General features: G+C 63.2%; 85 protein-coding genes (1 of these 85 running past the window's edge). 39 read left to right on the top strand and 46 right to left on the bottom strand.

All coding sequences use genetic code 11. The features are described 5' to 3' along the window. Nucleotides 1–734 carry the 5' portion of a thiamine-phosphate kinase gene (gene thiL / locus LNV07_RS19775; protein ID WP_263573121.1) on the bottom strand. It extends 226 nt beyond the left edge of the window, so only the first 734 of its 960 coding nucleotides appear in the window; it begins with the start codon at nucleotides 732–734; the stop codon falls past the left edge of the window. Nucleotides 735–930: 196 nt separating this feature from the next. Here thiL and LNV07_RS19770 point away from each other — a divergent pair, with 196 nt between their 5' ends. The 3 genes from LNV07_RS19770 (at nucleotide 931) to LNV07_RS19760 (ending at nucleotide 4,328) form a co-directional block, all read left to right on the top strand. After that, nucleotides 931–3,225 (top strand): NADP-dependent malic enzyme, encoded by a 2,295-nt coding sequence (locus LNV07_RS19770; RefSeq protein WP_263572902.1) that lies wholly within the window; start codon nucleotides 931–933, stop codon nucleotides 3,223–3,225. Nucleotides 3,226–3,555: 330 nt separating this feature from the next. Next, nucleotides 3,556–3,885: a guanyl-specific ribonuclease gene (locus LNV07_RS19765; protein WP_263573120.1), complete on the top strand. Its 330-nt coding sequence runs from the start codon at nucleotides 3,556–3,558 to the stop codon at nucleotides 3,883–3,885. A 47-nt stretch (nucleotides 3,886–3,932) separates the two neighbouring features. Next, entirely contained in the window at nucleotides 3,933–4,328 is a 396-nt protein-coding gene (locus LNV07_RS19760) for a barstar family protein (protein WP_263534897.1), read from the top strand. Between the two features lie 243 nt (nucleotides 4,329–4,571). Here LNV07_RS19760 and rsmA read toward each other — a convergent pair whose 3' ends face one another. The 3 genes from rsmA to LNV07_RS19745 are packed head-to-tail and all read right to left on the bottom strand — an operon-like array spanning nucleotide 4,572 to nucleotide 8,858. Beyond that, a complete protein-coding gene (gene rsmA / locus LNV07_RS19755) occupies nucleotides 4,572–5,342 on the bottom strand; it encodes a 16S rRNA (adenine(1518)-N(6)/adenine(1519)-N(6))-dimethyltransferase RsmA (RefSeq protein WP_263572901.1) in 771 nt (256 codons plus the stop codon). 11 nt (nucleotides 5,343–5,353) lie between these two features. Beyond that, nucleotides 5,354–6,676, bottom strand: coding sequence for a peptidylprolyl isomerase (locus LNV07_RS19750; RefSeq protein ID WP_263572900.1), 1,323 nt, complete (start codon nucleotides 6,674–6,676; stop codon nucleotides 5,354–5,356). 1 nt (nucleotide 6,677) lies between these two features. Then, nucleotides 6,678–8,858: an LPS-assembly protein LptD gene (locus LNV07_RS19745; protein ID WP_263572899.1), complete on the bottom strand. Its 2,181-nt coding sequence runs from the start codon at nucleotides 8,856–8,858 to the stop codon at nucleotides 6,678–6,680. 503 nt (nucleotides 8,859–9,361) lie between these two features. On the opposite strand from LNV07_RS19745, the gene LNV07_RS19740 reads away from it, so the two are divergent. Then, nucleotides 9,362–10,420 (top strand): aminoglycoside phosphotransferase family protein, encoded by a 1,059-nt coding sequence (locus LNV07_RS19740; protein ID WP_263572898.1) that lies wholly within the window; start codon nucleotides 9,362–9,364, stop codon nucleotides 10,418–10,420. Nucleotides 10,421–10,432: 12 nt separating this feature from the next. Here LNV07_RS19740 and LNV07_RS19735 read toward each other — a convergent pair whose 3' ends face one another. Together LNV07_RS19735 and LNV07_RS19730 are read right to left on the bottom strand one after the other, a co-directional pair. Next, nucleotides 10,433–11,908 (bottom strand): M20 family metallopeptidase, encoded by a 1,476-nt coding sequence (locus LNV07_RS19735; protein WP_263572897.1) that lies wholly within the window; start codon nucleotides 11,906–11,908, stop codon nucleotides 10,433–10,435. Between the two features lie 54 nt (nucleotides 11,909–11,962). After that, on the bottom strand, nucleotides 11,963–12,829 hold the full coding sequence (locus tag LNV07_RS19730; RefSeq protein WP_263572896.1) for an alpha/beta hydrolase: 867 nt from the start codon (nucleotides 12,827–12,829) through the stop codon (nucleotides 11,963–11,965). A gap of 153 nt (nucleotides 12,830–12,982) precedes the next feature. Here LNV07_RS19730 and LNV07_RS19725 point away from each other — a divergent pair, with 153 nt between their 5' ends. The 4 genes from LNV07_RS19725 to ppk2 all read left to right on the top strand — a co-directional run bounded on the left by LNV07_RS19725 (nucleotide 12,983) and on the right by ppk2 (nucleotide 18,389). After that, entirely contained in the window at nucleotides 12,983–14,314 is a 1,332-nt protein-coding gene (locus LNV07_RS19725) for a hypothetical protein (RefSeq protein ID WP_263572895.1), read from the top strand. Between the two features lie 2 nt (nucleotides 14,315–14,316). Beyond that, complete coding sequence (locus tag LNV07_RS19720; RefSeq protein ID WP_263572894.1) at nucleotides 14,317–16,152, top strand: MORN repeat-containing protein; 1,836 nt, start codon at nucleotides 14,317–14,319, stop codon at nucleotides 16,150–16,152. Between the two features lie 25 nt (nucleotides 16,153–16,177). Continuing rightward, complete coding sequence (locus tag LNV07_RS19715) at nucleotides 16,178–17,140, top strand: M14 family metallopeptidase (protein ID WP_263572893.1); 963 nt, start codon at nucleotides 16,178–16,180, stop codon at nucleotides 17,138–17,140. A 67-nt stretch (nucleotides 17,141–17,207) separates the two neighbouring features. Continuing rightward, nucleotides 17,208–18,389: a polyphosphate kinase 2 gene (ppk2, locus tag LNV07_RS19710; protein WP_263572892.1), complete on the top strand. Its 1,182-nt coding sequence runs from the start codon at nucleotides 17,208–17,210 to the stop codon at nucleotides 18,387–18,389. On the opposite strand, the gene metW is transcribed toward ppk2, so the two are convergent. The 5 genes from metW to LNV07_RS19685 form a co-directional block, all read right to left on the bottom strand. Beyond that, entirely contained in the window at nucleotides 18,386–18,967 is a 582-nt protein-coding gene (gene metW / locus LNV07_RS19705; protein ID WP_263572891.1) for a methionine biosynthesis protein MetW, read from the bottom strand. The two genes, ppk2 and metW, sit on opposite strands and share 4 nt — an antisense overlap. Beyond that, complete coding sequence (gene metX, locus LNV07_RS19700; RefSeq protein WP_263572890.1) at nucleotides 18,964–20,115, bottom strand: homoserine O-succinyltransferase MetX; 1,152 nt, start codon at nucleotides 20,113–20,115, stop codon at nucleotides 18,964–18,966. Before metX ends, metW begins: the two co-directional genes overlap by 4 nt. A gap of 159 nt (nucleotides 20,116–20,274) precedes the next feature. After that, complete coding sequence (sppA, locus tag LNV07_RS19695; protein ID WP_263572889.1) at nucleotides 20,275–22,134, bottom strand: signal peptide peptidase SppA; 1,860 nt, start codon at nucleotides 22,132–22,134, stop codon at nucleotides 20,275–20,277. Between the two features lie 107 nt (nucleotides 22,135–22,241). Continuing rightward, nucleotides 22,242–22,853, bottom strand: a complete 612-nt coding sequence (locus LNV07_RS19690) for a glutathione S-transferase (protein ID WP_263572888.1) — start codon at nucleotides 22,851–22,853, stop codon at nucleotides 22,242–22,244. A gap of 8 nt (nucleotides 22,854–22,861) precedes the next feature. After that, complete coding sequence (locus LNV07_RS19685) at nucleotides 22,862–23,491, bottom strand: glutathione S-transferase C-terminal domain-containing protein (RefSeq protein ID WP_263572887.1); 630 nt, start codon at nucleotides 23,489–23,491, stop codon at nucleotides 22,862–22,864. Between the two features lie 207 nt (nucleotides 23,492–23,698). On the opposite strand from LNV07_RS19685, the gene LNV07_RS19680 reads away from it, so the two are divergent. Together LNV07_RS19680 and LNV07_RS19675 are read left to right on the top strand one after the other, a co-directional pair. Next, complete coding sequence (locus LNV07_RS19680; protein ID WP_263572886.1) at nucleotides 23,699–24,877, top strand: YjgN family protein; 1,179 nt, start codon at nucleotides 23,699–23,701, stop codon at nucleotides 24,875–24,877. A gap of 11 nt (nucleotides 24,878–24,888) precedes the next feature. After that, nucleotides 24,889–25,935: a M48 family metallopeptidase gene (locus LNV07_RS19675; RefSeq protein ID WP_263572885.1), complete on the top strand. Its 1,047-nt coding sequence runs from the start codon at nucleotides 24,889–24,891 to the stop codon at nucleotides 25,933–25,935. A 58-nt stretch (nucleotides 25,936–25,993) separates the two neighbouring features. On the opposite strand, the gene LNV07_RS19670 is transcribed toward LNV07_RS19675, so the two are convergent. Together LNV07_RS19670 and LNV07_RS19665 are read right to left on the bottom strand one after the other, a co-directional pair. Beyond that, a complete protein-coding gene (locus tag LNV07_RS19670) occupies nucleotides 25,994–26,572 on the bottom strand; it encodes a CHRD domain-containing protein (RefSeq protein ID WP_263572884.1) in 579 nt (192 codons plus the stop codon). 114 nt (nucleotides 26,573–26,686) lie between these two features. Continuing rightward, nucleotides 26,687–27,961 (bottom strand): amidohydrolase family protein, encoded by a 1,275-nt coding sequence (locus LNV07_RS19665; protein ID WP_263572883.1) that lies wholly within the window; start codon nucleotides 27,959–27,961, stop codon nucleotides 26,687–26,689. A gap of 86 nt (nucleotides 27,962–28,047) precedes the next feature. Here LNV07_RS19665 and LNV07_RS19660 point away from each other — a divergent pair, with 86 nt between their 5' ends. Then, nucleotides 28,048–28,977 (top strand): serine hydrolase, encoded by a 930-nt coding sequence (locus LNV07_RS19660; protein WP_263572882.1) that lies wholly within the window; start codon nucleotides 28,048–28,050, stop codon nucleotides 28,975–28,977. Between the two features lie 9 nt (nucleotides 28,978–28,986). Here the strand turns inward: LNV07_RS19660 and LNV07_RS19655 are convergent, their stop codons facing one another. Continuing rightward, nucleotides 28,987–32,577, bottom strand: a complete 3,591-nt coding sequence (locus tag LNV07_RS19655) for an alpha-1,6-glucosidase domain-containing protein (RefSeq protein ID WP_263572881.1) — start codon at nucleotides 32,575–32,577, stop codon at nucleotides 28,987–28,989. A 324-nt stretch (nucleotides 32,578–32,901) separates the two neighbouring features. Here LNV07_RS19655 and purB point away from each other — a divergent pair, with 324 nt between their 5' ends. Next, nucleotides 32,902–34,278, top strand: a complete 1,377-nt coding sequence (purB, locus tag LNV07_RS19650; protein WP_263572880.1) for an adenylosuccinate lyase — start codon at nucleotides 32,902–32,904, stop codon at nucleotides 34,276–34,278. A gap of 188 nt (nucleotides 34,279–34,466) precedes the next feature. Here purB and LNV07_RS19645 read toward each other — a convergent pair whose 3' ends face one another. The 3 genes from LNV07_RS19645 to LNV07_RS19635 form a co-directional block, all read right to left on the bottom strand. Then, nucleotides 34,467–37,100 (bottom strand): cation-translocating P-type ATPase, encoded by a 2,634-nt coding sequence (locus LNV07_RS19645; protein WP_263572879.1) that lies wholly within the window; start codon nucleotides 37,098–37,100, stop codon nucleotides 34,467–34,469. 165 nt (nucleotides 37,101–37,265) lie between these two features. Then, a complete protein-coding gene (locus LNV07_RS19640) occupies nucleotides 37,266–37,907 on the bottom strand; it encodes a Crp/Fnr family transcriptional regulator (RefSeq protein ID WP_263572878.1) in 642 nt (213 codons plus the stop codon). Nucleotides 37,908–37,979: 72 nt separating this feature from the next. Next, the gene (locus tag LNV07_RS19635; protein ID WP_263572877.1) at nucleotides 37,980–38,906 is read right to left on the bottom strand and encodes a GNAT family N-acetyltransferase; all 927 of its coding nucleotides are present in this window, start codon (nucleotides 38,904–38,906) and stop codon (nucleotides 37,980–37,982) included. A 65-nt stretch (nucleotides 38,907–38,971) separates the two neighbouring features. Here LNV07_RS19635 and pyrF point away from each other — a divergent pair, with 65 nt between their 5' ends. The 5 genes from pyrF (at nucleotide 38,972) to LNV07_RS19610 (ending at nucleotide 45,982) form a co-directional block, all read left to right on the top strand. Next, nucleotides 38,972–39,808, top strand: coding sequence for an orotidine-5'-phosphate decarboxylase (gene pyrF / locus LNV07_RS19630; protein ID WP_263572876.1), 837 nt, complete (start codon nucleotides 38,972–38,974; stop codon nucleotides 39,806–39,808). Nucleotides 39,809–39,972: 164 nt separating this feature from the next. Continuing rightward, entirely contained in the window at nucleotides 39,973–43,233 is a 3,261-nt protein-coding gene (locus tag LNV07_RS19625) for a PAS domain-containing hybrid sensor histidine kinase/response regulator (protein ID WP_263572875.1), read from the top strand. Between the two features lie 28 nt (nucleotides 43,234–43,261). Next, nucleotides 43,262–43,984, top strand: coding sequence for an esterase (gene ypfH, locus LNV07_RS19620; RefSeq protein ID WP_263572874.1), 723 nt, complete (start codon nucleotides 43,262–43,264; stop codon nucleotides 43,982–43,984). Then, complete coding sequence (locus tag LNV07_RS19615) at nucleotides 43,981–44,679, top strand: response regulator transcription factor (protein ID WP_397545587.1); 699 nt, start codon at nucleotides 43,981–43,983, stop codon at nucleotides 44,677–44,679. The genes ypfH and LNV07_RS19615 overlap by 4 nt, the downstream gene beginning before the upstream one ends. Next, nucleotides 44,666–45,982 carry an ATP-binding protein gene (locus LNV07_RS19610; RefSeq protein WP_263572873.1) on the top strand — a complete coding sequence of 439 codons (1,317 nt, stop codon included), beginning with the start codon at nucleotides 44,666–44,668 and terminating at the stop codon, nucleotides 45,980–45,982. The genes LNV07_RS19615 and LNV07_RS19610 overlap by 14 nt, the downstream gene beginning before the upstream one ends. On the opposite strand, the gene LNV07_RS19605 is transcribed toward LNV07_RS19610, so the two are convergent. Next, nucleotides 45,979–46,524 carry an outer membrane beta-barrel protein gene (locus tag LNV07_RS19605; RefSeq protein WP_263572872.1) on the bottom strand — a complete coding sequence of 182 codons (546 nt, stop codon included), beginning with the start codon at nucleotides 46,522–46,524 and terminating at the stop codon, nucleotides 45,979–45,981. The genes LNV07_RS19610 and LNV07_RS19605 overlap by 4 nt on opposite strands. 149 nt (nucleotides 46,525–46,673) lie before the next feature. After that, nucleotides 46,674–49,073, bottom strand: a complete 2,400-nt coding sequence (locus tag LNV07_RS19600) for a winged helix-turn-helix domain-containing protein (protein ID WP_263572871.1) — start codon at nucleotides 49,071–49,073, stop codon at nucleotides 46,674–46,676. 292 nt (nucleotides 49,074–49,365) lie between these two features. Here LNV07_RS19600 and LNV07_RS19595 point away from each other — a divergent pair, with 292 nt between their 5' ends. The 3 genes from LNV07_RS19595 to LNV07_RS19585 all read left to right on the top strand — a co-directional run bounded on the left by LNV07_RS19595 (nucleotide 49,366) and on the right by LNV07_RS19585 (nucleotide 58,968). Next, entirely contained in the window at nucleotides 49,366–54,075 is a 4,710-nt protein-coding gene (locus tag LNV07_RS19595; protein WP_263572870.1) for a beta strand repeat-containing protein, read from the top strand. Between the two features lie 55 nt (nucleotides 54,076–54,130). Further along, nucleotides 54,131–57,091 carry a DUF11 domain-containing protein gene (locus LNV07_RS19590; protein WP_263572869.1) on the top strand — a complete coding sequence of 987 codons (2,961 nt, stop codon included), beginning with the start codon at nucleotides 54,131–54,133 and terminating at the stop codon, nucleotides 57,089–57,091. Between the two features lie 236 nt (nucleotides 57,092–57,327). Beyond that, nucleotides 57,328–58,968 carry an ankyrin repeat domain-containing protein gene (locus LNV07_RS19585; protein WP_263572868.1) on the top strand — a complete coding sequence of 547 codons (1,641 nt, stop codon included), beginning with the start codon at nucleotides 57,328–57,330 and terminating at the stop codon, nucleotides 58,966–58,968. A 43-nt stretch (nucleotides 58,969–59,011) separates the two neighbouring features. On the opposite strand, the gene LNV07_RS19580 is transcribed toward LNV07_RS19585, so the two are convergent. The 12 genes from LNV07_RS19580 to LNV07_RS19525 all read right to left on the bottom strand — a co-directional run bounded on the left by LNV07_RS19580 (nucleotide 59,012) and on the right by LNV07_RS19525 (nucleotide 80,811). Next, nucleotides 59,012–60,715: a M14 family metallopeptidase gene (locus LNV07_RS19580; protein WP_263572867.1), complete on the bottom strand. Its 1,704-nt coding sequence runs from the start codon at nucleotides 60,713–60,715 to the stop codon at nucleotides 59,012–59,014. 119 nt (nucleotides 60,716–60,834) lie between these two features. After that, complete coding sequence (locus tag LNV07_RS19575) at nucleotides 60,835–64,353, bottom strand: ATP-binding protein (protein WP_263572866.1); 3,519 nt, start codon at nucleotides 64,351–64,353, stop codon at nucleotides 60,835–60,837. A 200-nt stretch (nucleotides 64,354–64,553) separates the two neighbouring features. After that, nucleotides 64,554–67,040: a sensor domain-containing protein gene (locus tag LNV07_RS19570; RefSeq protein WP_263572865.1), complete on the bottom strand. Its 2,487-nt coding sequence runs from the start codon at nucleotides 67,038–67,040 to the stop codon at nucleotides 64,554–64,556. Between the two features lie 139 nt (nucleotides 67,041–67,179). Beyond that, nucleotides 67,180–67,356, bottom strand: a complete 177-nt coding sequence (locus tag LNV07_RS19565; RefSeq protein ID WP_263572864.1) for a hypothetical protein — start codon at nucleotides 67,354–67,356, stop codon at nucleotides 67,180–67,182. A gap of 7 nt (nucleotides 67,357–67,363) precedes the next feature. Next, entirely contained in the window at nucleotides 67,364–68,131 is a 768-nt protein-coding gene (locus LNV07_RS19560; RefSeq protein WP_263572863.1) for a LytR/AlgR family response regulator transcription factor, read from the bottom strand. Continuing rightward, entirely contained in the window at nucleotides 68,128–69,252 is a 1,125-nt protein-coding gene (locus LNV07_RS19555; RefSeq protein ID WP_263572862.1) for a sensor histidine kinase, read from the bottom strand. Before LNV07_RS19555 ends, LNV07_RS19560 begins: the two co-directional genes overlap by 4 nt. Nucleotides 69,253–69,328: 76 nt before the next feature. Beyond that, nucleotides 69,329–70,087: a class II glutamine amidotransferase gene (locus LNV07_RS19550; RefSeq protein WP_263572861.1), complete on the bottom strand. Its 759-nt coding sequence runs from the start codon at nucleotides 70,085–70,087 to the stop codon at nucleotides 69,329–69,331. A gap of 6 nt (nucleotides 70,088–70,093) precedes the next feature. Further along, on the bottom strand, nucleotides 70,094–71,368 hold the full coding sequence (locus tag LNV07_RS19545; RefSeq protein WP_263572860.1) for an NAD(P)/FAD-dependent oxidoreductase: 1,275 nt from the start codon (nucleotides 71,366–71,368) through the stop codon (nucleotides 70,094–70,096). 47 nt (nucleotides 71,369–71,415) lie between these two features. Next, on the bottom strand, nucleotides 71,416–72,231 hold the full coding sequence (locus tag LNV07_RS19540; protein ID WP_263572859.1) for a PI-PLC domain-containing protein: 816 nt from the start codon (nucleotides 72,229–72,231) through the stop codon (nucleotides 71,416–71,418). A 124-nt stretch (nucleotides 72,232–72,355) separates the two neighbouring features. Beyond that, nucleotides 72,356–75,307: a TonB-dependent receptor domain-containing protein gene (locus tag LNV07_RS19535; protein ID WP_263572858.1), complete on the bottom strand. Its 2,952-nt coding sequence runs from the start codon at nucleotides 75,305–75,307 to the stop codon at nucleotides 72,356–72,358. Between the two features lie 300 nt (nucleotides 75,308–75,607). Next, nucleotides 75,608–78,412, bottom strand: a complete 2,805-nt coding sequence (locus LNV07_RS19530; RefSeq protein WP_263572857.1) for a TonB-dependent receptor plug domain-containing protein — start codon at nucleotides 78,410–78,412, stop codon at nucleotides 75,608–75,610. A 221-nt stretch (nucleotides 78,413–78,633) separates the two neighbouring features. Next, complete coding sequence (locus tag LNV07_RS19525; RefSeq protein ID WP_263572856.1) at nucleotides 78,634–80,811, bottom strand: malate synthase G; 2,178 nt, start codon at nucleotides 80,809–80,811, stop codon at nucleotides 78,634–78,636. Between the two features lie 153 nt (nucleotides 80,812–80,964). Between LNV07_RS19525 and LNV07_RS19520 the strand changes: the two genes are divergently transcribed. Continuing rightward, nucleotides 80,965–81,870, top strand: coding sequence for a LysR family transcriptional regulator (locus tag LNV07_RS19520; protein ID WP_263572855.1), 906 nt, complete (start codon nucleotides 80,965–80,967; stop codon nucleotides 81,868–81,870). 5 nt (nucleotides 81,871–81,875) lie between these two features. Further along, nucleotides 81,876–82,331, top strand: coding sequence for a DUF2214 family protein (locus LNV07_RS19515; protein ID WP_263573118.1), 456 nt, complete (start codon nucleotides 81,876–81,878; stop codon nucleotides 82,329–82,331). Nucleotides 82,332–82,339: 8 nt separating this feature from the next. Here LNV07_RS19515 and LNV07_RS25475 read toward each other — a convergent pair whose 3' ends face one another. After that, nucleotides 82,340–82,732: a PsiF family protein gene (locus LNV07_RS25475; protein WP_318013763.1), complete on the bottom strand. Its 393-nt coding sequence runs from the start codon at nucleotides 82,730–82,732 to the stop codon at nucleotides 82,340–82,342. 82 nt (nucleotides 82,733–82,814) lie between these two features. Then, a complete protein-coding gene (locus tag LNV07_RS19505) occupies nucleotides 82,815–84,176 on the bottom strand; it encodes a serine/threonine-protein kinase (protein ID WP_263572854.1) in 1,362 nt (453 codons plus the stop codon). Nucleotides 84,177–84,219: 43 nt separating this feature from the next. On the opposite strand from LNV07_RS19505, the gene argS reads away from it, so the two are divergent. From argS to LNV07_RS19465, 8 genes are all read left to right on the top strand, one after another. Further along, a complete protein-coding gene (gene argS / locus LNV07_RS19500; RefSeq protein WP_263572853.1) occupies nucleotides 84,220–85,938 on the top strand; it encodes an arginine--tRNA ligase in 1,719 nt (572 codons plus the stop codon). Further along, nucleotides 85,935–86,645: an SPOR domain-containing protein gene (locus LNV07_RS19495; protein ID WP_263572852.1), complete on the top strand. Its 711-nt coding sequence runs from the start codon at nucleotides 85,935–85,937 to the stop codon at nucleotides 86,643–86,645. Before argS ends, LNV07_RS19495 begins: the two co-directional genes overlap by 4 nt. A gap of 61 nt (nucleotides 86,646–86,706) precedes the next feature. Next, entirely contained in the window at nucleotides 86,707–87,381 is a 675-nt protein-coding gene (locus LNV07_RS19490; RefSeq protein ID WP_318013762.1) for a thiol:disulfide interchange protein DsbA/DsbL, read from the top strand. A gap of 4 nt (nucleotides 87,382–87,385) precedes the next feature. Next, nucleotides 87,386–88,045, top strand: coding sequence for a thiol:disulfide interchange protein DsbA/DsbL (locus LNV07_RS19485; protein WP_263572851.1), 660 nt, complete (start codon nucleotides 87,386–87,388; stop codon nucleotides 88,043–88,045). Between the two features lie 80 nt (nucleotides 88,046–88,125). Beyond that, entirely contained in the window at nucleotides 88,126–88,800 is a 675-nt protein-coding gene (gene lptA, locus LNV07_RS19480) for a lipopolysaccharide transport periplasmic protein LptA (protein ID WP_263572850.1), read from the top strand. Further along, nucleotides 88,797–89,579 (top strand): LPS export ABC transporter ATP-binding protein, encoded by a 783-nt coding sequence (gene lptB / locus LNV07_RS19475; protein ID WP_263572849.1) that lies wholly within the window; start codon nucleotides 88,797–88,799, stop codon nucleotides 89,577–89,579. Before lptA ends, lptB begins: the two co-directional genes overlap by 4 nt. Nucleotides 89,580–89,594: 15 nt before the next feature. After that, nucleotides 89,595–91,118, top strand: a complete 1,524-nt coding sequence (locus LNV07_RS19470) for an RNA polymerase factor sigma-54 (protein ID WP_263572848.1) — start codon at nucleotides 89,595–89,597, stop codon at nucleotides 91,116–91,118. A 23-nt stretch (nucleotides 91,119–91,141) separates the two neighbouring features. Further along, nucleotides 91,142–91,660, top strand: a complete 519-nt coding sequence (locus LNV07_RS19465; RefSeq protein WP_263572847.1) for an outer membrane protein assembly factor BamE — start codon at nucleotides 91,142–91,144, stop codon at nucleotides 91,658–91,660. Nucleotides 91,661–91,668: 8 nt separating this feature from the next. Here the strand turns inward: LNV07_RS19465 and LNV07_RS19460 are convergent, their stop codons facing one another. The 3 genes from LNV07_RS19460 to LNV07_RS19450 all read right to left on the bottom strand — a co-directional run bounded on the left by LNV07_RS19460 (nucleotide 91,669) and on the right by LNV07_RS19450 (nucleotide 93,723). After that, a complete protein-coding gene (locus tag LNV07_RS19460; RefSeq protein ID WP_263572846.1) occupies nucleotides 91,669–92,442 on the bottom strand; it encodes a substrate-binding periplasmic protein in 774 nt (257 codons plus the stop codon). 4 nt (nucleotides 92,443–92,446) lie between these two features. Beyond that, a complete protein-coding gene (locus tag LNV07_RS19455; protein WP_263572845.1) occupies nucleotides 92,447–93,238 on the bottom strand; it encodes a type 2 periplasmic-binding domain-containing protein in 792 nt (263 codons plus the stop codon). 74 nt (nucleotides 93,239–93,312) lie between these two features. Then, nucleotides 93,313–93,723, bottom strand: a complete 411-nt coding sequence (locus LNV07_RS19450) for a PaaI family thioesterase (protein ID WP_263572844.1) — start codon at nucleotides 93,721–93,723, stop codon at nucleotides 93,313–93,315. Nucleotides 93,724–93,803: 80 nt separating this feature from the next. On the opposite strand from LNV07_RS19450, the gene LNV07_RS19445 reads away from it, so the two are divergent. Both LNV07_RS19445 and LNV07_RS19440 read left to right on the top strand, forming a co-directional pair. Beyond that, entirely contained in the window at nucleotides 93,804–95,111 is a 1,308-nt protein-coding gene (locus LNV07_RS19445; RefSeq protein ID WP_263572843.1) for a THUMP domain-containing class I SAM-dependent RNA methyltransferase, read from the top strand. 52 nt (nucleotides 95,112–95,163) lie between these two features. Beyond that, nucleotides 95,164–97,053 carry a pentapeptide repeat-containing protein gene (locus LNV07_RS19440; RefSeq protein WP_263572842.1) on the top strand — a complete coding sequence of 630 codons (1,890 nt, stop codon included), beginning with the start codon at nucleotides 95,164–95,166 and terminating at the stop codon, nucleotides 97,051–97,053. Between the two features lie 374 nt (nucleotides 97,054–97,427). Here LNV07_RS19440 and LNV07_RS19435 read toward each other — a convergent pair whose 3' ends face one another. The 7 genes from LNV07_RS19435 to LNV07_RS19405 all read right to left on the bottom strand — a co-directional run bounded on the left by LNV07_RS19435 (nucleotide 97,428) and on the right by LNV07_RS19405 (nucleotide 104,610). Further along, on the bottom strand, nucleotides 97,428–98,621 hold the full coding sequence (locus LNV07_RS19435; RefSeq protein WP_263572841.1) for an MFS transporter: 1,194 nt from the start codon (nucleotides 98,619–98,621) through the stop codon (nucleotides 97,428–97,430). Then, on the bottom strand, nucleotides 98,618–99,331 hold the full coding sequence (locus LNV07_RS19430) for a 16S rRNA (uracil(1498)-N(3))-methyltransferase (protein WP_318013761.1): 714 nt from the start codon (nucleotides 99,329–99,331) through the stop codon (nucleotides 98,618–98,620). The genes LNV07_RS19435 and LNV07_RS19430 overlap by 4 nt, the downstream gene beginning before the upstream one ends. 80 nt (nucleotides 99,332–99,411) lie before the next feature. Beyond that, nucleotides 99,412–99,873: a hypothetical protein gene (locus LNV07_RS19425; RefSeq protein WP_263572839.1), complete on the bottom strand. Its 462-nt coding sequence runs from the start codon at nucleotides 99,871–99,873 to the stop codon at nucleotides 99,412–99,414. A gap of 77 nt (nucleotides 99,874–99,950) precedes the next feature. Continuing rightward, a complete protein-coding gene (locus tag LNV07_RS19420; RefSeq protein ID WP_263572838.1) occupies nucleotides 99,951–101,624 on the bottom strand; it encodes a long-chain-fatty-acid--CoA ligase in 1,674 nt (557 codons plus the stop codon). A 118-nt stretch (nucleotides 101,625–101,742) separates the two neighbouring features. Continuing rightward, nucleotides 101,743–103,170, bottom strand: a complete 1,428-nt coding sequence (locus LNV07_RS19415) for an NAD(P)(+) transhydrogenase (Re/Si-specific) subunit beta (RefSeq protein WP_263572837.1) — start codon at nucleotides 103,168–103,170, stop codon at nucleotides 101,743–101,745. After that, nucleotides 103,167–103,484 carry an NAD(P) transhydrogenase subunit alpha part 2 gene (locus LNV07_RS19410; protein ID WP_263572836.1) on the bottom strand — a complete coding sequence of 106 codons (318 nt, stop codon included), beginning with the start codon at nucleotides 103,482–103,484 and terminating at the stop codon, nucleotides 103,167–103,169. The genes LNV07_RS19415 and LNV07_RS19410 overlap by 4 nt, the downstream gene beginning before the upstream one ends. Before the next feature lie 4 nt (nucleotides 103,485–103,488). Continuing rightward, nucleotides 103,489–104,610 (bottom strand): Re/Si-specific NAD(P)(+) transhydrogenase subunit alpha, encoded by a 1,122-nt coding sequence (locus tag LNV07_RS19405; RefSeq protein ID WP_263572835.1) that lies wholly within the window; start codon nucleotides 104,608–104,610, stop codon nucleotides 103,489–103,491. A gap of 163 nt (nucleotides 104,611–104,773) precedes the next feature. Between LNV07_RS19405 and LNV07_RS19400 the strand changes: the two genes are divergently transcribed. The 4 genes from LNV07_RS19400 (at nucleotide 104,774) to LNV07_RS19385 (ending at nucleotide 108,513) form a co-directional block, all read left to right on the top strand. Continuing rightward, the gene (locus LNV07_RS19400; RefSeq protein ID WP_263572834.1) at nucleotides 104,774–105,274 is read left to right on the top strand and encodes an NUDIX hydrolase; all 501 of its coding nucleotides are present in this window, start codon (nucleotides 104,774–104,776) and stop codon (nucleotides 105,272–105,274) included. Nucleotides 105,275–105,295: 21 nt separating this feature from the next. Beyond that, a complete protein-coding gene (gene mnmA, locus LNV07_RS19395) occupies nucleotides 105,296–106,495 on the top strand; it encodes a tRNA 2-thiouridine(34) synthase MnmA (protein WP_263572833.1) in 1,200 nt (399 codons plus the stop codon). Between the two features lie 66 nt (nucleotides 106,496–106,561). Next, nucleotides 106,562–107,851, top strand: a complete 1,290-nt coding sequence (locus LNV07_RS19390) for a sensor histidine kinase (RefSeq protein ID WP_263572832.1) — start codon at nucleotides 106,562–106,564, stop codon at nucleotides 107,849–107,851. Then, nucleotides 107,848–108,513: a response regulator gene (locus LNV07_RS19385; RefSeq protein ID WP_263572831.1), complete on the top strand. Its 666-nt coding sequence runs from the start codon at nucleotides 107,848–107,850 to the stop codon at nucleotides 108,511–108,513. The genes LNV07_RS19390 and LNV07_RS19385 overlap by 4 nt, the downstream gene beginning before the upstream one ends. A gap of 429 nt (nucleotides 108,514–108,942) precedes the next feature. Here the strand turns inward: LNV07_RS19385 and LNV07_RS19380 are convergent, their stop codons facing one another. Then, complete coding sequence (locus LNV07_RS19380; RefSeq protein ID WP_263572830.1) at nucleotides 108,943–109,251, bottom strand: hypothetical protein; 309 nt, start codon at nucleotides 109,249–109,251, stop codon at nucleotides 108,943–108,945. Nucleotides 109,252–109,388: 137 nt separating this feature from the next. Here LNV07_RS19380 and LNV07_RS19375 point away from each other — a divergent pair, with 137 nt between their 5' ends. Next, entirely contained in the window at nucleotides 109,389–110,723 is a 1,335-nt protein-coding gene (locus tag LNV07_RS19375) for an alpha/beta fold hydrolase (RefSeq protein WP_263572829.1), read from the top strand. A 99-nt stretch (nucleotides 110,724–110,822) separates the two neighbouring features. Here LNV07_RS19375 and LNV07_RS19370 read toward each other — a convergent pair whose 3' ends face one another. Then, nucleotides 110,823–110,951 (bottom strand): hypothetical protein, encoded by a 129-nt coding sequence (locus LNV07_RS19370; RefSeq protein ID WP_263572828.1) that lies wholly within the window; start codon nucleotides 110,949–110,951, stop codon nucleotides 110,823–110,825. 508 nt (nucleotides 110,952–111,459) lie between these two features. On the opposite strand from LNV07_RS19370, the gene LNV07_RS19365 reads away from it, so the two are divergent. Together LNV07_RS19365 and LNV07_RS19360 are read left to right on the top strand one after the other, a co-directional pair. Beyond that, entirely contained in the window at nucleotides 111,460–112,083 is a 624-nt protein-coding gene (locus tag LNV07_RS19365) for a tyrosine-type recombinase/integrase (RefSeq protein ID WP_263572827.1), read from the top strand. A 251-nt stretch (nucleotides 112,084–112,334) separates the two neighbouring features. Next, the gene (locus tag LNV07_RS19360) at nucleotides 112,335–113,552 is read left to right on the top strand and encodes a serine hydrolase domain-containing protein (protein WP_263572826.1); all 1,218 of its coding nucleotides are present in this window, start codon (nucleotides 112,335–112,337) and stop codon (nucleotides 113,550–113,552) included. Nucleotides 113,553–113,970: 418 nt separating this feature from the next. On the opposite strand, the gene LNV07_RS19355 is transcribed toward LNV07_RS19360, so the two are convergent. Then, a partial coding sequence (locus tag LNV07_RS19355) for a sensor histidine kinase (RefSeq protein WP_263572825.1) occupies nucleotides 113,971–115,343 on the bottom strand: 1,373 nt, incomplete at its 5' end.

Genomic DNA, 115,343 nt, shown 5'->3' with positions numbered 1-115,343 from the left:
GCCTGCGCCGCGAGCACGGCGCTGCAAGGCAGCAGATCAACATCCAGGCGAGCCCCGACACCGGAGCGCTGCAGGATATGGCCGAGGTCGCCGATCAAGCCATCCGAGACGTCGACGGCGCTGTGAGCGATGCCGCGCAAAGCCTGGCCCAGCGGGACGCGGGGCTGCGGGCATTCCATCGCCCGCCGCACTTGTTCGAATTGCTCGCCGCTCAGCGCGAGCTTGCCCCGAAACACTTCGAGCGCCAAGCGCGCATCGCCCAATTGACCGGACACATAGATGTCGTCGCCGACCCGCGCGCCGCTGCGCAACAGAGCCATGCCGGCCGGCGCCTCGCCCATCACCGTAATGCTGATGTTCAGCGGGCCTTGGGTGGTATCGCCGCCTACCAGGGCGATGCCATGGGCATCGGCCAAGGCGAACAAGCCTCTGGAGAAACCGGACAGCCAAGTCTCATCGGCACGCGGCAAAGCCAGGGCCAAGGTAAAAGCGCGCGGTGCGGCACCACAGGCAGCAAGGTCGCTGAGGTTGACGGCCAGAGCCTTGTGACCCAGCCGCTCGGGATCTACCGTCGATAGAAAATGCCGGCCCTCGACCAACATATCGGTCGACACCAAGCATTGCATGCCCGGCGTCGGCGCCAGCACCGCGCAGTCGTCGCCAATACCGAGCACGACGCCGGCCTGGCTTTGCTCGCGCACAAAAAAACGCTTGATCAGATCGAATTCACCCATGCCCGGATTCTCGCCCGAGTCCAGCAGCGGCCCGGCAAGTAAAGGTCGCAAATACGCATTTCCGCGTATAGCCGCGCCCGCGCCGAGCGCTGACACTTGTGCCACCGCAGCAATGCCAATCTGCGCACTCCTACAATCAAATGGCTCGCTCGTCGAGCAAAGCAAGTCTTCACTGGCCCGCCAAGAGAAATCGCCCATGCCCACGTCCGAACAGAAGAACGCCCAGTTTCGCCAAGCAGCGCTTGAGTATCACGAGTTCCCGACGCCGGGCAAGATCGCGATCGCGGCGACCAAGCAGTTGGTCAATCAGCGCGACCTGGCGCTGGCCTACTCGCCGGGCGTGGCGGCTGCTTGCGAAGAAATCGTCGCCGACCCGGCAAACGCGTTCCGCTATACCTCGCGCGGCAATCTGGTCGCCGTGGTCACCAACGGCACCGCCGTCTTGGGCCTGGGCGATATCGGCCCGCTGGCCTCCAAGCCGGTGATGGAAGGCAAGGGCGTGCTGTTCAAGAAGTTCGCCGGCATCGACGTGTTCGATCTGGAAATCCAGGAGCGCGACCTCGACAAACTGGTCGACATCATTGCCGCGCTGGAGCCGACCTTCGGCGGCATCAATTTGGAGGACATCAAGGCGCCGGATTGCTTCTATGTCGAGCGCAAGCTGCGTGAGCGGATGAAGATCCCGGTCTTTCATGATGATCAGCATGGCACGGCCATCGTCGTCGGCGCGGCTTTTCTGAATGGTCTGAAGGTCTTGGGCAAGGACATCAAGCAGGTCAAGCTGGTGACCTCGGGCGCGGGCGCCGCGGCGCTGGCCTGCCTGGGCCTGCTGGTCAAGCTCGGCCTGCCGAAAGAGAATATCTGGGTCACCGATCTGGCCGGCGTGGTCTATGAGGGCCGGGTCGAATTGATGGACCCCGACAAGGCCGGCTTCGCGCAGAAGACCGATTTGCGCAGCCTCAGCGATGTCATCGCGGGCGCGGACATCTTCCTGGGTCTGTCGGCCGGGGGCGTGATGAAGCCGGAGATGGTCGCCAAGATGGCCGAACGCCCGATGATCTTCGCGCTGGCCAACCCGACGCCCGAGATCACGCCCGAAGCGGTCAAGGCCGTGCGCAGCGACGCCATCATGGCGACCGGACGCACCGACTATCCGAATCAGGTCAACAACGTCCTCTGCTTCCCCTACATCTTCCGCGGTGCGCTGGATTGCGGCGCGACGACCATCACCGATGAGATGGAGATTGCCGCCGTCCATGCGATCGCCGAGTTGGCGCAGGCTGAGCAGAGCGAGGTGGTGGCTGCGGCCTATGCCGGCGTCAATCTGAGCTTTGGGCCCGAGTATCTGATCCCGAAACCCTTTGATCCGCGCTTGATGATGAAGATAGCGCCGGCGGTGGCACTTGCCGCCGTCGCTGCGGGCGTCGCCCAGCGGCCGATCAAGGACATGGAGGCCTACCGGGAAAAGCTGCAGAGCTTTGTCTACGCCTCGGGCACGACGATGAAGCCGATCTTCAACGTCGCCAAACGCGCCAAGAACAAGCGCGTCGCCTATGCCGAGGGGGAAGAAGAACGCGTGCTGCGCGCGGTCCAGGTGGTGATCGACGAGGGTCTGGCCAGACCGACCTTGATCGGTCGCCCTGCCGTGATCGCCGAGCGCTGCGAGCGTTTCGGCCTGCGTTTGCAAGAAGGCCGCGACTACGACATCGTCAACGTCGAGGAAGACCATCGCTATCGCGACTACTGGCAGACCTATCATCAGATGACCGAACGCAAAGGCGTGACGGCACAGCTGGCCAAGATCGAGATGCGCCGCCGCCTGACGCTGATCGGCTGCATGATGCTGCACAAGGATGAAGTCGACGGCATGCTCTGCGGCACGTGGAGCAACACCGCCATGCATTTGCACTACATCGATCAGGTGATAGGCAAGCGCCCCGGCGTCAAGACCTTTGCCTGCATGAATGGCTTGATCTTGCCGGGCCGCCAGGTGATGCTGGTGGACACCCATGTCAATTACGACCCGACCGCCGAGCAGCTGGCCGAAATTACCGTGATGGCAGCGGAAGAAATGATGCGTTTTGGTCTGCGGCCCAAAGCGGCGCTGCTGTCGCACAGCAATTTCGGCTCCAGCAATCAACCTTCGGCGGTCAAGATGCGCGAGGCGCTGGGCTTGATTCGGTCGGCCGCACCTTGGCTGGAAGTGGACGGCGAAATGCACGGCGATACCGCGCTGGACGCCGCCTACCGCAAGGACTTGATGCCGAACAGCACGCTCAGCGGTGAAGCCAACCTCTTGGTGCTGCCAAACATCGACGCCGCCAATATTTCCTACAATCTGCTCAAGACGGCCGCCGGTGGCGGCATCGCGATTGGGCCGGTCTTGCTCGGAGCGGCCAAGCCCGTCCATGTGCTGACGCCATCTGCAACCGTTCGTCGCATCGTCAATATGACGGCCTTGACGGTCGCAGATGCGAACGCGGCGCGCTGAAAACGCTTGACCGAGGCTCAGGTCGCGCACCGAATTTGTGCATAAAAAGGGCGCTTTCACGGAGTTTTCATAAATGTTTGCGAGGGCTTACAGAGCCCTCGCAAAGATAAAAAACTTCGGCCACACAAACTTATAACAGCATGTGTGCGCTCACAAACAAAAGAACAATATTGCCCTAATGGCTAGCGAAGCGCTTGAGCTTTTCAAGCGTTTTAGTTACCATTGTGTTTTCAGGAACAGGGTAAACCCGTGTCTTTGCTCTCTCGACCACATCCGTGGTCCGCTTGGCGAGAATCAGTCCTAGCCGCTTTATTGTTGGCAACGGTTTCGATCAACGTTCAAGTGCAGGCCAAAGAAACGCTTGCCTCGCTGGAGATAGTCGCCTTGTCGGCACTGCCTCGTGAAGCCCAGAAAACGCATCAGCTGATCCACGCCGGGGGGCCATTCCCTTACGACAAAGACGGCATCGTTTTCGGGAATCGCGAGCGCATCTTGCCTAAACATCCAAGAGGCTATTACCGTGAGTACACCGTCCCTACGCCCGGCTCCCGCAATCGCGGTGCAAGGCGTATGGTGTGCGGAGGCAAACCCCCTAGCAATCCTGATGTTTGCTATTACACCGGCGACCACTATTCTTCGTTCAAGCGCGTTGAGCAGTGAATCGATGGTGATGAAAAGTTCTGAGACTATATAGGAGGATCGCGACCATGCTTTTGCAGACCGTCCGTCCCAATATCGTGCAGGCCATAAGGGCCTATCGCGTAGAGGACTTGATGCACGCCGCACAGGATGCTGGACAGCATTTCTTGTACGCCAATCTGACCGAGGCGCAGTCCAAGCAGGATGTGCTGGAAGGGATCGCGCAAGCGTTTCTGTTTCCAGCCCATTTCGGCAAGAACCTTGACGCCCTGCATGATTGCATGACCGATCTGGTGCACAAGTCCGGCGCTCAGCCTGGCTTCGTCGTCGTTCTGGAGCAACTGCCCGATAACGCCAAGTTTGATCGTGAAGTGCGCGAGCAACTGCTTGATGTCTTCCGAGAGGCGGCCGATTACTGGGCCGACCGAAAGGTTCAGTTCAGGTGCTTCTATTCTTTTCAGTAGCCCGCTCACAAGACAACGCGTCTTGGGAGCGGGCTACCGAAGAGGCCGCAGCTGCCCCGGTCAAGCCGGCAGCAAAGAATTCCAAAGCAGCAGCCAATGCGAACTTTGGAATGAATATGCCGATGATGAGCAGCGCTTTCGACACGGCCATGTGGCTTAACGCCGCCTGACTCTCGCATCGAAGCAAAAAAAGGGGCCCCGAGGGGCCCCTTTTCCATTTTCGCAATGAATCTTCTTTTTCGTTCAATCCGCCTTGGCCAAAACCTGCGCCAGCGCTACAAACTCCGCCACCGGCACCTCCTCGGCACGGCGCTGCAAATCGAACTGCCCGGCAAAGCCACGCGTAGACAGCCAAACACCCAGGCTATGGCGCAGAAGCTTGCGTCGCTGTGAAAACGCGACCGCCACCATTTCGCCGAACAATTTGCGATCCAACTCAGGCGGCTTCGCATAGGGCTGCATGCGCACAATCGCCGATTCGACCCGCGGCGGCGGATCGAAGGCGCTCGGCGGCACATCCAGCACCGACTCGATCGCATAACGCCACTGCAACATCACCGTCAGGCGGCCGTAATCCTTGCAGCAGGGCGAGGCCGCCATGCGGTCAACCACTTCCTTTTGCAGCATGAAATGCTGATCGACGACATGCTCAACATAGCCCAGCAGATGAAACAGAATCGGGCTGGAGATGTTGTAGGGCAGGTTGCCAACCACTCGCAAGCGCTGGCCCTTTTCGGCGGCGAGGGCCGCAAAATCAACCTTCAGCACATCTGACTCGATGACCTCAAGGCCGGCGCGGGTACGCAGCTTGGCGGCCAAATCGCGGTCCAACTCGATCACCGTCAGCGGCTTGATACGGTCCAACAAGGGTATCGTCATCGCGCCCAAGCCCGGCCCGATCTCGACCACGGTCTCGCCGTTCCTTGGGTCGATCGCATCAACAATCGATTGAATGATGTTGACGTCGGTCAGGAAATGCTGGCCGAAGCGTTTGCGCGCAATATGTTGTGCCATCTAAGCGGACCTCAATCCAACCACTCGCGCATTTCGACATAGGCCCGCGAGCGCAGATCCTTGACCCACTCAAGATAGGCCTCTTCGTACTTGCCTTCGCGCAGCGCAGCTTTCGCCTGCTCACGCAAGGCCTTCATCTCGATTTCGACCGAACGGCGCTCGACCACCTGTATCAAATGCACCCCAAAGCGAGAGGGCACCGGGTCGGAAATACCGCCCAGCGGCAAGGCATTCATGGCCGACTCGAACTCGGGCACAAACGCGCCGGGGCCCATCCAACCCAGATCACCACCCTCGGGCGCACTGCCATCCTCGGAGTTGGCACGCGCCACATCCTCAAAAGTGGTACTGCCGCTGGCAATCGCGCGCTTGAATTCGGCCAAGCGGCGCGTCGCAACTTCAGCGCTCAGCTGAGCCGAAGGACGCAGCAGCACATGCCGGGCATGGGTTTGTGTCACCGTCGTCAGCGATCCGCCACCTTGGCGCTCGACCATTTTCAAGACGTGAAAGCCGGCGCCGGAGCGCAGCAATTTAGGACTCAACTCGCCGCTCTTCAAGCCCACCATGGCTTGCACAAACAAGTCCGGCAAACGGTCCGCCGGGCGCAGGCCAAACTCACCGCCGCGCTCCTTGGTCGCGTCGTCGGAAACCTCGCGGGCCAGTTTACGGAAGTCTTCACCAGCTTTGGCGCGCTCCAGCACAGCCTCGGCGCGTGCTTGACGCTCTGCAATCACTGCATCGGATGCACCGTCCGGCACCTTGACAAGAATATGCGCCAGATTCATTTGCCCGGCACTGCTCGACTGCTCCTTGCGCTTTTCCAGATAGGCATCGATGTCGCCATCGGTAATCCGGATGCGCGCCTGAACTTCGCGTTCACGCACTCGCTCGGTCATCATCTGATCACGCAGATTTTCCCTGAAAGTGCGGAAATCTGTGCCGTCCTGCTTGAGCCGCTCCAGCAGTTGCGGCATGGTCAGCTTGTTCTGCGCTGCCACATTGCTGACCACCCGGTCCAACTCGGGCTCGTCCACCTTGCCGCTGGTTTCACGCGCGTGCGTGACCAAGACCCTATCATCGATCAAAGCATCTATGGCCTGCTTGTGCAGTGCCGCGGGGTCGGGCATGGCCACGCCCCGGCGCTTGGATTCCTCGCGCAATTGCAAGGTCCTTTGCACCACCTCGCTGGCCGCCACCACATCTTGGTTGACCACGGCGGCAATATAGTCACCGGGCTTCAGCTCGATGGGGCGCGGCTGAGCCAAAGCCGTTTGGCTCGACTGCAGGCCCATCAATAAAGTTGCACCGAACAGAGTCAGGGATCGAATCGACATATCAGTCATAAGGAGCTTCAGGGCTTGCCGAGCGATCATTGCTCAGCCGTCGGTAACCGGGGATATTGTCCCTCAAGACCTTGAGTGCGTTGGAACCCAGCTGGGACAGGCCCACCAGCTCCAACTGCAGCATCAAGCGCGTATTGGTTTCTGCGCGTCCGGTCGATAGGCGCTCGGCCCCAACCCTGAACACCCAGCAACCGGCGTCATACTCAAAACCGAGCACCGAGTCGGTCAGTTTTCTATCGAACATACTGTACTGGACTCGGCCCGCGCTATACCAGGCACCACCACAGCCAGCGCCATCGCGCTTCGGCGCAGCATCTTGGCCATAAATAGGCCATTGCCACGCCAACTCGACCTGCTCACTCTGGCCCCGCGTCAACCGATAAGCCATGCTGATGGTACGGAATGGTCCGGGCGCATAACGCGCCCGCATGATGGTGCGTACCGGGCGACTCTCGTTCGGATTGAACTGAACCGAGCCGTCCGTCCACCATTCCGGGCGCAAATGTGCGGAACCCAGCAACAGCAGATCGGAAAAGCGCTGCGTCACCGCCTCGCCATCCGGCGTGACCTGTTGGTCGCGGAACAAATAGCGCTGCACCAAACCCAAGCGCAAGAGCTCGGCTCCTTGCAAATTGTCAACCCAGCGACTCACCACACCGGCGGTCAGTTGGTGGGCATCGGAAACCCGGTCAATGCCGGAAAATTGATTCGAGGAATAGATCGAATCAAAGTTGAAATCCTTGGCGGCCGAGTCAAAGTTCGGGAACTGCTGCTGAGCTCGATAAGGCGTATTGACGTACAGCAGGCGTGGCTCCAGGGTCTGGGTCAACTGGCGGTCGGACACGCTGGTTTCCCGCTCGAACACCCAGCCATGGTCAACGCTGAAGGTCGTGACCGTGCGGCCTATCGACCTACGCCCATCGGCCTGCGCCTGATCCAATCCGTATTGCGCGGCATTGATCTCCAGTCGAGGAATCAGCCACCAGGCCGCCCCACCCATCGGTGCGCTGACATGCGCCAGCATATGAGCGCGCTGCCCCGTCTGATTCTGCGTCGGCAGGGCGCTGGGCGGCAAGTCAAAGCGGTTGTATTCGACCTCCATCGAGCCCTCCAGCCGGCTCTTGCGTCCCCAGGGCCGGAAGCCCTCAAGGACCGCGTCGTCGGACGCAGACGTCAAGCGCAGGCCGACCTGCGGTGAGCGCTGATACGGCGAGGCAAACTGGGCTTGTGCATCCAGTCCCTGCAGCACTTGCCAGTGCTGCATTCGAACGTAGGAATGCACCTCGCCCCAACTCGACTGCTGCCGCCGGTCGAACTGCAAGTCGGTCGGTAATAGGCGCTCTGTCTGCGTGTGCAGGCGCGAAGGCATATCCTTCCAATAGTCATCGTCGGACGCCCGCTCCGCACCGAGTCGGTAACGCCAATCCCGTATCAATTCGCCGTTCTGAGCCAAATTCAATGCCCAACGCGAGCGCCCCATCAGCCGGTCATACGGCAACAAGGCCAGCTTGACGACGCCGGCGTCTCGCGGCTCCAGATATCGGAATTCACTGTCCAGGCCGAGCCCGCGACGCGTCATCACAAACGGTGTCAAGGTGGCGTCCCGTTGCGGCGCAATATTCCAGTAATACGGCATGCCGAATTCAACGCCGCTGCGGTTGTCGACACTGAAACTCGGCGGCAGCCAGCCCGATTTGCGCCCCAGTCCGAGCGGAAAACTCAAGCTCGGTGCGGGCAGGATCGGCACCCCGTAAAAGCGCAAGACCGCGCCGGTGGCAACGCCAACATTGCCATCGAAGTCGAGCTCCAACTTGCTGGCCCTCAACTCCCAGGGCAGGTCTTTTCCGTCCTCCTGCGCCGGGCAACTGCTGTAGGTGCCCTCGAAGATAGAAACATTGCCAGGGCCGGCAAATTTGACCCGCTCGGCCCGGCCCCGGCCACCCGTCAAGGAAAGGAAATAGTTTGGGGCCAGGAACTCGCCCTCGAAACGATTGACATAGAGCTGCAACTCCGGGCCGCTGAAAACATTGCCTTCGCGATTGACCTCGACATTGCCGACCGCCCGCGCAAAGTCTTCGACCTGCTCGTAATTCAAGCGATCGGCTTTCAGCAAGAGTTCGCCGGAACGCAGCTCGACCGCACCCTCCGCGTTCGACTCTTGGTCCAAGCGCATGCTCAATTTTTCTGCGCCTATGACCAGGGCTTGCTTACCGCCACGCTTGGCCTTGCCGCTCAGAGTCTTCACCGGCCGAAGGCGCAGCGGCTCGCTGTTGGATTCTTTGACCGCCGCTTTGACAGGCGGAACAAGTGCTACCGCCGCAGCCACTTGAGCCCGGACTCCCGCCCCGGCAAGCAGCATAGGCACGCACAGCAAGCTCAACCAAGGCCGGCAGCGTGCGGTCGGCACAGCGCCCGTCACATCGGTCGACATAAGGGTTGAAACGGGATGGGCGAAACGAGCCAAGGGGATGGGCAAAGACGTTGACAATGGGCGCGGCACAGCGTCGGCGGGCAGCTTGAAAAAAGGCTTGAGGAGACCGCAGCACGCACTTGGCGCGCGCCACGCGGGCACGGCGCCGAGCCTGTGCTCGCGGTTTGTAAAATCCATTATCCATGAGGCCGTAAAAAGCCCTCACTAGCCAACCCATTCCTCCCTCAATGCCTAGCGCCCCGCACATGAATTCGATCATTTGGCCCAGCAAGATCCGAGAACAGCATTTTCAGGGCTGGCTCCAAAAGCTGGTGCCGCTGCACGAACTGCGACCCGAGAGCCTGCAACTCGCCAGCGCCGACGCCAGCACGAGACGCTATTTGCGCATCGGCGGCAAGGCCGGCAACAGCTTCATCGTGATGGACGCACCGCCCGAGAGCAACGATGTGCGCCCCTTCATCGGGATCGCACGACATATGTCCACCGACTGTGGCCTGCATGTGCCGGAAATATTCGCCGCCGACGAAACTTTGGGCTTTTTACTGCTCAGCGATTTTGGCGATCTAAGCTACCTGAAGGCCCTGCAAGCCGCCGAACCGGCCGAGGCAGACCGCTTGATGCGCGCCGCCACCCAGACCCTGCTGCAGTGGCAGCTGAAAGGTGACCCGGCCCGTTTGCCGGCCTTTGATGAGAGCTTCGTGCGCCGGGAGTTGCAGATCTTTGTCGACTGGTGCGTCGAGCGCGAATATGGCCGCCAGTGGAGCGAGACCCAGCTGAAATGGTGGGAGCACAGCTGCAAGGTCTTGGTCAACAACATCGCCGAGCAGGCCCAAGTGCCCATGCACCGCGACTTCATGCCGCGCAATCTGATGGTTTGCAAAGCCGGCGATGACTCGCTGCGGGTTGGTGTGCTGGACTTCCAAGACGCCGTGCGCGGCCCCATCGGCTATGACCTGATCTCCTTGCTGCGCGATACCTTCATTTCCTGGGACGAGGAGCAGGAACTCGATTGGGCCGTCCGCTACTGGGAGCAAGCGCGCCGCGCCGGCTTGCCCGTGGACCCGGACTTCGGCGAATTCTGGCGCCAGGTCGAGCTGACCGGCCTGCAGCGCCACCTGAAGATTCTGGGCCTGTTCTGCCGCCTCAAGCACCGCGACGGCAAACCCTCCTACGCAGAGGATCTACCGCGCTTCTTTGCCTATGCGATCAAGGTCTCGACCCGTTATGTGCAACTGTCCCCGTTGACCCATTTGCTGCAGGATCTACAGGGGACCATGGTCGAGACCGGCTTCACCTTGCGATAGCCCTGTTGCAGCTCAGGGGTGGGCAGCCATGACCTGGGCGACCGCAGCCGTCAGGCGCTTGCCGTAGGGCACATGCAGGAACTCGTTCGGGCCATGGGCATTGCTCTTCGGGCCAAGCACGCCGCAGACCATCATCTGCGCCGCCGGGAAGCCCTTTTGCAGCATGCTCATCAAGGGGATCGTGCCGCCCTGGCCGATATAGCCGACCGGCGCTCCAAAATGCGTTTCGCTGGCCTGATTCAAGGCCTGGCTCAGCCAAGGCGACAGATCGGGCGTATTCCAGCCGGTCGCACCATAAGCACCGGCCCGGCCATCGGGCACGAACGTAACCTTGGCGTTGTACGGTGCATTGTCTTCCAGCAAGGCCTTCAAACGCAGCGCAGCGTCGTTGCCGTCAATCAGCGGCGGCAGGCGCAGTGACAGCTTGAAAGCGGTGAAGGGCCGCAAGACGTTGCCGGCACTGCTCATCTCCGGGAAGCCGTCCACACCGGTGACCGACAGCGTTGGCCGCCAAGTGCGATTGAGCAAGACCTCGACCGGCTCGGCCGTCATCGGCAAGACCGGGCCACCGTCGGCACCGCAAGCCCAGGGCAGGCGTTTATAGACCTCATCCTTGAGCAAGGCCGCCGTGGCCTTGGCCTGCTCGACGCGGTTGGCAGGAATATCGCAATGGAAACTCTCGGGCAGCAAGCGACCGGTCTTGGAGTCTTCCAAGCGGTCCAACACCTGCCGCAGCACCCGGAACGATGAGGGCACGACGCCCGAACCATCACCGGAGTGGATGCCTTCGGTCAAGACCTCGACCTTCAGCACGCCGCTGACCATACCGCGCAGCGAGGTGGTCAGCCACAACTGACCGTAATCGCCGGCGCCGGAATCCAAGCAAACCACCAGCGACACATTGCCAAGCCGCTCTTTCAGCACGTCGAGGTAAGCCGGCAGGTCGTAGGAGCCCGACTCCTCGCAGGTCTCGATGATGCCGACGCAGCGCGGCCGCGGGATGCCTTGCTTGTCGAGCGCCATGATGGCGGTCAAGGAGGCGTAGACCGCATAACCGTCATCGGCGCCGCCGCGCCCATACAACTTGCCGTCCTCGTACTTGGGTGTCCAGGGGCCCAGATCACTGCGCCAGCCGCTGAACTCGGGCTGCTTGTCCAGGTGGCCGTAGAGCACGATGGTGTCGGCGCTGTCCAGCTTGGTGGCCGGCACCTCGAAAAAGATGATGGGCGTGCGGCCTTCGAGACGAATCACCTCCAGCTTGAGTCCGGCCACCTTCTTGCTCTCGACCCAGCCGGCGGCGTCGCGCAGCACTTTTTCGATATGACCATGGGCGGCCCAATCGGCATCGAACATCGGGCTCTTGGCCGGGATGGCGATGTACTGGGTCAGCGCGGGGACGATTTCATCGTCCCAAACTTGCGCCGCAAAATCGGCGATGGCGGTGGCTTGATCGGGCTGCAGGGGCAAGGAGTGGTCGCGAGCATTCATGATGGGATTCCAGCTTATGGCGGGGAGACCCCAATCTTAAAACACAGGCCAGGTCTAGCCGAAACGCGCCGCCAGCCAGTTTTGCAGGCGAGCGAACACCTGTTCGCGTTCCGGCTCGTTGAATATTTCATGAAACAAGGGCTCAAAACAGTGCGCGTTGACCAGCGCCGCCGGCGCATTGGCGGCGAACTCGGCGGTACCGGCGGGTGCCACGCATTTATCACTGCCGGCCCAAATTAGCAGCGTCGGCACCACCCAGTCGGCGGCATGTTGGCGCACCAACTCACCACCGTCCACGACCGCTCGCGCCAAGGTCGGCGTAATGCGGTCATGCACCAAGGGGTCGTCGATATAGGCTTTGACCACAGCCGCGTCGCGCGAGATCCATTTGGTCTTGAGTCCATTGCCGACCGCCAAATGCGGCGCCAGCGCCACGCCTATCGCCAATTGCAGACGCTGGAAACCCGACATGCCAGGATCCAGCGCGGGCGAGCTCAAGACCAGCGCATCGATCGGTCGGAACCACATCGGCAATTGCCCGCCACTGCTGGCGGCCAAGCCGCCGGCCACGAAACGTGACGCCACCAGGCCGCCCATGCTGTGCCCGAGCAAAATCAAAGGGCTGCGCCCGAGTTGAGGGTCAAGCCGCAACTCATCAATCACCAAGGCGAGGTCCCGCAACAGGCATTCGCCATCGACGACATCGCCGCGCGGGCCGCCGGACGCGCCGTGACCGCGCTGGTCGTAGCCGACCACATGCCAGCCCCAGCTGTTCAGCCGCGCCGCCAGCGTCTCATAACGTCCAATATGCTCGCCCAGACCATGAACGATCAGCACCGTGCCACGCGCCGGTTCCATACCGGGCTTGCTCCATTGCCGCCAGTGCAGCGGTACGCCATCGTCACATCTCAAGGTTCGCATGGGCTGAAGTGTAGGCAGGCTGAGCCGCCTGGCAACTCAGGGCTTGCCCGGTCGGTAGAACTACGCAAACAGCCGTCATACAAGCGACAAACAAGGCCCGATGCGACGCCGCGCGGCTCTACACTGGCGACCGTTGACAAGCCCACTCATCCGATGAGATCTCTACTTACCCTGTTGCTTAGCCTGCTGTTGGCCGCTTGCGCCGCGCCCAAGTACACCGTCGATGATGGGCGTAAGGTTGATGAAGGCCTGCTCGCCAATATCCGCTCTTATGGCAGCGGCGAGCAGAGCCTGCGGCCAGCCATTGTGCGCAGTGCCGCGCTCAAGGATCCGAAATGCGACCGCCAATGGGAATTGCCCTTTGCGGTGGCCACCAGCTACGGCTGGGCCGAAAACGACCGCGTCGCCTGGGTGCGTGGCCTGAACGTGGATGAGCGACTGACGGTGGTGGCCGCGGCGCCCAATTCACCGCTCAATCCGGGCGACAAGCTCCTGGCGGTAGCGGGCAAGAAGGATGAGGACAGCGAAAGCCTGCTGGCCAAACTGGCCGACGCACGCGATGCCGGCAAGCCGTTTTTCGTCACGCTCAGCAGCGGTGCCAACCGCGCCGTCAGCCCGTTCGAGGTCTGCCGCGGCTACGCTCGCCTGGCGCCGCCCAACACCCCGGAGGTGCAGGACTATCACTGGCTGCTGAGCCTGCATTCGCTCGAAATCTCGAAAGCCCAGCTCAGCGAAGACGAAGCCTTGTGGGCCGTGCTGTGGACGCAAGGCCTGTCCGAAGAGGGCGGCGCACGCATGAAGACCTATCACTACGGCACCAAGATCGTCGGCACGCTCTACAACCTCGCCACGCTCGCCACAGGTCTGCATGGCGCGGCCTTGGCGGCCGAGGCCGCGGTCAGCGCGGCCAAGGTGGCGGCCAAATCGGTCGCCTCCGAAATCGTCAAGCAGCAGTTGATCGAGCAAGGCAAGGCCTTGGCGGCGCAACGTATCCGCGAAGGCCTGATCGATGCCGGCAAGGAGCTGACCAAGCAACAAGTGATGAACGGGCTGCAGGCGGCGGCGGTCAATCGCAGCTCGCTTTCGGGGGTTGCCTGGGTAGCTTCCACCGTATTTGACCAAGCCGATCAATGGGCATTCGAGCGCGCTGAGAAACTCGGCGCCGATCCCTTGGCCGGCTTCAGCTTGCACCAAAAGTTGCTGGAGCGAAGCCTAGCCGGCAATGCCTTTGCCCTCGACATTGAGCGCCTCGAGGCGCTCAGCAAGCTGGCCAAGACCAAGGGCATGGATGCGCAAGTTCAGGCCATTCTGCGCGGCTTCAAGGCGAGCGATTTGGCGCTCGAGATTGGCGCCATGCCGCTGGCCTCGGCCCCGTCGGGCTTCTCCTTTGAGAGCGCCACCGACCCCGGCAGCGCTCAATTTTCACGCGGCCTGATTGACGCCATGCTGGACATTCCGACCGAGTCGGGCGGCCATAAAAAATGACGATGACCAAGATCCATTTAGGCTCACCAACGAAACTCTCCCCTTGGCGCCGTTTGATCGCCGCGTTGGCCTTGAGCCCCTGCTTGGCTTGGGCGCAAACGCCGGCCTTGCTCACACCACCAACACCAGCGTCGGCCCCGGCCCCGGCGCTGGCCGCCGATTCGCCGGCTTCTGCGCCGGCAGCGGCCTCGGCACCCGAAAGCACCGAAGCCACCGCTGCGGTGGCGCCACCCACTTGCTCGGTGCTGACCCAGCGCGCCATGTCCGCCGATCTGCGTGCCGCCACCGCCCTGAGCCAGAACAAGGGCGTGGATGAAGCCGCCAAGCTGTTTGACCGAGCGATTGCGCAGTGGACCTTGGCGCTTGACGGCTGCGAAGGACGGGCACGTGAGCGGGCACAGAAGAACCTGAGCGACAACGAACGCCAGCGCGGCTTGCTGGCTGAGCGCCAAGCCGCCGGCTCGCAATGCGAGCTCTCGCACCGCGACGCCGCATCGCTGCAGGAACTGGCCGCCCGTGCCTTTGGCGAGCGGCGCTGGGTCGATGCCGCCTCGCTCTACAGCAAGGCCGAAACCATGTGGGATCTGGCGGCCGAGCATTGCACCGGCGCGCAGCAGCAAATCGCCAACAAACGGCGCGAACAGGCCGAGATCGACGCCCACAACTCGGAGCACTGCGCGCCGCTGTTCGAACGGGCCCGCGAATACACGCAGAAATTTCGCGGCGCGGCCGCCGGCCTGAACCCGACCGATCGGCAACAACAGTCACAGACCTCGGAAACCCTTTGGCGCAAGGCCGCCGGGGCTTGCAAGGGCGCTGCGCTGGAGTTGGCCGGCAACAACGCGCAAGCGGTGGCACGCGAGCGCGGTACGCCTTGGGTGGCCACGCACCCGGTCGAAATGGCACCGAGTCCGGCCATAGCTGCGGCGCCAACGGTCAACAAGGCAAACGCCAAGCCGGCCGCCGTTGCGCCGAGCGCAGCGCCGACTCCTGCCCTCGGCGCGGCCGCTGCGGTCGGCGCCGCTGGGACGGGAGCTGCGGCGGGCGTTGCAGCATCGCCGGCGCCGGCGCCGGCCAAGCCCGCCGGTCCAGCCCCCAGCCCCGCCAACCCACAAGAGCTGGATGTGCGGACCGGCGACACCCGCTACAAAGGCCTGTTCACCCGCGATGAGGGCCAAACCCTGAGCGGCACCGGCCGGGTCGAGTGGGGCAATGGCGATATCTATATTGGCACCCTGTTGCGCAGCGTGCGCCAGGGCAAAGGCGAGTTCATCTGGGCCAACGGCCAACGCTATAGCGGCGACTGGCTGAATGACAAGGCCAGCGGCTCCGGCAAGCTGCTATTCACCAATGGCAACCAATTCGAGGGCACGGTGATAGACGGCACACCCGAGGGCGAGGGCCAACTGCTGTATGCCAGCGGCGATGCCTACAAAGGCCAGATCAGCCAGGGCATCCCGCATGGTCGGGGCTCTTATCGCTGGCTCAACGGCCAGCAGTTCGACGGCGATTGGGTGCGCGCCGTGCCGCAGGGCAAGGGCGTGCTGCGCTTTGCCAATGGCAACCGCTATGAGGGGGCGGTGGTGGCCGGCCAGCCGCAGGGCCAGGGGCAGATGCAAATGAGCTCGGGCGAACGCTACGAGGGCAACTTTCATCAAGGTGAGCCGCAGGGTCAGGGCAGCTATTTCTGGAAGTCGGGCGAACGCTATGTAGGCGCTTGGGTTGCCGGCCGCAAGCATGGTCAGGGCATCTTCCACTGGCCCAATGGAGACCGCTGGGAAGGCGAGTTCAAGGACGATGAACGCACCCAGGTTGGCGTATTCACCCGCAAGGAATAATGACCACCGGTCAAGGAGAACGCAGATGGAAAACGCCGTCGAATTGAGCCCCCCCGACATCACGCCTTATCGCGCCAGTAGCAGCGGGGTCGACTATGTTCATGTCCTGGACTCCGGCCGCCCCGGCCCGGTGGTGATGGTGCAAGCCTTGACGCATGGCAATGAGCTATGCGGCGCGATCGCCCTGGACTGGCTGTTCAAGCAAGGCATGGGTCGCACATTCCAGCCTGCCCATGGTCAATTGATCCTGAGCTTCGCCAATGTCGAAGCCTTCGCCCGTTTCGATGCCGCCGACCCGAACGCCTCGCGCTGCGTCGACGAAGACCTCAACCGGGTTTGGGATGACAACGTGCTGTTCGGCGCCGGTGACTCGCTGGAGCTGCGCCGGGCACGCCAGTTGCAGCCCTTTGTCGACCGTGCCGACCTGCTGTTCGACATCCACTCGATGCAAGACGCCTGCCGGCCCTTGATGGTCTGCGGCATGCAGGACAAGGGCGCAGCCTTTGCCCGCGAACTCGGCATGCCCGGCGATTTGCTGATCGACACCGGTCACCCCTCCGGCCTGCGCATGCGCGACCGCGGCGGTTTCGGCGACCCCGCCAGTGCCAAGAACGCCTTGCTGATCGAATGCGGCCAGCATTGGGCCCAAAGCTCGGCCGATGTCGCCATCGACGGCCTGATCCGCTTCCTCAAGTTGACCGGCATGGTGAGCAGCAGCTGGGCCGATGCCCGTTTGCAGCTGCCCTTGCCTGCTACGCAGCAACTGATCCGGGTTGACCGGGCCGTGACGGCGCTGAGTACCGACTTCCATTTCTTGCAGCCGGTGCGCGGCCTCGATGTGATTGCCCGGGCCGGCAGCGCTTTTGCGCAAGACGGTGACACCGTCTTCAAAACCAGTTATGACAACACCGTGCTGGTGATGCCTAGCCTGAAACATGGCAAACCGGGTAATACGATGGTGAGGCTGGGCCGTTTCGATCCAGCTTGAGCTGGATCAAGATGAAATGGCGGGTGAAGTGCGAACGTGACGTTTTCATGACAGCCGATTCAAGCCCATGAGCCCAAGTCCAGCCAAACCCAGCCCGACCAAGAAGTCAGCAACACCGCGCAGCAATGCCAAGGTCAAAGCCAAGGCCGCGGCCCTCGAGAAGCCGCGCCGCAGCCGCAGCGGCGACACCGCCGGCACGCTGGACGGCAAGCGCATTGCCCGCCAAGTCGTCAAAGAAGCGCTGAGCGCGGCGCATGGCCGGGAGTTGGCCGCCCTGAAGGACATCGTCGCCAACGGCGGGCCGGATGCACTGGCCTCGTCCGTCAAGGCGATAGTGGCCGGCGCCTCCGCCGACGATGCGGCCGCGCTGCGTCAAGCGCTGCTGCAGGAGCTGCACGCCACGCCGCTGAACGGCGCGCACCCGGACGAAGAGCTGTCGGCCGACTGGCGGCGCGGCGGCTACCCCTATAAAAACCTGATGTCGCGCAAGAACTATGAGCAGCAAAAATACCAGCTGCAAGTGGAGCTGCTGAAGCTGCAGGCCTGGGTCAAGGCGACCGGGCAGAAGGTCATCATCTTGTTCGAGGGCCGCGACGCCGCCGGTAAGGGCGGCACCATCAAGCGCTATATGGAACACCTGAACCCGCGCGGTGCGCGCGTGGTGGCGCTGGAAAAACCCAGCGACGTGGAGCGCGGCCAGTGGTACTTCCAGCGCTATGTGCAGCATCTGCCGACGGCCGGCGAGATCGTGCTGTTTGACCGCAGCTGGTACAACCGCGCCGGCGTCGAGCGGGTGATGGGCTTTTGCAGCAATGACGAGTACGTCGAGTTCATGCGTCAGGCCCCCGAGTTCGAGCGCAATCTGGTGCGCAGCGGCGTGCATCTGGTCAAGCTCTGGTTCTCGGTCAGCCGAGCCGAGCAGCGCCGCCGCTTCAAGGAGCGCGAGGCGCATCCGCTCAAGCAATGGAAGCTGTCGCCGATCGACCTGGCCTCGCTGGACAAATGGGACAGCTACACCAAGGCCAAGGAGGCGATGTTCTTCCATACCGACATTGCCGAGTCGCCCTGGACCGTCGTCAAGTCCGACTGCAAGAAGCGCGCGCGCCTGAACGCGATGCGCCATGTCTTGCATCAACTGCCCTATACGAACAAAGACCTGGCCAAGCTCGGCCAGCTCGACCCCCTGCTGGTCGGCCGGGCTAACTCGGTTTATGAGCGGGGTGAATCAAAAGGCAATGCAGGCGCCTAGCCTCGGTCGAACTTGAAGACCGCCATGCTGGCCAAAAGATTCGGGAAGCTGCGCACCGCCTGCCCGTTTTGAATGCCGAAGCTATCCAGGATGCGCAGCCGGTTCTTGTGCGCCAGCACCTCGAAATCGGCAAAGGTGCCGACCCGGATGTTCGGCGTGTTGTACCACTCGTAGGGCAGCACCCGCGTCACCGGCATGCGCCCCAAGGCCACTTGCAAGCGGTTCGGCCAATGGGCGAAATTGGGGAAGCTGACGATGCCGATGCGGCCGACGCGCGCGGTCTCGCGCAGCATCGCCTCGGTATTGCGCAGATGCTGCAAGGTCTCCAGCTGCAAGACCACATCGAAGCTCTGGTCCTCGAAAATGGCGAGTCCCTCTTCCAGATTGAGCTGGATCACATTGACGCCGCGCTGCGCACAGGCGAGCAGATTGGCATCATCCAGCTCGACGCCGTAACCGGTGCAGCCTCTGTGCTTTTGCAAATAGGCCAGCAGTTCGCCGGTGCCGCAACCCAGGTCCAGGACGCGCGAGCCGACCGGCACCAGCGCCGCGATTTGTTCGATGACAGCGCTGCTCATGCCGCCTCTCCTGCCGATTCAACGGCGATGCGTGTGAAGTAGGCGCGCAAGACGCCGTGATAGCGGGGGTCTTCCAGCAAGAAGGCGTCGTGGCCGTGCGGCGCATCGATCTCCGCATAAGACACATCGAGCTTGTTGTCCAGCAAGGCCTTGACGATCTCGCGCGAGCGGGCCGGCGAAAAGCGCCAATCGGTAGTGAAGCTGGCCAGCAGGAATTTGCAGCTTGCGCTAGCAAAAGCGCGGCTGAGATCGCCGCCGAATTCACGCGCCGGGTCGAAATAATCGAGCGCCCGCGTGATCAAGAGATAGGTGTTGGCGTCAAAGTAGTCGCTGAACTTGTCGCCCTGGTGGCGCAGATAGCTCTCGATCTGGAACTCGATGTCCTGGGTCGTGTAGCCCAGTTCGGCCGCCCGCATCTCGCGGCCGAATTTCTGCTCCATCGCGTCGTCCGACAGATAGGTGATGTGACCGATCATCCGCGCCACGCGCAGGCCGCGCTTCGGGATCGCGCCATGTTCGGCGTAATGGCCGCCGTGGAAATCGGGGTCGGTGATGATGGCGCGCCGCGCCACCTCGTTGAAGGCGATGTTCTGCGCCGACAGCGCCGGTGCGGTCGCAATCGCGATGCAGTGGCGCAGGCGCTCGGGGTAGCGCAGCGCCCAATCCAAGGCCTGCATGCCGCCGAGCGAGCCGCCCAAGACCGCCGCCAACTGCGTGATGCCTAACTCGTCAAGCACGCGGGCCTGGGCATCGACCCAATCCTGCACGGTGACGACGGGGAAGTCGGCGCCGTAGACCTTGCCGGTGGCCGGATTGACGTCGCGCGGGCCGGTCGAGCCGAAGCAGGAGCCGAGGTTGTTGATGCCGATGACGAAGAATTTGTCGGTGTCCAGCGGTTTGCCCGGCCCGATCAGGTTGTCCCACCAGCCTTCGCTCTTGTCCTGGCCGGCATAGGTGCCGGCGACATGGTGGCTGGCATTCAAGGCATGGCAGACCAGCACCGCATTGCTGCGTGCAGCGTTCAGCTCGCCATAGGTCTCGTAGACCATCTCGTAGTCGCGCAGCTCAAGCCCGCTGCGCAGGCGCAGGGGCTGCGCAAACGCCATGCGCTGAGGGCTGACGTCGCCCAATTGACCGCTATGTGGCATCAGTGAAAGGCCTCCTAAAAAACAAAACCGGCACCGCTGAGAGTAAGCGGACGCCGGTTTGCGGAGCCCCTCTTTAGCGGAATTTATTAAGCGCCCGCAATTTGGAACAAATCGGCGCTGTGCGGCATTATAGAAGGGCGGCGCGCCGCCCTTCCGATCTCAAGGCGCCGCACACAGGCAATGGACGACCGCCTCAAAAGGTTTCTTGCCGCTGCCGCCCATCTCGGTCACGAAAGCCAGGTCGGCGCTCGCCTCCTGCAAGGCCTTGGGCAGAGTCAAACCCAACTCCGCGCGAATGGCAGCGGCGATGGACGGCGCCATCACGTCCTCCAGGCTGGACAGCAAGCGCTCCAGGCGACCCATCTCGCCCTCGACATAACTCACCCGCGCATCGGGCCCAAGCTTGGCCTTGGCGGCCGCCGATTTGATCGCGTCATCCAAACTGCCGAGCCGGTCGACCAAACCGCGCTCCAGCGCTTGCGCACCGGTCCAGACGCGGCCCTGCGCGACGGCGTCGATTTCGGCCACCGTCTTCTTGCGCGCCACCGCGGCCTTGCCGGTGAAATCGGCATAGATGTGGTTGATGCCCGACTGCACCACCGAAGCCAGGCGCGGGTCGAGCGGGCGGCGCGGGTCGTAGCCGCCGGCCAACCAGGTGGTGGTGTGACCGCCGGTGTTGATGGACAACTTCTCCAGCAGCTTGTCGGCCGTCGGCAACATGCCGAACACGCCGATCGAGCCGGTGATGGTGCCGGCCTCGGCGGTCACTTCGTCGGAGGACATCGAGATCCAGTAGCCGCCCGAGGCCGCCACATCACCCATCGACACCACCACCGGTTTGCCGGCCTTGCGCGTCAGTTCCAGCTCGCGCCGGATGATTTCGGACGCAAACGCGCTGCCACCCGGCGAGTTGACGCGCAAGACCAAGGCCTTGACGTTCTCGTCCTCGCGGGCTTGGCGGATAAGCTTGGCGGTGGAATCGCCGCCGACCTTGCCCGGGCCGGCGCTGCCATCAACGATTTCGCCCTCGGCCACCACAATGCCGACCGCCGGGCCATGTTCTGCCTTGGGCTTCAAGAACACCTGGTATTCGGCCAAGGACACGCGGCGGAAGCTCTTGCCCTTGTCATCTTTACTGCCGCGCTCGATCAACAAGTCGCGCACCTCGTCGCGGGTCTTGACGCCGTCGATCAGCTTGGCCTGCAGCGCCAGCTTGGCCGTATCGCCGCCGACGGCGAGCATGGTTTCAGGCAGGTTCTCGATGAGACCAGCCACCGCGCCCTTGGGCAGCTTGCGCGCCTTCTCGACCGCATCCGTATAGCCCGTCCACAACTCGCCGTACAAGTAACCCTCCGCTTCCAGGGAAGCCTTGGACGGTGCATTGGCAAAATAGGGCTCGGCAAAACTCTTGTAGGTGCCGACGCGCAAGACATTGGCCGACACGCCCAGGCGGTCCAGCGCATCCTTGTAGTAATTGCGGTAGCGGCCGAAGCCCTCGATCATCACCGCGCCCATCGGGTTCAGATAAATCTCGCTGGCCTGCGCGGCCAGAAAGTAGCCGCGCTGATCAAAGTGGTCGCCATAGGCAACGATCTTCTTGCCGCTGGTCTTGAAGCGATTCAGCGCCGCCGCCACCTCGTGCAGGCCGGACATGCCGGCGCCGCCGAACTCGTCCAGATCCAGCAAGACGGTGCCAATCTTGGGGTCGCGGGCGGCAGCGTCCAGCGTTGCCAGCACATCGCGCAGCCTTGTCTGGCGCTGCGCATTGCCGCGCAATTGAGCCATGACTTGATCACGCGGCGAACCCGAAAATTGCTCGACCAGGGCGCCGTGCAGATCCAGCACCAGCGTGGTCTTGTCCTTCAGCGGCGCCGGGCCGCGCGACATCAAGCCGCTCACCAAGGCCACCAGCAGCGCCAGCAAAAGCAGATTCAACAAGGCGCGCCGGCTGGCATCCAGCAAGGCCCAGAACTTGGCGATCACCCACCACAGGCCGGAAAAAACGCTCTTCACGCCCATGCTGGGCTCCTTTGTTCAATGGATCAATTGGTGCCGGGCGATTGTGCAGCATGGCAATCGCCCAGCCGCAAAGTCATGGCAGCGGGAACTTTGTTGTGCCGCTCGCCTCAAGTCGCCTGCGCTGGTTTGAGCATGACGTCGATGAACAAGTCACTGCCCAGCCAGGCTTGCAGCCAAGCTCGCAAGGCCGGATAAGGCGCGGCCTCGAACCAGGCCGCATCAACGCCGGCAAACTGGCGAACAAAAGGCAGCAAGGCCAGATCCAACCAACTCGGGTTTGGGCCCAGCACATAGGCATGCCGCGCCAAGCGCTGCTCCAGCGGCGCCAGCATCAAGGCCTCGGCCTCGGCCCGCCATTGAGTCTGTGTGGTTTGTGGGTAACGATCCGGGTATTTATAACAATCCAACAAGCGCTTGAACGGGCCGTCGTTGAGCGCCAGCCAAGGCAGGGCCTCGGCGTCCAGTTCAAGGCGGCGCCAGCCTTGCGGGTCGGCCTGCGCCAAGGCCCAGAAGATGATGTCGGCACTTTGCTCGATCAATTCGCCACTGGGCAAGAGCAGAACCGGCACGGTGCCCTTGGGTGACAAGCGCAGCAGCTCTGGCGGCTTGGCGCGCAGTTGAACCTCGTGGATCTCGAGCTCTATACCGGCATAGCGCAGCGCCAGCCGCGCCCGCATCGCGTAGGGGCAGCGGCGAAAGGAGTAGAGCTGGGGCAGCAAAGCCCTGTTCAGGCCGCCGGCGGCGCGGTGTCGATAAAGCTCTGGCGGGCGCCAAGCTTCTCGAAATGGCGGGCCAGGTTCGGGTTGGCGCCGCGCCAATCAATCGCCGGGAAGCGGAAGTCCACATAGCCCAAGGCGCAGCCGACCGAAATATCGGCGAGCGAGAAATGATTGCCCCAGCACCAGGCCTTGTCGCCCAGACCCTGGTTCATCGCGGCGCAGGCGGCCGAAACCTTGTCCAGCTGACGCTGCACCCAAGCCTCGCAGCGCTGCTCGGGCGGGCGGCCGGCGAATTTGTTTTCCAGCAAGGCCAGGACGGCGGCGTCCATCACCCCGTCGGCCAATGCTTCCCAGGTCTTCACCTCGGTTCGCTCGCGGCCGCGCTCGGGAATCAGCTTGCCGACCGGCGACAGCGTGTCCACATATTCAACGATCACGCGCGAGTCAAACACCGCGCCGGTGATCGAGTCCTGCCCTTCCATCACCAGGCAAGGCACCTTGCCGAGCGGATTCATCTTCAAAATGGCGTCGCTGCTCCAGACATCCTCCAGCACCAGCTGGTAGTCGAGCTTTTTTTCGGCCATCACGATGCGCACCTTGCGAACGAAGGGGCTGGTAAGTGATCCGATAAGTTTCATATGTGCTGCGCTGACGTCGTCCTGTTTGAATTCATTCTAGCCAAGGCAATGTTGTGCGCCAGACTGTACAAGTGCGGCTTTCTAAGGCATAGAACCCCCTAAAAGGGCGGCCGGGATGATCCCGATACACATTGCGCGCTCAAGCCTGAAAATACCGGACCGGCAGCATAGCCGGCATAACGATACAAAAATCAGGAGGAAATTCGCATGCACGAAAGCATAGAGGCGGCCGTGGCCGCGTCGGCCAGCAGCACGCCGGCTCGGCAACTGCCGATCAACTTCACCGGCTCCGGCAGCGAGTACTTTCGCATCTGGATCGTCAACTTGCTGCTTTGCCTGCTGACGCTGGGCTTGTACCTGCCCTTCGCCAAGGCCCGCAGGCTGCGCTACTTCTACGCCAACACCCGCATCGACGGGCAGGCCTTGAGTTTTCACGGCAATCCTTGGCATATGTTCCGTGGCTTCATGCTCTTGCTGCTGCTGATGGGCGCCTACGCGCTGGCCGGCCGCTACTCGCCGATGGCGGGCCTGGTGGCTTTTGGCGTGCTCTGCGCAGTCTGGCCGGCGCTTTGGCGGGCCAGCCTGCAATTCCGTCTGGGCAATACCAGCTGGCGCGGCCTGCGGATGGGTTTCCGAGGCGAGTTGGCTTCGGCCTACAAGGCGGTGTTGCCGGTCTATTTGCCCAGCATCATCATGCTGTTGGCCCAAGCCGCCTTCGGCCCGGGCGCGCAGGAGCAAGCCGGTGACCAAGCGCTATGGCTTGGCATCGGCACCGGTCTGCCCCTGTTGGCGATGCTGCTTTTGCTTCCGCTGGGCCTCGCCCGCATCAAGCGATACCAGCATGACGCCTATGTCTACGCCAATCAACGCAGCCAACTCAGCACGCCGACCCGCCGCTTCTACGGCCTGAGCCTGAAGGGCATGTCGGTCACCCTGCTGCCGATGTTCCTCATCGGCATGCTGAGCGCGGTGCTGATCCCCGCGCTGCAGTCCAAGCCGGAGGCAAAGGCCGTGGTCTTTGGTTTGCTGGGCCTGCTGCTGATCCTGGCCTATTTGCTGATGTTCATGATCGCCGGCCCCTATTTCACCGCTCGGATGCAGAACCTGGTCTGGAGTGGCACAAGCAGCGCCCATTTGCAGTTTGACAGCCACTTGAAGTTTCGCGCCTTGGCCTGGCTGACCGCCAAGAACTGGCTGTTGACCTTGCTGACCCTGGGCTTGTACCGGCCATTCGCCGCCATCAACACCGCCCGCCTGCGGCTTGCTGCGATGGGGCTTGCACTGAGCGGAGACCTGGACGACTGGGTGGCCGATCGCATGGTCGCCGACGCCGATGCCGCCGGAGAAGCTGCCGGCGATTTCTTCGGTTTCGACATGGGCTTGTGAATTCGGGCGGCATGACAAGCCTGCAGCACGAGCCAAGCGCGCGCCTGCGCCTGGTCTATTTCGATGGCCGCAGCGCGCGCGCGCAGTCGGCCGAGATCTGGCTTGAGCAGGGTCTGCTGCATGTCTTGGTGGCCGCCAATGACGGCGCGCCGAGCCAGCGGCAATACCCATGCAAGGCCATTCAATGGCCGGAGCGCCAGCGCCATGGCGAGCGTCAAGTGCAGTTACCCGATGGCGGCCTGCTCAGCTGTGCCGAATCGCAGGCCTGGGATAGCTGGGCCCAGTCCTCGGGCCTGCTTGACTCGGCACTGGTGCGCTGGATGCAAAGTTGGCGCCGGGTCGGCCTGAGCTTGCTCTTGCTGCTCGCGCTGTTGACTTCGGCTTGGCGCTGGGGCATCCCCTTGGCCACTCAGGCCACGATGACGCTGCTACCGGCCGCCGTGGAGCAAGACCTGGGCGGCCGCGCGCTGGCCTACTTCGACCGCCACTTGTTGCAAGCCAGCCGGCTGGATGCGGCCAAGCAGCTAGAGCTGAGTCAACGCTTCGAGCGGCTGCTGGCGGCCTCGCCGGCGGACCTGCAAGCGCCCTACCGGCTGCACTTCAGGCAGGCCAACAAGGCCTTCGGGCCGAATGCGTTTGCGCTGCCCGGCGGGGACATTGTCATGACCGACGCCTTGGTCGAACTGATGGCGGACGAGCCAAACGCCGTGCTCGGTGTGCTGGCGCATGAGCTGGGCCATGTGCGACATCGGCACGGCCTGCGCATGACGATTCAGGCCAGCATGGCTGCGGCCCTTGCGGGGCTCATCGTCGGCGATTATTCGGCTCTGCTCGCGGGCCTGCCGGCGCTGCTGGCCCAACAGTCCTATTCACGCGACTTTGAGCGCCAGGCCGATGAGCATGCGCGCAGCCTGCTGCGCAAGGCGGGCATCTCACCCAAGGTGATGCTGCCCTTCTTCGAGCGCCTGGAAAAGATGCAGGGGCTTGACGACGAGCTCTCGATCGCTTTTTCAAGCCATCCGGCGAACGAGGAACGCAGACGATTCTTCGCTCAATGAGCGCGCAGAGACAAAAAAGCCCGCAAACAGCGGGCTCTTGAAGGCACAGCAATTCAGTTCAAAGCGAACGGCGGCGCCTTGCCACAAATCCGACCAGCCCCAAGCCGCCCAGCAGCAAGGCGTAGCTCGAAGGTTCGGGCACCACGGCCACCAAGAGCAACTGCCCGCGCACCGCACCGCCTGGATCGGCGGCCGTATGGACGTTGACGTAGGCCAGATTTCCCATCAGCGCATCCTTCATCGACATCGCGCCGAACGAGGCCGGCACGACGCCACTACCGAAGACCGTCAAGAAGCCGCCCCCACTCGCCGAAAAAAACGGCGCCGCAGCCAAATCTACCCGTACCGGCCCGTTGACACCGATGGCGGCCGGCCCATGGATGTGAAACCCCGTCGGCGCCCCACTCAAGCCGGACACCCCCATCGTGAAGCTGTAGCTGTCGTCACCGACGGCGAGCGTGCCCATATCGTCATAAGACAGGCTGGCGAGGCCGCTGGCCGTGGAGCTGCTGGCGCCCACTTCCTGGGCGGCGTTGATCGTCGCGTTGAACTGGTAGACCGTCGCCTGGGCCGCCAAAGGCAGCGCCAATAAGGCGGCCAGCGCCAGCAACGGCGTAGAGAGTGAACGAATTTTCATTTGAATCCCCCGAATTTTGACAAGGCAAAACAGGCCGAAAACCTCGGCCTTATGTCCTTGTACCAAGCATCAGAAAACTCGCCCACCCCAAGTTCATGGGGGCAGGGTTCTCACTCATGCCTGCCGCCGAGTCCAATCGACGCTCGCCGGCCGGCCGGCCAGACTCAGTTGCGCGGTGCTGGGCGCGCAGCGGCTCAAGACCTGACCCCGCCGCACGACCAACAAACGCTGGGCCCGCAGCCGCAAGGCCTCGACCGGATCGCGGGCCTGCAGCAGCACAAAGTCGGCGTTAGCGCCCACTTCGAGACCATAGCCCGTCAGGCCCAGCACGCCCGCATTGTTGACGGTGACCGCGTCGAAGCAGGCCTGCATGCCGGTCTGCGAGGTCATCTGCGCCACATGCAAGCCCATGCTCGCGACCTCGAGCATGTCGGCGCTGCCGAGCGAATACCAGGGGTCGAGCGCGCAGTCATGGCCAAAGCCGACATTGATGCCGGCCGCCAGCAGCTCGGGCACGCGCGTCATGCCGCGCCGCTTGGGGTAGCTGTCATGCCGCCCTTGGAGGGTGATGTTGATCAGCGGGTTGGCGACCACCTGCAGCCGCGCCTCGGCCATCAAGGCAATCAGTTTGGACGCGTAATAGTTGTCGACCGAATGCAGCGATGTCAGGTGCGAGCCGGTGACGCGCCCTTGCAGGCCTAGGCGCTGGGTCTCGAAGGCCAAGGTCTCGATATGGCGCGAAGCCGGGTCATCGCTCTCGTCGCAATGCATATCGACGGCAAGGCCGCGCTCGGCGGCCAGCTCGCACAAGAGCCGCACACTTTGCGTGCCCTGCTCGTAAGTGCGCTCGAAATGCGGAATGCCGCCAACCACCTCGACGCCCATGTCCAAGGCACGCTTGAGGTTTTCAACGGCGCCCGGCGCACGCAGCAGCCCGTCTTGCGGAAACGCGACCAACTGCAGATCCAGATAGGGCTTGACCCGCTGCTTCACATGCAGCAGCGCCTCGACGGCCAACAAGCGCTCATCACACACATCGACATGGCTGCGGATCGCCAGCAGGCCCTTGGCCACCGCCCAGTCGCAATAGCTCAGCGCCCGCTCGACCAAGGCCTCTTGCGTCAGCAGCGGCTTCAGCTCACCCCATAGCGCGATGCCTTCCAGCAAGGTGCCGCTCTGATTGACGCGCGGCAGGCCGTAGCTGAGCGCCGCGTCGAGGTGGAAATGCGCATCGACAAAGGGCGGACTGAGCAGCCAGCCCTGGCCGTCGATGCCTTGCACGCCTTCGGGAGAGGGCAAATTGGGGCCGATGGCGGCAATGCGGCCGGCTTGCACCAGCAGGTCCTGGCCTTGGCGTCCATCGGGGAGGCAGATATTGCGTATCAACATGGCTGTCGGCTTCGCGCTGTCGAAACCAGGAGTGTGCCCAATTTAGAATGGAAGCTCAAAGTAACCGTCGGCTTCACCTCTCATTGATGATCAGATCCCTGCCCAAGTTTCACCAAGACGGCATGCCGCCTGCCCGCCTCCCGGCCGGCCGCTCGCTTCTAGGCCGCCAGGCTTTGAAGTTGACCCTGCTCATAGGACTTGGTTTGGGGCTGATTCAGGCCCCAGCCCAGGCTAAAAGCAACCGCGAAAAACCGGTGCATGTACCCAGCCTCAGCGATGTACCCGTCAACGCCAAGCATGTGCTGGTCCTGGACGAAAGTTCGGGCAAGGTTTTGAAAGAAAAGAGCGCCGACAGTGTGGTGCCCATCGCCTCCTTGACCAAGCTGATGACGGCGATGGTCGTGCTCGACGCCAAGTCGAATATGAAGGAGACCATTCGCATCGACAGTGCCGATATGGACCGCCTCAAGCATAGCGTCTCGTTTTTGCCGGTGGGCGCGCAGCTGACCCGCCAGGATGCCTTGACCTTGGCCTTGATGTCGTCGGAGAACCGCGCCGCTGCGGCCCTGGCGCGCACCTTCCCAGGCGGACTGGCGGCGTTTCAACTCGCCGTCAGCGCGAAAATTCGCGCACTGGGCCTGACCCAAACCCGCATCAGCGAGGCCACCGGCCTGTCACCGCTGAACACATCGACGGCCACCGAGGTGGCCAAGATTGCCGCTGCGGCTTCGCGTTATCCAGAAATCGGCGATATCACCAGCGACAAGAAAGCCATCATCCCCGTCAATGGCCGCAAGCGCGAATTTCACAACACCAATCGCTTGGTCGGCAGCAAGGGCTGGGACATCCGCCTGTCCAAGACCGGCTACACCGAAGAAGCCGGGCGCTGCCTGACCATGCGCATGAAGAGCGGCGGCAAGAATGTCACCGTCGTCTTGCTGGACGCCGACGGCTCGGCCGCGCGCCTGCAAGACGCCGGCAAGATCCGACGCTCGCTGGAACGAGCGCCCATCTGACCAGCGCCTTCAGCCGCCGCGCTTGCCCATCAGCGGCGGCTGCAGCACAAACACCACCGCCGTGCGCGCCGGCAGCGTGAACTGCCCCGTCGCGGAATCAAACCTGGCCAGCGCGGCGCGTTTGTCGGCAGCCGCCGGCGAGCGGTGCACCGGATGCAGCTCAAAGGCGCGCCCGGCCAAGGCGGCGATGTTCAACTGCTTGTCGGTCTTGTCCACATTGATCAGATAGACCAGCTCCTGGAAGTTGGCGCCGGCATAGCCGACCCCGTTCAGATGGCCGACCAGCACCGTCGGCTCTTGCGCGCTGCCGGTGTTGTGGAACGTCAGGCGCGCCTTGATGTCCTCGGCATTGCGCAAGCGCAGCAGCGTCGTGCTCTTGCGTATCGCCAGCAGATCACGGAAGGCGTCGCGGGTCCAGGCGATGTCGGCCGGCGCTGGCTTGATCAAGGGGTTGGCCAGCAGCGGCTTGAGCAGCGACCAGTTGTCCGCATTGTCACGGGCCGGCGGCAGGCCGACGCCGAAGTTGTTGTCTGCATAGCTCCAGTCCAGCTTGTTGAACCAGTCACCCGAGTCATAACTGTTTCGGTCCATGGACTTGCTGCGCAGCGTGTCAACGCCGGCATGGAAGTAGGCAATGCCTTGGCTGAAGCTGTTGATGGCCGCGCCCAGAATCTGCACACGCGCCCGGTCTTCGCGGCTGGTACTGGTCGGCAGCTTGAAGACGTTGTTGTCGAACAGGCTGGTGTTGTCGTGGTTCTCTACATAGTTGACCACCTCGGACGGCTCCAGCACATAGCCGGCCGGCAGCCCGCCGGCATTGATTTCTTCCAGGCGCAGATTTGCATCCCAGCTGGTCTGCAGTTTGAAGCTGCGGATCGAGCCGGCCAGGCTGGCCTTGATCAGGTCGCCCTGCCACATCAGATCGCCACGGGTCTTACCGCCGCCCAAGCCATTCGGGTCATAGAACAAGCCGTTGATAAAGCCCTGGTTGGCGAACTGGTTGTTGCCCGAATCGAAGGAGCTGCCGCCACGCACCGCGTCGCGGATGAAGGGGTTGAAGCTGCCGATGCCGGAGCCGTTCAAGCTCATCATGTCGGCCTGCACAAAGCGCGCGCCATTGGCGACCTCGCCGAAGTTCCAGCCCTCGCCGAGGATTTGCACCTCGCGCCCGCTGGCCGCCTTGACGCGGGCCTTCAGCTCCTCCATCACCGAGCGTGGGTGGTGGCCCATGATGTCAAAACGCAGCGAGCTGATGCGGTAGTCGCGCGTCCAGGTGATGGCCGAGTCGATCATCAGCTTGGCCATCATGTGGTTTTCGGCGGCGGTGTTTTCGCAGCAGGTCGAGCGCTCGATGCCGCCCACCGCATTGAGCCGGTGGTAGTAGCCGGGCACCACTTTGTCCAGCACCGAGGCGGCGTTCTGGCCCGAGGCGCTGGTGTGGTTGTAGACCATGTCCATGCCGACGCGCAGCCCTGCCGCGTTGAGCGCCTGCACCATGAGGCGGAACTCCAGCACCCGTGCGGCCGGCTTGACCGCCGAGCTGGCATAGCTGCCCTCGGGCGTTGTGAAATGCAAGGGGTCATAGCCCCAGTTGAAACAGTCGGTGCCGGCGCTGGCGGCAACGGCGGCTTGCTGCGACTCGCCGTCAGGCAGACCTGCTGGATTCGGCGTTAGGCAGTTCTTTTCATTCACGCTGGCGATGTCGAACACCGGCAGCAGATGCACATCGGTCAGGCCGCTTTGCGCCAGCGCGCTGAGGTGCTTCATGCCCATCGAGCCTGTTTCGGTGAAGGCCAGGTACTTGCCGCGCTTGTCCGCCGGCACGCTGGCGTCGTTGATCGAGAAATCACGCACATGCAGCTCGTAGATGCTCATGTCCGCGCTGCTGGCCACCGTGTTGGGCGGCGCGCCGGCATCCCAACCGGGCGGCTTCAAGGTCGGCGACTGCAAATTCATCACCACGCTCTGCTGGCTGCCCATGGTCAGGCCGAGCGAATAGGGGTCGGTCACCTGGTTGAGAACAAGGCCGACACCGCGCACAAACACCTGCACGGCAAAGCGATAGACCTGGCCCGAGCGATCGCCGGGCAAGCTCAGACTCCAGCTGCCGGTGGCGGGGTCCAGCTGCATGGGCATTGTCCGGGTGCGCGTCAATGCCTGGCCGTTCTGCTCGGTGGTGATCAAGGACACCGCCTGCGCCGTCGGCGCCCAGAGCTTGAAGCCGGTGTGGCCCTGCACCACCACGGCGCCAAAATTGCCTTCTTGAGTGGCGGCGGCATAGAGCTCATCCAGCGCGCCGGCGACCTGCGCGGTGCTGGCGTTCTGCGCCAGGCCGGCGGCGTTCTCTTGCACCAGCACGAGCTGCTGGGTGTGCAGAAATGGCAGGCGGCTCAGGTCGGCATCGCGCACCTTGAAGACTGCTCCTGAGGCGATGTACTTGAAGCGCAGCGCAGCGTCCGCTGGCACCGCTCCCGCATAGGCGTCCAGCGTAATGAAGCCGTCTGCCCCCAGCGTTAGCGCATCACGCTGCACGACGATCTGCCCTTTGGCCGAGTAGTAAAGGCGCACCACGCCATCGGCCGTCACGCGCGGCCATTGCAGCAAACTCTTGTTCAGCCAGACGGCGCGCGCATCGGTGCTGGAGACCGAGCGCAGGTCGGGCGGAGCCAGGTAGACGGCGGGGTCTTGCTGCACCAGCCAGATCTCGCCGACCTGGTTCTTGATCGTCAGCGCGCTGTAGTCGACGCGAATATTGTTGTCTCGCCCATCCTTGTCGCCCTGGTTAGGCGCCATGCCGTGAATGATGAATTCCAGCGCCGTTTGGCCGCCGCCCAGTTTGGGGTTCAACACCGGGATATCGAACACCACTTCGCCCGCGCCCGCTGCGTAGCCGGGCATCGCGCCGATGGCGACCGGGTTGCCCCATTGATCGATCGCCATGCCGGCCGGCAAGCCCGCGACATTCAAGCCGCTGCCGTTCCACAGGTGCAAGCCCCAGCTCGCATAGGCGCTGTCGAAGCGTTTGTAATGCACCCGCACCGTCTTGATGTCCGGCACCGGCAAGCCCAGCGGATTGCTGGCGTAGGTGGTCGAGTCACCCTCTAACCGCCAGATCTCGTTCGCACCCGCTTGCAAGGCCTGGCTTTGGTCGGCACCGCCCCAATCCTTCCAATCGCCTCTATGCAAAAGATAGCCGACCGTGCCGCTCTCGGCCACCAGCGGCACGTCGTAAATCGCGCCGAATTCGTCGCTGCCTGAGGCATTCCAACCCTCATTCCAGTTCGGGCTCTGCGCCGCACCCCAGCTGTGCAACTGCCAGCCGGATTGGTCGCCATTGGCGCGGCGGTAATGCACGCGCAGCGTTGTGGCCGCGGCTGCCGCAGCCTTGCGACGTGCATCGGGCAAGGGCACGGCGGCTAACAAAGTCGTGTCTGCGTCGAGCGCCTGGGCCGAGGCCATGCCGGCCGCCAGCGGCGCCGCGGTGGACTCGGTGACGGCACCGCCGCCGCAGCCGGCCATTTGGCCCAAGGCCAGCCCTAGGCCGATATAAGCCGCCGCTCGCCGCAGTTTGCGCAGCATGTTTGCCCATTGAACCGTCATATGCGTCCTTAAAGAAAGGGAAACCTGGGCTGCGCCAAAAAGACAGCAGGCCGGATTTTGGCGCGATGCTAATGAAGTAAAACTACATTTGATAGATGGTGTTTTCCCGATAGATCACTGGTTTTCATAGCGATAATCCGGGCCTGATGTATGAAAAGTACATTATTTGGCAGCGAATAAATCAAAACTTTAAGCAGAAGCCGGACGCAGATTCCCGCCAAGTCCTTGCCCGTCTGCACCCACAAGTCGGCCCGCCACCCTCGCGGATAAAATGCTGCGCTTGCACTCTTGCTTGACCAACGCCGCCGCCAGGCCGCCACCGCCATGAACCTATCCGCCTTCTCCTCGATCAGCGCCCTCTCGCCACTGGACGGCCGCTACGCCTCGCGCGTGGCCGCGCTGCGCCCCTTGCTGTCCGAGTTCGGCCTGATGCACCGCCGTGTGCAGGTTGAAGTGGAATGGTTCATCGCCTTGTCGGACGCTGGTTTTGCCGAATTCAAGCCGCTGACCGGCGCGTCCCGCGGACTCTTGCGCGGCCTGGTGACGCGCTTCTCGGAGGCCGACGCACAGGCAATCAAGGACATCGAGAAAACCACCAACCACGACGTCAAGGCGGTCGAGTACTGGCTCAAATCGCGCTTCGAAAACAGCCCCGAGCTTAAGGCCGCCGGCGAGTTTGTGCATTTCGCCTGCACCAGCGAAGACATTAACAACACCAGTCACGGGCTGATGCTCAAGGCCGCCCGCGCCGATGTGCTGTTGCCCACCATCGACCGCATCACCGCCAAGCTAACGGCGATGGCCCACGCCATGGCGGCCACGCCGATGTTGGCCCGCACGCATGGCCAAACCGCCAGCCCGACGACCATCGGCAAGGAAATCGCCAACGTCGTGGCACGCCTGCGCAATGCCCGTAGCCGCATCGCCGATGTCAAACTGCTGGCCAAGATGAATGGCGCGGTCGGCAACTACAACGCCCATTTGTCGGCCTGGCCCGACTTCGACTGGGAGGCCTTCAGCCAGCGCGTGATCGAGCAGCAGTTGGGCCTGAGCTTCAACCCCTACACCATCCAGATCGAGCCGCACGACTATATGGCCGAGCTGTTCGATGCGGTCACGCGCCTGAACACCATCCTGATCGACTGGTCACGCGATGTCTGGAGTTATGTTTCCTTGGGCTACTTCAAGCAGCGCACGATTGCCGGCGAGATCGGCAGCTCGACCATGCCGCACAAGGTCAACCCGATCGATTTTGAAAACGCCGAGGGCAATTTCGGTTTAGCCAACGCTTTGCTCACGCACCTGAGCCAGAAGCTGCCGATCAGCCGCATGCAGCGCGACCTGACCGACTCCACCGTCTTGCGCAATATGGGCGTGGCGATCGGCTACGCGGTCTTGGGCTACGAGTCGTTGCTCAAGGGCCTGGACAAGCTGGAAGTCAACGAAGCCAAGCTAGCGGAAGATCTGGACGGCGCCTGGGAAGTGCTGGCCGAGCCTATCCAGACGGTGATGCGCCGTTTTGCCTTGCCTAACCCTTATGAGCGCCTGAAGGAGCTGACACGCGGCAAGGCCATCACGGCCGAGGGTGTGCGCGAATTCATCAACGGGCTGGAGATTCCCGAGGCCGAGAAGGCCCGCTTGCTGGCGATGACGCCGGGCAGCTATGTGGGCAAGGCGGCGGAGTTGGCGAAGCGGATCTAATCGCTGAGCAAGTCGATGCCATCGAGGCGCCCTGCGGGGCGCTTTTTTCTTGCCCTAACTGCAGCGTCGGCGGCAACGCGCAAGAAATTAAGTCGCAGGCCGGGGGCGAAAACCGCAGGTTTCGCCGAAGGCAAGTCCCGGCATCGTGCGGGTAGCCCGACTTGGCCAAACACGAACAACGCAAGCATCTAAACGGCCCGCCTGCGCCACGCCTTCTCCCCCTCCACCGCCACCCCCACCACCGCCGCCGCCGCAAAGCAAATCCCCAGCTCGCCCAAGCTCAAGGCCTGCGTCTTGAAGACTCCCTGCAGCCAAGGCACATAGATGATCGCCAGCTGCAAAAACACCGTCAGCAAAACCGCCCCCAGCAGCGGCAAATTGCTCAATAGACCGATACGCCACAGCGGCAAGCGCTCCGAGCGCACCGCCAACACATGGGCCATCTGCGCCAGCGTCAGCAAGGTAAAAACCATCGTCTGCCAAGCGCCATGGCCAGTCGCCATCGCCCAGTACTGCACGCCCAGACAAAGCCCGGCGATCAGCAAACCAAAACCCAGAATATGCTGCCACATGCCGTCGGCAAACAGGCTCTCGCCAGGCGGGCGCTGCATCAGGCCGGGCTCGGCCGGCTCGGCGGCCAGGGCCAGGCCGGGCAGACCGTCGGTGACCAGATTGACCCATAGGATGTGAATCGGCAGCAGCGGGATCGGCAACAGAAACAGCGGCGCCAGAAAGAGCACCCAGACCTCGCCCGAATTGCCGGTCATCGCGTAACGGACGAACTTGCGGATATTGGCGTAGATACGCCGCCCCTCCGCCACCGCCGCGACGATGCTGGCGAAGTTGTCATCCAGCAGCACCAGGCTGGCGGACTCGCGCGCCACATCGGTGCCGCCACGGCCCATCGCCACGCCGATGTCGGCGCGCCTCAAGGCCGGCGCGTCGTTGACGCCGTCGCCGGTCATCGCGACGAACTGGCCGCCCGCCTGCAGCGCCTCGACGATGCGGATCTTTTGCGCCGGGTCCACGCGGGCATAGACGCGCACGCGCAGCACCTCGGCGCGCAAGGCTGCCTCGTCCAGCTCGCTCAGTTGTTGGCCGCTCAGCACCGGGGCGTGAGCGTCGGCCACTATCCCCAGGCGATGCGCGATGGCCAAGGCGGTGGCGGGATGATCGCCGGTGATCATCACCGGCGTGATGCCGGCGGCAATGCAGTCGCGCACCGCCGCCTGCGCCTCGGGGCGGGGTGGGTCGATCAGCGCAATCAGGCCCAGCCATTGCAAATCGCTTTCCACCGCCTCGATCGAATTCGTATCGGGCAAATGCCCATGCTCGCGCCGCGCCAGGCCCAGCACGCGCAGGCCTTGGGCGGCCAGCGCGTCGGCAGCGGCCAGCAAAGCAAGGGTGTCCAGCGGCTGCGGGCCCTCAGGCGTCCACTGCGCGCTGCAGCAAGGCAACAGCGACTCCGGTGCGCCCTTGGTGTAGGCGACGAAAGAGGGAGACGGCCCGCCACTGCGGTGGAAAGTGCTCATGCGCTTGCGCTCGGCGTCGAAGGGTTGCTCCTGCACGCGCGGCGCCTCGGCGTCGAGCCGCGCCTTGTCCAACTGCGCCGATAGCGCAGCCAGCACCAGCGCGGTTTCGGTCGGGTCGCCGGCCCATCCTTGCCCCTCGCCTTCAAGCCGTCGGGCGTCATTGCACAGCGCGGCGGCACGCAGGGTCTCCTGCTGCAAAGGCGTGACGGCCGCATCGCCGGGCACCCAGCATTGGCCCAGCGTCAGCATCAGCTCGGCATGCATGCGGTTCTGCGTCAAGGTGCCCGTCTTGTCGGAGCAGATCGTGCTGACCGAGCCCAGCGTCTCCACCGCCGGCAGCCGCCGCACCAGCACCTGCACCTGCACCATGCGGCGCGCGCCCAATGCCAAGAGCACGGTGACGACGGCGGGCAAGGCCTCGGGAATGGCCGCCACTGCCAGGCTGATGGCGGTCAGCAGCATCAACAAGGGCGGCTCGCCGCGCAGCAGGCCGACGCCGAAGACCAGCGCGCAAATCACCAGCACGCCTATGCTCAGGCGCTTGCCGAAAGCGGCCAGACGCTGCTGCAGCGGCGTGCTGCGGTCGGCGCCATCGAGCAAGCTGGCCACCTTGCCCAACTCGGTGTGCATGCCTATGGCCACCACCAAGCCACGGCCATGGCCACGCGTGGCGGTCGTGCCCTTGAAGGCCATATTGAGGCGGTCGCCCAGCGCTGCCCCTGCAGCGGCCGGCAGCGGCGCAATATGTTTACCGGCGCTGACCGACTCGCCGGTCAGCGCCGATTCATCCAGATGCAGCTGGGCAATTTCGAACAGGCGCAGGTCGGCGGGCACCTGGTTGCCGGCCTCCAGCAGCACCACATCGCCGGGCACCAAAGTGCTTGCGGCCACCTGCTGCGGCTGGCCTTCGCGCAAAACCGTGGCCTGGGCGGCGGCGAGTTGCTGCAGGGCCGCCATCGCCTGATCGGCGCGCCAGCTCTGCACAAAGCCAATACCGGCGTTGAGCAGCACGATGAACAGAATCACCCAGGTGTCGGTGAGGTCGCCAATCAGCCCCGAAATAGCGGCGGCGCCCAGCAGCACCAGCACCATGAAGTCTTTGAACTGCTCGGCCAGCAAGGTCCAGGGGCCAGGTCTTGCCTTGGCCAACAGCTCATTCGGGCCATGCTGCTCGGCGCGCTGGCTGGCCTCGGCATGCGCCAGGCCCTGGCCGAGGTCGACACCATGCTGGTCGGCAATATGCTGGGCATCCAATTGATGCCAGGGCTGCGGAGTGGCGCTTGCGTTCATCGGTGACCCGTCATTTGAGCGTCATGCGCGAATGCAGACCATCCCTATCATGCGGCACTTTTGACGCGTCGAGCGTGGCGGAATGCCCGCCCTTGCCAGCTCCTTGCTGCGGGCTTGATCCAACTCAATCGGTCAGGCTGAATCCCGCCTCGACACAGCAGCAAGCTACCAACCCGCCGGCAGCTTCCTCAGCAACACCAAGCGGCCATCGCGCTGCTCGACATAGCCGCCCTGCAGCAACTGTTTGAAGATCCGGCTGATCATCTCGCGGGACGACCCAACCCGCTCCGCGATATCTTGCTGGGTCAGCTTGAGTGAAACCTGCCTCGGGCCACCGTCGGGGGGCTCGGCGCCGGCCAACTCATTGAGCATGCGCGCCACGCGTTGATAGACATCATCAAGCGCCAAGCTCTTGACGTTTTCGGTCGATCGGCGCAGCAACAAAGCCAGGCGCTGAATCAGATGAAAAGCGAAGTCAGGGTTTTGGGCCAAGAACTCCCGCATATCCACCCCGCGCACCAAGATGCAACGCAGTGGCTCCAGGCTGGCCACCGAGGCCGAACGCGGCGCACCGTCCAGCAGGCTCAACTCGCCAAAATATTCGCCCGGCCCGAGGGTGTTGTAGATCACCTCGCGACCATCATCACCCGCGCCATAGACCTTGACCCGGCCGGCCAACAAAATATAGAAGGCGTCCGATTGATCCCCCTCGTTGATCAACACGGCATGCGCCGGGTAGTTGCGAGCGCCACCGCGGCTGGCGATCGCCGCCAGCATTTCATCCTGTAATTTGTCGGCCTGATTCATTCAAACTCCGAAACTCTACGGTCGCAGTGTACTGAAGCTCCGGTGACACACCGGCACTGGCTCGCTCATGGGTCACAGCAAATCCTCCCAAGCCAGCGCGGCGATCTGCCAGCGTCGGCCGGTGTTCAGCAGTTGCAGGGTCTTGACGCCTTCGGCCTCGAAAGCCTGGCCATCGAGCAGCCCCTGCTTGCGGTAGCGCGCCCAGACCTGTGCGATGCGGCCATAGTGATCAATGCGCTGCTCAATGATGGCTTCATCAAACTGCTGCAAGCGCCCGCCGGGGCGCAGCAACTCGGCGCGCGGCCGCACAAAATCCTCGACGCTCATGGGGTGCAAGCCGGCGTCATCGGCGCGGCTGATGATGGCCTGGGGCAGCAGCATATAGGGCAGCGCCGCCAGGCTTGGGCAGCGGCCCTGCTGGTTGTTGAACACGGCAAAGAAGCGCTTCAGCAGATCCGCGATGCGCGCCTGCTCGTCGCCGGCCGGCGCCGGCTCACCCATCGAGTAGACCTTGCTCAGCCCCTCGACGCCGGCAAACTGCTGGGTCTCCAGATAGCGCATCCCCAAGTCCTCAAGCACCCGGCCCGAGGCCTCGTTGAAGGGTGCCGTCGAGGCCATCAGCCGGGGCTCACCCAAAACGTCGCGGGCATAGGCAAGGCAGGCACGCGCCGCTTCGCGGGCATAGCCCTGGCCCCAATAGCGCGGCAAGAAGGCATAGCCGATATCGGGCGCCGGCAGGTAGTCGCGCTGCAAAACGCCGGCCATGCCCATCAAGACGCCGTCGCTGGTCCGCTCCACCGCCCACAGGCCCAGGCCCTTGCCCCAATATTGGCTGAGCAGTTTTTCTTCCATCCAGAACTTCGCGGCGCCGAGATCGCGCACGCCGGGGTCATTGATATTGAGCTTCCAGGAGTCCTGCTGCAACTGCTCCAGGACATAGGCCTCGTCCCCCGGCGCGAACCAGCGCAGGCGCAGCCTATCGGTCGTCAAAACAAGCATGCAGGCCTCCCCTGAATAAAACCCTGGACAATACGACACCTTAAACGATGCAGAAAAACACGCCCATGAACTTCATCCAGCAACTCAAGCAAGCCGAAAGCCTCAATGACTCTTTGCTCTGTGTGGGGCTGGACCCGGAGCCGGCCAAGTTCCCCGGCAGCTGGAAGGGCGACGCGGGCCGCATCTATGACTTCTGCGCGGCCATCGTCGATGCCACCAAGGACTTGGTGATTGCCTTCAAGCCGCAGATCGCCTACTTCGCCGCCCACCGCGCCGAGGCGCAGTTGGAACAGCTGATGGCCCATATCAAGCGGGTCGCGCCCCATGTGCCGGTCATCCTGGACGCCAAGCGCGGCGATATCGGCTCAACCGCGGAGCAATACGCCAAAGAGGCCTTCGAGCGCTACCAGGCCGACGCGGTGACGCTGTCCCCCTTCATGGGCTTTGATTCGATCGAACCTTACCTGCGCTATCCGGACAAGGGCGCCATCCTGCTTTGCCGCACCTCCAACCCGGGCGGCAGCGACTGGCAGAACCAGCGCTTGGCCGATGTGCCGGGGAATCCGAAGCTGTACGAGCATTTGGCCCGTTTGGCGCAGACCGACTGGAACAAGAACGGCCAATTGGGCCTGGTGGTCGGCGCCACCTTCCCCGCCGAAATCGCCCGCGTGCGCGAGCTGGCACCGACGCTGCCGCTGCTGATCCCGGGTGTGGGTGCGCAGGGCGGCGACGCCGAGGCGACCGTGCAAGCCGGCTGGGGGCCAACGGCACCCATCATCGTCAGCAGCTCGCGTGCGGTGCTCTACGCCAGCTCGGGCGAAGACTTTGCCGCCGCCGCTCGCCGGGTGGCGCTGCAAACGCGCGAGCAGTTGAACCGGGCCCGCAATTCGACCCAAGGCTAGATCAATGGACCGTGCATAAATACCCAAAATGCTCGCTGGCCTTGATTTAGGCCCCGATTCAGGTGCTAACCCAATGGTCAAGCGCCAATTTGTCGGGGAGACTCCCGCGTTGAACCAAGTTGAGTGAAGCGGTTGGCAAAGTGAGCAAGGAATCCCAAGACGATTTGAGTAGCCTGGTTGGCCAGGAGCTGAGCCCGAGCGATCAACAAGCGCTGATGGAGCGCAAGCTGCGCTGGCATTCGGCAAGGCTCTTTCTCGCTGCGTCCGGCGGAATTCTGCTGGCCACCTCGTTTGTGCTGTTTTTCGGCCGCCAGAATGATGCCTGGCTGGGTGGCCTGCTGCCGGCCATCGTTGCGGCCGGCATCGGCCTGCTGAGCCTGCTGAGCCTATGGCGCTTGCCACGCCATTTGGGCATGACCGCCGTCCTCTGCACCATGGCCTTGATCATGGTCTTGACGGTGTTGATCGCCGTTTCGCGCGGCACCGGTTTGTACTCGCTCAGCTTGTCGGTGCTGGGTCTGCTGGTGGCCTTCTCGACCGCCATGCTGGGCTTGCGGGTCGGCATGGCGCTGGCGGCGATCAGCCTGCTGGCCGTGCTCGGCTTGGGCTGGGCCGAATATCGGGGCTGGCAGAGCAGCGCCGGCGCCTTGGCCAGCTTGCCATTGCGTGCCGTCAGCCACGGCTTGTTGTTGATGATCGGTCTGACCCTGGGCTTTGCCATGCTGCGCATGGTGCAGCGCTCGACCAAGGAAGCGGCCGAACGCAATGCACGTTTCCGTGGTCTCTTGAGCATGGCGGCCGACTGGTATTGGGAGATGAACCGCGACTACCGCTTCACCCATCTGGCCGAAGACACGCCGGGCAAATCGGGCCTGGACCTGCAAGCCCGTTTGGGCAAGACACCGTGGGAGATCGAAAACCTCGGCGTCAGCGACGAAGACATGGACGCGCACCGCGCCGACTTGGAGTCGCACCGGCCGTTTCATGGCATGGTGGCGCGCCGACGCGCGCTCAATGGCGATGTGGTCTATGTCTCGATCAGCGGCGAGCCGCGCTTTGACAGCCAGGGCAATTTTCGCGGTTATTGGGGGGTTGGCCGCGATGTCACCGACGAGGTGCATGCGGAGAACGCCGTCCACGCCACCGAGACGCGCTACCGGGAGCTGTTCCGGCGCTCACCCAGCCCGCTGGTGCTGCACCGCTGGGGCCGTGTACTCGATGCCAACCCGGCCGCGATGGCGATGTTCGGCTACACCCAGCGCAGCAGCATGATCGGGCAGGACCTGTTCTCGCATTACGAACCCGGCGACGACGAGCGCGCGCGCCAACGCGCCGCCAAGATCGAGGCGATGGCCGTCGGCGGCATGCTGCCTATGGCCGAATTCCGCCTGCGCACGCTGTCAAGGCGGCGGCGCCTGGTGTCGGCCACCAGCGTGCGGGTCGATGCCGCCAGCGGCCCCGCCACCTTGAGCTTCTTCATCGATCAGACCGAACAATCGCGCGCCCAGGAGGCCTTGCGCCGCTCCGAGGGCCTGCTCTCGCATCTGGTCGCCACCAGCCCCGATGTGATCACCTTGACCGAACTGAGTTCGGGCCGTTACGCGATGGTCAACAAGACCTTTGAGCGCCTGACCGGCTATAGCAGCGAGGAAGTGCTGGGCCGTACGGCCGACGAGTTAGGCATCTGGCGCAACTCGGCCGACCGTGAGCATGTGCTGGAGCAGATACGCCTGCATGGCCGCGCCGATGAGTTCCCGGTCAGCTTCAACAACAAGGCCGGCGAGCCGATTGCGATGCTGATGTCGGCCGCGCCGTTTGCGATGGACGGCCAGCAATACCTGGTCATCAATTCGCGTGACGTGAGCGAATCCGAGCGTAGCCGCCTGGTGCATCAGGCGATCCTCGAGAACGCCTCGATCGGCATCACGCTGACGCGCGACCAGCATTTCATACAGGTCAATCGTCTGGTGGAGGACATGTTCGGCTGGCCCGCCGGCAGCCTGCTCGGTCAGCATGGCAGCGTGGTCTGGCCCAGCAAAGAAAGCTACCAAACCGTCGGCCAGGAACTGGGCGCCAAGCTGGAAGCGGGCGAGCAAGTCGAGACCGAGCAAACCATGCGCCGGCGCGACGGCAGTACCTTCTTGTGCCGCCTGCTGGCCAAGGCGGTCGACCCGCACCACCCCAGCCGGGGCGGCACGATCTGGATTCTGGAAGACATCACCGAGCGCCGCCGCGTCGAGGCCGCGCTCGCCCAGGCCAAGGACGAAGCGCAGGCGGCCAGCCGCGCCAAGAGCGCCTTCCTGGCCAATACCAGCCATGAAATTCGCACCCCGCTGAACGGCCTGCTGGGCCTGGCGCGGATGTTGCAGCAGCCCGACCTGAGCGAAGCCACGCGGCGCGGCTATCTGGACCAGATGCTGGACAGCGCCGAGAGCCTGTCGGGCCTGATCTCCGACATTCTCGACCTCTCCAAGATCGAGGCCGGCCGCCTGACGCTGGAGGCGGCACCGTTCGGTTTGCGCGATATGTTGGCCACCATGCGCATGGCCTACTTCACGCTGGCGCAAGCGCACCGCCTGGCCTTCCAGATCGAAGTGGATGCCGATGTGCCGGCCTGGGTGGTCGGTGACCAGGTACGAATTCGGCAGATTCTCAGCAACTATTTATCAAATGCCTTGAAGTTCACCGAATCCGGCTCGGTGGCCGTGCGGGTCTTGAGTTTGAGCGACGAGCGGGTGCGCATCGAGGTCATCGATACCGGCCCGGGCATCGCGCCGGCCATGCATGAGCGCCTGTTCCAGCCCTTCACGCAGGCCGATGAGTCGACCACGCGGCGCTATGGCGGCACCGGACTGGGCCTGTCGATCTGCCGCGAGTTGGCGACGCTGATGGGCGGCGAGGTCGGCGTGCGCAGCGAGCTGGGTCAGGGCTCGACCTTCTGGGCCGAGTTGCCGCTGCCGGCGGCGCCAACGCCGATCAGCAACCAGCCCCGCGAGGCCCGCAATAACGAAGACCTGCAAGGCCTGCGCGTGCTGATGGTGGAAGACCACCCGGTCAATATGATGATTGCCGTGGCCCAGTTGCAGCAATGGGGGCTGGAGGTGGCGCAGGCCATCGACGGCAGCCAGGCGGTCGAGGCGGTGCTGGCCGCGCACAGCATGGGCAAGCCTTTTGACGCCGTGTTGATGGATGTGCAGATGCCGGTGATGAGCGGCCATGAGGCGACCCGCGAGGTGCGCCGCCGCTTCAATGCCGAAGAGCTGCCCATCATTGCCCTGACGGCGGCGGCGCTGATCTCGGAGCGCGACGAAGCGCTGGCCTCGGGCATGAATGATTTCCTAACCAAACCCATCGACGCACCCAAGCTGCGCGCCACGCTGGTGCGGCTGATCGGGCATAGGGACAACGACCGCAACCGGTCCTGAACGCTGCTCGGGCAGCGACAATCGGGTCATGAATACCGCCGCTCCACTCTCACCTGCTGCCCCCTTCGCGTCGCGCGCCGTCGCCATGCTGCCCGACAAGGGCCTGCCCGAGCTGCTGTTCCTGCTCCTGCATGGCGCGGGCGCCGATGCCGCACAGATGCGGCCCTTGGCGCAAGCGCTGCGGGCGCAATATCCGCAGGCCGCGGTGCTGGCGATCAACGCCCCCTTGCCGATTGAGGCCGGCCAGCAGTGGTACTCGCTCGACGGCTGCAATGACGACAACCATGCCGAGCGTGTGCAGGCGGCATTGCCCGGCTTCATTGCCACCGTGCGCAGCTGGGCGGCGCAGTGGGAGCTGCCTTGGCAACAGGTGGCGCTGGGCGGTTTTTCGCAGGGTGCGGTGTTGGCGCTCGAAGCGGTGCAGGCCGAAGCCCAACTGGCCGGCCGCGTGCTGGCCTTCTCGGGCGCCTACGCCAGCCCGCCGGCCCATGCGCCGCACGAGGTCAGCGTACACATACTGCACGGTCAACTCGACGGCGTCTTGCCCTATCAAGACCAGGTCAGCGCGGCCCGTCGCCTGGTGCAGTTAGGCGCCGATATCACCGCCGATGTGCTGCCCGATATCGGCCATGAACTGCACCCGGAGCTGATCGAGCGCGCGATGGAACAGCTGCGTACCTTCTTGCCCGCAAGGATGTGGAAAGAGGCGATGCAGGCGGCAGCCGAGCAAGACAAGGAAGACAAGCAGTGAAAGAAGAAATAGCGCCGCGCCTGCTGTTGGTCGAAGACGACGAGCGCTTGGCCGAGTTGGTGGTGGCCAGCCTGAGCAAGGCCGGCTACATGGTCAGCCATAGCGCCAGCGGCATCGAAGGCGAGGCCTTGATGCGCGCCGGCGGCTTCGAGCTGGTGCTGCTGGACGGCCACTTGCCCGACAAAGACGGCTTTGACGTGCTGCGCGATGTGCGGCGCGACTTTGCCGGCCGCATCGTCATGCTGACCGCCCGCGACGATGACATCGACCAGGTGATGGGCCTGGAAGGGGGCGCCGACGACTACATCACCAAGCCGGTCTCGCCGCGCGTGCTGCTGGCCCGCATCAAGACCTTGCTGCGCCGCGAACCTCTGGCGTCGGCACAGAGCCCGGCCGGCGACAGCGCCGAACTGCGCTTCGACGTCCTGCTGATCAAACCGGCCGCCCGCTCGGTCACGGTGGATGAGAAAGAGATCGAACTGACCACGGCCGAGTTTGATCTGCTGCTGTTTCTGGCCGAACGCGCCGGCAGCGTGGTCTCGCGGGACGACATCATGCAAGGCCTGCGCGGGCTGGAGTTTGATGGCCTAGACCGCGCCATTGACGCCCGCATCTCGCGCCTGCGCCGAAAGTTGGGGGCCGCCGAGCGCATCAAGACCGTGCGCGCTCAGGGTTATCTCTTTGCCAAAGATTAGCCACCCCTTGACCCGCTTGGCGCTCGGCCTGGGCCTGGCGGTGCTGGCCTTGGTGCTGCTGGTGCAGGCCGTCGTGATGCTGGCCGTCGACGGCATCAGCGACGATTACCTGCGCCGCTTTATGCGCGGCACGGCAGCCATGCTGGTGGATGAGCTGCACCCACTCGACCCGCCGACGCGGGCTCGGCGCGTCAAGCAGTTGGACGAGCTGTTTGCCTACCCGGTCCAGCTCGTGCCGGCCGCCAGCCTGAACGCCGAACAGCGCGCTCGGCTGGCGAAAGGCGAAATGCTGGTGCAGGGCTTCAACCGACTGGTCTTTGTCGCGGTTGCGCCGGATGACCCTCAAGTCCTGCGCCTGGGCCCCTTGAATGCCGATGACCGCCCCGGCAACGCCCTGGTGCTGCCGCGCGAGCTGTGGTTGATGTTGGCGGTCGCCCTGATCCTGGCGGCCGGCGTGGTGCCGCTAAGCCTGGCGTTGCTGCGCCCGGCTTGGCGCGATCTGCGCAATCTGCAAGCGACCGGCGAGGCGATGCTGGCGGGGCGCTTTGATGCCCCGATTCAAGACAGCCACAGCCGGCTGTTCGAGCCCATCGCGGCCGGTGGGCGTGCGATGCTGGCCCGTTTGGCCAGCACCTTGGCCACTCAGCGGGAGTTGACCGGCTCGATTTCGCATGAGCTGCGCACTCCGCTGGCGCGCCTGCGCTTCGCGCTCGACGCTCTGGTGGACGAAGCAGACGCCGCCAAGCGCGAGCAAGCCGTGCAGGCCTGCGAGCGCGATCTGGATGAATTGGACACCTTGATTGACACCAGCCTGATGCTGGCCCGTCTGGACATGGGCGCGCTGCAGGCCCAATGCGAAATGGCCGACCTGGCCGCGCTGTTGACCACCGAGGCGCAAAGCCTAAGCCCTTTGCTCGACGGCAAGCAGTTGCGCTGCGATTTGCAACTGCCGCCCCAAGTACGCTTTGATGCCCGCTTGGCTCCCTACGGCCTGCGCAATGCCTTGCGCAATGCCGCCCGCCATGCGCGGGCCGAAATTGTGCTCTCCGCCTGGGTCGAACAGGGTCAGGTCTTGCTGGCCGTGGATGATGATGGCGACGGCGTGCCGCTGGCCGACCGAGAAGCCGTTTTCACGCCCTTCAAGCGCCTGTCGGACAAGCGCAGCGGCCATGGTTTCGGCCTCGGGCTGGCGATCGTGCGGCGTGTCGCCGAAGCGCATGGCGGCGCGGCCCGCATCGAGACCGCGCCGCTGGGCGGGGCCAGACTGCTGATGAGCTGGCCCACCGAGCTGCCCGTCACTTAAAAGCGGTAATTGACGCCCATGCTCAGCACATTGCTGGCATTGCCGTAGGTGCCCTGCGTCGGCATATTGTTGAAGCGCGTCAGCTCGGTGCGCAGCGCCCAATTGCTGCCGAGCGCGTACTCTGCACCGAGGCCGGTCTTGAAGCCCACGCCATGGTTTTTGTCAAAGCCCGAATAGCTGCGCTCGTGGTGTGCGGCACCCAGACGGCCATACAGTGCGAACTTGTCGGTCAAGGGCAGGCGGCCAATCGCATCCAGCGAATAACTGGTGCTGGTGGACTCACCGCTGCCGATATGGGTTGAGCCCAAGCGAGTCACGCCCAGTTCGGTGGCGAAGTATTTATTGAACTGGTAGCCGCCATGAACGCCCCAGTTGGTGGCCGTTTTATCGATGCCGACCGAGGGCTTGGTCGGGCTCTTGAGATTGTTGCTGGAACGGCCGATGTCGCCACCCACGTAGAAGCCTTCATCGGCCGCTTGGGCCAGGCCGCCAGCGGTCAAACAGGCGAAAGTCGTGGTGATGGCAATGATTTGCTTCTTCATATGTGGTCCAACCTTTCAAGTGTCAATAACGATCTCGTTCAACGGTGGCTTGCTGCCCCGAGAAGCGATGTAGTGATTGTGTTGAAAGGCAGGCCCGGCGTCTGTGGGTCAACTGTTTGGCTTGTGTGACGGTGTGTGACAGCGCCGACTCAGGTCGTCGACATCAGCGTTTGTCGCTGCACTTGATTGGAGGCCTCGATGCGGGCCAACAAGGTCTTGAAGCGTGGCAGTTCACGCAGGCTTTGCAGCGCCGGGTCCTGCGTCAGCCACCAGCCACGCCGCCAGCCCAGGCGATACGCGTCTTCCAGGGCCGTCAGCGCCGCCTCGGGCTGACCTCGCATCGCGGCAATGCGGGCGCGGTGATAGCCGATGGCGTGCCAGACATTGCCCTGCTTTGCATAACGCTCCACATAGCTGGAGGCTTGCTCGATGAAGGGCTCGGCCTTGTCCCGCAGGTCCGCCGCGTAATAGATGGCGGCCACGTCCAGCCAGACATGCTGGCCCAAAAATGTTTCCCATTCGTTGTAGAGCGGCACCGGGTCCGCCAAGACCAGGCCGATGACGGACCCCAAGGTCTTGAGCGCCACGTCCTGCTGACCCAGCAGCAAGCGCAACAAGGCCAGATCGATCACCGCATCGCGCTCCGCGCTCTGCTCCGGCAAGGCCGCCAACGCCTTGGTCAAGGCCATCCGGTCTTCGGCACGCACCCATTGCCGCACCGCCGAAACGCGCGCCCAGGCCGGCTGCGGGCTCTGGGCCTGGAACTGAGCGAAGGCTTTACCCGCGTCGTCGACCAGACCCAGATCGAGATAAATCCATGCCAGCTGCTCCCACAGCCAGGGCCGATTCGAATTGATCAGCAAAGCCTTGCGGTAGCCTTGCACGGCCTCATCCAGCCGCCCCCGCGCAAAGCCAATGATGCCGAATCCCCACTGACCATTGGGGTGTTTAGGCGCTAAGCTGATCGCACGGCGATAGGCAGCTTCGGCCGTCTCGTAGCGGCCCGTGTTCGTCGCGGCCACGCCGGTCAAATGCTGAATCTGCGGCGACAAGGGGCTCAGCTGAGCCGCCTTGCTGAAGTAGCCGAGCGCGCGAGCCGGCCAGCCCGCACTGTTCTCGGCAGCGCCGGCCCAAAACAGCAAGGTGGCATCGCTGGGTGCCATGGCCAGCGCCCGCTCATGCCAGCGCCGTGCTTCATCGTCCTGACCGCGCTGGGATAGCAGGCTGCCCTGTGCCCCCAGGGCGAGCGGCAGCTCGGGATCAAGTTGCAGGGCGCGGTCGATCAGCGGCTGGGCGCGCGCATCCATGGCCCGCAGGCTCAAGCCCTTGCCGTAATTGAACTCGCCAATCCAGCTGACCGCCTGCCCCACATAGGCCAGGGCAAAGCCAGGGTCGGTGTCAATCGCACGCTGAAAATAGTCGCGCGCCTTCAGAATGCCTTCGATATCGCCCCCGCGCTGGTGCTGCAAGCCCTGCAGATACAGCTCATAGGCGTCAGCGGCCGGCATGGGCAGCACGCTGGCCGGCAGCGGCGTGGTCCCCAAGGCCTGCAAGGCGGCGTTGGCGGCGCTGAAGGCCAGGCCACTCAAGGCGGCGGCGGGTGCATCCAACACATGGCGCCAGAGCAGTTCGCTGTCGGCCGCGCGGTGCAGGCTGAGCTTGAGCTGCAGGCTCTGCTGCCAACGCTGCAGTTCACCGCTCAGCACATGACTGATCGCCAGCTGCCCGGCTTGGGGCGCCAAGGCCTGGGGGTTGCGGAACTGAAACGAGGTTGCGCGGGCAGTGACACGGATCTGCTGATGCCGCGACAAGACGCCGATGACGCTTTCGGCCAGGCCGTCGGCCAAGGACTGTTCCAAGGCCTTGGCCGAGGCGTCGGCAAAAGGCAGGACGGCCAGGGTGATGTCAGCGGCCGGCATGTGCGCCATGCCCATCACGCGCTGCCAAGCCCACCAGCCTCCCGAGCCGAGCAAGGCCGCCGCAGCCACCGAACCACCGAGCAGCAGGCGGCGTCGCGGCGCTGGCACGGCGGGCGCGGCGGCAGACGCGACGGCGGGGACAGGCGCAACAGACATTGATTCAGGCAAGCTCGGCGGCATTGGCTGCACCTGCTGAGCCGGAGCCGCTGCGGGCTCAGGCGTGACCTCGCTGACCGCCGCCACCATCCGGTAACCCTTGCGCGGCACGGTCGCGATGTAACGCGGCTGGCTGGCGTCGTCACCGAGCAAGCTACGCAGCTGCGAGATCGACTGGTACACCGAACTAGGGGTTACCACCACGCCCGCCCAGACTTCGTCGAGCAGCTGATCCAAGGTCACCAACTGCTGTGGCCGACGCGCCAAGGCCATCAGCAGCAGCATCTTGCGAGGCTCCAACTTGTGCACCTGATCGCCGCAGCGCAGCTCATCCAGGGTCGGATCGGCCAGCCAGTCGCCAATTTGCCAACAGCTCCCGACAAGCCCCGCGCCGGATTCGGCTGCGGCTGCGGACCCGCCGGCTTGCCCTCCCGCAGGCTCTTCCTGTTCACTCATCGACTCTGAATCAGCCATGCGGCCTCGCCGTAAGTTGTTGATTTCATTGAGAAACGAATTTCTTGAGAAAAGCTTAAGAGTTTCATCAGAACTTTCGGAAGGCCTGCGAACCAAGATGCGCCGTTGACTCGGATGATTGTGAGGGCCCGCCCCTCCCTCTCACCACCAGACGACAGGCCCGGCACCCTACCCCCCTAACGTGACGGGACGCTGGCCCGACCGGACTCGATGTTAGCCCGTCGCTGAAGTATTTGTTTCGAACCGCTGGCCCGTCACCCGCACGCCACATTGACCCGAAAGATTTTTTGCCATGAAGCCCACCCTGACACGTCTCACCCTGGCCTTGCTGCCCCTGTTCGGCGCCGCTTCGGTGTCCGCCGCCACGGTCACCTGGGTCGGCGGCTCCGAAGGGAGGTGGAATCTGCCATCCAACTGGAGCGGGAATGCCCTGCCCACGTCATTTGACGACGTGCTCCTTGGGTCGAGCAGCGTCTCCATCGAAGGGCCGCAGGCAGCAGCCAGTTTGATCGGTACCGGCAGAGTGCGTATCAACCAAGCCAGCGCAAGCTTGACGCTGAGTGGCCCGGCAGAGCTCGGCAGCTTGGAACTGGAGCTGGGCAGTTTCAACAGCCAAGGCAGCACACGGATCAGCGGGCGCTTCCTGTGGGAGGAAGGCGTTTTGTCAGGCGCCGGCAGCACGCTCGTGCTGGGGCCATCCCAATTGGGGAGCGGCCTATTTGAGCGGCGTAGCCTCAGCGGCGGACACACGCTGACCCTGGCGGGCAACACCGTGCAAGGCGGCAACCATGGCCAGGACATCAGCGGCGGCAGCCGCATCGTCAACCAAGCCACCTGGACAGATCAGGCGTCAGGCAACATCGATTTCGGATCCTTGCAGTCCAGCACAGGCCCGACCAATCACTTCGACAACCAGGGCAGCTTCATCAAGTCAGCCGGTTTCACGACCACATTCATTGACGGTGTTGCGTTCAACAACAGCGGCCGAGTGGATGTGAACGGCGGCACCCTGCGCCTCCTCGGCGGCGGCAGCAGCACCGGCAGCATCCAGGTGGCCGAAGGCGCCACCTTGGCCTTTGGCAACGGCCCCGCCTTCGCCCTGGGCCCAGCCTTCACCAATGCCGGCAGCGTGACGATCGACGGCAATGTCGGCGCTGCGCAAGGGCTGCAGCTGGCCGGAAACATCGCCGTGAATGCGGGCGAGCTGAGCCTCGGTGCGGCCAGCAGCTTCGTCAATTTGAGCCTGAATCGCTTCGGCACCATCACCTCATCTGCGCCCCTGCTCGTGACCGGCAACTTGGATTTGACCGGCGGCTTTTTGAACGGCTCCGGCACGACGCGTTCGACCGGAGAGCTGCGGATTTCGGGCAGCGACAGCAAATTCCTCAACCTGTCCAATCTGGTCGCGGCCGGCAGCACCCAGCAGACGGGCACGGGGCGTGTGGCGATTGGGGGGCGAGTTGAGAACTTGGGGACTTGGTCGGAGCAGGCGACGGGCAACAACCTGATCGACGGCATCGGCGGCGGCAGCAGCTTTGACAACTCAGGCATCTTCAACAAAGACTCCGCCTTCATCACCACTCTGGGTGGCAATGGCCTGGTGTTCAACAACACCGGCACGGTGAATGTGAATGCCGGCACCTTGCGCATTGCCGGCGGCGGCGGCGGCAGCTTCAGTGGGCAGATCCTTGTCAGACCCGGCGCGACACTTGAATTTGGCGGCACGGGCGTCTTCAACTTGCGCAACCAAGTCAACAACGCCGGAACCGTCACCATCAGCGGGGGCACAGTCAACGCATCAAGCTCTCTGAATTGGGTCAGCGGTCAGACGGTGTTGGATGGTGGCGCGCTGAACCTGAGCGCAGGAAGCACCTTCGCAGCGCTGACCATGAATGATGATTCGGTTCTCGGCATCTTCAACGCCGTGGCACGGGTCCAAGTGATGCAATGGAACGGGGGACGCCTGATGGCTAGGGGCGTTACCGTTGTGGACCGACTCACCTTGGACGGCCAGACTGTCAAGACTGTCGACGCCGTCCACACACTGAGTCTGCCCGGCACCACACTGCTCAATGCGGGCACCCTGCTGATCAATTCGCCCTTCAGCCATGACAGCCGTGGCCATTTGTCCATCGCCAGCGGCGCCGAACTGCAGGTCAACAACGCCAGCTTCAACAACGCCGGCACCCTGGCCGGCTCGGGCACCGTGCGCGCTTTGGACACCCTCTCCAACACCGGCATCTTGGCCCCCGGCGGGGTAGGCCAAATCGGCCAGTTGCAGCTGCTGGGCAACTTGGCGACCAGTGGCAGCTTGCAGGTCGAACTGGGCCGCAGCAGCGCCGACGTTCTGGCGATCAGTGGCAATGCGGACTTGGGCGGCACCTTGAATTTCTCCGTGCTCAGCGGCCAGCGCCTGCAGCGAGGCAGCAGCTTCACCGTCGTGAGCTGGGGCCAGCGCAGCGCCGGCAGCGAGTTCGCCAGCCTGGACTTCTCCCAGGCATCGGGCTACCGCTTTGCCACGGCCTACGGCGCCACCGGCCTGGACGTGACCGTCACGGCCGTGCCGTTCAACTGGACCGGCCCGGCCAGCGGCGGATTCTGGGACGTGACACAAAACTGGAACGACGGCATTGATGGCCGGCCGCAAGCGGGCGACACGGTGCTGCTGGGCAGCGCCGACACGCACATCCGCACGACCCAGGCGGTGGGCGATGTCACCGGCACCGGCACGCTGCACCTGGACACCGGCAGCCACCTGATCCTGAGCGGCACCAGCACCGGCCGCGTCGGCGGCCTGGCGCTGCTGCAGGGCGAACTGAGCAACCAAGGCCGCTTGGTGGCCAGCGGCGCCAGCAGTTGGGTCGGCACCCTCTTGCGCGGCAGCGGCGGCGTCACCCGCGTGGAAGGCAGCCTTGCCGTCGCGGGCCCCAACTTTGATGGCACGCCGACCCTGCTCGACAAGCACACGCTGGAGATGGCCGGCACCACGACCTTCACCGGCCGGCGCGGCCTCTCCATCGGCCAAGGCTCACGCCTGGTGAACGAGGGCACTTGGTTGGACCAGGCCAGCGCCAACGTCAACTTCGGCAACTTCAACGGCGGCGCGAACGGTGTCTTCCTCAACCAGGGCACCTACATCAAGGCCTCGGCCTTCACCACCGAGATCGGCAACGGCCTGAATCTGCATAACACCGGCACGGTCAAGGTCGAAAGTGGCCTGCTGCGGATCAGCGGCGCCGACAGCAGATCCACCGGGCATCTCGACATTGCTGCGGGCGCTGAGCTCAGCCTGGTGAGCAATGACGCCACGCTGGGCGGCAGCGTGTTGAACGAAGGCACGCTGAGCCTGGACGGCGGCGTGCTCGCCATCGCCGGCGACCTGCTCGTGCAGGGCAGCGGCCTGACGCGAGTGAAAAGCATCGTCAACAACGACAGCGCCTTGCGCATCGCCGGCAGCGTCGACTGGCATGAGTCGACCTTGCGCGGCAGCGGCAGCACCCGCATGGACGGCACTGTCATGCTGATCGGCGACCGCAGCCGTGGCGTGCTCGGTGGGCAAACCGTGGAACTGATGGGTACCACCAGACAGGTCGGAACGGGCGGCTTCAGCATTGGTCAGGGCGCGGTAGTGCGCAATCTCGGCACCTGGCTGGACGAGGCCCCAGGCAATGTGGGCATCGGCAACTTCAATGGAGGGGCCACCGGTCGGTTTGACAACGTCGGCAGCTTCACCAAGACCTCGGCCTTCGTCACCGAGATCGGCATCGGCCTGCCGCTGAACAACACCGGCACGATCAACATCAAGGCCGGCACCTTGCGCATCAGCGGCGACGCCAGCCTCACGGCCGGGCAGATCCAGATCGCCAGTGGCGCCATGCTCGACCTGGCCAACGGCAGCATCGCACTCAAGGGCACGGTTCAGAACGCGGGCACGGTGACCCTGAATGGCGCCACGGTGCTGGTGACCGACAGCGCCACCGTGCAAGGCGGGCTGACAACACTCAACAGCAGCACGGTCAACAACACCGGCCGGCTCGTGCTGAGCGGCAACACTGACTGGATCATCGCCACCCTGACCGGCAGTGGCAACACGCGGATGGAAGGCGCCGTCACGCTGTCGGGCAGCAACGGCCGCGGCCTGACCGGCGGGCACACGCTGGAGCTGGCCGGCGGCACCACACAGACGGGCACCGGCAGCCTCAACACCGGTGGCGGAGCGCGCTTGGTCAACCTAGGCAGCTGGGTCGAGGCGGCGAACGGCAACGCCCACCTCGGCAACTTCGCCGGCGGCGCGCTAAGCCGTTTCGACAACGTCGGCAGCTTCACCAAGACCTCGGCCTTCGTCACCGACATCGGCAACGGCCTGGTGTTGAACAACACCGGCACCATCAAGGTCAACGCCGGCACGCTGCGCATCAGCCAGGCCTTCAACAACCAGGGCCAGCTGAACGTGGCGGCCGGCGCCGAATTGGCCAGCAGCGTCGTGGACTTTGCCAACGCAGGCACCCTGGCCGGCGACGGCACGGTGCGCACGGTCGGCAATTTTTTCAGCCTGAGCAACACCGGCATCTTGGCGGCCGGCGGCCTGAATGACGCCGGCACGCTGAGCCTGGTGGGCGGCCTGACGCAGCAAACCAGCGGCATCTTTCTGGTCGACCTGGGCAGCACGGCGGCCGGCGGCTTTGATGTGCTCACCGTCAGCGGTGCGGCCTCACTGACCGGCACCCTGGCCGTGAACCTGCTGGACGGCGCGCACTTCAATGTGGGCGACAGCTTCACCGTGATGACCTGGAACCAGCGCCTGAACAACAGCCAGTTCGCCAGCCTGGACCTGACGCATGCCGGCGGCTACGGCTTCACCACCGAGTACGACGCCAACAGCCTGACGCTGCGCGTGACGACGGCCGTGCCCGAGCCGGGCAGTTGGGCCCTACTGATGGGTGGCCTGATTTTACTGGCGGGCCTCAAGACGCATCACGGGCGCAAAGGTCGCCAACACTGAAGCCGACTCAGCCCTTTGCCCCGTAGCCACGGCCGCCAAATCCTCTCGGATAGTCATGAAACTCAAGCCGCGCCTGTTCTTGTTTTGTTTGTTTGCACTTGCCCTGTCGGCTTGCGGCGGAGGCGGCAGTGAGGGTGGCGGTGCCGCCAACAGCGGGCCGCCAAGCCAGCCGCCGCCCAGCGGGCCGGCGGTGCGGGTGGAAGTCGAGCCGGCGGCGCTGCTGCTCACCGGGCTGGGGCAACAGCAGTCCTTGCAAGCTCGGGCCTTCGACAGCGAGGGTCGGCTGGTCAGCCAAACAGTGACTTGGCAGAGCTCAAAGCCGGCAGAAGTGGAGGTAGGGGCCAATGGCACGGTTCGGGCAGCAGTGGCCGCCGGGTCTGGCCAAGTGTTTGCCGTGGTCGACGGGGTTCGATCGGCGCCCGTGGTGGTGGCGGTGGCGCAAGCGGCTGCGGGCGTGACGCTGCTGACCGACGCGCAAGTGATGGCCGACCCCGTGGCCGTGGAGGCGGGCGCTGAACCGGATAACGACAAGGCCTATGAGGTGGTGTTGAGCGGATTGCCGCTGCCTGCGGTGGGCAGCCTGCTGCTGGGGCGCGAGGGCAAGTCCATTGGCGGTGAAGTGCTCGCAGCCAGCCAGGAAAACGGCAATGTGCGCGTGCGCCTGAAGACGGTGGGATTGGACCGCCTGCTGCAGTCGGGGCGCTTGCAGGAGACGGTTGACCTGGCCGGGCTGCCCCTGCAAGTGCCGGCAGACTTGCAAGCAATGTACGACGTGCGCCTGCAGGACGGTGAGTACATCTTCACCCCAAAACCCGGGGCCACCGGCTCGGGCAGTGGCATGGACGAGCGCAGAAAAGCCCTGTCGCTGAGGAAGTTCAACTTGGGCCCGTTCGCTTGCGAACTGGTGGGCTCCGAATTGCCCATTTCGATGCCGCAACCCGTCTCGTTCAACATCAAGTTCGTGCCCCGCTATGTGCTGGACTATGAACGCAGCACCGGCCTGAGGAAGTTGCTCTTGCAAGCCGAGGCCAGCTTCAAGATGAAGACCAATCTCCAGGTCAATGTGGCCGGCTTGGTGAACCTGACTTGTGAGAAGACGCTGTTGCAGCGCCTGGTGCCGATGCCGGGCGTCTTCGGGCTCTTGGTCGCGGGTGAGTTACAGGCCGGCATGGGCTTCGAGACCGAAGGCTCGGTGCGCATCCCCTTGCTGGGGGCCGAGTTCACCGTCGATGCCAAGGGTCGCTTGGAGGCAGGCTTGGACTGCAGCCTCGGAACTTGCCGGATGGTCAGCGACTGGAAGCCCGAAGCCTCCAGCACCACACGCTTCATCACGCCGGGCCAGGCCTTGGCCGAAGCGCGCAGTGAGTTCTCGGTCTATGGCTATGGATTTGCCAAGTTGCGCGTCGGCATGACCTTGGTCAGCGAACTGCGCATTGACGCCGTGGGGGTTCGTGCCGGCCCCAAGTTCGAGGCCAATCTGGCGCCCGCCGCAACGCAGTTGGCGGCGGTCGATCCCGGCTTGCCTGACTACCGCTCCGACTACAAACTGCACCTGTTGGTGGAAGGCTCGGTCGGTTCTTTGAACAAAGGTGAGACGGCGCTGCGGGCACTGTTGCAGAAGCTGGGCATTTTCAAGGTCACCCTGTTGAAAGTGCAACTGAGCCTGCCCCTGGGCGATTCCCCCAAAGGCACGGCAAGCATGAGCGGGGCCAACGCCGCCAAGGACGGTGAATTCATCGACGGCAAGACCCTCAGCTTTCAGGTCAAGCTGGACCCCAAGACCGCTCGCTTCCCAGGGCTGGGCTACAACGTGCGCCGGGTGATCATCTACTTCATCCGCGAAGGCATGCTGCCGCTTGAGGTGGCCAGCATGGACGCCGCTGCCGATCAGACCGCGTTCGAATTGACCTGGGTGGCGCAGGGCACGGCCGGCGCCTCCGGGCGCAGCTTTGCCGCCTTCGTCGATACGGTGCTGCCCCTGCCTGTGAGCCTGGAATTGGCCAAGGCGCAGCAGTTGCCCGAAGTCTTCCGTGGGCGCATGACGGTCACGGAAACAATGGCCAGCCCCCTCCCGGTGGCCGCCGGCGCGCCAGCGCTTAGCAACAAGATCGGCGGCAGCTTCCGTTACTTCGTCGACGGTGAGGTTGAGCTGGGTGATTCTTCCGTCCTGCAGGCCGCCGCTTTGAGCACCAGCGCGGCCCATGACATGGTGTCCTTGGTGCGGGAGCCGGTCAAGGCCAGCAATGGCTGCGCCTTCGTGAAGAACACCGAAACAGCGGTAAAGGCGTCGGGCACGGGAACGTCCAGCGGCCATGGCACTTTGGAAATCGATCGGGTGGCCGGTGTCTGGCGTTTGGCGCCGTTCAACGTTCAGCTGTTTGCGGTCGGCAGCAAGGTTGAACGCACGTTCGCGACCGAGCGAAGCCTGGCTTGCACCAGCCCATTTTTTGAGCAGGAGAAAAACACCGCCATCGACGAGAAATTCGGGCACGGCTTCTTGTTTTCTTCCACAGCCTCTGCCCTGCGGGGCAACATCACGGTCGATGCTGACGGCCGCCGGGCCATTCGCTTCCAGGGTACGCCTGTGGTCAATGAGTTCAAAACGTTGGCATTGACGCTGGACCTGAAAGAAGGCCCTTCAAGGTCGGCCAGCACCGATCTGTCGGTGGAACTGGTGGCCACCCCCACCGTCAAGCCGGCGGGCACGCTGACCTACAGCGTCAACCTGTTGAACCAGGGTTTTGGGCGCGCCACTGATGTTCGGACCGAATTCAAGCTGCCACCGGGCTGGAGCGTGCTGGGCCAGGTGGGCTGGAGCGGCTGCAGCAGCAGCCTCAACACCGTGGTCTGTCGCACCGAACAGATCGACGTGGGCGAGCGCCGGGCCTTTTTGGTCGACGTGCAAGCACCGCTGGCACTGGGGCTTTACACCATCAGCGCGCGGGTCTCTGCGGCCGAAATCGATACCGATTTGGGCAACAACCGCACCGAGACGACCAGCACCATCGTGGAGTGATGGGGCCAGGGCCGCAGCAATTTCAGCTGCGGCAGCGCCCCGCACTGTGTATCAGTTATGGCACACTATGCGCCAGCGCCAGCCGGGGCGCTGCTGGATCCGCAGGCAGGGCTGAGCCCACCCGGACGGACGCGAGTTCATCAAGACCGCGTCCGCTCAAGCATCACTTCCCACTGTTTTGCCTTTGTGCGGCCTGATCGCGCGGATCACAGGCTTTACACGCATGGAGGTTTCCCTTGAAGACGAACCATCACGGGGCTGCAGCGCAGCCCGATCTTTCCGCTCTCCCCGCACTTCCAAATCACGCCGATCTGCAGCAACTCAAGCGCCAGGCGCGTGAACTGCTGCGCGCCTGGCGCGCCGGTGATGACAGCCCCAGCCTGGAACGCGCCGCGCCCTACCGCCAGGGCGATGCGGCCGCGCCGCCCAGCCTCAGCCTGGCCCAGTTGGTGATAGCGCGCGAACTGGGCTTCCCCAGCTGGCCCGCTCTGCACCGCGCCGTCATGGCGCAGCAGGAAGCGCGCCAGCTCGACAACGCAGCGCTGGTCACGCGCAGCCTGGCTTTGGCGCTGGGCCGGGGCTGGGACAGCCCGCAGCCGGAGCGCGCCTTGGCGCTGATGCAGCGTTTGCGTGGCCCGTGCCCGCCGGGCCTGCGCGCGGCGCTGGCCTTGGTTCGGGGTGAACTGGAGACGCTGGAAGCGGTGCCCGCTGCGGGCCAGCGACTGCCACCGTTCGATGCGCCGGCCTTGGCGTACGTGTGCTTCTCCAGCCTGCATCGGCTCGGCGAGCCCTGGGCGGGCGGCTTGATGCGCAGCGCCCGAGCCCTGCTCGAGGACTGTGCTCAAGGTGGTAGCGATCTCGATGCGCTGCGCATGCCCGACCCTGACCAGGAACCCGCGCCAGGTGCGACCGAGCCGCCAGGGCTGCCACTGCTCTACGGCGCCATCGCCCAGGCGCAAAGCCCGGAGCTCGCCGCCGCACTGCTGGCTGCCGGCGCAAACCCCAATGACGGCGAGTCGCTGTACCACGCCTGCGAAGACGCCGACCGCAGCCGAGCCGCGTTGCAGATCCGTCAGCTGATCGCCCACGGTGCGCGCTGGCAGGGCACTAACGCGTTATTGCGCCTGCTCGACTTTGAGGACCCCGCCGGCCTCGCGCTGGCACTCAGCCTGGGCGCCGATGTCAATGAAGCCGGCCCCGAGGGTGCCACGGCCCTGCACCATGCGCTGCGCCGAGGCCGCCGGGCGGCCTGCCTGAGCCAGCTGATCGCGCAGGGCGCCGATCTTTCGGCACGCGATGCCGAGGGCCGCAACCCGGCCACCTTGGCGGCGCTGCTGGGTGAACTTGAAGCTCTAGAACTGTTGGCGGCGCAGGGCGCATGGCCCGAGTTGCCCTCGGCAAGGGAGCGCTTCCTGGCCGCCTGTGCGGCAGCCGATGAGCCCACTGCCCTAGCCTTGGTGAATGAACAGCCCGAGCTCATGACGCAGTTGGACGCGCAAGCGCTGCGCCTGCTGCCCGACCAGGCGCAGCGCCGAGCAAAGGCCTCGGTAGCCTTGATGCTGTCGCTAGGCTGGCCGGTCGCGGTGCAGGGCGACTGGCAAGCCAGTGCGCTCAACCAAGCGGCCTTCAACGGCGACGCGACCCTGGTGCGGCTGTTGCTAGCTCACGGCGCCAGCTGGGAAGAGCGCAACGGCTTTGGCGGCGATGTGATGGGCAGCCTGCAGCATGCCGCCGTGCATCTGCCTCAAGCCGGCGGCGACTACCTGGGCGCGCTGCAAGCGCTGTTGGCCGCCGGTGCGCCGTGGCCCTCCGAAGAAGCGCGTGAGGAGTTGCCGGAGACCATGCAAGCCTGGCTGGATGAGCAGGGTTTGCTTTGAAACGGGACTGAAGCCGCAGGCTGCGTGAAGCGGGGGGCTTGCTTCAATCCAAGCTGACCTCCGTCCTCACCGTCCCCGCCCGCTCCGCGCTGGCCGTCAACGCCAGCCGCGTGCCCTTGGGTGCGCGCACCACCCATTCGCCGACCGCCCGGTCGGCGGTCAGCTCGCGGCTGGGCAGAAAGGCTTGCTGCGAGGACTTGGGGCCGTGGCCTTCGAGCTGCGGACCTTCCATGCGCTCCTTGCCGCTGACCAGGCTCACGGTCGGATCAAGCGCAGGCATGTGAATCTCGAACATCACGCCGCGCACCACCTTTCGCTCCAGCGCCCGCTTGGTCACATAGGCCGGCAGATAGCCGCTATTGGCCACCGCCATGCGGATGCGCCAGGTGTCGGGGCCCAGCGCACGCACCTCGGTGCGCAGCAGCTCCAGCTTGGGCAGGCTCAAGGCGATCTGGTTCATCCAGGCCGGGAAGCGGGCCGCCTCGCGCTCGCGCAGCCAGGGCGGCGGATTGCGCCAATAGTTCATCTTGTCCCAACCGCCAATCTCGACGGCACCGAGCTGCGGGTGATGAAAGGCGGTCCAGTCCACGTAAGCCTTGCCGCCACATTGCTCGTCGCTCCACTTGAGCAGCTTCAAATCGTCTTCGACCGAGTGGTCGCGGTACCAGTCGATCCATTTATAGCCCTCGATGCCGGCCTCTTTGTTCGGTGACCACAGCTCCACCACCCAGAACAGCGCGCCCAGATGTTCGTAGACCCAGTCCTGCGTGCCGGTGATGACTTCCTTGGGGTGGTATTTGAAGTCGTGCCAGATGCTGATCGCGGGGTAGCCGCTGTGCTTTTCACCCAAGGCCGAGAAGCGCTTATAGGCCCATAAATCCTCGGGGATCATGTCGTCATCGCTATGCCCGCCCATCGGCCGCAGGATCACGCCGCTGTGGGTGTGATAGCTGATCGCCGCGCCGATATTCGGGTGGGTGCTGATGAACTCCACCATCGCCCGCACCTCGGGCTCGCTGGTCGGGAACGGCCCGGCACCGACCTGCTTGTATTCCTGCCGCCACTCGGATGGGAAGTTACGGTTCAGGTCCAGCCCCTCGCGGTCTTTGTTGACCGTCACGGTCAGGCCGTCATGGTTCTTGATGAAGCCCTCGGGCAGCAGGCGGTAATACTCGCCGCCAAACTCGCCCGGCTCGCGCGCCACCAGCAGGCGCGGCTCGTCGACATGTTTTTTATAAGTGCCATGCGGGTCGGGCACGCGCATGCTCAGAATGCGGCCGTCGCCGTCGATGTCTTCGGGCGTCAGGCCATCGACTGGCTGCTCGTCATAGGGATAGGGGCGGGTCGAGGAGCGGATATGGCGCGGCCTCGGCAACAGCGCCAGCTCGGCACCATCGGGGTTCAGGCGCGGCACCATATAGATGGCGCGGGTGTCGAGCAGATGCGTGATTTGAGCGTCGCTGCCATAGCCCGTGATCAGGTGGTGCAGGTAGTAGAGGCAGGTGGTCGAGGCGGTCAGTTCGGCGGCATGGATATTGCCGTCCAGCCAAAAGGCCGGCTTGTCGACATCGGCGCCGGTGGCGGTGTTGGTCAGCACCAAGACCCAGATTTCGCGGCCCTCATGGCTGCGGCCGATCGAGCGCACCGAGACCAGATTCGGGCAAGCCTGGGCATAGGCAAACAGCAGCTCGGTCAGCGGCTCGTAACGGTAGAACTCGTCAAAACGAGGGATCGGTAATGCGGCCATAAATGAGAGCTCAGTTGGGTGAAAGCAAGCGGCCCATTCTGCCTAAAGGATGTGACTTGTATAGCCGGGACTCCCCGGCCCCCTCTGCCCGGCCGCACCCTTGCAGGGGGCCGGGCCGTTCAGGCCGCTTCCACCTGCTGCTGCAGCAAACGCTGGCTCAGGCGCAGCAGCGGGAACTCCGCCTCGATATCCGCCAGCGCGCCGCGCGCCAAGCTGCTATCGACGCGCCCGGCCCGCAGCTCCCCATGCAGTTGGCGGGCCGCGGCACACAGACTGCTGGCCCCGACGGCCGCCGCCATGCCGCTGAGGTCGTGGCAGATGCGGGCCGCGCCGCTGGGGTCGCCGGCGGCCATGCAGCGGGCGATGCGCGCCGGTTCGCCCGCGCAGTCGGCCAACACCCGCGTCAGCATATCGGCCAAGATGCGGGCGCTGCCGTTCGACCAGACCGAGGCCCGCTCCGCATCGATGCCCGGCAAGGCGTCGGGCAAGCGATCCGCGGCCGCTGGCGGCGCCGCCTCGGCCTGCTCTTCACCCTCATCGGCCTCGATCACGCCCGGCCCGACCGGCCCATTCGCCATCCAGTCCAGCAAGGTCTGGCTCAACAAATGAGGCTCAACCGGCTTGTTGAGCACCGCATTCATACCCGCCGCCAGGCAGTCCTGCGCGGTGCCGGCCAGCACATTGGCGGTGATGGCAATGATGGGCACCGCCTCGCCCATCGGCAACAAGCGAATCCTGCGGCTGCACTCGAAGCCATCAAGCCCCGGCATATGCAGGTCCATCAGCACCGCGTCATAAGGGCAGCCGACCTCGAAACATTCGAGCCCATCGGGGCCGTCGACGGCGACATCGACCTCGATGCCGAACCGGTGCAGCATCGCCTCCAGCACATCGCGGTTGAAGGCGTTGTCCTCAACCATCAACACGCGCCGCCCCTGCAAACGGCCGATATCAGGCGCCGCAGCGCTCGACCTCGCTTGTGCATCGGCCACCGGCAGCGCAAACAGCGCCGTGAAGTGGAAGCGGCTGCCTTGGCCCTCAACGCTTTCGACGCCGATGCTGCCGCCCATCATCTCGACCAACTGCCGGCAAATCGTCAGGCCCAGCCCGGTGCCCCCAAAGCGCTGGGTGGTGGCGCCGCCCTCGGCCTGCTCGAAGGCCTCAAAAATAGCTTCGATCTGGTCTGCGGCGATGCCTATGCCGGTGTCGATGACCTCAAACTGCAGGCGCACTTGCCCGGCTACCTGCTGCTGGCATTGCACCCGCAGCGAAATCGCACCTTGCGCGGTGAATTTGACGGCATTGCCGAGCAGGTTGTTGAGAATTTGCTCCAGCCGACGGGCATCGCCGACGAGCAGCGGCGGCAGGTCATCGGCCAGCTCGAAATTGATTTCAAGCGCCTTGCCTGCGGCCATCACCGCCACCACGCCGGCCAGATCTTCGAACAGCTTCGAGGGCGCAAACGGCTGCATCACGAACAGCAAATGGCCGGCCTCGATCTTGGAGAAGTCCAGCACATCGTCCAGCAGCGCCAGCAGCAAGCGGCCCGAATGGCGCATCACCTGCAGATGGCCCAGCTGGCCCGGCGTCAACCCGTCCAGCTCAAGCAGGCTGGCCGAGCCCAGGATGGCATTCATCGGCGTGCGAATCTCGTGGCTCATATGCGCCAGGAAATTGCTCTTTGCCCGGGTCGCGGCCTCGGCACGTTGCAGCGCCAGCTCCAGCTGCTGGGCCGCTGCTTTGCTCTGGGTGATGTCAACGGCCAGGCCCAGGAAGCCGGCCTCGCGGCCGTCATCGGCACGCAGTTGCACCGACGACACCAGCACCGCAAGTTGGCTGCCGTCTTTGCGCCGCAGCGTCCATTCGCGCTGGTGCACGCCGCCCTGGCGGCTTGCGGCGACCAGGGGCTCGATGGCGCGCTGAGGGGCGCTCCCAACTTCGCTGGCCTGCGCTTGGCCCGCGGCGGCCAGCTCCAGCGGGTCGTGCAGCAGGGTCAGGTCATGCTGGCCGATCACCTCGTCCGCGCGATAGCCGAGCATCTGTTCGGCGCCACCGTTGAAGTGACTGATCAGCCCATCGGGTCCGACCGCAATGATGGCGTAGGGCGCAACCTGCAGAATCGAGTCCTCGAAGCGCAGCAGATCGCGCAGCCGAGATTCATGCGCCTTTTGCTCGCTCAGGTCGGAGTAAGTGCCAATCATGCGCAATGGCCGGCCGCTGCCGTCACGTTCGGCCGCCAGGCCGCGATTGAAACAAGGCTTGTAGCTACCGTCCGCGCAACGCAGGCGCTGTTCGGCCAGGTAGATCGGGCAACGGCCCTGCTGGTAGTCGAGCAAATGCGCGGAGGTGCTGGCCCAGTCATCGGGGTGCAGCAGCGCCTCCCATTCGGCCTCGTCGCGCTCCGCCGGCTCGGCGGGCAGGCCCAGCATCTCGAGCAGACGCGGCGAAAAAAACACCCGGCCGCTGCGCAAATCCCAATCCCACAGCCCCGCGCCGCTGCCTTCGATGGCGAAGCGCCAGCGGAATTCACTGCGCTGCAGATCGGCGTCCTTTTGCCTGAGCAGTGCGAGTTGCCGGTTGAAGGCCGCCGCGACGCGCCCGACCTCATCATCGCCCTCAAGCAGCAGCGGCGCCGGCGAGACGGGGGCAGCGACCGTCCGGTCAAGCTGAGCCACCGCCTGCTGCAGCGGCCGCAATTGGCGCCGCAGCAGCCACAGAATCATCCCGCAGGCCAGCAGCGACAGCAGCATCGAGGCCCGCACGATGCGCCGCTGCATCAGGTGCAAAGGCGCAAAAGCTTCCTCGGTCGGCAGCCAGGCGATGACGACCCAATTCGGGTTGGCCAGCGGCTTGGCCGAAGCCAGCACCTCAACGCCGGCCGAATTGACAAATATCCCGCTGCCGCCAACACCGCTGATGAATTGGTCCAGCACGGGGCTGACGCTAGGCGCCGGCAGCCGTGCCTGCGCGGGCGAGGCATTGGGCAAGGCGATTGACTGGTGCCGACGGCGGTCGACCAACTGGTAACCGCCGGAATTGCCATATTGCTGGCTGCTGAGCGAGCGCAGGAAGTTGGCCGCAAACAGGTCCGACATCCCCGTGATGGCGCCTATCGCCCGACCGGTCTGATTGCGGATAGGCTGGGTGATTGAAATGCCGGTCGCGGCCTGCGTCGGGCGGGCAATCGGTCGGCCGACCACGGGCAGGCCGTCGCGCATGGCCCTGCCGATTTCGTCCATTGCCGAGAAGTTTTGGCCGGCCCAATCGGCATGCTTGGAATCCCCGATCACCGCGCCCTCGGCGTCCAGCACCAGCACACCACCGCTGAACAGGTCATGCAGCATCGTGCGCTGATCAAGGAATGCGACGACCGCCGCCGGGCCCTGGGGCAACTCGGCCGCGATCGTGCCCGCGATCTTGGCGAGCACGTTCTGGCGGAGCTGGTAATCGTCATCGATATTGGCCGCGATCATCGCGGCCGTCGACAGCTGCTGCGCACTCAAGGCCGCCATCGCATCCTGATTGATCAGCCTATGGGCGAACCAGGCGAGCGACCACAAACCGGCCAACAAGATGGCCAAGCCCCCCAGCGTGACCCGCAGAGTCAGGGCATTGCTGCGGAAGAAGGTCTTGAGCATGCGCTTTTCCAGCAACAATTTGTCGGCGCATTTTCACCCCTGAACGAGCGCTTTGCGCCGACGCACGGCCAGTTTTGGCGGGAAACATTGATTCGATTGACAAACAGCAACGCGGCCCAGGATAGTTCTGCCGATGGCTTGGCATGGCGCAGGGTCAAGACTTGCCAGCCCGGCGCTGGCGCAGGCCAAAAGCCGGCCGGCTAAGCGCCGGCGACGCACCATTGCCGCTCCCAATGCGCCGGGGTTTCGGGGCGCCCGAGCAAAAAGCCTTGCAATAGATCGCAGCCATGGCGCAGCAGATATGCGCGCTGGGCCTCGGTTTCAACGCCTTCGGCCACCACAATCAAGCCCAAGGTATGCGCCAGCGCCAAGGTCGCCGCACTGATGGCGGCACCGTTGCCGGGGCCGCCATCGGCGCCTTTTTCACCCTCACCGCTGTCAATGTCACGCACAAAACTGCGGTCCAGCTTCAGGCATTGCACCGGCAAAGTCTTCAGATAGGCCAGCGAAGAATGCCCGGTGCCGAAATCATCCAGGGTCAGCGCCAGCCCGAGCGCGCGCAATTCACGCAGTCTTGCGATGGCCTGTTCCGGCTGCTCCATCGCCGCCGACTCGGTGATCTCCAGCTCCAGCGCCTCGGCCGGCAACTGGTGCTTCAACAAGCTCGAACGCACCAGCTCAAGCAAAGCCGGACTGCGCAATTGATGCACCGACAAATTGACCGCCATCCTGCTCGGCCCAAGTCCGAGCGCGCGCCAATGGCTCAGTTGCCGACAGGCTTCGTCCAGCACCCAAGCGCCGAGCTCCTCGATCACACCGGTCTCTTCGGCCAAGCCAATGAACATCAGCGGAGGTATCAACCCCCGCTCGGGATGGCGCCAACGCACCAGCGCCTCCATGCCCATCAGCGCCCCATCGCTGCCACGAAACTGCGGCTGGTAATGCAATTCCATTTGACCCAGCGACACAGCGAGGCGCAAATCCCGCTCCACCTCCATACGGTGCTGGGCGCGCAGGCTCATATCGGCGGTGAAAAATTGAATATTGTTGCGCCCCAGTTCCTTGGCGTGATACATGGCCGTGTCGGCCTGGCGCATCAAGACCTCGCCCGCCTCACCGTCGGTCGGGAACAGGCTGACGCCCATGCTGGGGGTGAGGTGCAAGAACCGCCCGACCAGCTCATAAGGCCGGCTCAAGGCCTGCTGCAATTTCTGCGTCACCAGCAGCGCGTCGAGCCCGCTCTCCAGCCTCGTCAGCACGATGACAAATTCGTCCCCACCCTGGCGCGCGACGATATCGCTTTCGCGCAGCACCTCACTCAAGCGCCGCGCCACCTCGATCAAGACCTGATCTCCGGTATGGTGGCCAAGGGTGTCATTGATATTCTTGAATCGGTCCATATCGATGAACACCACGGCCAAGTCCTGAGCATCGCGCCGCGCCGACACCAAGGCCTGCTCCAGTCGACTCTCCAGACTGAGCCGGTTCAAGAGCCCGGTCAGCGCATCGTGATGGGCCAAATAGCTCATGCGAGCCTCGGCCTCCTTGCGCTCACTGATATCCGTATAGCTGGCGATATAGCTCAGCGGCTTGCCCAAGGCATCCTTGCAAACGCTGATGGCCGCCCATTTCGCATAGACGCTGCCGTCCTTGCGCCTATCCCAGAGCTCGCCCTGCCAAAAGCCGTGCGCCTGCAAAGCAGACCACAGTTCAATATAGACCGCGGGCGCGGTCTGGCCTGCGGCCAGCACCTTGGGATTGCAGCCCAGCAGCTCTTCGCTTGCATAGCCCGTCAGGCGCAGCAGGGCCGGGTTGACGGCGACGATATGGTTGCCGGCATCGGTGATCAGAATGGCTTCGCTGCTGTGCTGGAACACCGTCGCGTAGAGCCGGACTGTCTGTTCGGCAAGCTTGCGCTCACTGATGTCGCGCCAGCTGCAATACATGGCGTGGCTGCCACCGATTTCCATCCGCGACAAGGTGACTTCGGCATCAAACAGGCTGCCATCGGCACGCCGGTGCACCCATTCGAACCGGTGCAAGCCGCGGGCGGTGGCTTGCGCCATCATCTGCTCGGCTTTTTCAAAAGAGCCCAGACCGTCGGGTTGATGGCTGGGCGAGAGCTGCGAGGGATGCGTATTGAGCAGCGCCTCGCGGCTGGCATAACCCAATATATCCACGGCAGCCTTGTTGCAGTCGACGAAGGTATTGTTCTCGATGATCCAGACCGGATCGGGCGAGGACTCGAAGATGCGCTTGAAGCGCAGACCGGGCCTGGCATGCGCCGTCAGGTCGCGCAAGACGATGAGCCAGGCCAGCAAGCTCCCGTCTGCGGCGCGAATATCGCTGTCATCGATCACCAGGAAGAACTCGGCTCGACGCTCGGGCAAGACCAGCCATCGCTCTTCATGCCGGGTCGATTCCGCTGCCGCCGCACCGCCCTTCAGATGCAATTGCAGCAAGCGGGCGTCGACCCAAGCGGGCTCCAGTTGCTCACCGAAGGCGCGACCGGTCGAGCCGCCGCCCTCGATTTGCCCGGCGGCCACGCCGGTCAAATCGACCACGGCCTTGTTCCAGCACAGCACCCGCCCATCCAGAGCGAGCACATAGGCGGGCAAAGCCCAGGACCGAACCAGGTTCAGGGCCGCAAGCAATTCATGGGCTGGCAAGCAGGACTGTTCGCGCATGCTTTCTTGACCCCCGAGGAGACCAGTTTCAAGACGGAGCCGGCAGCCGCAATCAATCAATTGATCAATAAAGCCTGCCTGCCGCCATGCTAGCAAGTCTGATGCATGGCCAAGCCGTTCAAGGGGCAAAAAAAGACCGCTACTTTGCTTGCGGGCCGAGCAGCGGCCCCGGTAGCGATTTGCCGGCTGGCTTCTCGCCCTCGGCCCTGGCAATCAAGCAACTGGGCAGACTGGCGCGCAGCGCGCTTTGCTGCACCATCTGCACGACTACGGCCCGGCCGGGCAGCAAGGGCTTGGGGTGGATGAAATTGAACATCTTGTGCCTACTGCCCCTTGAACAAGCCCTGGAACTGCCGCGACACCGGCAGCTTCTCATCCCGCCCCTTCAAGGTGATATGCATCGAGTTCTCATCCACCCGCACCGCGCTGGCGATGCAGCGGCTGTTGACCAGCACGCTGCGGTGCACTTGCCAGAACGCTTCAGCATCCAGCCCGGCCAAGAGCTCCTTGAGCGGCGTGCGGATCAGCGCCTCGCCGCCCTGGTAGACGACTCTTGTGTAACGGTTATCGCTCTCGAAATAAATCACCTCCTCGGGTGCGATCAGCTTGATCTCGCGGCCCAGCGAGGCCTGTATCGGTCGCATCGCCGGCTTGGGCGCAGGCAGCAACTGCTGCAGCAGCTTGTGAAGTTCGGCCGCTTGGGGCGCTGCGGTGGAGCTCAGCCGCGCCCGCACCCGCTGCAAGGCCTGCGCCAAGCGCCCGTCTTCGACCGGCTTGAGACAGTAGTCGACCGCGCCGGCCTCGAACGCCGACAGCGCGTGGTCGCCATAGGCCGTCACGAACACGACTTGCGGCGGCGCGGCCAGCTCGCTCATACGTTTAGCCACTTCCAGGCCGCTCAAGCCCGGCATACGAATGTCCAGGAAGCACAAGGCCGGCTCATGCTCAAGGTAGTCGTCCCAGGCATCGACACCGTTCTCGCTGGCGGCGACGATCTCCAGCTCCGGCCATAGCCGCCCGAGCGCGGCGCGCAACTGCTCGCGCGGGCCTTCTTCGTCGTCTGCAATCAGGGCCTTGATGATGTTGCTCACGGCTTTGCCTCCAAGGTTTGAATTTCCAACCGCGACAGGCACCCCGGTGCCAAGGGCTCGATGCTCAAGCGCGCTCGCTCGCCATATTGCTGGCGCAGGCGCTCACGCGAGTTCGTCAAGCCGACGCCCTCTTGAGCGCCAGCGGCTAGGCCAGCGCCGTCGTCGCGCACCTCGATCAAGACCTGCCCCTCGCCCGACCTTTTTGTCACCACGACCGCGATGCTACCGCCACGCAGCGAAGGCTCGATGCCGTGGCCAATCGCGTTCTCGACCAGCGTCAAAAGCAGGCCGGGCGGCAAAAGCAGTTGCTCATCGACCTCGGCACCAACGTCGACGCTCCATTGCAGCCGAGTGCCCAGCCGCGCCTGCATCACCTCCAGATAGCTGCGCACGATTTGCAGCTCTTCCTGCAGGCTCAGGCTCTCGCGCTCGAACATCGGCAAGGTGGCGCGCAAATAGGCCGTGAACGAACGCAGGGTGCTGCCAGCTCTCGGGTCCTGGGTATCGACCCAATGCTGGACCGAGGCCAGGGTGTTGAACAGAAAATGCGGCTGAATCTGCGCGGTGGCGAGACGGCGGGCCAGTTTGAGGTGAAGGGCCTGCTCGTCCAGTTCGCGCAGGCGGCCAGCGATTTGCTGCGAGCGAATCAGCACCAGGAAAAACCAGGAAATCGTTGCCAGCATCCCCACGGCGGCAACCAGTAGCATCAGCGCCTTTTGATCGGTTCGCGCCAGATCAAGGTCAACTTGCCGGTACTGGAATTTCAGCAACAGGATGACGCCCAACAGCGTGACCACGCAGCCCAAGGTGGAAAAATTCAAGCGTTTGCGGGTCGGTTGCTGCCATAAGGCTTTGGCTACCCACAAAGCCAGGTAACTCAGCCCCAGTCCGTAAAAGGCCGCCCAATGAAGCAAGCCCAGCGCCAGCACGTTGTAGTTGATCGCCAGCACCACGACCACATTGCTGTAGACGTAGTAGTCAATCGACTTGGGCCAGGGCTGCTGGCCGGCGCGGGCCATTTCCTCAGCTGTGAAAACACGCTTAGGGCCCGGGCAGAGCCATTGGGTCCAGTCCAGCTTGAGCTTGTCGGATTCGGCGGAGGCGGGGATTGAGGAGCGCATGGCCGGCAGTCTAGGCGAATGCCGCCGGCACAGACGCGCGATGCGGCGAATGGCCGAATGCCGGGTTGAGTGGCGGCTAGGCCGACATCAACTCACCACCGACAAAGACCTTCAGCTCGCCCGGCTGGAATGCAACCCAGGGCTCATCACGCGTCAGCGGCTCGGTGGCGATGATGGCGACGCGGTCGTTTTGCGTCGTCAACGCAGCGAAGTCGACGCTGAGGTCTTCATCCTGCAAATTGACCCGCCCGAACGGATGGCGGCGCTGCAAATAATGCAGATGGGTCGAGCCATGCGCCCATAAAGCCTGGCCGTTAGACAAGAGCATATTGAAGGTGCCGAAAGCATTCAGCTGCGGCATCAGCTCGGCCAAGGTGTGGGTCAGCTCGGCAATGCTGGGCACGGCGCAATGCGCCTTGGCCAGCTCCTGCATCAGCCAGCAAAAAGCGCGCTCGCTGTCGGTCTGCCCGACCGGCTTGAAGGCCGCATGCAGGCGCGGCTCGAACTCTTTCAAGTTGCCGTTGTGCGCAAACACCCAGTAGCGGCCCCACAACTCGCGCTGAAACGGGTGGGTGTTTTCCAGCGCGACCTGACCCTGCGTGGCCTTGCGGATATGGGCGATGACGTTATCGCTCTTGACGGGAAAGCGCCTCACCATCTCGGCCAAGGGCGAGACGCGGGCGCTGTGATGGTCGACAAAATGGCGCAGGCCGCGTCCCTCGAAGAAGGCGATGCCGAAGCCGTCCTTGTGCTCGTCGGCGCGATTCGCCAGCCCGGTGAAGCTGAACATCACGTCGGTGGGCGTATTGGCATTCATGCCGAGCAGTTGGCACATGGTTCATCAGCCCTCGAAGAACAAGCGTTTGAAACCCTTCAGGCTGAGCAGATTGCCCGGATTGCTGGTCTCGTTCAAGACCCCGCTCATGCGCTTGACCAAGCGCTCGCTCTTGTTGGCGCGCCAAATCAAGAGGTCGATCAACCAGGGGTGGGCGTTGACCTGATTCGCCCGCTCATACAGATCGAACTTGGGCTTCAGAGCCGTCAGGCTTTGTTCGTAGCTGCCGCGAATCTGCTCGTCGCTGCTGCCCTTGGCGCGGCCGGCCAGCAAGGCGTCGGCGGCCAGGATGCCGGTCTCCATCGCCTTGCCAATGCCTTCGCCGGTGAAGGAATAAGTGCTGCCGGCCGCCTCCCCGGTGACCAACATTCCGGGGCGGCTCCACTGGGCGCCGCTCAGGGTGCAGCGCAAGGGCGCGCCCTTCAACTCACCCAGCAACTCGCCTTCGCGCATCAGTTGCGCGGCGGGCGGGTAATGCTCGATGAAGGCATCGAAGATCTTGCGCAGGTTCAACTCTTTCTTGGCGCCCTTGCCGCCCACCGCTTTATGGCTGTCGGTGACGCCGACGCCAATATTGAAGCAGCCGTCGGGCGCCGGGAATATCCAGCCATAACCGGGCCGCACCGCCTTGGACCAGACCACATCCATCGCCTTGATGCGCCCGACCATCGATGGCGCGCGCACATAACCCCTTAACGCCACGCCGCTGGGCGTATGGCGCTCACACAGGCCGGCGGCCGTCAGCGCCTTGGGCACGGCGCCGGTGGCGAGGATGACCCAGTCGGCGCGGACTTCCCGCAACTCATCGCCAACCTTCAGCGTCGCGCCGATAACGCGTTGCCCGGCATCCAGCAGCGGCGCCTCGAAGCGTGCCGGCGCCAAGAATTTCGCGCCGGCGTCCTGTGCGCCTTGGCACAAGATGTCGTCCAAAATCTTGCGTGGCAACACGGCCAGATGGCCGGGCACATCGACGCGCCCGCCGCGCGGGCCGATACAGCCGACATGGGCGACCGGCTCGGCGCGCGCCATCACTTGATCCAGCAGGCCCAAGCGAGCCAAGGCGGCATGTGAATCGGGGATCAAGCCGTCGCCGCAAATCTTGTCACGGCCTTGGGGTTGCTGGTCGATCAGCAATACGTCCAAACCGGCTTGTGCCAAGACCTTGGCCGCCGCACTGCCGGCGGGGCCGGCGCCGATGATGAGAATCTGGCAAAGTTTGGGCAGACCACCGGCCCTGACCGTGTAGGTTGGGCTTGATGACTGAATTGACTGTATGGACATTGGTATTGGCTAGGTGCGGGAGCGCTATTCTAAAAGCCGCCCCTTGACTAGCCCTTGATCAATGCATCGACGGCGCCGGATGCCTCTTGCTTCAGCATGTCGCGCAACAACTCCATTTTTTCGAGCGCAGTCAAAATGTCCCAAGCATCCACGGCTTCGCTGCCTTTCTTTCCGATGGTCGCATACCCTTCGGTGATGAACTTCCGGCCTTCTACTTTCAAGGTCGCTAGATTCACCAGCGTGACCTTGAAGTAGACAAACGGGGCCAGAAAACCTTTGCGTTGGTTGTCGCCACTGTCCGAACGCATCTCGGACTCGCGGTCCAGGTAGTAACCCAAGCCCTCAAAAAAACCCAAGCCGATAGATGCTTGTTCGCGCGTGCGAATTTTGGACTCCGCACGGTGAGGCGTCAGCAGCAGCAGGTGGCTGGCATTCAACTGAGCCAGCGTAGGCGCGAGGGCGGCAGGCACGACCAGACGATCACCGTCAATCAGCGCGGCCGGGTCGCCCAGTACCTTGGCCGAAGACAGCTTAAGAGCAAACACCTTGGCCCCTGGGTCGGCGCGACGCACGCTTTGGTCCATAGCGGCCAATGCGGCCGCATCGAAAACACCACCCGCCAAGGTAAAGGACTCTTTGACATTGGCGTCCAGACGGGTGCCGGTTTGCTTCTCTCGCAAAATGACTTTGACGTCATCGCCGAGTAGCGAGATTGCTACATAACTACGCTTTGCAGCGGACTCGCCACTGCCTTGTGCCCAAGCCACTGAAGTCAACATCGCACAGGCCACACCCCCCAAAAGCGCACGCCTAGCCGAACTCTTGACATTGAGCTGCACGCCGAAGAATTTAGATTCTTTCATATAGAACTCCCTGCGCCTCTGTGTGGCGCCCAAACACTGGTCCAAAAAAAACCCGGTCGGCTTGGCGGCCGGCCGGGTTGTACTAAGTCGCCTTCAGCGAAGGCGACTCAATGCCCTTAGGAACTTACATCGTGAAGCGCAGACCCACGTAGTAACGCGAACCCAGCACGTCATAGGTGGTGGCATTCGTACGCGTACCGGTGGTGTTGCCCGTCACGCCACTTGGGATCGACGGTGGCTTGGTGTTGAACAGATTGTCCACACCCAGGTAAACCTGCATCTTCTTCATCGTGTAGGTGCCTTGCAGATCGAAGTAGGTCTTGGAGGAGATCTTCGACTGATCCGGCGTTGCATCCGGGAAGTCCGCCATGAACTGGTCATCCAGCCTGGACTCGCCGATGAAGCTGGTCGTCGTCTTGACACCAAAATTGCCCCAGGTGTAGCCCAGATTGAAGGCCCACTTATTGCGAGCCGAGCCCACTTCGGCGGTGCTGTAATCGATGTCGGCGCCTGGGCGCGGCACGTAGTAACCACGGATCAAGTAGGTGTAAGCCAAACGCGCATCAAGGCGGCCCGGTCCGAAGTTTTCGGCGTAGGCGGTTGTCAAATCGATACCACGGGTACCCAGGCCACCAGAGTTCTCCTGGGTCTGATTGACGTATTCCAAGGAACCGGCGCTGTTCGAGCCTGCATTGGCTTGACGGCGAACGACGAACTTGCAATAGCTTTGATCACCACCGCCATAGCACTGGTTCAGCGTAAAGGTACGGCCGGGCGAACCGATCGCATCGGTGACCTTGATGTCGAAGTAGTCAACCGTGATGGCGACGTTCTTCAGCACCGCGATGTCTTTTGGCGTGATGACAAAACCAAGCGTAGTCGACTGGCCCTTTTCTGCCTTCAGATTAGGGTTGCCGCTGTCGTAACCACTCATGCCTTGCTTGTCAGCTTGATTCAGCGTGAACTTGCCTCCGTTGGCGGCCATATTGGCGGCCACACCGGCGTTAGCACGGCAGGCAACATCTTTCGCGCTGGTGCCAGTCAAAGTCGTGCCTGCGCAAGGATCAGAGATGCCCGAAGGGAAGGTCTGCGCCGGTGCGGCAAACAACTCACCGACTGTCGGCGCGCGAGTCGAAGACGCAGTATTGGCCCGCACGCGGAACATCGAGTTCACGGCCCAATCCAGGCCACCGGTCCAGCTGGTGACATTGCCGACCGACGAGTACTTGCCCACGCGCACCGCGGCGCTGGCGTCCAAGCTCTTGACCAAAGGCAGATTCTTCAGCAGCGGGGCCTTGACTTCGACGAAGGCTTCCGAAACGTCAAACTTACCGGCTGTGTTAGGCAAGGCATTGCCGGCGTTCAGGCCGGCTTGCGTCAGCGCGTCAAAAGTCTGGTCGGAAGACTCTTCACGCCATTCGGCGCCGGCAGCAACGCCGAGCGGGCCGGCCGGCAATTCAAAGGCCTCACCCGAAACCGAAGCACCGACCACCTTTTGGGTGATCTTGGTGTTCATCGAGCTTGGCGCATTGATGTACTTGACGGCAGCAGGGCTCAGCGTGTTGGCGCCAAAGATATTGGCCGGCACGCAACCTTGAGCGCGGGCATTGGCATCCATACAGATGGCTTCCGTGCGGTTGCCGTTGCCGTTGACGTCATTGACGTCGGGCACGGCTTCCAGCGCATTGCGGAAGTTCAAGACATTGACCTGGCCGGAACCGGTCTGGCCTTCCTTGGTGAAGCCATAGGATGCGAAGGCTTCATAAGACCAAGACTTGGTCAAATCACCCTTCAGACCAGCCAAGGCGCGGAAGGTGTCACGCTCGGCGCCGGAGGTGCGGCCGCCGAAGTCCGACATACGGCGGGTGAAGTTGTAGTCCTTCAGGCCGTCACCGTCACGGTCGGTCGCACGCGAGTACAAATAGTCCGGCACCATCGGGTTGCGCATCTTCACGCCACCCACCATGAACTCGGCCGGGATCAAGCCGCCCGAAGCCTTGTTGATGTTGATCGAATCCAGCGGATAGGGCTCGATATTGGAGCGAGTCTTGGTCGCGGCATAAGTGCCTTCGAAGAAGGCGGTGTGCTCGTCGCTCAACGCATAGTCACCCTTGGCGGCCAACAGGAAGCGGTCGGTTGGCACAGCGATCGCACGGTATGCCTGGCGGTTAAAGCCGGTAGCACCCACGCCGTCACCGGCAGGGCCATTGGTCGAGAAGGGGATCTCCTTACCAGCAGCGTCATAGGTGTAGTTCTTGTTGGCACCGGCTGCGTCTTTATAGAAGAAGCGGCCTTGCGGAGCGAAGCTGGAGAAGAAGGGTGCGGTGACCGCGAACAAATCAGCCGCTTCACCGGTCACACCAGCGCCGGTCGAGATTTCGTCCGTGGCCCAACCGCGGTCGCGCGCATAGACAGCGCCTTCCTTGGTGTAGGCGCCATGAATCATCACATTACCCTTGCCGTTAGCAAGGTTGGCGCCCATGGTGCCGCTCAAGATTTGCTTGGTACCGTCGCCTTCGGTGGTGCGGCCGGTTTGAGCATTGACGGTCAAGCCCTCAAAGCCCTTCTTCAGCACGATATTGATCACGCCTGAGATCGCATCAGAGCCGTAGGTGGCCGAAGAGCCGCCGGTCAGCGTTTCAACGCGTTCAATGAAGTCGGTTGGGATGGTGTTCAGGTCAACGTCGGAAGAGCCGGGCACGCCCGACACAAAACGACGGCCGTTCACCAGCACCAGCGTACGCTGGGTACCCATACCACGCAGGTCGATGGTGGAAACGCCAGCGCCGGAGGTCTGGAAATTGGAGTTGGTGCGGCTATTGCCGGCCACGAACAAGGGGCTCTTGGTCAGCAGCTCTTGCAAATTGGTCACGCCGGACGCGGCGATATCGGCCGAGGTCATGACCTGAATTGGGGCCGAAGACACGGCGTTGACGGACAGAATCCGTGAGCCGGTGACTTCAACGCGCTCGATCTGCTGCGGGGCAGCGGTCTGAGCTTGGGCTGCAGCGGCGAATGTGCCGATGGCGATAAATACGGCCGCGCCGATGGCACTGACCTTGGGTTGCTTCAACAAGATAAAACTCCTGGGGTGATTTGGTGGGTGACCAAGCTTTAGCCATCGGTTCGCCACCGCCGAGTGGACGGAGTGAGCCATAGCTAATCAAAGAAGGCGCGAGTCTAAGGCGGCTTTGCAAGAATCCTCGCCGGGGAGAACCCCTGTTGGCTGAGCGAGACAGGCCCTCAAAAATCGGCAAAAGCTCGTGTAGGAGTCAAACTTTTGGGCGCTATGCGAGCAAACCCCAGGCCGACTTCGATCAAGCATAAAAAAAGGGGCCGAAGCCCCTTTTTGATTCACCCAAACTTCGGCAACTTCTTAGAAGTTGTAGCCGCCGGTCACGTAAACGCGACGCTGCAGCGTGTCGCCATAACGTGGGTCGTAGCCAACTTGGTGACCCGACGAGTCACGCAGCGAGAACTCAGGCGCCTTGTTGAACAAGTTCCTAACGCCAACCGTCAAGGTGGCAACCTTGTTGTAGCGATAAATACCTTGCCAGTCGAGGGTCGACGAGCGCGGCACTTCCATCGCGACGGTCGTCAGCTTATTGGTGGCGACATCACGCACGGGCGCTTCCTTGTCCGTGTAACCCGACTTCCAGTTCAAGGTGAAGGAGTTCGTAAATGCGCCGCTGTCCAAAGTTGCCGTCGCGACGACCTTGTTGCGGAACGTCACCGAAGCGCTGACGTCGTTGTAGTGACCCAGGCTGTTGGTGTACTGATCGTTTGTACCCGGCAAGGTGTACGAAGACTCGATCACATACGTGCCGGCCAAGCCCATGGTCAAACGACCCAGGCTTTCGAGGTTCACACGACCAACGATGTCCCAATCGATACCGCTATTCTTGGAGCGGCCGATATTGGTCGAGACGCTCTTGAACGCGTAGTAAGGCTTGTCTTCGGCCGGTTGCTGGAAGGTGGTGAACAGGCTGCTGAATTTGACCGGTTCCGCAAAGGCTTGCGAGGCCGACACGCCGCTGATCGCATCGGTGATGTAGACGTTGTAGTAGTCAGCGCCGATGCCGAACGAAGCGTTAGGTTCGAAGCGGATGCCGAAGGCCATTTGCTCCGACTTCTCGGGCTTGATCAAGGCATTACCACCGGCCAGCTGGGTGTACTGACGCTTGGTCGGCTGGCAAGGCGAGGTGTCTTTGAAAGGGCAGTCATAGCTCGCAGCGGTCACACCGTTAGGAAGCAACGGCGCGCCCAAGGTCAACATGTCTGGTGCCTTGAAGCCGGTACCGTAAGAGCCACGCACCAGCACTTGAGGCACGATCTGGTATTTGCCCGAGATCTTGTAAGTCGTGGCGCTCAGATCCTCGCCGACGGTCTTGCCTTCCAACACGTTGTTGGTGGACTTGATCGAGTCATAGCGCAGCGCGGCGGTCAGCTCCATGTTCTTGATCACGGGGATCAAGAGCTCACCAAACACACCACCCGACTTGCGCTTCATGTCGAACTGGTTTGGCGCCGAGAAGTTGTAGATCACGCCATTGACGGCATCGGCCGAGGGCGTGTTCTTGTACTGCTGCTCGCGGATGTCTGCACCCAGACCCAGGCTCAAATCACCGGCAGGCAACTTGAACAGTTCGCGCGAAGCGCGGAAGTCAAAGCCCATCAAATTGGACTCGGCCTTGCGGACGGTGCCGTGGTAGATCGAGTCGGCCATCAGCTTCAGCGTTTCAGGCGTCTGCTTGCCCGCTTCTGCGAAGGGGTCAAACTGGTTCTTTTGAACCATGCTGAGGAACTCGGCCTTCTTGAAGTAGCCGCCGACATACTTCTCGTCGATGGCATTTTGCGACCAGGTATAGCCACCGTTCATGATCCAGCCGGCCAACTCGGCGTCTGCACCGATAACGAAGTGCTTGGAGTCGGTGATGGACTGCGAGTCACGCGTGCCGAAATCCTGGGCGCGATAGCCGGCCGTGACCCGTGGCTTGCCAAAGTTAGGGCTGGTCTTGTCGGTTTCCAAAGCCAAATTGGCCATTTGGACAGGCGACAGATAAGGTGCCACCCATTTCTTGAAAATATCGGTCGAACTCGGAATCGCCACCGGCACCGGGTTGGCCGCAATGCGCGCGGTCAAGTCGAAACGAGACAGCACCACGTCCGAGTAGAACGACAGCTTGTCGCTGACCTTGAATTGCCCGGTCAGGAACAAGGAGTCGCGCTTGCTCTCGGGGTAGATTTCAATCGTATTGGCATAGTCGAAACCGCAGATCTCTTGCTTTCCGACCACGTTGGTCAGGCTCGCGAAATTGCGATCGGCGCATTTGCCGCCGTTTGCCTTGGCATAGGGATTGAAGGCGTAAGCCGGGAAGGCCGGTTTGCCATCCGCACCATTCTTAGCCGTGATCGTCACGTTGGCCGGCACGGCCGATGGGCTGGTACGGTCGTAGACGTAGTTCCTGCCGCCGTACTCAAACGGAATGTAGGCGGTGCTGCCGAACTTGCGATCGGTCGCGGCCAACTGCTTTTGTTCGTCATGCCGATACGATGCCAGGACATTGAATCGGTCCTTATCGATATCGCCAAAGCCGTAGGTCAGGCTTGCAAATCCGGACTTGCCGCCACCTTCCAGCGGCACATTGCCGTTGACGGTGACATTGCCGCCTTGATGGTTCTTCTTCAGCACGAAGTTCACCACGCCGGCAATCGCGTCCGAGCCATACAAGGCCGAAGCGCCGTCCGTCAACACTTCAATGCGGTCAATCGCCGCCATTGGAATGCCTTGCAAATTGACCGTGCTGCCTGAGCCTGTTGGGGCCACGCGGCGGCCGTTCAACAACACCAGGGTATAGCTCTGGCCGATGTCGTGGATGTTGGCGAATGTGGTGCCGCCGGAGTTGGAGCCCACGGCCACGTCAGCGATCTGGAAACCCTGCATCGCGGGCAAATTCTGCAACACTTCGGCAGCCGTTGTGGCGCCGGTGCGAGCAATGTCCTTGGCCGAGATGATTTGCACCGGCAGCGAACCTTCGCTGGCGATGCGCTTGATACTGGAGCCGGTCACTTCAATACGCTCGAGCTGAGCGGTCTGGGCTTGTGCCGACATCGTCATGGCGCCGATTGCTGCGATCACGGCAATGCGAACCGCACTGACTTTATGAGTTTTAGAAAACATCTTTATTAACCTTGGGGTAGTGGTTTGTCACAATCGCTGCCGCCGATGACGCACCTTCTTTGGGCAAGTCCGACCAGAACAACGGCTATTGGTAACAAAACTTTACCGCCTCCCATGACAAAAGACATGGTGATATGTCCCCGTGACAAAGATGCGACAGCCCCCACGAACCGGGGGCTGTTTGCTGTATGCATAACTCGTAGCAGGCCTCATTCGAAAACTCAACCCCTAGCTGCTTTCACTTTGAGGCGCCAAGCATGCAGCAGCGGCTCGGTGTAACCGCTTGGCTGCTCCAAACCCTTGAAGACCAGGTCCAGCGCCGCTTGGTAGGCGGCCGAGGTTTCGAAATGCCCGGCCATCGGCTTGTATTGCGCGTCGCCCGCGTTCTGCCCATCGACCACGCCGGCCATGCGCTGAAAGGTCTCATTCACCTGCGCGGCGGTCGTAACTCCATGCAGCAGCCAGTTGGCAATGTGCTGACTGGAAATTCTCAGCGTGGCCCGGTCTTCCATCAGGCCGATATTGTGAATATCGGGCACCTTGGAGCAACCAACCCCCTGATCAACCCAGCGCACCACATAACCCAAGATGCCTTGCGCGTTGTTGTCCAACTCCTGCTGGATCTCGGCTGCGGTCCAGTTCGCTTGTGCGACCACCGGAATTTGCAGCAATTTATCCAGAATTCCATCGCGTTCGGCATCGGCGTCGATCAACTCCAACTCCTTTTGGACCGCCGCCACATTGACCTGGTGATAGTGCAGCGCGTGCAAGGTCGCCGCAGTCGGCGACGGCACCCAGGCGGTATTGGCGCCGGCCTTGGGGTGCGCAATCTTCTGCTCCAGCATCGCCGCCATCAGATCCGGCATCGCCCACATGCCCTTGCCGATCTGGGCTCGGCCTCTCAAGCCGCAGGAGAGACCGGTCAGCACATTGCTGCGCTCGTAGGCTGCAATCCAGGCGCTGGTCTTCATATCGCCTTTGCGGAACATGGCGCCGGCCTGCATCGCGGTGTGCATCTCGTCGCCGGTGCGGTCGAGGAAACCGGTGTTGATGAAGGCAACTCGATTCGCCGCCGCCGCAATACAGGCCTTCAGATTGACGCTGGTGCGGCGCTCTTCGTCCATGATGCCGAGCTTGACGGTGTTTTCCGGCAGGCCCAGCATGGCTTCGACGCGGCCGAAGATTTCGGACGCGAAGGCAACTTCGGCCGGACCATGCATCTTGGGCTTGACGATATAGACCGAGCCGGTACGTGAGTTGCCCTTGCGCTGCAAGTCATGGATAGCGATCGTCGTCGTGATGACGGCGTCCATGATGCCTTCGGGGATTTCCAGGCCCTCGCCATACAAGATGGCCGGATTGGTCATCAGGTGGCCGACATTGCGCACAAACATCAAGGAGCGGCCATGCAGTTTGACCTCGCCGCCCGCCGCGCCGATGTAGACGCGGTCGGGGTTCAGACTGCGCGAGAAACTCTTGCCGCCCTTGCTGACTTCTTCCGTCAGCGTGCCTTTCAAAATGCCCAGCCAATTGCCATAGGCCAAAACCTTGTCCTCGGCGTCAACGACCGCGACCGAGTCTTCCAGATCAAGAATGGTCGACAGCGCCGCTTCCATGACCAGATCGCTGACGCCGGCGGCATCGCTCTGGCCAATCGCCGTCGAGCGGTCGAGTTGAATGTCCAGATGCAGGCCGTTGTGGCGCAAGAGCACCGAAGTCGGCGCGCTGGCCTCGCCTTGGTAGCCAATGAACTGCGTGGCGTCGGCGAGGCCTGTGACGGCGCTACCTTGGGCCACGACCAAGTGCCCCGACTCGACGCGGTAGCCGCTAGCCTCCTTGTGCGAGCCATTCGCCAGAGGGGCGGCCTGATCCAGCACTTGGCGGGCAAAGGCGATCACCTTGGCGCCGCGCACCGGGTTGTAGCGGCCCGCCTTTTCGGCGCCATCGGTTTCAGGGATGACGTCGGTGCCGTAGAGCGCGTCGTACAGAGAACCCCAGCGTGCGTTGGCGGCGTTCAAGGCGTAGCGGGCGTTCAGGATGGGCACCACCAACTGCGGGCCGGCCTGCAGCGCCAGCTCCGCGTCCACGTTGGCGGTGCTGATCTGAACCGCGCCGGGCGCGGGCACCAGATAGCCGATCTGCTCCAGGTGGGCGCGATAGGCGGGCATGTCGGTGATCGGGCCGGGGTGGGCGCGGTGCCAAGCGTCCATCTCGGTCTGCAATCGGTCGCGTTCGGCCAAAAGGGCAATGTTCTTGGGCGCCAAGTCGCCGACGATGGCATCAAAACCGGCCCAGAAGGCGGCACTGGCTACGCCGGTGCCCGGCAAAACCCGCTCTTCAATAAAGCGATAGAGCTCGGTGGCGACTTGCAAACCGTGAATAGGGGTGCGTGCGGTCATGATGTGTTGCCCAGGTAAAAAAGGAATGAGCTGAATTTATGCGAAAACCAGCCCCGCATTCATCGCCTCAGACGCAATGAATACCTGATTAATTTGCACAAATCAGGCGACATATGGATTTTTTAGCTCGACACGGCAGCACAATCAGCGCCTATGGACCGCCTCAAGCAGATTGAATCCTTTGTCTCGGTCGCCACCCGCGGCAGCCTGACCGCCGCCGCCCTGATCGAAGGTGTGGCCCCGGCGGTGATGGGGCGGCGCATCGACGCGCTGGAGTCACGCCTGGGCGTCAAGCTCTTGCTGCGCACCACCAGGCGCATCAGCCTGACGCATGAGGGCAGCGCATTTCTGGAAGATTGCCAGCGCCTGCTGGTCGACTTCAACAACGCCGAGGCCAGCGTCAGCGCCGGAGGCGTCAAGGCCAGCGGCCATTTGCGCATCACCGCCCCGGCCGGCTTCGGGCGCCGCCATGTGGCACCCTTGGTACCGGAATTCCTGGCCGAGCACCCGGATGTCAGCATTTCCTTGAACCTGAGCGACCGCGTGGTCGACATCAGCGGCGAGGGTTTTGATTGCGCGGTGCGCGTCGGCGACCTGCCGGATTCCAGCCTGGTCAGCGTACGCCTCGCCGACAACCGCCGCCTCTGCGTCGCCACGCCCGCTTATTTGAAGCGGGCGGGCACGCCGCTGCATCCTGCCGAGTTGGCGCGCCACAGCTGCCTCACACTCAGCTCCGACGCCAGCCAGACACGCGGCTGGGCCTTCCTCGTCGACGGCGAAGTGATCTTCGCCCGCCCCGCCGGCCGCCTGGACTGCAGCGACGGCCAGGTCTTGCACGACTGGTGTCTGGCCGGGCTGGGCCTGGCTTGGCGCAGCACCTGGGAGGTCGAGGCCGACATACAGGCCGGTCGACTGGTCGCCGTGCTGGACGCATTCGCCGCGCCACCTAACGGCATCTTTGTGCTGATCCAGCAGCGCAAGCATCTGCCGCTGCGAGTGCGCTTGTGGATAGACTTTTTGAAACTGAACTACGGTCGCGACGCCTATTGGCGCCCATGATGCCCATGAATCTAGAAGCCTTGTTGGCCTATCTCCACATCGCCGCCATACTGAGCCTGGTGGTTTTCATCAGCAGCCAGGCGGCGCTTTGCCGAGTCGAATGGCTCAATGCGGCCGTCGTGCGGCGCTTGGTAACGCTGGACAAAATTTACCTGACGGCCGGCGCGTTGGTCTTGGCCAGCGGCCTGGCGCGCACGACCTGGGGCCTCAAGAGCGCCGCCTGGTATGCCGGCCAGCCGCTTTGGTGGGCCAAGCTGGGGCTGATGCTGCTGATCTTGTTGCTGTCGGTCAAGCCCAGCCTGGCCTTCAGGCGCTGGCTGGGCCAGCTGAACCAGCAGGGCACCTTGCCGGTCGAGGCCGAAATCAAGGCGGTGCGGGCGCAAATCATGCGAACCGCGCACCTGCTCTTGTTGATACCTGCAGCCGGCGTGATGTTGGCCCGCGGCTTGGGTATCGTTTAAGCCAAGATTTACTTGGTGGCCGCGTCGGCCACACATTTCTTCTCGAAGCTGGTCTTGGCCGCGCCGGCCAGCTTCTTCTCGGCCGATTTGGCGGCGCATGCGGCGGCGGCATCGGCCGCCGGAGCTGCGGCAACTGCAGCATCAGGCCCACCATCGGCCGCGCATTTCTTCATGAAGCTGGTCTTGGCCGCGCCATGCAGTTTCTTCTCGGCCGCCTTGGCGTCGCAAGCCGGGTTAGCGGCGGCGGGGTGGTCGGCATTGCACTTCTTCAAGAAACTGGTCTTGGCGGCGCCAGCCAGCTTTTTCTCGGTGGCTTGGGCATCGCAAGTGGCGTCGGCCGCATGCGCGATGCCAGCGAAAGCAAGCGCGGCCAAGGCTGCAAAGCTAATCAGTTTCTTCATCTGAGATCTTTCTGGTTGGGGTGAATAGGAAATCGGCTTCAAGCGAATTCAAACACGTCAACGCGACAGACTCAAGACGGGTTTACATGATGCGGCGCGGATGCGCCATCGATTCATGTGCCGCGTGCAGGCGCCGCACCAAGACTTGAATAAAACCCCGGTCAAAGCGATGCTGGCATTCCGGACTCAACATCCCCAGCGATTCGGGCGTGAAGGAGATCGTCGTGCAGATTTCACTCACCAACACATCGGTGCTGTGCCGACGCAGGTCGGGGTTAGGCGCCAGATAGGCCATCTCGCCGACCGAGGTGCCCTGACCCAGCGTGGCGACCTTGTTGCCATCTCGAAACACCTCGACCGCGCCCTGCGCAATGATGTGAAAGGTATTGCCCTCCTGGCCACGCTTGTAAAGCGCATGCTCGGGCGGAAAGCGCCGCCAGCGGCCGCGGTGCACCACTTCCCACAGCTCCACATCGCCAAAATCGGCAAAAAACTCCAGCTCGCGCAGCATATTGAAGCGCTCGGAATCCTTCACCTCATAAAGGCGGGCCAGCGGCACCAACTGCTTGGAGACCAGCTCGGACAAGGCGCGGCCAAAGGCTTCCCAATCGGCATAGCGGGCCTCGGGGTGCTTGGACAGCGCCTTCAGAATCACCGCATCGAGTTCGGCCGTGACGCCGCCACGCAGCCCGACCAGCGAGGGCGGCGCCTGGTGGTAGATCTGATGCATCAAGGCCATCTGGCTCGGCGCATCAAAGGGCGGGCGGCCGGCCACCAGGTGGTAAAGCACGGCGCCGAGCGCATAGATGTCGGCGCGGCAATCGACATCGCCGCCCTCGATCTGCTCCGGCGGCATATAGGCCAAGGAGCCGACCCGGTGCACCTGGGTCGAGTCGGAATGCAGGTTCAGCGCGCTGCCGAAATCACTGACCTTGACATCGGTGACCTGGCCCTGCGCGTCCAGCACCGCCAGCAAATTGGCCGGTTTGACGTCGCGGTGAATCAGACCCTGGCGAAACACATAGCTCAGCGCCATCGCGCATTTGAAGCCCAGCTCGACGATCTGGTCCAAGGGCAAGAGCCGGTCGCTGCGGCAAAAATGCTTCAGCGTCACGCCGGGCACGAACTCCATCACCAGATAGGGCGCGTCTTGCTCGGGCACCGCATCGAGGATTTGCACCACATTGGGATGCTGCAGCCGCCCGGCCAGCGCGGCCTCGGCGGCGTAGAAGTGAAAGCTGTAATCGCCCTGCTGTCCGGCACGGCTTTGCGTGGCCCAAAACCGCATGCGCTTGATCGCGACCTCGACCTTGCGGAACTCGTCGAAGGCCAGGAACACATCGCTGGTGGCGCCCTCGCCCAAGCGGCGCAGCACCTTGTACTTGCCGATATAGACCGGCAAGTCGACATTGGGTTCCAAAGGCAGATCCAGCTCCGAGGACATGTGGGCCATCATAAGGGGAGCCCGAGCCCCGTAGAATCTCCGAATGATCCAAGCCAAGCAAGAACTGCTCGCCGCCCTGGGCGAAGCCATCCAGGAACTCAGCCCCGGCTCCGCGCTGCTGGCTGCCTTTGAATCGCCCAAGCAGGCCAGCCATGGCGACTTCGCCTGCACGGCTGCCATGCAGATGGCCAAGCCGCTGAAGAAGAACCCGCGCGAATTGGCGCAGGCCTTGATCGACGCGCTGAGCGCCAAACCAGCCTTCCAGCGCTGGGTGGCCAGCATGGAAATCGCCGGCCCCGGCTTCATCAATATCCGCCTGACCGACGCCGCCAAACAGGCCGTCGTCGCCGAGGTGCTGAACGGCGGCGAGCGCTTCGGCCAGCAGCCCGAAAATGATCGCCATGTGATGGTCGAGTTCGTCTCGGCCAATCCGACCGGCCCGCTGCATGTCGGCCACGCCCGCCAAGCCGCCCTGGGCGACGCGCTGTGCAGCCTGTTCAAAACGCAAGGCTCGCAGGTCACCCGCGAGTTCTATTACAACGACGCCGGCGTGCAAATCGCCACGCTGGCCAACTCCACCCAATGCCGCCTCAAGGGGCTGAAACCCGGCGACGCCGGCTGGCCGGAGAGCGCCTACAACGGCGACTACATCCAGGACATCGCCGACGCCTTCTTGGCCAAGCAGACGGTGGTTGCGGATGACCGCCAGTTCACCGCCTCGGGCGATATCGAAGACCTGGACAGCATCCGTCAGTTCGCCGTCGCCTACCTGCGCCACGAGCAAGACCTGGACCTGCAGGCCTTCGGTTTGAAATTCGACAGTTACTTCCTCGAGTCCGGCCTCTACAGCAGCGGCCGCGTCGATGACACCATCGCCAAGCTGATGGCCAGCGGCAAGACCTTCGAGGAAGGCGGCGCGCTGTGGCTGCGCACCACCGACTACGGTGACGACAAAGACCGCGTGATGCGCAAATCGGAAGGCGGTTACACCTACTTCGTGCCCGACGTCGCCTATCACATCGACAAGTTCCAGCGCGGCTATACCAAGTGCATCAACATCCAGGGCACCGACCACCACGGCACCATCGCCCGTGTGCGCGGCGGCCTGCAAGCGGCCAATGTCGGTATCCCGCAGGGCTTCCCCGACTACATCCTGCACAAGATGGTCACCGTGATGAAGGGCGGCGAGGAGGTCAAGATCTCCAAGCGGGCCGGCAGTTATGTGACGCTGCGCGATCTGGTCGACTGGACCAGCCGCGACGCGGTGCGCTTCTTCCTGATCGGCCGCAAGGCGGACACCGAGTTCACCTTCGACGTCGATCTGGCGCTGAAGCAGAACGACGAGAACCCGGTCTTCTATGTGCAGTACGCCCATGCGCGGATCTGCTCGGTGATTCGCAACTGGGTCGCACGTGGCGGCGGAAACGACGACAGGGCGACGCTGGCCCAAGCCGACCTGAGCCTGCTGACGGCGCCGACCGAGGCCGCCCTGATGCTCAAGCTGGCCGATTACCCGCGCATGTTGACGAGTGCCGCCGAATCGCTGGCGCCGCATGATGTGGCTTTCTATCTGCGCGACCTCGCCGCTTGTTATCACAGTTACTATGCGGCCGAACGGGTGCTGGACCAGACGGCTGAATTGAGCCAAGCGCGCGCCGCCTTGCTGGCAGCCACCCGCCAGGTGATTGCCAATGCGCTGGACGTACTGGGCGTCACCGCACCCACCACCATGAGCCGAGAAGCGAGCGAGGAAACTGCATGAGCCAAAGCAGCGGTAGCAGCAACAAGCAAGGACAGCGCGGCGGCTTTGTGCTGGGCCTGATCGTCGGCGTGCTGCTGGGTCTGGGTGTCGCGCTGGGCGTTGCCCTTTATATTGCCAAGGTGCCGATTCCCTTCATCAACAAGGTGCCGCAGCGCACCGCCGAGCAAGATGTTGAGGAAGCCGCCCGCAACAAGAACTGGGACCCGAATGCGCCGCTGGCAGGCAAGGCCGGCGCCAAGATCGCCAGCGGTGTGGTGGGCGCTGCCCCTGCCATCACGCCCGTCACCGCGCCAGCAACTGCGAGCGAGCCTGCGGCGGCGGTGCCCGTCGCCCCTGCCGCAATAGCCAGTGCGCCGACTCAAAAGCCGGCCGAAAAATCTGCGGAAAAGCCAAGCGAGAAGGCCGCCGAAAAGAAGGCCGACAGCAAGCCCGATAGCAAGACCGCCGCAGCGGCGGCAGGCGCCGCCGATCCTTTCATGTATTTCGTGCAGGCCGGCGCCTTCGTCAAGACGGAAGATGCCGAACAGCAGCGTGCTCGCTTGGCCATGCTGGGCTTCAGCGCCAAAGTGCTGGAGCGCGAGCAGTCCGGCCGCACGGTGATGCGCGTACGCATTGGCCCGCTGGAGAACCGCGAAGAAGCGGAAGAAATGCAGCGCAAGGTCGAAGCCGCCGGTATCGAAGCGAATCTGGTGCGTGTGCAGCGCTGATCAGGCGCGCACAGGCACTGCCCACCATCCCCCTTTATATTTTTGCCCGAGGATTTTCATGATGATGAAGCGTCGCGATTTTTCCGCAGTATTCGGTCTGAGCGCCATGGCCGGGCTTGCCAGCAGCCTGCCTGGCGTGGCTATTGCCCAGGGTGGACCGATCGAGGGCAAGAACTTCTTGAGACTGGCCCAGCCGCTGACGGTGCCTGCAGGCAAAATCGAAGTGGTCGAGTTCTTTTGGTACGGCTGCCCGCATTGCTTTGCGTTCGAACCCGTCGTGGAGGCTTGGTCCAAGGCCTTGCCGGCCGATGTCAGCTTCCGCCGCGTCCATGTCGGCTTTCGCGCCAATATCAAACTGCATCAGCGCCTGTTCTTCGCGCTTGAGGTGATGGGCAAGGAAGAGGAGTTGCGCCCACGCGTGTTCAGCGCCTTCCATGTCGAACGGCTCAATTTGGACGATGAGAAGTCCATCCTCGACTTGGCGGCCCGCATGGGCTTGGACATGGCCAAGTTCACCGCCGCCTTCAACTCCTTTGGCGTGCAGACCAAGAGCGCCCAAGCCATCAAGCTGTCGGAGGCCTATCGCATCGACGGCGTGCCGGCCTTGGGCATTGCCGGCAAGTTCATGACCTCGCCGGCGATGGCCGGCGTGCAGGGGCAAACCGAAGTTCAGCATGGCCAGCGCGCGGTTGCGGCGGCCGACTATCTAATCAATCTGGCCCGCAACAAGGCCTAAGCAGATGAAGCTTCAACGTCGCAGTTTCAACGCCAGCCTTGTAGCCCTGGCTGCGGCCGGCGTGCCCGGCAGCGGCCACGCACAGGCGGCCGGTCAAGCCAGCCCGGTCGAGGGCAAGCAGTTTGTGCGCCTCGCCCAGCCGCTGGCCAGCGCCAACGCGGACGGCAAGATCGAGATCTTCGAGTTCTTTCTCTACACCTGCCCGCATTGCATGGCCTTTGATCCCGCACTCAGCGCCTGGGGCAAGACCTTGCCGCCGGATGTGCAGCTGCGCCGCATCCATGTCGGCGTGGGTGCGATGCACAAGCTGCACCAGCGCTTGTTTTATGCGCTCGAGAGCATGGGCCGCTTGGGCGATATCCATGAGCAGGTTTTCAGCGCGGTCCAGGTCGAACACCTGGATCTGAGCAGCGACAAGGCCATCATCGCTTGGGCCGTTAGCAAGGGCCTGGACGGGGCCAAATTTGGCGCCGCCTTCAACTCCTTCGGCGCTCAGACCCGCCTGGGCCAAGCCACCAAATTGGCCGAAGCCTACCGCGCCGACAGCGTGCCGGCCCTAGGCGTGGCGGGGCGTTTTTTGACCTCGCCCAGCAAAGCAGGTGGCGTGCCGCAAGTCTTGGCCGTGGCCGACTATTTAATCAAACTGGCGCGCACCAAGGGCTGAGCAGGCCAGGGGCCCGCGACGACCGACTGGCTTTGCAAGGCCCGGCTAGAATGACTTGCAAGAATTGTGCCGCCACTCAGATGATGCCTATCCCCCTACCCAAACACCAACGCTACACGCCCGTTTTCTTGCCAAAGCTGGCGGGCGCAGCCTTGGCGCTGGCAGGGCTGCTGGCAATGGCCGGCGCGCCGGCGCGAGCGGAAAAAGCCGACCATCTGATGCCGCTGAACATCGCCTCCCAAAAAGGTGGCAGCGTCGATGTGGCCAATCAAAGAACCGAGTTCCTCGGCGACGTGGTGCTGAGTCGCGGCAGCCTGGTGCTGCGCGCCGAGCGCATCGACCTGCGTGAGACCGGCGACGGCTATTACCAGGCCAACGCGAGCGGCAAAACCGGCAAGCAGGTCAGCTTTCGGCAGGCCCGCGACGTGCCCGGCGAAGCGATCGAAGGCTTTGCCGATGCACTGGAGTACGACACCCGCAGCGACTCGGTGCGCTTTCTTGGCAATGCGGTCGTGCGCCGCACCCAGGGCAATAAGGTCGCCGACGAGGTCACCGGCGCCGTGATCGTCTATGACAACCGCAGCGAAATTTTCACCGCGGAAGGCGGCGCCACTTCGCCCCACCCCAGCGGCCGGGTACGTGTGGTGCTGATGCCACGCGGCGCGGCAGCGGCCGAGGCTGCAATTGCGCCCCAAGCGGCATCCGCCGTGCCGCTGCAGCCCAGCGTGACCTTGCCGCCGCGCAAACCTTTATGAGCGCGGCAGCAACTATCCCGGCACTGGAAGCAGGGCCGCGCAGCCGTCTGGAGGCCGAGGGCTTGGCCAAGAGCTATGGTGTGCGCCGTGTCGTCACCAATGTCCATGTCGGAGTCAATAGCGGCGAGGTGGTTGGTCTGCTGGGCCCCAATGGCGCCGGCAAGACCACCAGCTTTTACATGATCGTCGGCCTGGTGCGCGCCGACGCCGGCCAGATCCGCATCGACGGCCGGGAGGTTCAGCATCTGCCCATCCATCAACGCGCAAGGCTGGGCCTGAGTTACCTGCCGCAGGAGGCCTCGATCTTCCGCAAGTTGACGACCGAACAGAACATCCGCGCGGTGCTGGAGTTGCAGGTCGGGCCGGACGGCCGTGCCTTGTCACCCGCCCGCATCAACGAGTTGCTGGAGAGCCTGCTGCACGATCTGAGCATCGAAAAACTGCGCGACAGCCCGGCGCCGGCCCTGTCGGGCGGCGAGCGCCGGCGCGTCGAAATCGCTCGCGCCTTGGCCACCCAGCCACGCTTCATTCTTTTGGACGAGCCCTTTGCCGGCGTTGACCCGATCGCCGTGCTGGAGATCCAGCGCATCATCGGCTTCCTGAAAGCGCGCGGTATCGGCGTGCTGATCACCGACCACAATGTGCGCGAGACCTTGGGCATTTGTGACCGCGCCTACATCATCAGCGAGGGTTCGGTGCTGGCCGAAGGCACGCCGGCCGAGATCATTGAAAACGCCGACGTGCGCAAGGTCTATCTTGGCGAAAACTTCCGCATGTAACTGGGCGCAAGCGCAATGAAGCCCTCTCTGCAGCTGCGGCAAAGCCAGCACCTTTCGCTAACGCCCCAGTTACAGCAATCCATTCGGCTGCTGCAGTTGTCGACGCTGGAACTGAATCAAGAAGTCGAACAGATGCTGGCGCAGAACCCGCTGCTGGAGACCGAAGACGACTACAGCGTGGCCACTCCCGAGCTGACCGAGATGCGCGGCAATGTCAGCGAGACCACCGCCGCCGAGGACAGCGGCGCCGACGTGGAACTTGGCGGCGGCACTGAGGCAACGGCCGAGCTGCAGGCCGACGACTTCGGCGCCACCGAGCGCGAGGACTGGGAAAACGGCACCGAGCGCGATGACTTTGACGGCATCCGAGAACAACCCGCCAACAGCCCCGGCAGCGCCAACAACAGCGGCGACGAAGACGGCGAGCATGGCGACCAATCCAATGGCGAAATCAGTCTGCAAGAGCATCTGACGCAGCAAATGGCCGGCATGAGTCTGTCGGACAGCGACCGCATGGCCCTCCATGTGCTGATCGAATCGCTGAGCGAAGACGGCTATCTGGAAGACAGCCTGGACGAAATCGCCGCGGCGCTGGCCGAAGATGCAGAGGAGCGCGAAGACCTGCTCGACCATCTGCGCATCGCGCTGAAATGGCTTAAGAACATGACCCCGACCGGCGTCGGCGCCAAGGATCTGGCCGAATGCCTGGAGCTGCAATTGCGCGCCCTGCCGCGCAGCGCGCCGCAGATGATCGCCATCATGATTTGCCAGAAGCATCTGGAACTGCTGGCTCGGCGCGACTACAAGAAAATGATGGCCTTGACCGGCGCCGATGACGAGCTTTTACGCGAGGCGCAGGCGCTGATCGTGTCGCTGGAGCCCAAGCCGGGGCGTGCCTTCGCGCGCGGCATGGCCGCGGCCGTGATCCCGGATGTGATCGTGCGCAAGGTCGGCCGGGAATTGCGCGTCATCATCAACCCCGAGGTCGCGCCCAAGCTGCGCATCAACGAGATTTATGCCAACGCGCTGCGCCAGACCCGCGGCGGCATAACGAACAGCCCGCTTGGAGGCCAGCTGCAAGAAGCGCGCTGGTTCATCAAGAATATCCAGCAACGCTTCGAGACGATATTGCGCGTCTCGCAGGCCATCGTGGAACGCCAAAAAGCCTTCTTCACGCATGGCGCCTTGGCAATGAAACCGCTGGTGCTGCGAGAAATTGCCGATGAACTGGGCCTGCATGAATCAACGATTTCACGCGTCACCACGGCCAAATACATGGCCACCCTGTTCGGCACCTTCGAGCTGAAATATTTCTTCGGTTCGGGTCTCAACACCGAGGCCGGCGGCAATGCGTCCAGCACCGCCGTGCGCGCCTTGATCAAGCAGTTCATCGACGCCGAGAACCCGGCCAAGCCGCTATCCGACAGCGCCCTGGCCGATATGCTGGAAGAGCAAGGCATACAGGTCGCACGCCGCACCGTGGCCAAGTACCGCGAAGGCATGAAGATAGGCACGACGACGATGCGCAGAGTCAGCTGAAAAGCCTCAGGAGCACAACAACCATGTCCCTCTCAGTTCGCCCGGCAAGCCGCGCAATTGCCTACGCCCTGGCGCTAAGTCTGGCCGGCTGTGTCGGCGTACCCAGCTCGCGCGGCGTCAACCCCGGCATGAGCAGCAGCGCCGTGCTGGCTCAGTATGGCCCGCCGGTGCAGGTCTGGCCCGATCTCGACGGCAAGGGCGGCAAGACGCTGGAATACTCGCAGCAGCCCATGGGCAAGAGCGCGCTGATGATACGGGTCGACGCCGAGGGCAAGGTCATCGGCATTGAAGACACGCTGCAACCGGCTGTCCGCGCCCGCATTCAGCCGGGCTGGACGCCCGATCAGGTCAGCCGCCTGCTGGGCAAAGAGCGCAGCCGCGTTTTCTTCAAATTCAGCGGCGAAGACGTTTGGGACTGGACCGTGCCCGATGAGCCGATGGGCCAGCGCCAACGCTTCAATGTGCACTTCAAGGACGGCGTCGTGCTGCGCACCACCCACAGCATGATCTTCGATGACGAGCGCATGTTCCCGATGCGCTGAAACCGGCATCAAGGCGGGCTCGACTGCTTTTCTACTTCAAGCCAATAGCGTTCGAACAGGCCTTCGGCCTTCATCTGTTTCAAGGTGGCGGCAAAAACAGGCACCAAAGCCGCGTGCCGCTTGTGCAGATAGGGGCTCAGCGCCACCTTGGGGCCCAGGTCAAACAGCTTGTGCGCTTGCAAGCCCTTGCGACCCCCATCCGCCTTCAACGCATTCAACATGCCCGTGCTGGAGTCGCAAAAAAAGTCCGCATGACCGATGGCAAGCATGGCCAAACCGTTCTTGGCCGAAGGCACCGCCGTCAGCCGATTCGGCGCAAACATCGGCTGCAGCACGTTCTCGCAGCCGAGCACACCGCGCGTGTAAGCTCCCTGCAAATTGCCCTTATCGCGCAGGTCTTCGAGGCGGCCGACGGCGGGCATAGGCTTGGCCGTGTAAATGCTGAAGCTGGCCTCCATCAGCGTCACGTCAACCAGCAGCATTTCAGGGTGCGCGGCACCATAGGCCGGCGCGCGCGAGAGTTCACCGTCGATGGTGCCCTGCTCGGCCATCAAGCTGATGCGTTTGAGCGGCGCCTGGGTGAACTCCATCGGCACCTGCATGCGCCGAAACGCTTCCCTATGGATTTTGCGGGTCCACCCGCCGATGAAGCTGCTATCGTCGGCGTTGGCCCCCATGATCAAGGGCGCGGCGGGCTCCGGCGCGGCCGCAGGTGCCAAGACCGGCAGCATGGCCAAGGACAGGCTACACAAGCAGCGACTCAAGGAGCGAAGACGGGTCATCACCTCAGTTGCCCATGGTTTGCTTCTCGGCTTCGAGCCAATATTTCTCGAACAGCCCTTCCTCTTTCATCTGCTTCAAGGTGGCGACAAAAATCGGCACCAAGGCCGCATGCTTTTTCTGCACATAGGGGCGCAGCGGCACCTTGGGGCCCAGATCAAACAGCTTATAGGGTTGAGGGCCTTTTCGGCCCTCGGCCGAATTCAGCACATTCATCATGCTCGAACTGACATCGCAATAAAAATCTGCGTGGCCAATGGCGAGCATGGCGAGACCATTCTTGCCCGAGGTCACTGAGGTCAGCCGGGTCGCCGGAAACAGCGACATCAGCACCTGCTCACAACCGAGTGCGCCGCGCGCATAAGCGCCCTTCAACGTACTGTCGCGCAGGTCTTCGATGCGGTTCAGGCCAGGCCTTGGCCGGGCCGCGTAAATGCTGAACACCACCTCCATCATCGGGAAGTCGACCACCAGCATCTCCGGGTGGGCCAAGCCATAGGCCGGAGCCCGACCCGGTTCACCGTCGATCGCGCCCTGCTCCGACATCATGGTGATGCGCTTGAGCGGCGCGACGGTGAAGGCCAAAGGAATTTGCATGCGCCTGAACGCCTCCTTGTGGACCATGGTCTGCCACAGCGCAACATAGTTCGTGTCGTCCGCACTGGACCCCATCACAAACACCGGGGCCGGCGCCGATTGGGCCTGCGAAACGCTCAAGGCAAACATCAACAGGCACAAGCGACGGCCCGAGGCCAAAAGCCAAGGCCGGCTGATTTGCAAAAGTCTGGACGCCTTCATGACCATGATCCTAAGGGCAAATTCACGTCGCCAGAAATCGAACGCAACCGCCGGAGCAAGTACGCTCGGCCGAATCACTTGGGATACAGCAGCATCTGGGTACAGCGAAACAATGCCAGCGTCTTGCCGGTCTCGCGGTGAGTGACGACGGCATCCCAGACCTGGGTTGTGCGGCCTAGATGCACCGGCCTGGCCTTGCACTCAATCACGCCGTCGCGGGCCGTGCCGAGGTGGTTGGACTTCAACTCAATCGTCGTGAAGCCGCTGGCACCGGCCGGTAAATTGGCAATGCAGCCATAGCCCGCGCAAGTGTCGGCCAGGCTCACGATGCTGCCGGCATGCAAATAGCCGTTCGGCGCCATCACGCCGGGCCGTACCGGCAACTCGGCATAAATCTCCTCAGGGCTGGCCTGCAAGATCACGATGCCGAGCAGTCCCGGCAAGCTGGCGGCGCCGAACTGAGTCAGCTGATCGGGTGTGCGCATGTTTCTCCTGCTTGGCAATTTGACAGAGGCAGTTTAGGTCGCCGCGCTGTTGCTGTTCCGGTTGCTGGGACAATAGGCCCATGGCCGCCAAAGAATCCCCCAAAACCGTTCACCAACTTTTTCTCTCCTGCGCCTCCGGCGTGGAGCGCTTGCTGGACGAAGAAGTCCGCCTGATCCTGCCTAAGACGCATATCGAGGTCTTGCGCGGCGGCATCGCGCTGAAGAGCGATCTCGAGGGCGTGATGAAGCTCAACCTCGAATGCCGCCTGGCACAGCGCGTGATGATAGAGCTGACCTCGGGCGGCTACCGCCATGAGGACGATATCTACGCGTTGGCCCGCACGATTGACTGGACCGAGTGGATCACGCCGGCCGAGACGATTCGCGTCGACACCGTGGCGCGCCATTCGCCGCTGCGCAGCCTCAACTTCGCCACGCTGCGCGTCAAGGACGCGATCTGCGATGTGCTGCGCGACGCCACCGGCGAGCGCCCTAGCGTCGACACCCGCTTCCCCGATTTGCCGATCATCTTGCACCTGAGCGAGCTGGATGCGACGCTGTACGTCGACACCTCGGGCGAGCCGCTGTTCAAACGCGGCTGGCGCGAAGACAAGGGCGACGCGCCACTGAAGGAAACCCTGGCCGCCGCGATGCTGGCCGCCGCCGGCTGGAAGGGCACGCCCGAGACCGGCGGCGCGCTGCACGACCCCTGCTGCGGCTCGGGCACCATCGCGGTCGAAGCCGCACAGATCGCCTGCGGCATGGCCGCTGGCATGCAGCGCCGCTTTGCTTTCGAGAGGCAACTGCCCTTTGTGCCCTTGCGCGGCCGCTGGCAAGCGATCAAGCAGGCCGCCAAGGACCGCGAGCATGCGCCGGCGGTGCCGATCTTTTGCAGCGATGTGGCCTTCCGGATGGTGGACTTTGCGCGCCGCAATGCCGAGCGTGCCGGCGTCGCCCAGTACATCCAATTCAATGGTGGCGATGCCTTGGAGCGCCCGGCGCCAGAGCTGCCCGAGGGCATGCCAGGCACCATCATGATGAACCCGCCCTATGGCGAGCGGATCGAGGTGCGCGGCAAGGCGGGCGTCAGTCAATACATGAGCCGCGACGCCGGCGGCTCGGAGGCCCGCGATGCCGGCGACGATTTCTTCCCGCGCCTGGCCTCGCATTGGAAGCGCGCCTACACGCACAACCCGGCCGGCTGGACCGCCTGGCTGCTCTGCCCGGATATGAAGTTACCTCAGCAGATGCGGCTGAAGGAATCGCGCCGCTTCCCGATGTGGAACGGCCCGATCGAATGCCGGATGTTCCGCTTTGATCTGGTGGCAGGGTCAGCACGTAAACCTCGCGGTAGCGAAGAACAGCACTCGGGCGACGACGCGCAGTAGAACCGGCTTTTTGCCTTAGGCTGCGGCCACACCATGTCCGGAGCGCCGCCAAATGCCTGCATTCACCTCGCACCCAAAGTCAGGGCAATTCCGCTGGCTGATGACCATGGGCCTGCTATTGATAGCGCTGCATGGCCAGGCCCAAGCCTGTCTTTGCATCAGCGAAAGCAGCTCCGAACAGCATTTTCTTGACGCCAGCCTGTTGTTTCGCGGCGAGCTGATCTCGCTGCGCTTACTCAGCGAGGCCGAGCGCAGGCGAGATCACAGTCGACCGCTGCGGGGGCGCTATCGCCTGCTGGAATCCTTCAAAGGGCCGTCGGATCAGGCCATCATCGAGGTGGACAGCCCGGCCGACAGCTGTGGCTTCAACGACCGCATCGGCGCAATCAGGCTGATGGTCGCTAAGGGAGACGCCAGCGCCGGCTACACCAGTGATCTTTGCCACTTCGCCCCCGACCCCGCGTCGATGCAGCTTCAGCAGCGCAAGCGGACCGAAATGGACTTGCTGCTGCAGCAGCACCCCGGCGACAAACAAAGCCATTCAGCACGCGCCCGCTATTTTCTCGAATCCCATGCCTTCGAGCAGGCCATCACGGCCTATCAGGCCTTGCTGAGGCTCTGGCCGAGCGATACCGAAGCCTTGCTGGCCTTGGCACAGGCGCAGATGGGCCTGCATCGTTATGAGGCAGCCCTGCCCGGATTCGACACCTTGCTGGCCATGCAAGCGGAGCAAGCCCATGCCATGCAGGGGCGGCAAGACGCCTTGATGCGCTTGAATCGCCATGCCGAACTGGCCCGCCCGGGGCTTGATCTGCGAGGCTATCGGGCCGGGTTCAGGGAGCAAGGCAACTTCGCCGACGCCAATCTGCAAGGCGCCCAGTTCCAGAATGCGCAGCTGAACGGCTTTGACTTCAGCCGTGCCGACCTGCGCGAGAGCGATTTTCGCGGAGCCAAGCTGGATAGGGCCAACTTCATTGCGGCCCGCTTGGATGGCGCAGGTTTTAGCGTCGACACCCAGCTCGGCGCCGAAGCCCGCACCACCTTGGTGGGCGCCGATTTCAGCGAGACCTTGCTGCAGGGCGCCGACTTTTCCAACGTCGACCTGGCCGGCGCCAAGTTCCGACAGGCCCATTTGAAGGATGTCAAATTCAGCGGATCTCGTCTGCGCGGGCTCGATTTGCAAGATGCGCGGATTGAAAATGTCGATCTGAGTGGCCATCAATTGGATTCAGCCAAGCTGCGCGGAGCCGTGTTCGTCAATAGCTCGCTGCGCGGCGCGAGTTTTTCCGACCCCTCGCCCTATATGCAGGGCAATTTCGCGCCGATCGATTTACGCGGCACCGATCTGTCCGGCGCCCTACTGACCGACCTCATTTGGGTCCCGGCCTTGATCGATTGCCGCACCGTCATGCCGGCCGGCACGGACTGGACCAAGCTGCCGCTGCTGCCGCTCTGGGTCAACTGCCCGGGCCGCCCACCCGTCACGGCCTTGAGTGCCGGCTACCCGTTCAAGCCGACCCCACACTCCAAAAGTATTCGGGGCTACGAGTCGGGCCAAGGCGTCCCTCTGTACGGCATCGATGGTCGCGGCAGCCAGATGCAAGACATGAATCTGGAAGGCTATTCCATCTCTGACGGGCGCTTCGAAGGCAGCAATTTCAACCGGGCCAAGCTGCAGCAGTTGAGGATCAATCGCGGCTCCTTCGACGGCGCCGACTTCCGTCAGGCCGAGCTGCAATATGCCCGTATTTGGGCCGTTAGCCTTCAGGGTACGGACTTCCGCGGCGCCAACCTGCGCGAAGCGCGGCTGCTGGAGCTGGACTTGCGGCAAGCGCGCCTGGACGGCGCCAACTTGCAAGGCGCCTGCTACGGCGCCGGCACCCGTTGGCCCGCTGGGTTTCAGCCGAAAAAGGCCGGCGCGAAGCCTTGCCCCACGCAATGATGAGGCCCGCTCGATGGGCCTTGCGGCTTATGCGTTTATTCCGGCTGGCCTTGCTGCTAGGCCTGAGCCTCGCCCCGGTGGCGCAGGCCTGCGAATGCCGCGTTAGAGAGCCGGGCTCGGACGAAGGCTTCGAGGACATCGATCTGATCTTCAGCGGCAGGCTGCTGTCCACGCGCAGACTGCATGAGCTGCACGGCGACAGAGTTCGCAGCCGTTGGGCGGTCACGCATCTGATCAAGGGTCAGGCCGCGCCGGAGGTGGAAATTGACTCGCCGTCGGACAGCGCCCAGTGCGGCCTGGATGGCCTTCTCAGAGTCGGCATGACCGTGACCTTGGCCGCACGCGGTTCGATGCGCCAGGGATTCACAACCAGTTCATGCACCTGGACCCAGACCGACTGGCACAGTCTCGGCGGCCGGTCGACGCGCCAACCAGAGCAGCGCCAGCGCCGTCAGCCCCAGCGGCAACAGCGAGGCCCAGTTCATCCAGCTCCAACCGCCGGTGGTGACCAGGGCTCCGCTGGAGAACGAGGTGACCGTCATGGTGGCGTAGATGCAGAAATCCATCGCCGCCTGCGCGGTGGTCTTTTCCTCGGGGCGATAGGCCTGCGTGAACAGCGTCGTGCCGCCGATGAACAAAAAGTTCCAACCCAGCCCCAGCGTCAGCAGCGCGGCGAGGAAATGCATCAGATCGACGCCCGACAAGGCGATCACGACGCAGACCAGATTCAAGATCACCCCCACGCCCATCACCGGCAAGGCGCCGAAGCGCTTGATCAAGCTGCCGGTGAAGAAGCTCGGCACAAACATGCCCAGCACATGCCACTCCAGCACCAAGGCGGTTTTGTCGAAGGGCAGGCCGCATTGCGCCATCGCGATCGGCGTGGCGGCCATCAACAGGTTCATCACCCCATAACCGAGCGCACAAGCGGCAATCGCGACGACGAAGATAGGCTGGCGCGCCAACTCGCGCAGCGGCCGCCCATGTGGTGTGGGCCCCGTGCCTTGCGGCAAGGGCGGGAAGCGGATGAAACTCATCACCAGCAAGCCCAGCAGCGCCACGCCGATCAAGACCAGGTAAGCGCCGGAAAAGGGTTGGGTCAACAGACCCCGGCTGGCATTGGCTAAATTGGGGCCGATGACCGCACCCAAGATGCCGCCGGCCAAGACCCAGGAGATCGCCCGCTCCTTGTGCGAGGGCGCCACCAGCTCGGTCGCCGCAAAACGGTACAAGCCGGCATTGGCATTGAAGTAACCCGCCAGCAGCGTAGCAATCACCACCCACCAGAACTGCCTTTCACTGACCGCCCAGGCCGCCAGCGCGCAGCTCAACATCGCCACCACCAGGCCGAGCTGAAACGCACGCTGCCGCCCCAAAGCGCGCTGATGGCGGGCCACCAGCGGTGCGAACATCGCGCCGCCGGCCACATAGGCGCAAATCGGCAAGGTCGCCATCCAGGCCACCGGCGCCAAGGCCAGACCGACCAGGCCGTTGATGGCGATGAAGGTGATGTTGTTGGTAAGAAACAGCCCTTGGCAGAGGGTCAGCAGCAGCAGCTGAATATTCATAGGGATTGGAGTGCCAGCCAGCCCAAAACGGCCAGCGGCGCGGTGTCGGCGCGCAGAATGCGGGGGCCGAGTTGGGCGGCGAGGAAACCGTTGCTGCGTGCCAGCTGTTCCTCGGCCGGGCTCAGGCCACCTTCGGGGCCACTCAGCACCGAGGTCGACTTCGCCGCCACTTCGTTCAAGGCCTTCAAGGATTGAGCAGCGGTCGGGCTGAGCAGCCAGCGGCGCTGCTCGCTCGTTTGAACCGGCAGCTCCGCCATCCAGGCCGCCAAGGTCTTGATCGGCGCAATTTTGGGGACCTTGGTGCGGCCGCTTTGCTCGCAAGCTGCGATCGCCACGCCGCTCCAATGCGCGACCTTTTTGTCGGCCCGCTCACCGTTCAGGCGCAGCACCGAGCGCTCGCTCATCAAGGGCTGAATGCAGGCCACGCCGAGTTCGGTCGCTTTCTCGACCAGGCCGTCCATGCGGTCATTGGCGGGCATCACCACGGCCAACGTCACCTCATGCGTCAACTCACGCTGCACCAGTTGGCGCGCCTGCAAATGCACGCGCACCTCGCTGCGGCCCATCGCCGAGACTTCGGCCTGCCATTCATGGCCGGAGCCGTCGAACAGGGTGACCGGGCTGCCGGGCTGCAGGCGCAAGACCTGGACATGGCGGGCGGCCGAGGCCGGCAGCGGCAAATCGGCGCCGCCGGGCTCTTGGCTATTCAAGGGGGAGTCAACAAAAAAACGCGGTGGCATGACTGGCCTCAATTCGAACAAGCCGCCAGTGTGCCAGCAAGTTCAGGGAATCAGGCAGCAGGGCCAATCGACAGCGCGCGCCGCACCTGATCGGCAACCACCGCCCCCTGCGCTTGGCTGACCTCGGCCACAAAGCGTTGACCCAGCAAACGCAGTGCGGCCAGATCGCCGCAGCGCTCCACGTCCAGCACCATTCGGTAGCCCTTCATCAGGCCCAGATACTGCTTGGCATGGCGGGTTAAAAAACCATAGAGTTGCTCATAGTCCAGCGGCGACAAGTCGGCTTCGACCATGGATGCTGCGGCGGGGCTGGCGTCGGCAATCAAGCCCTGCATCAGCAAATATTCAAAATCAGCCTCAACAATGCCTTGCACCAGCGTTAACCATTGCGCGGCCGTCTTGCCGCCATCGATCATCAGCAGCAGATTGCGCACGCTGCGCGACATCACCAAACCGCGTGACTTGATTTCGGCTCGCCCCGCCTCGGTCTTGACGTAAGCCCGGTCAAGCATTGTTGTCGCCCCTTCAGAAGATGGCCGACTCTAAACGGGACGGGACTCTATCGGGGCCCGCGCCAAGTCACGCGGAATCAGTTCTTGTCGCGTAGTTCACGCCTGAGGATCTTGCCGACAGGCGTCTTGGGCAACTCATCGCGGAATTCGACCACCTTGGGCCGTTTGTAGCCGGTCAGATTGGCCTCGCAATAGGCCCGCACATCGGCCTCGGTAATCCTGGGGTCTTTGCGCACGATCACCACCTTGACCGCCTCGCCGGCCTTGGCGTCGGGGATGCCCACCGACGCGCATTCCAACACGCCCTCCATCTGCGTCAGCACGTCCTCGATCTCGTTCGGGTAGACATTGAAGCCGCTGACCAGAATCATGTCCTTCTTGCGATCGACGATGCGGAAGTAACCCCGCTCGTCCATGGTGCCAACGTCGCCGGTACGGAAGAAACCGTCAGCCGTCATCACCTGCGCGGTTTCATCCGGGCGCTGCCAATACCCGGCCATCACCTGGGGCCCGCGGATGGCGATCTCGCCCCGCTCGCCCTCGGCCACCGGCTGACCCAAATCATCCAGCAGCAAAATCTCGGTGCTCGGCATGGGCATGCCGATCGAGCCGGTGTAGGCATGGCTGTCGGTCGGGTTGCAACTGGCAATCGGCGAAGTTTCGCTGAGGCCGTAGCCTTCGCAGATCGGGCAGCCGGTCTTTTCCAGCCAGAGCTTGGCGGTGGCCTGCTGCACCGCCATGCCGCCGCCCACGGCGATCACCAGACTGCTCCAGTCGACGCTATTGAAATCCTTGTGGTTGGCCATCGCCATGAACAAGGTGTTGACGGCCGGCAGGCTGTGAAAGCGATGCTTGGCCAATTCCTTGAACATGCCCGGGATGTCGCGCGGATTGGGGATCAAGACATTGCAGCCGCCGACATGCATGGACAGCATCATGTTCGTCGTGAAACCGAAGATGTGATACAGCGGCAGCGCGCAAATGCTGACCAACTGCTCGCCTCCAAGCACCTTCTTCAAGGCAGGCTGGTACCAGGCCTCGGCCTGCATCACATTGGCGACCAGATTGCGATGCAAGAGCACCGCGCCCTTGGACACGCCGGTCGTACCGCCGGTGTACTGCAGCACGGCGATGTCGTTAGGGCCAATGCTGGGCGTTTTGTAGCTCAGTTGACGACCTTTTGCGACCGCATCATTGAAGCGCACTGCGCCCGGCAACTCAAAGGCCGGCACCAGTTTTTTGACCTTGCGCACCACATAGTTGACGATGAGCCCTTTGGGGAAGCCCAACATATCGCCCATCGCCGCCAGCACCACATGCTTGGTCGGCACCTGCCCGCGCACCTGCTGCAAGGTGGTGGCGAAGTTCTCCAGGATCACGATCGCCTTGGCGCCGGAGTCCTTCAGTTGATGCTCCAGCTCGCGCGGCGTGTAGAGCGGGTTGACGTTGACGACCACATAACCCGCCCGCAACACGGCAGCCACCGCCACCGGGTACTGCATCACGTTGGGCATCATCAGCGCGACGCGGTCGCCCTTCTCGAGCCCCAGGCTCTGCAGATAAGCGGCCAGTGCACGTGAACTTTCGTCCAACTGCGCGAACGTGATCTGCCGGCCCATCATCTTGTAGGCCGGCAGCGCCGGGAACTTCTTGAACGCCGAAGTCATCAGCTCGACCAGCGACGGGTACAACTCCGCGTGAATCTCGGCGGGCACCCCGTCCGGGTAGTTCTTCAGCCAGGTCTTCTGCATGGAATTTCGTCTCCGTTCGAATGAGCTGGATTCTCACCGATAGGAGGGCCGGCGCTTATAGGGGGAAGCGCTAGCGAGGGCTAGAGCGCACACCCCAAAAGACGCCTTGCCGCCGGGTCTACTCCACCGCCTTCAACATATCCTCCACCACCTTCTTGGCGTCGCCGAACACCATCATCGTCTTGTCCATATAGAACAACTCGTTGTCCAGGCCCGCATAGCCGGCCGCCATCGAGCGCTTGTTGACGATGATGGTCTTGGCCTTGTAAGCCTCCAGAATCGGCATGCCGTAAATGGCCGAACCCTTGACATGCGCGGCCGGGTTCACCACGTCGTTGGCGCCCAGAATGATGGCGACATCAGCCTGCCCGAACTCGGCGTTGATGTCTTCCATCTCGAACACCTGGTCATAGGGCACCTCGGCCTCGGCCAGCAGCACGTTCATATGGCCGGGCATGCGGCCCGCGACCGGGTGGATCGCGTATTTGACCTTGACGCCCTTCTCGGTCAGCTTGTGCGCCAGCTCCTTGACCGCATGCTGCGCACGCGCCACCGCCAGGCCGTAGCCGGGCACGATGATGACGGTCTCGGCATTGCCCATGATGAAGGCGGCATCATCTGCACTGCCGCTCTTGACCGCACGCTGCACGGCGCCGCCGGCCGCCGCAGCGGTGGCATCACCCCCAAAGCCGCCACCGATCACATTGAAGAAGCTGCGGTTCATCGCCTTGCACATGATGTAGCTGAGGATGGCGCCCGAGCTGCCCACCAGCGAGCCGGCAATGATCAGCATCGAGTTGTTCAGCGAGAAGCCGATGCCGGCCGCGGCCCAACCCGAATAGCTGTTCAGCATCGACACCACCACCGGCATGTCGGCGCCGCCGATCGGGATGATCAGCAAGACACCCAGCGCAAAGCCCAGCACCAGGATGGTGTTGAAGGCGGCCCAAGACTGGGTGTCCCAGAAACCGTAGCAGCTAACCACCGCCGCCAAACCCAGCGCGAGATTGAGCTTGTGCTGGCCCGCAAATGACACCGGTGCGCCCTGAAACAGGCGGAATTTGTACTTGCCCGACAGCTTGCCGAAGGCGATCACCGAGCCGCTGAAGGTGACCGCGCCGATGAAGGCGCCCAGCGCCAGCTCGATGCGGTTGCCTCCGGGGATCTCCATGCTGCCCGCTGAAGTAATGCCAAACGCCGCCGGTTCCAGCACGGCCGTGGCCGCGATGAAGACGGCCGCCAAACCGATCATGCTGTGCATGAAGGCGACCAACTCGGGCATCTTGGTCATCTCGACCTTTTGCGCCATATAGGCACCCAGGCCGCCGCCAATCACCAGGCCGGCCAGCACATAGCTCAGGCCGAACAGCTCGCCATGCGCGAGCTTGACGATCAAGGCGGCGGTGGTGGCCGTGGCAATCAACATGCCGACCATGCCGAAGAGATTGCCGCGGATCGAGCTGGTCGGGTGCGACAAGCCCTTCAGCGCTTGAATGAAGAAGACGCTGGCGACCAGATACAGCAGGGTGACGAGATTCATGCTCATTTCTTGGCCTCCGCCGACTTCTTGTCCTTCTTCTTGAACATCTCCAGCATGCGCCGTGTGACCAAGAAGCCGCCGAACACATTGACCGCCGCCAAGGCCACCGCCAGCGTGCCCATGAACTTGCCGAGATCGGTGACGGTCAAGGCGGCGGCCATCATCGCGCCGACGATGACGATGGCCGAGATTGCATTGGTGACGGCCATCAGCGGCGTGTGCAGCGCCGGCGTTACCGTCCAGACGACGTGGTAGCCGACGTAGATCGCCAGCACGAAGATGATCAGATTGGTGACCGTGGGGTTAACGAGTTGGTCCATGATTTCAGCTCTTCTTTCTCTTGACTTCACCGGCCTGCGTCATCAGGCAGGCGCTAACGATGTCGTCATCCATAGGCACCTGGAACACGCCTTCTTTGCTGATCACCAGTTTCAAGAAGTCCAGGATGTTGCGGGCATAAAGCGCCGACGCATCGGCCGCCACCAGCGCCGGCAGATTGGTCTCGCCGACCAGCGTCACGCCATGCTTGACCACCGTCTTGCCGGCTTCGGTCAGCGGGCAATTGCCGCCATTGGCCGCTGCCAGATCGACGATCACCGAGCCCGGCTTCATGCTCTTGACCATCTCCTCGCTGACCAGCACGGGTGCAGCGCGACCGGGGATCAGCGCGGTAGTGATCACCACATCGGCCTGCGCCACGCGCTTGGCGACTTCGGCGCGCTGGCGGTCCAGCCAGCTCTGCGGCATCGCCTTGGCGTAACCGCCGACGCCGACGGCAGCTTCCTTCTCCTCAGCGGTCTCGTAGCTGACATCGATGAACTTGGCGCCCAGCGATTCGACCTGCTCCTTGACGGCGGGCCGCACATCCGAGGCCTCGATCACCGCGCCCAGGCGCTTGGCGGTGGCAATTGCCTGCAGGCCGGCCACGCCGACGCCGAGCACGACGACGCGCGCCGCCTTGACCGTGCCGGCGGCCGTCATCAGCATCGGGAAGAAGCGTTGGTAGCGGTCGGCCGCGATCATCACCGCCTTGTAGCCGGCGATATTGGCTTGGCTGGACAGCACGTCCATGCTCTGCGCCCGCGAAGTGCGCGGCGCCGCTTCCAGCGCGAAAGCAGTCAGGCCGGCCTTGGCCATGGCCTGCAGGCCGTCGGCGTCAAAGGGGTTGAGCATGCCGACCAGCGCCGCGCCGGGCTTGACCAGCGCTAACTCCTCACTCGAAGGGCTGCGCACCTTCAGCAGCAAATCGCCAGCAAAGGCGGCGGCGCGGTCGACGATCTCGGCGCCCGCTGCCGCGTAGGCCTCATCGGTGACGCTGGCGCCAAGGCCGGCACCACTCTCGATACGCAAGACATGACCCTGCGCCTTCAACTTCTTGGCCGTTTCGGGCGTGATGGCCACGCGCGTTTCTCCGGCCGCGCTCTCGCGCGGAACACCTATCAGCATGAATCTATCCCTCCTGGGCCCGACGGCGAATCAATCGCCGCTGGGCAGATTTGCAAGAATTTCGAATGGGCCTGGGGCAGCATTGGACAAACAGCCGCGCCGAGCTTACACAATAGAGGCTCTTGATGACACCCGGGCATGCCTGGGGATGACGGAGTAGTGAATGTCTAACAACAGCGAGCGCTGGAAGCCGGCGGTCACGGTCGCAGCGGTGATAGAACAAGATGGCCGATTTTTGCTGGTCGAAGAAGAAACTCCCGAAGGCCTGCAACTGAACAACCCGGCCGGCCACCTGGACCCGGGCGAGTCGCCACTGGAGGGTGTGGTGCGCGAAGCGCTGGAAGAAACCGCACGCGATTTTGTGCCCGAAGCCTTGTTAGGCATCTATATGGCGCGCTTTGAACGCAAGGCGCGATTAGAGGATGTCACCTATGTCCGCCTCGCATTCTGTGGTCGGGTGGGTGAAGAAATCGCCGGCCGCACGCTCGATCACGGCATCCATCGCACCCTATGGATGACGGTGGACGAGATTCGCGCCAACGCGACCCGCCACCGCAGCCCCTTGGTGCTGCGGTGCATAGAGGATTACCTGGCCGGCAAGCGCCTGCCCTTGGACGCCATCCACATTGACCCGTCGCTCTACTCGCCGCTGCTCAAGGCTTGAGTTCATGCGGGACAATTCGGCATGAGCAAGAAAAAGCAACGCATCGTCGTCGGCCTCTCGGGCGGAGTGGACTCCGCCGTCACCGCCTACCTGCTGAAACAGCAGGGTCATGAGGTGATCGGCATCTTCATGAAGAACTGGGAAGATGACGACAGCGACGACGAAAACGGCAAATACTGCTCGTCGAATATCGACTTCGTCGACGCGGCGGCGGTCGCCGATGTGATCGGCATCGAGATCGAGCATGTCAACTTCGCGGCCGACTACAAGGACCGCGTGTTCGCGACTTTTTTGCGCGAGTACCAGGCCGGCCGCACGCCTAACCCCGACATCCTGTGCAATGCCGAGATCAAGTTCAAGGCGTTTCTGGACCATGCGATGCGGCTGGGCGCCGAGAAAATCGCCACCGGGCACTACGCCAGGGTTCGTGAGTTGGATGGTCAAGTGCAATTGCTCAAAGGCGTCGACAACAGCAAGGACCAAAGTTATTTTCTGCACCGTCTGAACCAGGCGCAACTGGCCAAGACGCTGTTCCCGGTCGGCGAGTTGCACAAGACAGAGGTGCGCCGCATTGCCGAAGAAATCAAGCTGCCGAACGCCCGCAAGAAAGACTCGACCGGCATCTGCTTCATCGGCGAGCGTCCATTCCGGGAGTTTTTGAACCGCTATCTGGCTCACCAACCCGGCCCCATCAAGGATGAGCGCGGCCGCACGATCGGCGAGCATGTGGGCCTGTCTTTCTATACCCTGGGCCAGCGCCAAGGCCTGGGCATCGGCGGACTCAAGCCCGAGCGGGTAAAGCGAAGCCGCGGCGCGCCCGCCGCTGCGGTGCCGGAGCGCGGCGGCGGCGACCACGCCCCTTGGTTTGTGGCCAGAAAGGATATGCAAAGCAACACCCTCTATGCGGTGCAAGGGCACCAGCACCCTTGGCTGCTCAGCCACACGCTGATTGCCGACGACATCAGCTGGACCAGCACGGCGGCGCCCGGCGCGGCCCAAATCGCCGCCAAAACGCGCTACCGGCAAAGCGACGCCGGCTGCGAATTCAGCCCCGACAGTCCGGCTTCGGGGCAATTCAGGCTCGACTTTGCGCAGGCTCAATGGGCCGTCACGCCAGGGCAGAGCGCGGTGCTGTATGACGGCGAAGTCTGCCTCGGCGGTGGTGTGATCGCGCAGGTGCCGACTCAGCTGCCGGGCATTGGGGAGAACCCCCGATCATGACAAAAGGCACGGGCGGGCTTGGATCACCTATGTCAGGCTGCCAGTCTTTTTGAATCCGGACTCATATTGAACACCTTGGATCGCCTGCTCGCCCGCTTCGCTCAGCCCAGCGTGGCGCTGCGCATTGCAGTCTTGGCGGTCTGTTTGCTGGAACTGGCGGCGACGGGGGCGGCTCTGCTTGGCTTTCAGACCGACGCCTATGACGGCGCGGTCGCGGCGCTTTACCTGCGCTTGGGAGGCGCCAGCAATGATGCCGCGCTGCTGATCGGCTGCTTCTTGCTGGTGCTGCTGTTCGCCTGGGCCTATTGGAGCCTGGCCCGGGATGCCAGCGGCGACCAGCCGCCCCGCCATGCGCTGACAAGGCTGGTCATGGTCAACCTGCTGGCCATTGGCGTTACGCCCGGCCTGCCGTTTCTGGTCACCGCGCTGGCCGCCGTGTTGCTGCGGGCCCGCCCGGCGTTCTTGTTTGCGCTGGCTCAAATCGGCATCAACCTGGCCCTGTATCGGCTATTGCCCTTGCCCGCCCTGGTGCAGCCGGATGCCGCCGTACCCGCTTGGTTGGACAGCCTGGGCCTGTTGATGGCGATGGTGGCGCTGCACGGCATGGCATTCGGCCTGGGCCGCATGGTGGCCGCCGAGGCCGAAAAACGCCGCTGGCTGCAGGTGATGTTGGCCGAGCGCCTGAGCGGCGAGCAGTTGCAGGCCGAACAGCTGCGTTACAGCGAACGCGCGATGATGGCGCGCGAGCTGCATGACGTGGTCGGCCATCACCTGACCGCCCTGAATCTGCAACTGCAACTGGGCAGCGCCTTGCTGCAGCGCCGCGATCAGGGCGGCGCCATGTTGGCGGTAGACAAGGCACGCGAGAACGCGGCGGGCCTGTTGGCCGATGTACGCGAGGCGGTGTCTCAGCAACGCAGCAGCCCGCGCATCGACCTCACCAAGGCGCTGCAGGCCTTGGCCGAGGGCATTGCCAGCACCCGCATCGAACTCGATATTGCACCGGCCGCGCGCGACCTCAACCCAAGGGTCGCCCACGCGCTGCTGCGCTGCGTGCAGGAGGCCGTCACCAACAGCGTGCGGCACTCGCGCGCGGCCCGGGTCAAGATCGGCCTGGGGCTGGACCTTGGCGACGAAAACCATGAAATTCACGTCAGCATCGACGATGATGGCAAGGGCGCGCCGCAACTCAAGCCCGGCAACGGTCTGCAAGGCATGGCCGAACGGATGCAGGAGTTGGGCGGCCGGATGGATGTGATGCGCAGCCAGCCGGGTTTCAGAATCGAGCTGCGCTGCCCGCGCGACCCCAAAGTGAGCCCCTTGCGGCCCGATGAATTCTCTGGAAGGACGGTATGAGTAAACCGCTGATCAAATTGATGCTGGTGGAAGACCAGCAACTGGTGCGCGAGGCCCTCAAGGGTCTGCTGGCCTTGAGCGATGAGATCTGCATCGTCGGAGAAGCCAGCGATGGCGCCGAGGCGCTGGAAATGATTGCCGCGCAAGGCCTGGAGCAAACGCCCGACATCGTGCTGTCCGACATGCGCATGCCCCGGCTTGACGGCCTGGGCCTGATTCGCGCGCTGGCGGCCCGTGGCCTGAACATACCGGTGGTCTTGCTGACCACCTTTGATGACGCCGGCATCTTTGACGAAGCGGTGCGCTCCGGTGCTCGCGGCTTCTTGCTGAAGGCGATCAGCCCCGACACCTTGCTGCAGTCGCTGCGCGAGGTGATGAACGGCGGCACCGCGCTGCGGCCCTCGCTGACCGCAAGGATGGAGCGGCCGGTTGCGGCACCCGAGCGCGCCTTTGTCGCGACCGAACAGCCCGACCCGCTGTCACCCAAGGAGTTGCAAGTGCTGCGCCTGGTCGCCAGCGGCCGCAGCAACACCGAGATCGCCGCCTTGCTGGGCAATAGCGAGGGCGTGATCAAGAACCACTGCTCGTCGGTGTTCTCGAAGATGGGTGTGCGCGACCGCACGCAGGCGGTCTTGCGGGCGATTGATTTGGGCTGGATTTAAAAAGAGCCCGCCTCAGACCACGCCGACCATTCGCGAAGCCCGCAATGGCTGGACGTTTGGTGGATGCGGCAGGCAGCAGGCTGCTGTCCTTATCACTTCAGGTTCGAGGGTCCGCTGGGTGCCCATTGCTGAAGTTCGAAGTCGTGGGCTGTAGGTCAAAGCCGCAACGATTGCAGAAAGTGGCCGCCACAGCTCGTACTCACGCCACCTGGCATCAAGCAGTCATTCGTCCCGGCAGCAGGCGCTGCTCGGAATGGCGGCTTCCAAGAGGTACTGCGGTCGATACTGGAGAAGCTGAGCAAGGGTGCGGATGGGGTGCCCATCAATCGCGGCAGGGGCGCTAAGGTCCCTTGTGTTGCAGACGTGGTAATGGCCACATGCACCCTGCTGCCTAAGGCGCCAGTGCACTCTGTTTCTGGATGCGATCCATCAGCTGTTACGCCATGCCTGGACCGTCATCACCATCGCCAATGTATCCAACTCGCAATACCTCAGTAAGGCCTGCTCGATGGCAGCACGCGTGGCAGGTAACAGGTCTTCCTGTTGTAGTCGCGCATAAGCAGCCATTGCCGCGCCACCATCTTGCAGGCCGGTTTGTGTGCCGTCGTCCATCTCCGCCTGCTGCTCCGTCGATAGGTCAGCGAACACGCGGGGTAACAAGTCATAGGGCCCTCGCGGCTGGCCCTGCGCATGGGGCATCCACCAAGCGAAGGGCTCATGCAGGTTCTGGCTCGGCATCGCCCAACGCTTCATCCCCGTGTTTCGACGATCTGTCCGCAGCGCCCGCCCGCGCAGCGCGGGGCACTGGCGGCGTGGGCTCCAACTGCCTACAGTCCGTCCACCAATCCTGCCACTGAACTCCGGACTAGAACTGCATGAATCTCTCCTCAGCCATCACCGGGCCCCAGCGCGCAAGCCGTACCTTCTCTCTGGGCCGTGGCGCAGCCTTGCTGACGCTGCTGACCGGCCTCAGCCTCACGACATTTGCCCAAGCCCAACCCCAAGCGCCGAGCCAAGCCCCCGCCGGCATGAGCGAACATATGCTCGATGTCGGCGGGCGCAAGCTGCATGCCATTCGCATGGGCGAGGGCGAGGGCGAGGCCACGGTTGTGTTCGAATCGGGTTTCAGCATGGACCTGAGCGCCTGGCGGCGGGTGGCGCCGCAGTTGGCGCCGCGGGCCAAGGTTCTCATCTACTCACGCGCCGGTTATGGCCAGAGCGAGCCCAGCTCGGCGCCGGTCAGCCTGCAGCAATCGGGCCGAGACCTGTCGGCCCTGCTCAAGGCGGCGCAGCTGCCGCCGCCTTATGTGTTGGTCGGCCATTCCTACGGGGCCTTTTTGATCCGCGATTTCGCCAGCCGCCATCCCGAGCAGATTGCCGGTTTGGTTTTCGTGGACCCGGCGCATGAACGCTATGACCTGGTGCTCAAGCCGCTGGATGCGGCCCGCCTGGCCGCCGAACAAGCGCATTTGCAGAAGGGCGCGCCCGAGCGCTTCCGCGCCGACGAGCGCTACATCCAGTCCATCATGGATGCCGGCAAGCTGCCCGATGCGGGTGGCCCCTTGCCCGATGTGCCGGCCGTGGTGCTGACCTCCACGCGCCGCTATGCCAAGCCCGAAGTGCTCTTGCACACGTCCGCTGGCATGGCCGCATGGCGCCAGCTCCACACCGACTTCTTCGCCCAGTTCAGCAACGGCGCCCATGTGCTGACGCCGGCCAGCGGCCACCACATCCAGTTCGACGAGCCGCATCTCGTTGTGGCGGCGGTCGACCAGGTCATCCGCCTGAGCCAGGAGCAGGCCCAACGCCGCGCGCTGGAAGCGGCGCGTGCCAAGCTAGGCGGCGACTTGCAGGCTGCGGCTGCGGCCGTAGATCCGCAAGCCGCGGTGGAGCAGGCGATCCGTGCGCCGGGTCTGAGCGAAGCCGATGTCAACAACGCCGGCTACGCCATTCTCGGCGATGGTAAGCAGGCGCCGCGGGCCCAGTTGGCCGCCATGGTGCTGGGTGCCAATGCGCGGTTGTATCCCAAGTCGGACAACGCCGCCGACAGCCACGGTGAGGTCTTGCTCAAGCTGGGCCGTCGTGCCGAGGCACGCGCCGAGTTCGCCCGCGCCCTGAGCTTGGCCGAAGCAGCCGGTCGCAGCCCGCGTGTGCTCGACAGCTACCGCAAGCACCTAGCCGAAGCCGCCGAGCTTGCTGCCAAGCCCTGAGCTTTCAGCTCACAGCCCCAGCGGGAAGATGCCATCCGGTGCCGGCAAGTCCGGCTCACTGAGGAGAGAAAGCGGCTGCTCGGCCCGGTCGTACCAGAGCTACCGCTCATTGCCTTGCACGCGCAATAGGGCAAAGCCGTCGGCATGGAAGTCCAGCCAGGCGCCGACGGTGCAGCGCAAGACCTGACCCTCAGGGTCAGGGAAGGTGAACTCGTCCGGCTCCGCCAAGGCCTCGACATCGGTGACGGCAAAGGGCCAGGAGCGTAGAGGGCCGAGCTATGGATGCTGTGCGAGCAGATGCCGCCCAGCACGCTAGAGGCTATGACCGCAAGTGGCCGTTGATGCGGCCTCACGCTCGCGGCCAGTTCCTGTCTTTCGGACTCGCAGCGGGAACGGCGCCAGGGTGCCCCAAGTCGTCGGTACGGTCCCGCACATAAAGAACGGTTTAGACTGGAAGCCCGGAGCTGGTACGCGAACCCATTTCTGCGTCGCCAGCAGTCTGGGTGACCAGTGTCCGCTGAAGGTTTGAACCGACTGACGGCTATGGGCACACTGCCGGCGACTCCGCTGCGCCCCCGAATGACGGGTGCCGGCCGGTAGGCAGAAGGCTGCGGTATCTCCAGTTAGGAGCCCTTCGCCGGTCGAATCAAGATCAACCGCAGTATTGATCTACGACGAACGTGCGGATTGCGGATAGGTGCATGGTTGTTGCCCCTCAACTCGATGGGAGACCATCATGGAATCAATAGCCAACGCCCCGCGTCGGGAAGCATGGAACAAGGGCAAGATCGTCGGCCAGAAAGCGCCGTTCAAGATCAAAGACATTTGGGCACTCCGGGTCCGGTTCCAAATTGAAAACCGAGTGCGCGAACTTGCGCTCTTCAATCTCGGCATCGACGGCAAGCTACGTGGCTGCGACCTTGTTTCGCTCAAGGTGCGGGATATCTGCCATGGCGACCAGGTGGCATCCCGTGCTGTGGTGATGCAGCACAAAACTCACCGCCCCGTCCAGTTCGAGATCACGCCGGTGACACGCGACGCGGTTCAAAAGTGGATCAAACAGTCGGGGCTCAAGTCCGACAACTTCCTCTTCCCCAGTCGTATGCATGACTCGCCGCATCTTGGGACGCGCCAGTACGCCCGGATCCTTGAGGGCTGGGTAGAGGAGCTTGGCCTGGACCCAGCCGATTACGGTACGCACTCCATGCGACGCACCAAGGTCACGTTGATCTACAGGCGAACCAAGAACTTGCGTGCGGTACAGCTTTTGCTGGGCCACGCCAAGTTGGAGTCGACAGTGCGCTACCTGGGCATCGAGGTAGACGATGCTTTGGAAATCGCGGAGCAAACTGAAGTCTGATCGTTGTGAATGCCGCTCGGCACCTGTTTCAGACCAGAATTTGCCGGGCGGCCTTCCCAGCAATGCAACCGGTTGCGTTGTCATGCCAAACTCATTCCAGGTGGATGCACGCCGCCTACGATCTAAAGCAGGCTCTGAATGAAAGACGGATAGCCACAGCAAATGGCGACAAGAATTTGATGACGCTATGCCGATGGCACAGGCGACCATAAAGCCATCTACACAAAATACAAATTTGCATGAGAAACCACATGAACAATGCACTGCCCAACCGGCGCACGCGGCTTCTGCCAACGCTGTTTTTGGCCGTTTCCGCGCTTTCAATCAGTGCTGCCCAAGCTCAAGATGATGTGGCTGCCATGATCGCTCGTATTGAAGCGCCGCAAATTCCTGGCCAAACTCCGGGCCAAAGGGATTTGGTTGCACTCAGTATTGCGGAGTTGATGGAGCGGCTGCACGTCCCTGGCCTGAGCATTGCTGTGGTGAAGGATTTCAAGCTGCACTGGGCCAAGGCCTATGGGGTGGCGGATGCAGAAACGGGCCGCCCGGTGGGCACGCAAACCCGTTTCCAGGCCGCGTCGATCAGCAAACCGGTAACGGCGCTCGCTGCCATGCACCTGGTCCAAAAGCAGCGGCTGAAGCTGGATGCGGATGTCAATACGATGCTCAAAACATGGCAAGTGCCCGTTTCGGATTTGACGCGAGTGCAACCGGTTACGCCGCGCTCACTGCTCAGCCACACCTCGGGTGCGGACGATGGGTTTGGTTTTCCAGGTTACGCGCCCAACACGCCGCTGCCCACGGTGGTGCAAATCATCAATGGTCAGGCACCGTCCAACATGGGCAAGGTGGTCTTCACACGTGCGCCGTTTGAGGCCTACAAGTATTCCGGCGGTGGCTACACGATCATGCAACTGGCACTGAGCGAGCTATCAGGTCGCCCGTTTGCGCAGTTCATGCAATCGACGGTGTTGACCCCCTTAGGCATGGCCCAAAGCACGTTCGAGCCACTGCCAACGATCACCGACACTACAAATGCAGCGATGGCACACGACGAACAAGGCCAGCGCATGGGTCCACCCTGGCGCATCTACCCGGAGCAGGCCGCGGCCAGCTTGTGGAGTACCCCGAGTGATCTGGCGAAAATCATCATTGAAATCCAGACTGGGCTACGTGGTCCGAGTGGCAAGGTCATAGATCAGCGCACCGCCAGAGAAATGATTTCCCCGCCAGGGATTGGTCGCTACGCAATGGGCCTGGCGATTGATCGGCACCAAGAAGGCTGGTACTTTTCGCACAATGGTTCGAATTGGGGGTATTGGGCGTGGATGACGGGACATATTCGCAAGGGTTACGGTGTCGTCATCATGACCAATGGCGACAATGGCCTAAGTCTGATGAATCAAATCGCCGACCGTGTCGAAAAGGCATACAACTGGGATTCATTGGAAAAGCCAAGCTCTAAATAGGTGGCTGCCGGGCCATCCATTTCAATCGAGGGAGCGAGGCCTCGATTGTTAAGGGCCTAACAACTTTCCGACGATCCTGATGCCTGTCGGGTAGCGGCAGCTCTTGGCAACCTGCCGCTGTTGCCACTGCGCAACCGAGTGACAAGAACTGGCCGGGAGCGTCAGGCCGCACGCCGTTGACCAAAACGGCCGTAGAACCGAACGTCAGCTAGGCGGCGCTTGTTCGAACTGTCGGCCTTACGCAGGCCGGGACATTGAGAGGGCCCTGACGGCTTGGCAACTCGGTGCCCAGAGCAGAAGTTCGCTGGCTCGCCGAAATGCCGTTGCGGTAATAGTGCCGGCCTTCAGATTCAAGATTTGCCCCTCAAGGACACTCACAGGCTTGAAGGAATCAAGGAAATTGACATCCGAGGCGGGCCTATTTGGGCATCACCAGCCGCACCGGCGCCAGCGCCTCGAAGAGCACAGAAAAATCTGCCCCCGCGCCGGTCTCTGACTGGATTTCCAATCGGCCACCCACCTGCCGGCTCAGGTCCTCCGCCAACTGCATGCCGAGCGAGGCTTGGCGTCTGTCTTCGAAGTCGGGCGACAAGCCCACCCCGGTGTCGCTGACCCGCAAGCACCATAAATTGTCGGACCGATCAAGCGCCGGTCCCGCAGGCTGCAAGGCAACGCGCACCTCTCCGGACCGCCCGTCCGGGAAGCCATGCTTCAAACAGTTGGAAATCAACTCGTTGAGCAGCAAAGCACAGGCAATCGATTGATCCATGCCGACCGGCACTGAGCCCATGTCGAGCTTGAGTTGCAGCTGATTGCCGGCAGGCCGCTGCGCCTGGAAGGACTGCGTCGCCACCTGGCCTAGATAAGCGCCCAAGTCCACCGCTGCAAAGGTGCCTGTACGGTAGAGCGACTCGTGCAGCTGCGCCATGACCAGGATCCGACCCTGCATTGCCTTGAGCACATCGATGGCCTCGGGTACGGTGCTGCGGCGTGACTCCATACGCAAGAGGCTGGCGATGACCTGCAGATTGTTTTTGACCCGGTGGTGGACTTCTTTGAGCAGCGCTTCTTTCTCTCCGAGAGCGCTCAGCAATGCCTGATCAATGCGTTTACGCGCCGTAATATCCAGGGATGAGCCGGCGACGCCAAAAACTCGCCCGACAGCGTCACGCAGCGCATGCTTCTGGGTCGCGTAAAAGTGAGTGCCGTCGGCCTCTTCATTGCGCTCCTCGACCTCATAGGGGAGTCCGCTCGCGACGACCGCTTGGTCGTTCTTGAAATGTTCCTCCGCGATGTCGGCGGGCATCAGCCCACCAAGCCCCTCGCTACGGGTTTTGCCCAGCAGCGCCGAGCGATGGACTCCGAAAATTTGTTCGAACATCCTGTTGACGAAAAGAAAACGCCCTTCTATATCGAGGGCAAAAATGGCCGACGGAGACCCATCGATGATCGAATCAATCAGCGCACGACTGGTCTCCAATTCATGCTCTGCCTGCTTGCGTTCGCTGATGTCTTGACAGGTGCCGACGGCGCGCAGCGGTGTTCCTTGATCGTCACGCTCGATGCGCCAGCGCTCTTCCACCTGCTTGCTGAGGCCTTTGGCGGTCACGATCCGATGTTCGACGGAGTTGATCGCGCTGTTTTCGAAGGAATTCGAAAACGCGGCATCTACTTTTGCCCGGTCCAGTGGATCAACGAATTCTAGAAACGCTGAGTGCGAGGCTTGGAATTTATCTGGGTCAAGGTCGAAGATGGCGTAGGTTTGCGCCGACCAAATGACCTTCAAATTGG

Source organism: Roseateles oligotrophus, assembly GCF_025717515.1.
In the GTDB taxonomy this organism is placed as follows: Bacteria; Pseudomonadota; Gammaproteobacteria; order Burkholderiales; family Burkholderiaceae_C; genus Paucibacter_A; species Paucibacter_A oligotrophus.
This window is presented reverse-complemented; position numbering and strand designations above follow the sequence as displayed.

Excerpts from the sequence above, each read along its gene's own strand:
- LNV07_RS19675 (WP_263572885.1), top strand. The coding sequence starts at position 24,889 with ATGACAAGCCTGCAGCACGAGCCAAGCGCGCGCCTGCGCCTGGTCTAT.
- LNV07_RS19735 (WP_263572897.1), bottom strand. The coding sequence starts at position 11,908 with ATGAATGCTCGCGACCACTCCTTGCCCCTGCAGCCCGATCAAGCCACC.
- LNV07_RS19715 (WP_263572893.1), top strand. The coding sequence starts at position 16,178 with ATGGAAAACGCCGTCGAATTGAGCCCCCCCGACATCACGCCTTATCGC.
- LNV07_RS19665 (WP_263572883.1), bottom strand. The coding sequence starts at position 27,961 with ATGTTGATACGCAATATCTGCCTCCCCGATGGACGCCAAGGCCAGGAC.
- LNV07_RS19565 (WP_263572864.1), bottom strand. The coding sequence starts at position 67,356 with ATGTTCAATTTCATCCACCCCAAGCCCTTGCTGCCCGGCCGGGCCGTA.
- sppA (WP_263572889.1), bottom strand. The coding sequence starts at position 22,134 with ATGGGCGTGAAGAGCGTTTTTTCCGGCCTGTGGTGGGTGATCGCCAAG.
- LNV07_RS19530 (WP_263572857.1), bottom strand. The coding sequence starts at position 78,412 with ATGTTTTCTAAAACTCATAAAGTCAGTGCGGTTCGCATTGCCGTGATC.
- LNV07_RS19435 (WP_263572841.1), bottom strand. The coding sequence starts at position 98,621 with ATGAATATTCAGCTGCTGCTGCTGACCCTCTGCCAAGGGCTGTTTCTT.
- LNV07_RS19660 (WP_263572882.1), top strand. The coding sequence starts at position 28,048 with ATGATCAGATCCCTGCCCAAGTTTCACCAAGACGGCATGCCGCCTGCC.
- LNV07_RS19515 (WP_263573118.1), top strand. The coding sequence starts at position 81,876 with ATGAATCTAGAAGCCTTGTTGGCCTATCTCCACATCGCCGCCATACTG.
- LNV07_RS19725 (WP_263572895.1), top strand. The coding sequence starts at position 12,983 with ATGAGATCTCTACTTACCCTGTTGCTTAGCCTGCTGTTGGCCGCTTGC.
- LNV07_RS19505 (WP_263572854.1), bottom strand. The coding sequence starts at position 84,176 with ATGTCCTCGGAGCTGGATCTGCCTTTGGAACCCAATGTCGACTTGCCG.
- rsmA (WP_263572901.1), bottom strand. The coding sequence starts at position 5,342 with ATGGCACAACATATTGCGCGCAAACGCTTCGGCCAGCATTTCCTGACC.
- LNV07_RS19460 (WP_263572846.1), bottom strand. The coding sequence starts at position 92,442 with ATGACCCGTCTTCGCTCCTTGAGTCGCTGCTTGTGTAGCCTGTCCTTG.
- LNV07_RS19550 (WP_263572861.1), bottom strand. The coding sequence starts at position 70,087 with ATGTGCCAACTGCTCGGCATGAATGCCAATACGCCCACCGACGTGATG.
- LNV07_RS19455 (WP_263572845.1), bottom strand. The coding sequence starts at position 93,238 with ATGAAGGCGTCCAGACTTTTGCAAATCAGCCGGCCTTGGCTTTTGGCC.
- LNV07_RS19750 (WP_263572900.1), bottom strand. The coding sequence starts at position 6,676 with ATGTCGATTCGATCCCTGACTCTGTTCGGTGCAACTTTATTGATGGGC.
- LNV07_RS19520 (WP_263572855.1), top strand. The coding sequence starts at position 80,965 with ATGGACCGCCTCAAGCAGATTGAATCCTTTGTCTCGGTCGCCACCCGC.
- argS (WP_263572853.1), top strand. The coding sequence starts at position 84,220 with ATGATCCAAGCCAAGCAAGAACTGCTCGCCGCCCTGGGCGAAGCCATC.
- LNV07_RS19770 (WP_263572902.1), top strand. The coding sequence starts at position 931 with ATGCCCACGTCCGAACAGAAGAACGCCCAGTTTCGCCAAGCAGCGCTT.
- mnmA (WP_263572833.1), top strand. The coding sequence starts at position 105,296 with ATGAGCAAGAAAAAGCAACGCATCGTCGTCGGCCTCTCGGGCGGAGTG.
- ppk2 (WP_263572892.1), top strand. The coding sequence starts at position 17,208 with ATGAGCCCAAGTCCAGCCAAACCCAGCCCGACCAAGAAGTCAGCAACA.
- LNV07_RS19375 (WP_263572829.1), top strand. The coding sequence starts at position 109,389 with ATGAATCTCTCCTCAGCCATCACCGGGCCCCAGCGCGCAAGCCGTACC.
- LNV07_RS19525 (WP_263572856.1), bottom strand. The coding sequence starts at position 80,811 with ATGACCGCACGCACCCCTATTCACGGTTTGCAAGTCGCCACCGAGCTC.
- LNV07_RS19450 (WP_263572844.1), bottom strand. The coding sequence starts at position 93,723 with ATGCGCACACCCGATCAGCTGACTCAGTTCGGCGCCGCCAGCTTGCCG.
- LNV07_RS19380 (WP_263572830.1), bottom strand. The coding sequence starts at position 109,251 with ATGCCGAGCCAGAACCTGCATGAGCCCTTCGCTTGGTGGATGCCCCAT.
- LNV07_RS19495 (WP_263572852.1), top strand. The coding sequence starts at position 85,935 with ATGAGCCAAAGCAGCGGTAGCAGCAACAAGCAAGGACAGCGCGGCGGC.
- LNV07_RS19540 (WP_263572859.1), bottom strand. The coding sequence starts at position 72,231 with ATGAAAGAATCTAAATTCTTCGGCGTGCAGCTCAATGTCAAGAGTTCG.
- lptB (WP_263572849.1), top strand. The coding sequence starts at position 88,797 with ATGAGCGCGGCAGCAACTATCCCGGCACTGGAAGCAGGGCCGCGCAGC.
- metX (WP_263572890.1), bottom strand. The coding sequence starts at position 20,115 with ATGCCACATAGCGGTCAATTGGGCGACGTCAGCCCTCAGCGCATGGCG.
- LNV07_RS19590 (WP_263572869.1), top strand. The coding sequence starts at position 54,131 with ATGAAACTCAAGCCGCGCCTGTTCTTGTTTTGTTTGTTTGCACTTGCC.
- LNV07_RS19685 (WP_263572887.1), bottom strand. The coding sequence starts at position 23,491 with ATGAAACTTATCGGATCACTTACCAGCCCCTTCGTTCGCAAGGTGCGC.
- LNV07_RS19440 (WP_263572842.1), top strand. The coding sequence starts at position 95,164 with ATGCCTGCATTCACCTCGCACCCAAAGTCAGGGCAATTCCGCTGGCTG.
- LNV07_RS19445 (WP_263572843.1), top strand. The coding sequence starts at position 93,804 with ATGGCCGCCAAAGAATCCCCCAAAACCGTTCACCAACTTTTTCTCTCC.
- LNV07_RS19415 (WP_263572837.1), bottom strand. The coding sequence starts at position 103,170 with ATGAGCATGAATCTCGTCACCCTGCTGTATCTGGTCGCCAGCGTCTTC.
- purB (WP_263572880.1), top strand. The coding sequence starts at position 32,902 with ATGAACCTATCCGCCTTCTCCTCGATCAGCGCCCTCTCGCCACTGGAC.
- LNV07_RS19485 (WP_263572851.1), top strand. The coding sequence starts at position 87,386 with ATGAAGCTTCAACGTCGCAGTTTCAACGCCAGCCTTGTAGCCCTGGCT.
- LNV07_RS19730 (WP_263572896.1), bottom strand. The coding sequence starts at position 12,829 with ATGCGAACCTTGAGATGTGACGATGGCGTACCGCTGCACTGGCGGCAA.
- LNV07_RS19760 (WP_263534897.1), top strand. The coding sequence starts at position 3,933 with ATGCTTTTGCAGACCGTCCGTCCCAATATCGTGCAGGCCATAAGGGCC.
- LNV07_RS19640 (WP_263572878.1), bottom strand. The coding sequence starts at position 37,907 with ATGAATCAGGCCGACAAATTACAGGATGAAATGCTGGCGGCGATCGCC.
- LNV07_RS19745 (WP_263572899.1), bottom strand. The coding sequence starts at position 8,858 with ATGCGCTTGGACCAAGAGTCGAACGCGGAGGGTGCGGTCGAGCTGCGT.
- LNV07_RS19405 (WP_263572835.1), bottom strand. The coding sequence starts at position 104,610 with ATGCTGATAGGTGTTCCGCGCGAGAGCGCGGCCGGAGAAACGCGCGTG.
- LNV07_RS19490 (WP_318013762.1), top strand. The coding sequence starts at position 86,707 with ATGATGAAGCGTCGCGATTTTTCCGCAGTATTCGGTCTGAGCGCCATG.
- LNV07_RS19680 (WP_263572886.1), top strand. The coding sequence starts at position 23,699 with ATGCACGAAAGCATAGAGGCGGCCGTGGCCGCGTCGGCCAGCAGCACG.
- LNV07_RS19410 (WP_263572836.1), bottom strand. The coding sequence starts at position 103,484 with ATGGACCAACTCGTTAACCCCACGGTCACCAATCTGATCATCTTCGTG.
- LNV07_RS19595 (WP_263572870.1), top strand. The coding sequence starts at position 49,366 with ATGAAGCCCACCCTGACACGTCTCACCCTGGCCTTGCTGCCCCTGTTC.
- LNV07_RS19545 (WP_263572860.1), bottom strand. The coding sequence starts at position 71,368 with ATGTCCATACAGTCAATTCAGTCATCAAGCCCAACCTACACGGTCAGG.
- LNV07_RS19600 (WP_263572871.1), bottom strand. The coding sequence starts at position 49,073 with ATGGCTGATTCAGAGTCGATGAGTGAACAGGAAGAGCCTGCGGGAGGG.
- LNV07_RS19465 (WP_263572847.1), top strand. The coding sequence starts at position 91,142 with ATGTCCCTCTCAGTTCGCCCGGCAAGCCGCGCAATTGCCTACGCCCTG.
- LNV07_RS19420 (WP_263572838.1), bottom strand. The coding sequence starts at position 101,624 with ATGCAGAAGACCTGGCTGAAGAACTACCCGGACGGGGTGCCCGCCGAG.
- ypfH (WP_263572874.1), top strand. The coding sequence starts at position 43,262 with ATGAATACCGCCGCTCCACTCTCACCTGCTGCCCCCTTCGCGTCGCGC.
- LNV07_RS19720 (WP_263572894.1), top strand. The coding sequence starts at position 14,317 with ATGACCAAGATCCATTTAGGCTCACCAACGAAACTCTCCCCTTGGCGC.
- LNV07_RS19385 (WP_263572831.1), top strand. The coding sequence starts at position 107,848 with ATGAGTAAACCGCTGATCAAATTGATGCTGGTGGAAGACCAGCAACTG.
- LNV07_RS19470 (WP_263572848.1), top strand. The coding sequence starts at position 89,595 with ATGAAGCCCTCTCTGCAGCTGCGGCAAAGCCAGCACCTTTCGCTAACG.
- LNV07_RS19645 (WP_263572879.1), bottom strand. The coding sequence starts at position 37,100 with ATGAACGCAAGCGCCACTCCGCAGCCCTGGCATCAATTGGATGCCCAG.
- LNV07_RS19570 (WP_263572865.1), bottom strand. The coding sequence starts at position 67,040 with ATGCGCGAACAGTCCTGCTTGCCAGCCCATGAATTGCTTGCGGCCCTG.
- LNV07_RS19670 (WP_263572884.1), bottom strand. The coding sequence starts at position 26,572 with ATGAAAATTCGTTCACTCTCTACGCCGTTGCTGGCGCTGGCCGCCTTA.
- LNV07_RS19740 (WP_263572898.1), top strand. The coding sequence starts at position 9,362 with ATGAATTCGATCATTTGGCCCAGCAAGATCCGAGAACAGCATTTTCAG.
- LNV07_RS19635 (WP_263572877.1), bottom strand. The coding sequence starts at position 38,906 with ATGCTTGTTTTGACGACCGATAGGCTGCGCCTGCGCTGGTTCGCGCCG.
- LNV07_RS19400 (WP_263572834.1), top strand. The coding sequence starts at position 104,774 with ATGTCTAACAACAGCGAGCGCTGGAAGCCGGCGGTCACGGTCGCAGCG.
- LNV07_RS19555 (WP_263572862.1), bottom strand. The coding sequence starts at position 69,252 with ATGCGCTCCTCAATCCCCGCCTCCGCCGAATCCGACAAGCTCAAGCTG.
- LNV07_RS19365 (WP_263572827.1), top strand. The coding sequence starts at position 111,460 with ATGGAATCAATAGCCAACGCCCCGCGTCGGGAAGCATGGAACAAGGGC.
- LNV07_RS19425 (WP_263572839.1), bottom strand. The coding sequence starts at position 99,873 with ATGCTTGACCGGGCTTACGTCAAGACCGAGGCGGGGCGAGCCGAAATC.
- lptA (WP_263572850.1), top strand. The coding sequence starts at position 88,126 with ATGATGCCTATCCCCCTACCCAAACACCAACGCTACACGCCCGTTTTC.
- LNV07_RS19575 (WP_263572866.1), bottom strand. The coding sequence starts at position 64,353 with ATGCTCAAGACCTTCTTCCGCAGCAATGCCCTGACTCTGCGGGTCACG.
- metW (WP_263572891.1), bottom strand. The coding sequence starts at position 18,967 with ATGAGCAGCGCTGTCATCGAACAAATCGCGGCGCTGGTGCCGGTCGGC.
- pyrF (WP_263572876.1), top strand. The coding sequence starts at position 38,972 with ATGAACTTCATCCAGCAACTCAAGCAAGCCGAAAGCCTCAATGACTCT.
- LNV07_RS19360 (WP_263572826.1), top strand. The coding sequence starts at position 112,335 with ATGAACAATGCACTGCCCAACCGGCGCACGCGGCTTCTGCCAACGCTG.
- LNV07_RS19655 (WP_263572881.1), bottom strand. The coding sequence starts at position 32,577 with ATGACGGTTCAATGGGCAAACATGCTGCGCAAACTGCGGCGAGCGGCG.
- LNV07_RS19580 (WP_263572867.1), bottom strand. The coding sequence starts at position 60,715 with ATGGCCGCATTACCGATCCCTCGTTTTGACGAGTTCTACCGTTACGAG.
- LNV07_RS19605 (WP_263572872.1), bottom strand. The coding sequence starts at position 46,524 with ATGAAGAAGCAAATCATTGCCATCACCACGACTTTCGCCTGTTTGACC.
- LNV07_RS25475 (WP_318013763.1), bottom strand. The coding sequence starts at position 82,732 with ATGAAGAAACTGATTAGCTTTGCAGCCTTGGCCGCGCTTGCTTTCGCT.